The organism is Micromonospora sp. NPDC000663, from assembly GCF_042898105.1.
Taxonomy (GTDB): domain Bacteria; phylum Actinomycetota; class Actinomycetes; order Mycobacteriales; family Micromonosporaceae; genus Micromonospora.
In genome coordinates, this window is sequence record NZ_JBIAYR010000010.1 from 1 (window position 1) to 115,343 (window position 115,343).

95 protein-coding genes and 4 pseudogenes (1 of these 99 running past the window's edge) are annotated in these 115,343 nt (G+C 70.7%); 45 read left to right on the forward strand and 54 right to left on the reverse strand.

What is annotated here, in order from left to right; genetic code table 11:
• Positions 1-160 precede the first annotated feature (160 nt).
• Positions 161-373: a hypothetical protein gene (locus ACFY1S_RS25195; protein WP_387122655.1), complete on the reverse strand. Its 213-nt coding sequence runs from the start codon at positions 371-373 to the stop codon at positions 161-163.
• A 70-nt stretch (positions 374-443) separates the two neighbouring features.
• On the opposite strand from ACFY1S_RS25195, the gene ACFY1S_RS25200 reads away from it, so the two are divergent.
• From ACFY1S_RS25200 to ACFY1S_RS25210, 3 genes are all read left to right on the forward strand, one after another.
• Positions 444-1,466, forward strand: coding sequence for a polysaccharide deacetylase family protein (locus ACFY1S_RS25200; RefSeq protein ID WP_387122658.1), 1,023 nt, complete (start codon positions 444-446; stop codon positions 1,464-1,466).
• 194 nt (positions 1,467-1,660) lie between these two features.
• Positions 1,661-3,121: an SDR family NAD(P)-dependent oxidoreductase gene (locus tag ACFY1S_RS25205; protein ID WP_387122661.1), complete on the forward strand. Its 1,461-nt coding sequence runs from the start codon at positions 1,661-1,663 to the stop codon at positions 3,119-3,121.
• Positions 3,122-3,155: 34 nt separating this feature from the next.
• Complete coding sequence (locus ACFY1S_RS25210; protein ID WP_387122664.1) at positions 3,156-3,632, forward strand: heme-degrading domain-containing protein; 477 nt, start codon at positions 3,156-3,158, stop codon at positions 3,630-3,632.
• 43 nt (positions 3,633-3,675) lie between these two features.
• Here ACFY1S_RS25210 and ACFY1S_RS25215 read toward each other — a convergent pair whose 3' ends face one another.
• Complete coding sequence (locus tag ACFY1S_RS25215) at positions 3,676-5,055, reverse strand: FAD-dependent oxidoreductase (RefSeq protein WP_387122667.1); 1,380 nt, start codon at positions 5,053-5,055, stop codon at positions 3,676-3,678.
• Positions 5,056-5,289: 234 nt separating this feature from the next.
• On the opposite strand from ACFY1S_RS25215, the gene ACFY1S_RS25220 reads away from it, so the two are divergent.
• Positions 5,290-6,651, forward strand: a complete 1,362-nt coding sequence (locus tag ACFY1S_RS25220; protein ID WP_387122670.1) for a serine hydrolase domain-containing protein — start codon at positions 5,290-5,292, stop codon at positions 6,649-6,651.
• Positions 6,652-6,673: 22 nt separating this feature from the next.
• On the opposite strand, the gene ACFY1S_RS25225 is transcribed toward ACFY1S_RS25220, so the two are convergent.
• On the reverse strand, positions 6,674-7,432 hold the full coding sequence (locus tag ACFY1S_RS25225) for a DUF1275 family protein (RefSeq protein WP_387122673.1): 759 nt from the start codon (positions 7,430-7,432) through the stop codon (positions 6,674-6,676).
• 167 nt (positions 7,433-7,599) lie between these two features.
• Here ACFY1S_RS25225 and ACFY1S_RS25230 point away from each other — a divergent pair, with 167 nt between their 5' ends.
• From ACFY1S_RS25230 to ACFY1S_RS25240, 3 genes and pseudogenes are all read left to right on the forward strand, one after another.
• Entirely contained in the window at positions 7,600-7,845 is a 246-nt protein-coding gene (locus tag ACFY1S_RS25230; protein ID WP_387122676.1) for a hypothetical protein, read from the forward strand.
• A gap of 85 nt (positions 7,846-7,930) precedes the next feature.
• Complete coding sequence (locus ACFY1S_RS25235; protein WP_387122679.1) at positions 7,931-8,155, forward strand: hypothetical protein; 225 nt, start codon at positions 7,931-7,933, stop codon at positions 8,153-8,155.
• Positions 8,156-8,191: 36 nt separating this feature from the next.
• A pseudogene (locus tag ACFY1S_RS25240) lies at positions 8,192-8,281 on the forward strand (IS5/IS1182 family transposase); the annotation flags it as partial.
• Between the two features lie 68 nt (positions 8,282-8,349).
• Here ACFY1S_RS25240 and ACFY1S_RS25245 read toward each other — a convergent pair.
• The 7 genes from ACFY1S_RS25245 to ACFY1S_RS25275 form a co-directional block, all read right to left on the reverse strand.
• Positions 8,350-9,327 carry a hypothetical protein gene (locus ACFY1S_RS25245; protein WP_387122682.1) on the reverse strand — a complete coding sequence of 326 codons (978 nt, stop codon included), beginning with the start codon at positions 9,325-9,327 and terminating at the stop codon, positions 8,350-8,352.
• A gap of 32 nt (positions 9,328-9,359) precedes the next feature.
• On the reverse strand, positions 9,360-10,886 hold the full coding sequence (locus tag ACFY1S_RS25250; protein ID WP_387122685.1) for an OmpL47-type beta-barrel domain-containing protein: 1,527 nt from the start codon (positions 10,884-10,886) through the stop codon (positions 9,360-9,362).
• A gap of 8 nt (positions 10,887-10,894) precedes the next feature.
• Positions 10,895-14,839, reverse strand: a complete 3,945-nt coding sequence (locus tag ACFY1S_RS25255; RefSeq protein ID WP_387122688.1) for a ThuA domain-containing protein — start codon at positions 14,837-14,839, stop codon at positions 10,895-10,897.
• A gap of 18 nt (positions 14,840-14,857) precedes the next feature.
• The gene (locus tag ACFY1S_RS25260; protein WP_364375711.1) at positions 14,858-15,862 is read right to left on the reverse strand and encodes a multicopper oxidase domain-containing protein; all 1,005 of its coding nucleotides are present in this window, start codon (positions 15,860-15,862) and stop codon (positions 14,858-14,860) included.
• A gap of 297 nt (positions 15,863-16,159) precedes the next feature.
• Complete coding sequence (locus ACFY1S_RS25265) at positions 16,160-16,999, reverse strand: amino acid ABC transporter ATP-binding protein (protein WP_387122693.1); 840 nt, start codon at positions 16,997-16,999, stop codon at positions 16,160-16,162.
• Positions 17,000-17,004: 5 nt separating this feature from the next.
• Positions 17,005-17,799, reverse strand: coding sequence for an amino acid ABC transporter permease (locus ACFY1S_RS25270; RefSeq protein ID WP_139585342.1), 795 nt, complete (start codon positions 17,797-17,799; stop codon positions 17,005-17,007).
• Positions 17,800-17,874: 75 nt separating this feature from the next.
• The gene (locus tag ACFY1S_RS25275; protein WP_364375718.1) at positions 17,875-18,693 is read right to left on the reverse strand and encodes a basic amino acid ABC transporter substrate-binding protein; all 819 of its coding nucleotides are present in this window, start codon (positions 18,691-18,693) and stop codon (positions 17,875-17,877) included.
• Between the two features lie 478 nt (positions 18,694-19,171).
• Here ACFY1S_RS25275 and ACFY1S_RS25280 point away from each other — a divergent pair, with 478 nt between their 5' ends.
• Complete coding sequence (locus ACFY1S_RS25280; protein ID WP_387122696.1) at positions 19,172-24,631, forward strand: carboxyl transferase domain-containing protein; 5,460 nt, start codon at positions 19,172-19,174, stop codon at positions 24,629-24,631.
• Here the strand turns inward: ACFY1S_RS25280 and ACFY1S_RS25285 are convergent.
• The 7 genes from ACFY1S_RS25285 to ACFY1S_RS25315 form a co-directional block, all read right to left on the reverse strand.
• Positions 24,600-26,462 carry an ABC transporter ATP-binding protein gene (locus ACFY1S_RS25285; protein WP_387122699.1) on the reverse strand — a complete coding sequence of 621 codons (1,863 nt, stop codon included), beginning with the start codon at positions 26,460-26,462 and terminating at the stop codon, positions 24,600-24,602. The genes ACFY1S_RS25280 and ACFY1S_RS25285 overlap by 32 nt on opposite strands.
• A complete protein-coding gene (locus ACFY1S_RS25290) occupies positions 26,459-28,168 on the reverse strand; it encodes an ABC transporter ATP-binding protein (protein WP_387122702.1) in 1,710 nt (569 codons plus the stop codon). Before ACFY1S_RS25290 ends, ACFY1S_RS25285 begins: the two co-directional genes overlap by 4 nt.
• Positions 28,169-28,173: 5 nt before the next feature.
• Positions 28,174-29,022: an ABC transporter ATP-binding protein gene (locus tag ACFY1S_RS25295; protein WP_387122705.1), complete on the reverse strand. Its 849-nt coding sequence runs from the start codon at positions 29,020-29,022 to the stop codon at positions 28,174-28,176.
• Complete coding sequence (locus ACFY1S_RS25300; protein ID WP_387122708.1) at positions 29,019-30,053, reverse strand: FecCD family ABC transporter permease; 1,035 nt, start codon at positions 30,051-30,053, stop codon at positions 29,019-29,021. Before ACFY1S_RS25300 ends, ACFY1S_RS25295 begins: the two co-directional genes overlap by 4 nt.
• Positions 30,050-31,093: a FecCD family ABC transporter permease gene (locus tag ACFY1S_RS25305; protein WP_387122711.1), complete on the reverse strand. Its 1,044-nt coding sequence runs from the start codon at positions 31,091-31,093 to the stop codon at positions 30,050-30,052. Before ACFY1S_RS25305 ends, ACFY1S_RS25300 begins: the two co-directional genes overlap by 4 nt.
• Complete coding sequence (locus tag ACFY1S_RS25310) at positions 31,090-32,118, reverse strand: iron-siderophore ABC transporter substrate-binding protein (RefSeq protein ID WP_387122714.1); 1,029 nt, start codon at positions 32,116-32,118, stop codon at positions 31,090-31,092. The genes ACFY1S_RS25305 and ACFY1S_RS25310 overlap by 4 nt, the downstream gene beginning before the upstream one ends.
• A gap of 141 nt (positions 32,119-32,259) precedes the next feature.
• On the reverse strand, positions 32,260-33,168 hold the full coding sequence (locus ACFY1S_RS25315; RefSeq protein WP_387122717.1) for a hypothetical protein: 909 nt from the start codon (positions 33,166-33,168) through the stop codon (positions 32,260-32,262).
• A gap of 195 nt (positions 33,169-33,363) precedes the next feature.
• On the opposite strand from ACFY1S_RS25315, the gene ACFY1S_RS25320 reads away from it, so the two are divergent.
• Positions 33,364-34,302, forward strand: a complete 939-nt coding sequence (locus ACFY1S_RS25320) for an SMP-30/gluconolactonase/LRE family protein (RefSeq protein WP_387122720.1) — start codon at positions 33,364-33,366, stop codon at positions 34,300-34,302.
• A gap of 72 nt (positions 34,303-34,374) precedes the next feature.
• Here the strand turns inward: ACFY1S_RS25320 and katG are convergent, their stop codons facing one another.
• The 9 genes from katG to ACFY1S_RS25365 all read right to left on the reverse strand — a co-directional run bounded on the left by katG (position 34,375) and on the right by ACFY1S_RS25365 (position 46,144).
• Positions 34,375-36,651, reverse strand: coding sequence for a catalase/peroxidase HPI (gene katG / locus ACFY1S_RS25325; RefSeq protein WP_387122723.1), 2,277 nt, complete (start codon positions 36,649-36,651; stop codon positions 34,375-34,377).
• On the reverse strand, positions 36,648-37,103 hold the full coding sequence (locus ACFY1S_RS25330; RefSeq protein WP_387122726.1) for a Fur family transcriptional regulator: 456 nt from the start codon (positions 37,101-37,103) through the stop codon (positions 36,648-36,650). The genes katG and ACFY1S_RS25330 overlap by 4 nt, the downstream gene beginning before the upstream one ends.
• A gap of 83 nt (positions 37,104-37,186) precedes the next feature.
• Positions 37,187-37,762 (reverse strand): hypothetical protein, encoded by a 576-nt coding sequence (locus tag ACFY1S_RS25335; RefSeq protein WP_387122729.1) that lies wholly within the window; start codon positions 37,760-37,762, stop codon positions 37,187-37,189.
• Positions 37,763-37,780: 18 nt separating this feature from the next.
• The gene (locus tag ACFY1S_RS25340; protein ID WP_387122732.1) at positions 37,781-38,929 is read right to left on the reverse strand and encodes a zinc-dependent alcohol dehydrogenase; all 1,149 of its coding nucleotides are present in this window, start codon (positions 38,927-38,929) and stop codon (positions 37,781-37,783) included.
• A gap of 186 nt (positions 38,930-39,115) precedes the next feature.
• Entirely contained in the window at positions 39,116-40,669 is a 1,554-nt protein-coding gene (locus tag ACFY1S_RS25345; protein ID WP_387122735.1) for a polysaccharide lyase family 1 protein, read from the reverse strand.
• Positions 40,670-40,932: 263 nt separating this feature from the next.
• Positions 40,933-43,416, reverse strand: a complete 2,484-nt coding sequence (locus ACFY1S_RS25350; protein ID WP_387122738.1) for an ABC transporter permease — start codon at positions 43,414-43,416, stop codon at positions 40,933-40,935.
• On the reverse strand, positions 43,413-44,174 hold the full coding sequence (locus ACFY1S_RS25355) for an ABC transporter ATP-binding protein (RefSeq protein WP_364375771.1): 762 nt from the start codon (positions 44,172-44,174) through the stop codon (positions 43,413-43,415). Before ACFY1S_RS25355 ends, ACFY1S_RS25350 begins: the two co-directional genes overlap by 4 nt.
• Positions 44,175-44,285: 111 nt before the next feature.
• The gene (locus tag ACFY1S_RS25360; protein ID WP_387122742.1) at positions 44,286-44,942 is read right to left on the reverse strand and encodes a response regulator; all 657 of its coding nucleotides are present in this window, start codon (positions 44,940-44,942) and stop codon (positions 44,286-44,288) included.
• Entirely contained in the window at positions 44,930-46,144 is a 1,215-nt protein-coding gene (locus tag ACFY1S_RS25365; RefSeq protein WP_387122745.1) for a sensor histidine kinase, read from the reverse strand. The genes ACFY1S_RS25360 and ACFY1S_RS25365 overlap by 13 nt, the downstream gene beginning before the upstream one ends.
• A 507-nt stretch (positions 46,145-46,651) precedes the next feature.
• Between ACFY1S_RS25365 and ACFY1S_RS25370 the strand changes: the two genes are divergently transcribed.
• From ACFY1S_RS25370 to ACFY1S_RS25380, 3 genes are all read left to right on the forward strand, one after another.
• The gene (locus tag ACFY1S_RS25370; RefSeq protein ID WP_387122748.1) at positions 46,652-47,680 is read left to right on the forward strand and encodes a glycoside hydrolase family 11 protein; all 1,029 of its coding nucleotides are present in this window, start codon (positions 46,652-46,654) and stop codon (positions 47,678-47,680) included.
• 208 nt (positions 47,681-47,888) lie between these two features.
• On the forward strand, positions 47,889-48,296 hold the full coding sequence (locus tag ACFY1S_RS25375) for a YciI family protein (RefSeq protein ID WP_364375784.1): 408 nt from the start codon (positions 47,889-47,891) through the stop codon (positions 48,294-48,296).
• 8 nt (positions 48,297-48,304) lie between these two features.
• On the forward strand, positions 48,305-49,444 hold the full coding sequence (locus ACFY1S_RS25380) for an RNA polymerase sigma factor (RefSeq protein WP_387122973.1): 1,140 nt from the start codon (positions 48,305-48,307) through the stop codon (positions 49,442-49,444).
• An 81-nt stretch (positions 49,445-49,525) separates the two neighbouring features.
• Here the strand turns inward: ACFY1S_RS25380 and ACFY1S_RS25385 are convergent, their stop codons facing one another.
• Both ACFY1S_RS25385 and ACFY1S_RS25390 read right to left on the reverse strand, forming a co-directional pair.
• Positions 49,526-50,188: a response regulator gene (locus ACFY1S_RS25385; protein ID WP_387122751.1), complete on the reverse strand. Its 663-nt coding sequence runs from the start codon at positions 50,186-50,188 to the stop codon at positions 49,526-49,528.
• The gene (locus ACFY1S_RS25390) at positions 50,185-51,327 is read right to left on the reverse strand and encodes a histidine kinase (protein ID WP_387122754.1); all 1,143 of its coding nucleotides are present in this window, start codon (positions 51,325-51,327) and stop codon (positions 50,185-50,187) included. The genes ACFY1S_RS25385 and ACFY1S_RS25390 overlap by 4 nt, the downstream gene beginning before the upstream one ends.
• A 193-nt stretch (positions 51,328-51,520) precedes the next feature.
• Between ACFY1S_RS25390 and ACFY1S_RS25395 the strand changes: the two genes are divergently transcribed.
• Positions 51,521-52,033, forward strand: a complete 513-nt coding sequence (locus ACFY1S_RS25395; RefSeq protein ID WP_387122758.1) for a DUF1772 domain-containing protein — start codon at positions 51,521-51,523, stop codon at positions 52,031-52,033.
• Positions 52,034-52,341: 308 nt separating this feature from the next.
• Here ACFY1S_RS25395 and ACFY1S_RS25400 read toward each other — a convergent pair whose 3' ends face one another.
• The 5 genes and pseudogenes from ACFY1S_RS25400 to ACFY1S_RS25420 all read right to left on the reverse strand — a co-directional run bounded on the left by ACFY1S_RS25400 (position 52,342) and on the right by ACFY1S_RS25420 (position 55,660).
• Complete coding sequence (locus tag ACFY1S_RS25400; RefSeq protein ID WP_387122761.1) at positions 52,342-52,800, reverse strand: hypothetical protein; 459 nt, start codon at positions 52,798-52,800, stop codon at positions 52,342-52,344.
• 50 nt (positions 52,801-52,850) lie between these two features.
• The gene (locus ACFY1S_RS25405; RefSeq protein WP_387122764.1) at positions 52,851-53,444 is read right to left on the reverse strand and encodes a hypothetical protein; all 594 of its coding nucleotides are present in this window, start codon (positions 53,442-53,444) and stop codon (positions 52,851-52,853) included.
• A 71-nt stretch (positions 53,445-53,515) separates the two neighbouring features.
• Positions 53,516-54,046 (reverse strand): matrixin family metalloprotease, encoded by a 531-nt coding sequence (locus tag ACFY1S_RS25410; RefSeq protein ID WP_387122767.1) that lies wholly within the window; start codon positions 54,044-54,046, stop codon positions 53,516-53,518.
• 208 nt (positions 54,047-54,254) lie between these two features.
• Positions 54,255-54,458 (reverse strand): hypothetical protein, encoded by a 204-nt coding sequence (locus ACFY1S_RS25415; protein WP_387122770.1) that lies wholly within the window; start codon positions 54,456-54,458, stop codon positions 54,255-54,257.
• A gap of 23 nt (positions 54,459-54,481) precedes the next feature.
• Positions 54,482-55,660: pseudogene (locus tag ACFY1S_RS25420) on the reverse strand (MalY/PatB family protein).
• A 201-nt stretch (positions 55,661-55,861) separates the two neighbouring features.
• Between ACFY1S_RS25420 and ACFY1S_RS25425 the strand changes: the two are divergent.
• The 6 genes from ACFY1S_RS25425 to ACFY1S_RS25450 all read left to right on the forward strand — a co-directional run bounded on the left by ACFY1S_RS25425 (position 55,862) and on the right by ACFY1S_RS25450 (position 63,575).
• Complete coding sequence (locus tag ACFY1S_RS25425) at positions 55,862-57,709, forward strand: glycoside hydrolase family 15 protein (protein WP_387122773.1); 1,848 nt, start codon at positions 55,862-55,864, stop codon at positions 57,707-57,709.
• 117 nt (positions 57,710-57,826) lie between these two features.
• Entirely contained in the window at positions 57,827-58,381 is a 555-nt protein-coding gene (locus tag ACFY1S_RS25430) for a hypothetical protein (RefSeq protein WP_387122776.1), read from the forward strand.
• 329 nt (positions 58,382-58,710) lie between these two features.
• On the forward strand, positions 58,711-61,086 hold the full coding sequence (locus ACFY1S_RS25435; protein WP_387122975.1) for a phosphoketolase: 2,376 nt from the start codon (positions 58,711-58,713) through the stop codon (positions 61,084-61,086).
• A gap of 150 nt (positions 61,087-61,236) precedes the next feature.
• The gene (locus tag ACFY1S_RS25440) at positions 61,237-61,728 is read left to right on the forward strand and encodes a radical SAM protein (RefSeq protein WP_387122779.1); all 492 of its coding nucleotides are present in this window, start codon (positions 61,237-61,239) and stop codon (positions 61,726-61,728) included.
• Positions 61,729-62,151: 423 nt separating this feature from the next.
• The gene (locus ACFY1S_RS25445) at positions 62,152-62,733 is read left to right on the forward strand and encodes a hypothetical protein (protein ID WP_387122782.1); all 582 of its coding nucleotides are present in this window, start codon (positions 62,152-62,154) and stop codon (positions 62,731-62,733) included.
• Positions 62,734-62,960: 227 nt separating this feature from the next.
• Positions 62,961-63,575: a lytic polysaccharide monooxygenase gene (locus tag ACFY1S_RS25450; RefSeq protein ID WP_387122785.1), complete on the forward strand. Its 615-nt coding sequence runs from the start codon at positions 62,961-62,963 to the stop codon at positions 63,573-63,575.
• Positions 63,576-63,643: 68 nt separating this feature from the next.
• On the opposite strand, the gene ACFY1S_RS25455 is transcribed toward ACFY1S_RS25450, so the two are convergent.
• The 5 genes from ACFY1S_RS25455 to ACFY1S_RS25475 all read right to left on the reverse strand — a co-directional run bounded on the left by ACFY1S_RS25455 (position 63,644) and on the right by ACFY1S_RS25475 (position 71,753).
• Positions 63,644-64,300, reverse strand: a complete 657-nt coding sequence (locus ACFY1S_RS25455) for a response regulator (RefSeq protein WP_387122788.1) — start codon at positions 64,298-64,300, stop codon at positions 63,644-63,646.
• On the reverse strand, positions 64,297-66,249 hold the full coding sequence (locus tag ACFY1S_RS25460; protein WP_387122791.1) for a sensor histidine kinase: 1,953 nt from the start codon (positions 66,247-66,249) through the stop codon (positions 64,297-64,299). Before ACFY1S_RS25460 ends, ACFY1S_RS25455 begins: the two co-directional genes overlap by 4 nt.
• A 95-nt stretch (positions 66,250-66,344) precedes the next feature.
• Complete coding sequence (locus tag ACFY1S_RS25465) at positions 66,345-69,506, reverse strand: hypothetical protein (RefSeq protein ID WP_387122794.1); 3,162 nt, start codon at positions 69,504-69,506, stop codon at positions 66,345-66,347.
• Positions 69,507-69,714: 208 nt separating this feature from the next.
• Positions 69,715-70,392 (reverse strand): DUF1028 domain-containing protein, encoded by a 678-nt coding sequence (locus ACFY1S_RS25470; RefSeq protein WP_387122797.1) that lies wholly within the window; start codon positions 70,390-70,392, stop codon positions 69,715-69,717.
• Positions 70,393-70,979: 587 nt separating this feature from the next.
• Entirely contained in the window at positions 70,980-71,753 is a 774-nt protein-coding gene (locus ACFY1S_RS25475) for a hypothetical protein (RefSeq protein WP_387122800.1), read from the reverse strand.
• A gap of 472 nt (positions 71,754-72,225) precedes the next feature.
• On the opposite strand from ACFY1S_RS25475, the gene ACFY1S_RS25480 reads away from it, so the two are divergent.
• The 4 genes from ACFY1S_RS25480 (at position 72,226) to ACFY1S_RS25495 (ending at position 78,774) form a co-directional block, all read left to right on the forward strand.
• Positions 72,226-74,403 (forward strand): HelD family protein, encoded by a 2,178-nt coding sequence (locus tag ACFY1S_RS25480; protein ID WP_387122803.1) that lies wholly within the window; start codon positions 72,226-72,228, stop codon positions 74,401-74,403.
• Between the two features lie 87 nt (positions 74,404-74,490).
• The gene (locus ACFY1S_RS25485) at positions 74,491-74,883 is read left to right on the forward strand and encodes a hypothetical protein (protein ID WP_387122806.1); all 393 of its coding nucleotides are present in this window, start codon (positions 74,491-74,493) and stop codon (positions 74,881-74,883) included.
• Position 74,884: 1 nt separating this feature from the next.
• Positions 74,885-75,490: a hypothetical protein gene (locus ACFY1S_RS25490; RefSeq protein WP_387122809.1), complete on the forward strand. Its 606-nt coding sequence runs from the start codon at positions 74,885-74,887 to the stop codon at positions 75,488-75,490.
• Positions 75,491-75,606: 116 nt separating this feature from the next.
• Positions 75,607-78,774 carry a BTAD domain-containing putative transcriptional regulator gene (locus ACFY1S_RS25495; protein ID WP_387122812.1) on the forward strand — a complete coding sequence of 1,056 codons (3,168 nt, stop codon included), beginning with the start codon at positions 75,607-75,609 and terminating at the stop codon, positions 78,772-78,774.
• Between the two features lie 56 nt (positions 78,775-78,830).
• Here the strand turns inward: ACFY1S_RS25495 and ACFY1S_RS25500 are convergent, their stop codons facing one another.
• Positions 78,831-79,724 (reverse strand): hypothetical protein, encoded by an 894-nt coding sequence (locus tag ACFY1S_RS25500; protein WP_387122815.1) that lies wholly within the window; start codon positions 79,722-79,724, stop codon positions 78,831-78,833.
• 257 nt (positions 79,725-79,981) lie between these two features.
• Between ACFY1S_RS25500 and ACFY1S_RS25505 the strand changes: the two genes are divergently transcribed.
• The gene (locus tag ACFY1S_RS25505) at positions 79,982-80,491 is read left to right on the forward strand and encodes a hypothetical protein (RefSeq protein WP_387122817.1); all 510 of its coding nucleotides are present in this window, start codon (positions 79,982-79,984) and stop codon (positions 80,489-80,491) included.
• 142 nt (positions 80,492-80,633) lie between these two features.
• On the opposite strand, the gene ACFY1S_RS25510 is transcribed toward ACFY1S_RS25505, so the two are convergent.
• The 5 genes from ACFY1S_RS25510 to ACFY1S_RS25530 form a co-directional block, all read right to left on the reverse strand.
• Entirely contained in the window at positions 80,634-81,698 is a 1,065-nt protein-coding gene (locus tag ACFY1S_RS25510) for a trypsin-like serine peptidase (RefSeq protein ID WP_387122819.1), read from the reverse strand.
• A 311-nt stretch (positions 81,699-82,009) separates the two neighbouring features.
• On the reverse strand, positions 82,010-82,489 hold the full coding sequence (locus tag ACFY1S_RS25515; protein WP_387122822.1) for a hypothetical protein: 480 nt from the start codon (positions 82,487-82,489) through the stop codon (positions 82,010-82,012).
• Positions 82,490-82,812: 323 nt separating this feature from the next.
• Positions 82,813-83,697, reverse strand: a complete 885-nt coding sequence (locus ACFY1S_RS25520) for a hypothetical protein (RefSeq protein ID WP_387122825.1) — start codon at positions 83,695-83,697, stop codon at positions 82,813-82,815.
• Between the two features lie 85 nt (positions 83,698-83,782).
• Complete coding sequence (locus ACFY1S_RS25525; RefSeq protein ID WP_387122828.1) at positions 83,783-84,778, reverse strand: B3/4 domain-containing protein; 996 nt, start codon at positions 84,776-84,778, stop codon at positions 83,783-83,785.
• An 11-nt stretch (positions 84,779-84,789) separates the two neighbouring features.
• Positions 84,790-85,398 (reverse strand): LysE family translocator, encoded by a 609-nt coding sequence (locus ACFY1S_RS25530; protein ID WP_387122831.1) that lies wholly within the window; start codon positions 85,396-85,398, stop codon positions 84,790-84,792.
• 29 nt (positions 85,399-85,427) lie between these two features.
• Here ACFY1S_RS25530 and ACFY1S_RS25535 point away from each other — a divergent pair, with 29 nt between their 5' ends.
• Both ACFY1S_RS25535 and ACFY1S_RS25540 read left to right on the forward strand, forming a co-directional pair.
• Complete coding sequence (locus tag ACFY1S_RS25535; protein ID WP_387122834.1) at positions 85,428-86,903, forward strand: PLP-dependent aminotransferase family protein; 1,476 nt, start codon at positions 85,428-85,430, stop codon at positions 86,901-86,903.
• A gap of 110 nt (positions 86,904-87,013) precedes the next feature.
• The gene (locus ACFY1S_RS25540) at positions 87,014-88,348 is read left to right on the forward strand and encodes an MFS transporter (protein ID WP_387122837.1); all 1,335 of its coding nucleotides are present in this window, start codon (positions 87,014-87,016) and stop codon (positions 88,346-88,348) included.
• 15 nt (positions 88,349-88,363) lie between these two features.
• Here the strand turns inward: ACFY1S_RS25540 and ACFY1S_RS25545 are convergent, their stop codons facing one another.
• Entirely contained in the window at positions 88,364-88,495 is a 132-nt protein-coding gene (locus ACFY1S_RS25545; RefSeq protein WP_387122840.1) for a hypothetical protein, read from the reverse strand.
• 514 nt (positions 88,496-89,009) lie between these two features.
• Between ACFY1S_RS25545 and zwf the strand changes: the two genes are divergently transcribed.
• The 3 genes and pseudogenes from zwf to ACFY1S_RS25560 form a co-directional block, all read left to right on the forward strand.
• Positions 89,010-90,503, forward strand: a complete 1,494-nt coding sequence (zwf, locus tag ACFY1S_RS25550; protein WP_387122843.1) for a glucose-6-phosphate dehydrogenase — start codon at positions 89,010-89,012, stop codon at positions 90,501-90,503.
• A 426-nt stretch (positions 90,504-90,929) separates the two neighbouring features.
• Positions 90,930-91,286 carry a YciI family protein gene (locus tag ACFY1S_RS25555; RefSeq protein ID WP_387122846.1) on the forward strand — a complete coding sequence of 119 codons (357 nt, stop codon included), beginning with the start codon at positions 90,930-90,932 and terminating at the stop codon, positions 91,284-91,286.
• Positions 91,283-92,506, forward strand: a pseudogene (locus ACFY1S_RS25560) (RNA polymerase sigma factor); the annotation flags it as partial. The gene ACFY1S_RS25555 and the pseudogene ACFY1S_RS25560, both read left to right, overlap by 4 nt.
• Before the next feature lie 643 nt (positions 92,507-93,149).
• Here ACFY1S_RS25560 and ACFY1S_RS25565 read toward each other — a convergent pair.
• Entirely contained in the window at positions 93,150-93,323 is a 174-nt protein-coding gene (locus ACFY1S_RS25565; protein WP_387122849.1) for a hypothetical protein, read from the reverse strand.
• Between the two features lie 647 nt (positions 93,324-93,970).
• Here ACFY1S_RS25565 and ACFY1S_RS25570 point away from each other — a divergent pair.
• Complete coding sequence (locus ACFY1S_RS25570; RefSeq protein WP_387122852.1) at positions 93,971-96,490, forward strand: S8 family serine peptidase; 2,520 nt, start codon at positions 93,971-93,973, stop codon at positions 96,488-96,490.
• A 217-nt stretch (positions 96,491-96,707) separates the two neighbouring features.
• Here the strand turns inward: ACFY1S_RS25570 and ACFY1S_RS25575 are convergent, their stop codons facing one another.
• A complete protein-coding gene (locus tag ACFY1S_RS25575) occupies positions 96,708-97,622 on the reverse strand; it encodes a helix-turn-helix transcriptional regulator (RefSeq protein WP_387122854.1) in 915 nt (304 codons plus the stop codon).
• A 171-nt stretch (positions 97,623-97,793) separates the two neighbouring features.
• Here ACFY1S_RS25575 and ACFY1S_RS25580 point away from each other — a divergent pair, with 171 nt between their 5' ends.
• Complete coding sequence (locus ACFY1S_RS25580; protein WP_387122857.1) at positions 97,794-98,654, forward strand: SDR family NAD(P)-dependent oxidoreductase; 861 nt, start codon at positions 97,794-97,796, stop codon at positions 98,652-98,654.
• Between the two features lie 116 nt (positions 98,655-98,770).
• Here the strand turns inward: ACFY1S_RS25580 and ACFY1S_RS25585 are convergent, their stop codons facing one another.
• From ACFY1S_RS25585 to ACFY1S_RS25595, 3 genes are read right to left on the reverse strand one after another with little or no spacing between them, the layout of a single operon-like run.
• Positions 98,771-99,268, reverse strand: coding sequence for a DUF3237 family protein (locus tag ACFY1S_RS25585; RefSeq protein WP_387122860.1), 498 nt, complete (start codon positions 99,266-99,268; stop codon positions 98,771-98,773).
• Entirely contained in the window at positions 99,265-99,732 is a 468-nt protein-coding gene (locus ACFY1S_RS25590; RefSeq protein WP_387122863.1) for a MarR family winged helix-turn-helix transcriptional regulator, read from the reverse strand. The genes ACFY1S_RS25585 and ACFY1S_RS25590 overlap by 4 nt, the downstream gene beginning before the upstream one ends.
• Positions 99,729-100,967 (reverse strand): flavin-dependent oxidoreductase, encoded by a 1,239-nt coding sequence (locus tag ACFY1S_RS25595; RefSeq protein WP_387122865.1) that lies wholly within the window; start codon positions 100,965-100,967, stop codon positions 99,729-99,731. The genes ACFY1S_RS25590 and ACFY1S_RS25595 overlap by 4 nt, the downstream gene beginning before the upstream one ends.
• A 238-nt stretch (positions 100,968-101,205) precedes the next feature.
• Here ACFY1S_RS25595 and ACFY1S_RS25600 point away from each other — a divergent pair, with 238 nt between their 5' ends.
• From ACFY1S_RS25600 to ACFY1S_RS25620, 5 genes are all read left to right on the forward strand, one after another.
• Positions 101,206-102,180, forward strand: a complete 975-nt coding sequence (locus ACFY1S_RS25600) for an ABC transporter substrate-binding protein (protein ID WP_387122868.1) — start codon at positions 101,206-101,208, stop codon at positions 102,178-102,180.
• Positions 102,181-102,187: 7 nt separating this feature from the next.
• Positions 102,188-102,958 (forward strand): ABC transporter permease, encoded by a 771-nt coding sequence (locus ACFY1S_RS25605; RefSeq protein WP_387122871.1) that lies wholly within the window; start codon positions 102,188-102,190, stop codon positions 102,956-102,958.
• On the forward strand, positions 102,955-103,770 hold the full coding sequence (locus ACFY1S_RS25610; protein WP_387122874.1) for an ABC transporter permease: 816 nt from the start codon (positions 102,955-102,957) through the stop codon (positions 103,768-103,770). The genes ACFY1S_RS25605 and ACFY1S_RS25610 overlap by 4 nt, the downstream gene beginning before the upstream one ends.
• A complete protein-coding gene (locus ACFY1S_RS25615; RefSeq protein ID WP_387122877.1) occupies positions 103,763-104,575 on the forward strand; it encodes an ABC transporter ATP-binding protein in 813 nt (270 codons plus the stop codon). Before ACFY1S_RS25610 ends, ACFY1S_RS25615 begins: the two co-directional genes overlap by 8 nt.
• A gap of 836 nt (positions 104,576-105,411) precedes the next feature.
• Positions 105,412-105,789, forward strand: a complete 378-nt coding sequence (locus ACFY1S_RS25620; RefSeq protein ID WP_387122880.1) for a transposase — start codon at positions 105,412-105,414, stop codon at positions 105,787-105,789.
• Between the two features lie 58 nt (positions 105,790-105,847).
• On the opposite strand, the gene ACFY1S_RS25625 is transcribed toward ACFY1S_RS25620, so the two are convergent.
• Positions 105,848-106,021: a YbfB/YjiJ family MFS transporter gene (locus tag ACFY1S_RS25625; RefSeq protein WP_387122883.1), complete on the reverse strand. Its 174-nt coding sequence runs from the start codon at positions 106,019-106,021 to the stop codon at positions 105,848-105,850.
• A 27-nt stretch (positions 106,022-106,048) separates the two neighbouring features.
• Positions 106,049-106,894 (reverse strand): alpha/beta hydrolase family protein, encoded by an 846-nt coding sequence (locus ACFY1S_RS25630; RefSeq protein WP_387122886.1) that lies wholly within the window; start codon positions 106,892-106,894, stop codon positions 106,049-106,051.
• Between the two features lie 151 nt (positions 106,895-107,045).
• On the opposite strand from ACFY1S_RS25630, the gene ACFY1S_RS25635 reads away from it, so the two are divergent.
• The 4 genes from ACFY1S_RS25635 (at position 107,046) to ACFY1S_RS25650 (ending at position 108,970) form a co-directional block, all read left to right on the forward strand.
• Positions 107,046-107,234 (forward strand): hypothetical protein, encoded by a 189-nt coding sequence (locus tag ACFY1S_RS25635; RefSeq protein ID WP_387122977.1) that lies wholly within the window; start codon positions 107,046-107,048, stop codon positions 107,232-107,234.
• Positions 107,235-107,540: 306 nt separating this feature from the next.
• A complete protein-coding gene (locus tag ACFY1S_RS25640; protein ID WP_387122889.1) occupies positions 107,541-107,672 on the forward strand; it encodes a MerR family DNA-binding transcriptional regulator in 132 nt (43 codons plus the stop codon).
• Between the two features lie 4 nt (positions 107,673-107,676).
• The gene (locus ACFY1S_RS25645; protein WP_387122892.1) at positions 107,677-107,907 is read left to right on the forward strand and encodes a hypothetical protein; all 231 of its coding nucleotides are present in this window, start codon (positions 107,677-107,679) and stop codon (positions 107,905-107,907) included.
• 46 nt (positions 107,908-107,953) lie between these two features.
• Positions 107,954-108,970, forward strand: a complete 1,017-nt coding sequence (locus ACFY1S_RS25650; RefSeq protein ID WP_387122895.1) for an NADPH:quinone oxidoreductase family protein — start codon at positions 107,954-107,956, stop codon at positions 108,968-108,970.
• Between the two features lie 805 nt (positions 108,971-109,775).
• Here ACFY1S_RS25650 and ACFY1S_RS25655 read toward each other — a convergent pair.
• Positions 109,776-110,375: a TetR/AcrR family transcriptional regulator gene (locus ACFY1S_RS25655; protein WP_387122898.1), complete on the reverse strand. Its 600-nt coding sequence runs from the start codon at positions 110,373-110,375 to the stop codon at positions 109,776-109,778.
• Positions 110,376-110,456: 81 nt separating this feature from the next.
• Here ACFY1S_RS25655 and ACFY1S_RS25660 point away from each other — a divergent pair, with 81 nt between their 5' ends.
• The 4 genes and pseudogenes from ACFY1S_RS25660 (at position 110,457) to ACFY1S_RS25675 (ending at position 114,439) form a co-directional block, all read left to right on the forward strand.
• Positions 110,457-111,752 carry a YbfB/YjiJ family MFS transporter gene (locus ACFY1S_RS25660; RefSeq protein WP_387122900.1) on the forward strand — a complete coding sequence of 432 codons (1,296 nt, stop codon included), beginning with the start codon at positions 110,457-110,459 and terminating at the stop codon, positions 111,750-111,752.
• Positions 111,658-112,254: an alpha/beta fold hydrolase gene (locus tag ACFY1S_RS25665; protein ID WP_387122903.1), complete on the forward strand. Its 597-nt coding sequence runs from the start codon at positions 111,658-111,660 to the stop codon at positions 112,252-112,254. Before ACFY1S_RS25660 ends, ACFY1S_RS25665 begins: the two co-directional genes overlap by 95 nt.
• A gap of 402 nt (positions 112,255-112,656) precedes the next feature.
• Positions 112,657-113,036: pseudogene (locus tag ACFY1S_RS25670) on the forward strand (tyrosine-type recombinase/integrase); the annotation flags it as partial.
• Between the two features lie 710 nt (positions 113,037-113,746).
• Positions 113,747-114,439, forward strand: coding sequence for a TetR/AcrR family transcriptional regulator (locus tag ACFY1S_RS25675; RefSeq protein WP_364375964.1), 693 nt, complete (start codon positions 113,747-113,749; stop codon positions 114,437-114,439).
• Here the strand turns inward: ACFY1S_RS25675 and ACFY1S_RS25680 are convergent.
• A complete protein-coding gene (locus ACFY1S_RS25680) occupies positions 114,405-115,208 on the reverse strand; it encodes an alpha/beta hydrolase (protein ID WP_387122907.1) in 804 nt (267 codons plus the stop codon). The two genes, ACFY1S_RS25675 and ACFY1S_RS25680, sit on opposite strands and share 35 nt — an antisense overlap.
• A 66-nt stretch (positions 115,209-115,274) precedes the next feature.
• Here ACFY1S_RS25680 and ACFY1S_RS25685 point away from each other — a divergent pair, with 66 nt between their 5' ends.
• On the forward strand, positions 115,275-115,343 hold the start of the coding sequence (locus ACFY1S_RS25685) for a flavin-containing monooxygenase (protein WP_387122910.1). 1,287 nt of this gene lie beyond the right edge of the window; the window shows 69 of its 1,356 coding nt (coding positions 1-69); the start codon lies at positions 115,275-115,277; the stop codon falls past the right edge of the window.

A 115,343-nucleotide genomic window follows, 5' to 3' on the forward strand; every position in this document is an offset into this window, starting at 1 on the left:
GGGCCGCGGGCGCCCCGGGGGGGGGCCCCCGGGGGGGCGGGGGGCCCCCCCGGGCCCCCCCCCCCCCCACCCCCCCCCCCCCGGGGGGGGGGGGGGCCCCCCCCCCCCCCCCCGCCACACGCGTGTCGGGACTCGTCGAAAGTTTCGACAGCATTCCGGATCATCTGACGAATAGCCGCGGCTGTCCATGATCATCAAGTCCGGGCTCCGCGATCCGGTCACTGCCGAACACCCGGTCGAACCATCCAAGGCCCGATGCAGGCGCTTCCGGAGCACTTCCGGAAGTTGTTGACGTGCCGGAAATCACGCTGCAATACTCCGATTCATTCAGGTCGATGCGATGAGCCTCGTCGGTGTCGATCGACCGTCCCACCCATACCCACCTGTCCGCCGCGCGCCGCCGCATGTCCAGGCGCGTGCGGGCTTGGCCGAAGGGGCACCAGATGAGCACAGACTCCGCTGGCACGGTCGGAGGGCCCAAGCGACTTCGCGCGGCGCTCGCCGTCCTCGCCACCGCCGTCGCGACCTGCGGCGTCGTCATCGCCGCCACCGCCACCCCGTCGAGCGCCGCCACCTGCAACGGCTACGTCGGGCTGACCTTCGACGACGGACCGACAGGCAGCACCAGCGCGCTGCTGAACGTGCTGCGCGCCAACGGCGTCCGGGCAACGATGTTCAACGTCGGGCAGAACGTGCAGAACAACAGGTCGGCGGCCCAGGCGCAGGTGGCCGCCGGCATGTGGGTCGGCAACCACAGCTGGAACCACTCGCACATGACCTCGATGAGCCAGTCGCAGATGCAGTCCGACCTGTCCCAGACGAGCTCGGCGATCCAGTCGGCCACCGGGAGCCGACCGCAGTTGTTCCGCCCGCCGTACGGGGAGACCAACGGCACCCTGCAGTCCGTCGCCTCGTCACTCGGTATGCGGCAGGTGATCTGGGACGTGGACTCCCAGGACTGGAACGGCGCCAGCGTCAGCCAGATCGTCTCCAACGCCAGCCGGCTGCAGAGCGGGCAGGTCATCCTCATGCACGACGGGATCCAGAACACCCGCGACGCCATCCCGCAGATCATGGCCAACCTCACCAGCCGCAACCTGTGCCCCGGCATGATCTCGCCGTCCACCGGACGCGCCGTCGCGCCGGACGGCACCACCCCACCGACCGACGGCGGCACCACCCCGCCGCCCAGCGGCAGTTGCACAGCGACGGCGACGACCACGAACGTCTGGGGTGACCGGTACAACACCTCGGTGACGGTCAGCGGCGCCAGCACCTGGACCGTGGTCGTGGCGATCCCCTCACCCCAGCAGGTCTCCACCACCTGGAACGGCACCGCCTCCTGGGACGGCAGCGGCAACATGACCATGCGGTCCAACGGCAGCGGCAACACCTTCGGCTTCACCACGATGTTCAACGGCAACAGCGGTGCCCGACCGCAGATCCGTTCCTGTACCGCCGGCTGAACGCCGACGGCTCCACCGGCCGTGCGTGGCGACTCGGCGGTCGCCACGCACGGCCACCCCGTGCCACCACCTCTCACCCCGCCGACGTGCCGACGCGTGGGGTGCAGCACGGCCACCCAGGTGCGTACAGTTTCGGGTCGGACGTGGGCGGGCCGGAATGATCCGGCGTGGGGAACGGGACGAGACGAAGACGCATGACGGCGGACAGCATTACCGAAAACGGTCAGGATGGGATCGACCAGGACCGGCTGGAGACCTGTCTCAGCGTCTTCGAGGCGCTGGAGTCCCTGCCGCCCGACCACCCTGACGTGGTGCGGGTGCAGCGGGCCACCGCGAAGCTGTACAAGGTGATCAAGCAGCGGCGGCGCGAGGAACGGCGGGACGCCATCCTGGCCGCCGACCGCGCCGTGACGGAGGCCACCGCCACCGGCGCCCCAGGCCGGATCGACGACGAGACCCAGGGCATCCCCCTCGCCTCGCCCACCACCGGCACCACCGCCGGCTTCCTGCACAACCCGCGCGGCTGCTACATCTGCAAGCAGCGCTACCGCGAGGTCGACGCCTTCTACCACCAGCTCTGCCCGTCCTGCGCCGCGCTCAACCGGGAACGCCGCGACGCCCGTACCGACCTGACCGGCCGGCGCGCCCTGCTGACCGGCGGCCGGGCAAAGATCGGCATGTACATCGCGTTGCGGCTGCTGCGCGACGGCGCGCACACGACAGTCACCACGCGCTTCCCCCACGACGCGGTCCGCCGGTTCGCCGCGATGCCGGACAGCGCCGACTGGCTGCACCGCCTGCGGATCGTCGGGATCGACCTGCGCGACCCGGCCCAGGTGATCGCCCTCGCCGACTCGGTCAGCAGCCAGGGACCGCTGGACATCCTGATCAACAACGCGGCGCAGACCGTTCGCCGCTCCCCCGGGGCGTACGCCCAGCTCGCGGCCGCGGAGTCCGCGGCCCTGCCGGACGGTCCGCTGCCCGAGCTGATCACGTTCGCCAAGCCCGAGGGCCAGGGCGGCCCGGCGGGCAGCCTGACCGCCGGCCCGCAGTCGACCGCGCTCACCCCGCACGCGCTCACCGCCCTGGCGCTGACCAGCGGCTCGGCCTCACCGGAGCGGATCGCCGCGTCCACCGCCATCGACGCCGGCGGCCTGGTGCCGGACCTCGACCCGGTGAACAGCTGGGTCCAGCGGGTGCACGAGGTCGACCCGGTCGAACTGCTCGAAGTGCAACTGTGCAACGTGACCGCGCCGTTCGTGCTGGTCAGCCGCCTGCGCCCGGCGATGGCCGCGGCGCCGGCCCGCCGCAAGTACGTGGTGAACGTCTCGGCGATGGAGGGCCAGTTCGGCCGCGGCTACAAGGGGCCGGGGCACCCGCACACCAACATGGCCAAGGCCGCGTTGAACATGCTGACCCGCACCAGCGCCCAGGAGATGCTTACCGACGGCATCCTGATGACGAGCGTGGACACCGGCTGGATCACCGACGAGCGGCCGCACCCGACGAAGATGCGCCTGGCCGACGAGGGTTTCCACGCCCCACTCGACCTGGTCGACGGCGCCGCGCGGGTGTACGACCCGATCGTGCGCGGCGAGCAGGGCGAGGACCTGCACGGGGTCTTCCTGAAGGACTACGCGCCCTGCGCCTGGTGATCGACGTTCCGCCCGCTCGACGAGGAGAAGACACATGTCATCCGACCATGACCAGTGGCCGACGCTTGACGACCTGCTGCGCGAGGAGAGCGAGCTGGAGCTCGCAGGCCTGACCGAGACCGACGCGTACGAGTTGGGCGTGCTGGCTGTCACGGCCGCCGCGCAGCAGCGGCTCCCGGTCTCGGTGGGTGTGTGGCGGGCCGGGCGTCAGCTGTTCCACTGCGGTCTGCCGGGCTCGACCGCCGACAACGACGGGTGGCTGCGCCGCAAGGGTCGGGTGGTCATGCGATTCGAGCACTCGTCGCTGTACATGGCCCGGCTCTGCCAGGACAAGCAGACGACGCTCACCGAGAAGTTCGGCCTGCCCGCCTCGCGGTACGCCGCCGCCGGCGGCGCGGTGCCGCTGCGTGTTCGTGGCACGGGCGTCGTGGGCTGGTTCGGGGTGTCCGGGCTCCCGCAGCTCGACGACCACCGCTTCGTCGTCGACATCCTCGGCAGACTCCCGCGCTGACCCCGCCGCCCGTGGGCCGGTGGGCCCGGCCCACGGGCGAGCGTCAGCGGCGGGCGCGCAGGTTGGCGCCCAGGGACCGCAGGAGAATCCCCGGGGTGCCAAGCGTGCGCGGATGCTCCCGCATCGAGACGACGTCGTTGAACCGCCTGGCAACCGCGACGTCGGTGACCGTCGCCGCCACGATCTGCCGGCCGACCCAGCTGGAGAGCCGGTAGCCGCGCGGGTAGGGCCCCTCGACGTGGGGCAGCGCCAGGTCCGCCGATGTCGAGATCGACCAGGCCGCGTCCACCACGACCTTCTGCATGTCGAGGTACGCGCGGGCGGGCACGCTCAGGTCCGGGTCGGAGCGCAGGTACGTCGACAGGCACGCCGCGTGCAGCGCGGCCGCGGTCATCCCCTGCCCGTACACCGGGTTGAACGAGGCGACGGCGTCCCCGACGCTGATGAGCCCGGCGGGGAACCGTGCCAACGCGTGGAAGTCCCGTCGCCGGCTGTCCGCGTGCGCGTACGTCCGGACGTCGCCGATCATCTCGCTGCGGGCGATCTCGCCGAACTCCGGCGGGAACTGCTCGCGCAGCCGGCGTACGAAGTCCTCGGCGGTACGACCCGGGCGGTGGTCGCCGTACCCGGCCATCATGGCCATCCACCTGCCGTCCTCGATGGCGAAGAACGCGGCGCCCGCCACGTCCGAGGACATCTTCGGACTGAGCAGTGCCATGACGACCGCCAGGTCGGGGCTCACCTCGGTGCGCCGGAACAGCGCCGTCGCGTAGTTCAGGTGCACAGTCATCCGCCGTGTGACGGGCCGCTCCCAGCCGCCCTGCTCCAGCCAGTCCGACAGTCTGCTCGACCGCCCCATGGCGTCCACCACGAGGTCGGCGCTCTCCGCGCCCGGCAGTCCGTCCACATCGCAGCGGACCCCGGCGACGGCGGCCCCGTCGAACACGAGGCCTGTGGCGCGGGCGACCACCGTCTTGACGTTGGGAAGCCGGAGCACCTGCTGGCGGATCAGCCCCTCCAGCAGCGGCCGACTCCCCGCCAGGCTGTCGGCGTCGTCGGGCACGACAACCTTCAACCGACCGTCGAGGTACGTCCGTCTGGCCGCGGGCCGAGCCTCGACCGCCCCCGCCGCCAGGGCCTGCTCGCGAAAGCCGGGGAACAGCCGTTCGAGTTGGAGGAGCCCACCGGGCAGCAACGCGTGCAGCTGCGTGCCCTGCGGGACACCGGGCCGCTCGCCGGCCACCTGGAGGTCGTCACGCTCGATGATGACAACACTCTGCGCGTAGTCGGACAGCACCCGCGCGGCGAGCAGCCCGGCGACGCTGCCGCCGACCACGACGGCCTTGCCCACGACCGGCGACGCCTGGCCGGGAGGCGGTGCGGCGTTGAGCGCGGCGAAGACCTGTGCCGGAGAGAGGGGCATCGTGCTCTCCAAGAGTTACGAGGCGTGGCGCGTCCCCGAGCCCGTCGGCGGACGCTACGCGGGACGGGGGCGGTGGGCGGCCGTTCAGACAATGCCCATCGATCGTTGCACACACGTCGGACGTCGCCCGGACGGCTCCACCCGGGTGTCGGATACCGGCCAGCACGCTGGACGACGTCGACGTTCGGGTGAACCGGTCTGGCGTCACCTTCCGTCGGCTGTCACGATCACCCGATGCCCATCGCCCGTCGTACCCTGCTCGGAGCTGGCCTGGCCGCCGCGACCTCCGCCGTGACCGGCTGCGGCGACCACGGCGCGGCCGTCGGCGACGGCCCGACAGGCGCGGTCACCACCGACGCGGGCAACAGGGTCGGATTCGGCGCGGCCGGGCAGAGCCCGGCGGCCTCCGGTGCCCCGTCCCCGAGTGGTGTCGCACCGCCCGCCGGTCAGGCCCGCTACGCCGCGGACGTGACCGCCCTGCTCCGCCGGCACCTGCCCGGCACCCCGCAGACCGTCCAGCACAAGGGCTTCCCCGGCGCGGTCGCGGTCGTCCTGGTCGGCGGGAAGACGACTGTGCACACGGCCGTCGGTGAGGCGCTGCGGTACGGGGCCGGCCCCAGGCTGCTCCCCGCGAACCAACGCGTCGCGATGCGACCCGACTCCGTCTTCGATCTCGCCTCGGTCACCAAGGTCTACACCGCCATCCTGCTGCTCCAGCAGGTCGACAGGGGACGTGTCGAGCTGGGCGCGCCGGTCCGCGACTACCTGCCCGGCTTCACCGGTGCCGGCAAGGACCGGATCACCGTCGAGATGCTGCTCACCCACACCAGCGGCCTCCCCGTCGGCGCGAAGGTCACCGGCCTGCCGGACAACGCGGCCCGCTGGAACGCCGTGCTCGCCACGCCGCTGGTCTCCGGCGCCGTGCCCGGTGACACGTTCCGCTACTCCAGCGTCGGGCTCATGGTCGCCGGCAGGATCGTCGAGAAGGTCACCGGTCAACGCCTCGACCGGGCCCTCACGACAAACCTCACCGGCCCGATGGGCCTGCGCGACACCGGCTTCAACCCCACCACCCGGCTGTCCGCCGGCGCCCGGGCCACCCGCCTGGTCGCCACCGACGCCCGCTCGTCGCGCGGCCTGCTGCGCGGCACCGTCCACGACGACGTCGCCAACCACCTCGGCGGAATCGCCGGTCACGCGGGTATCTTCGCCACCGCCACCGATCTCGCCGCCGTCGGTCAGCTCCTTCTCGACGGCGGCACCTACCGGGGCAGGCGGATCCTCGCGGCGGCGACGGTGCGACGGATGCTCACCAACCTCAACGCCGGGAAACCTGCCGTCGACCCCGAGCGCCCCCGCCGCACCTCGGCACACGGCCTCGGGGTCGTGCTCGACCAGCCCTGGTTCATGGGCGCGCTGGCCTCGGCGCGGACCTTCGGCCACACCGGGTTCGCCGGGCCCTCGCTCCTGGTGGATCCCGGCCGCGAACTCGTCCTCGCGCTGCTCACCAACCGGGCACACCCCAACTGGAGCTGGGCGAACCCGGACCCGGTCCGTGCGGCCGTCGGCGACCTGCTGGCCGCGAAGGTGCGCTGAGCCCGGTCGACCCCTCGCGACCTCACCGTCGCGTACGCTCCTGCGTCGACCGCCGGCCGAGGGTGAGGGCGATCATCACCAGGGCCAACGCCCAGACGATCGCGAAGCTCCGGATCGGACGGTCCTGCGTTGACGCACCCACGGCTCCTCCGACGGCATAGCTGACCAGGCAGAGCAGCCCGATCAGGGCGAGCCGACGGACACGTGGGGTGTCGCCGCGACCGAAGACCCACTCGGCGAGCCCCTGGGTGGTGCGCAGCAGGGTCCCGGTCTGGTACGACGTCGCCGTCTGGACACCTGAGGTACGGACCACGAGGCCACCGAGGATGCCGATGGGCAAGGCGCACAGGGCGGTCAGCAGGGTGCGTTCGGCCGACGAGTCGTGACCCGAGTCGAGCCCCGTGTCGACAAGTCCCCAGACGACGAGCAGCACGAGCATGACCACCAGTTCCACAGTGGGTGGCGTGATCGGACCGGCTGCCCGGATCCGTCGGAGGCCGGCACCGAGCAGACCACCGAGACCGAAGGCGACAAGAGAGGCCAGGGCGGACTGCCAGGCCGGAAGGTGCCCGGCGAGTCCCACACCTACGAAAACCACGTTTCCGGTCTGATTTCCCACGAAGACCCCGTACCGCAGGATCGCGAAACCGTCGACCACGCCGGCCAGGACGATGCTCGTCGTCAGCGCGAACAAAGGCGCCCGGAAGGCCACGTCGGTCGTCCGCCACCGGTCCGGTGAGACCTGGGTCGATCGTCCGGATCCGTCAGGGCCCTTAGACATTTGACACCCTTCCCCAAACGCATGCCGTAAAACTCCCCCTCGGGGCGGCCGAATGGCACGATCACGCGATTCCCCAGGCGAATCCAGCGCGGAATGGTAGGCAGAAGAGACACGAGGCGCGAGGACCAGCCGCCTTGCGACGACACCGCACGGAGAAGGAGGATGCGATGGACCCGGCCCGCACGGCCAGAATGCGCCTGAAGCTCTATTCGTTCGCCCTCGTGGCCGTTGCCGGAATCGTCGTCGGCGCTCCCCTCTGGAGCATCCTGGCGCCGATCTTCATCTCTGTCGCCATTCCGTTCGCGGCCGCGGCCCAGGGCATCGGGCCGGTCCGCGCGCTGTTTCTTCCGTCCCGGGTCGACCCGCCGGCGCCCACCGCGCGAGAGGCCGTCCACCCAGGGCGGGTCCGCTGACGGGATGCGGGCCCAGCCGCCGCTTCCCCGGGCGTCCCAGGCTCGGGGAAGCGCCACCCGGCTCCGGACACCGAGCTTGCCGTAGATGGCCCGCAGGTGGGTGTCCACGGTGTGGAACGACCACCTGGTGTCGAGGATCGATTCCTACGGCGACACCATGATCAACCTGATCCAGCTGCCGCAGCTGACCGTCGAGCTGGACGAGATCGCGAGCCGCAGACCGGAGCTCCGGGTCGACGTGCGGGCGCTGGGGGCGCTCATCGAGGAGGCGACCCGGGCGCGCGGATATCTCTGGATCTCGGGCGACTGAGGCCGGCCCGGGCCGGGACGGACAGGTTGGTCGCAGATCGACCGGGTCGCCGATCAGAAGCCCTGCTACTCCGGAAAGCACCGACGTCACGGCATGAACGTGCAGGTCAGCGCCGGCCCCCTCGGTGTCCGGGCCACGACGTACGGCGGCGGCCGGTCTCCCTCACGGGTCACCGGCCGCCGTCGCGTCATCGGCTACAGCCGGGCGGCGCCCGCCTCGGTGGCCTCGCGCACCGCCGAGGTACGGCGCACCTCGGCGCGTTCGTCGCCGGCGTCCTCCCGGTCCGGCGCGGCCATCCGGGCCGCCCGGTTGGCGCTCGCGGGCGCCTGGTCACCGGTCACGCCGCCGCGGATCCGGTTGTTGTCGGCCACCTGGGCGGCCGGCTCGTTGCCCGTCACGGTCAACGCGCCGTTGATGATGTTGTCGTCGACGGTGACGCCACCTGTGGTGCTGGTGACGCTGACGTCCGCGCCCCAGTACCCGCCGGAGGCGCAGCTGTCGAGCCCGCCGTTCGGGCCGAGCTGCACCCCGCCCAGGTTGCCGGCGAACGTGGCCTTGCCGCGTACGGCGCTGCCGCACACGACGCTGCCGGTGGCGCTGTTGAGCACCGACAGGGTGCCGTCGACGAACGAGTCGTGCACGTCGGTGTAGTAGGTGCCGGTGCTGCTGAGGTTGCGTTCGACCTGGGTGCCCCTGTCGAGTCGGATCTCGCCGGCGCCGACTGTGACGTTCCCGGCGACGGTCGACGCCTCGGCGAACAGGAAGCTGTCGATTGTCGCCGAGCCCTTCGGGCGTACGGTCACCGTGCCGGTCCGGGCGTCCTTCAGGAAGATCCCGTACCCGCCGGCGGCCAGCACCACCTGGCCGTCGACTGTCGTGTCGGTGGCGTCGAGGTAGCCGTCGGCGGCGACGCGTACCTCGCCGCTGACCCGTCCACCTGTCACCACCAGGTTGCCGCCGGCCGCGACCGTGACGTTGCCGGTGATCGTGGTGCCGGTCAGCGCGCAGGACTCGCCGGCCGGCACGTACAGGTCGTTGGGCACGGTCACCGCACCGCCGGTGCCGATGCAGTGGGTGACCAGGTCGGCGTGGGCGGTGGGCGCCACGGTCAGCACCGAGGCGGCGACGACGGCGCTCACGGTGGCCAGCTTGGCGACGGTACGTCCGGGCATCGTGGTTCTCCCTGTCGATGAGATTCGAGGACTCATGCGCCGACCTCCGATCGGGCCGCGGCCCGGACGATGGCGCCCTGCTGCCGCTTGGTGAGCGTTCCGCCGGTCACCAGCGCGGCGGTGACCGTCTCGACGTGCCGGACGAAGGCGGCGTGGTCCGGGTAGTCGGCCTGTTCGTCGATCAGATCGTTGATGGTGCAGCCGTCACCGGTGTCGACGTTGGCGACTCCGGTGTCGTCACCGTCGACGACCACTGTGGCCCGGGTGTCGGACGCGGGGCAGGCGTCGGTGCCGTCGGCCACCACTGTGAACGACGTCGACTGCTCGGTGGAGGCGTTCCCGGCGGCGTCGGTGGCCCGGTAGCGCAGGGTGTGCGCGCCTGTAGCGCCCACGGTGACCGGGGCCGTGTACGCGGTCCACGCCCCGGTGTCGAGCGCGTACTCGACCGACGCCACACCCGAGCCGTCGTCGGCGGCGGTGAGGGTCACGGTCGCGGCGCCGACGTACCCGCCGTCGTCGTTCCGGGTGCCGGTGACCGTGACGGACACCGTGGGCGGGGTCTCGTCCTCCTGCGCCGGTGCGACGACAGTGAAGTGGGCCATCTGCTCGGCCGAGGTGTTGCCGGCGACGTCCGTCGCCCGGTAGTGCAGCATGTGCGCCCCGACCCCGGTCACCACTACCGGGTTCGTGTACGGGGTGAAGGCGGCCCCGTCGAGGGCGTACTCGATGGTGGCCACACCGGAACCGGCGTCGGTGGCGGTCAGCGTGGCGGTGGCCGTACCTATGTAGTTGCCGTCGCCGTCGCGGTCGCCGGCCAGCGCGGCAGTGACCACAGGCGCGGTGGTGTCCTCCTGTGTCGGCTCGACGATCCGGAACGCCACCGAGCCGACGGCGCTGGTGTTGCCGGCCTTGTCGGTGGCGCGGAACTGCACCGAGTGGTCGCCGACGGCGGTCAGCCGGACCGGCTGGGTGTACGGCTGGAAGCTGGTGTCGTCGACCTGGTATTCGACGGTGTCCACACCGGATCCGGCGTCGCTGGCCGAGACGGTCACCGTGGCGGCGCCGATGTAGTTGCCGTCCGCGTCGCGGTCACCCGCCACGGCGGCGGAGACCGTCGGCGCGGTGGTGTCCTCACCACCTCCGCCGTCGGTGACCACCAGTTCGCCGACCATCTGGCTGTGCCCCGGGATCGCGCAGAAGTAGCGGTACCGGCCCGGGGTCAGCGTCACGGTCGCCTGGTGGCGGCCGTCGTTGGCGTCGAACGGGTTGGCCAGGATGTTCAGTGTGACGTCGTGGTTGTAGCCCTCGGTGGAGGTGTCGAAGGTGAGCGTGTGCGGCATCCCGGTGGTGTTGCCGGTGGCCGCGCTGTTCTCCCAGATGATCGTGGTCGGGCCGGCCACCGCCTGGGTGGGCACGGACTTGTAGCGGGTGGTGTCGTCGTCGGCGGTCCAGGTCAGGACCTGGTCGGCGACGATCGGGGCGGCGGAGGCGGGCGTCGCGGCAAACGGGGTCACCGTGAGCAGCAGCGCCGACAGCGCAGCCGTGAGGCGTCTGATCATCGTGTCTCCTAGAGTTCCCGCACGCGGATGTTGCGGAACTCGGTCAGGTCGTTGTCGCCGTGGTTCTGCAGGCCGATGAAGCCGCGCAGGAACTGCCGCAGGTCGGTCGGCGGATCGCCGGCCCGGGACGACTGCTTGCCGGGCGTGTTGTCGAACTCGTTGATCACCACACCGTTGCGGATCATCGTGTAGTGCTGCCCGACCGCGCGGATCTCGTAGTCGTTCCACTGCTCCTTCGGGGTGACGCCGGCCTGGGCAAGCGGCACGGGGTCGAAGTTGTAGACCGAGCCGGTCTTCTGCGGCTCGCCGCTCTCACCGTCGTAGATCTGGATCTCGTGTCCGCAGTAGATGGCCATCCAGGCCTGGGAGGTACGGGCCGAGCCGACGGTGCCGCAACTGCCCGGCGGCCGCTGGTCGAGGGGGGTTCGCAGGTCAGGGAACCGGATGAAGACGCCGGTGTTGGCCCGGCCGGTGCCCGGTGCGATGTCGCGGAACTGCACCTTCAGCGAGAAGTCGCCGAGTTCCTTCGTGTGCCAGAGCATGCCCAGGCCGCCGCTGGAGCGCAGCGACCCGTCCGGCTGGATGGCGAACGAGCCCGACGGCGCCTGCTGCCAACCGCGCAGCGACTCCTCGGTGCCGTCGAAGAGCGGCTCGTAGCCGGTGTGCCCGTCCCGGCCGATCGGGGACGCGGCGGCCAGCCGGGTGAGCGTGCCCGCTTCCCTGCTGGTGAGCAGGTCGTCGTCCTGCGCCGCGCGGGCCACCGCGCTCACGTGCCTGACGAAGGCGTCGTGGTCGGTCCAGGTGCTCTCGTCGTCGATCAGGTCGTTGACCGTGCAGCCCTGCCCGACCGTGCGGCTGGGCACCCCGGTGTCCGTGTCGCCGAGCCACACGTTCTGCCGGGCGTCGGGCACCGCGCAGCCCACCGTGACAGTGGTCCGCACAGTTGCCGTCTCACCGTCGGCGTACGTGACTGTCAGCTTCGCGGTGTAGCTCCCGACCCGGGCGTACGTGTGCCGGGGGTTCGCCTCGGTGGAGGTGGCGCCGTCGCCGAACTCCCACCGGTAGCCGACGCCGCCGGAGCGGGAGCCGGTGAAGGCGATGGTCAGGGGCTTGTTCTGCACGGCCACCGAGGTCGCGGCCGGCGCCGGGGTGGGAGCGCCACCTGTGTAGGTGATCCGGATCAGCTTCTGGTTCGGGTGCAGGCTGAAGAACCCGCCTCCGTAGTCCAGCAGGTACAGCGCCCCGTCCGGGCCGAACTTGGCGTCCATCCAGCTCTGCAACCTGTTGTCGCCGTTGCCGCTCGGGATGATGGCCCGCAGCGACTCGGCGTACACAGGTGGGGCCGCGGTCGGCACGCCGGCCGGGTCGACGGTGACCGCGACCCGGTTGGCCGCGTTCGACTGGTCGCCGATGAGCCACTTGCCGTCCCAGTGCTCCGGCCAGGCCACGCCGCTTGTCGTGTCGACGAGTTCCCGGTGGTAGGTCGGACCGGACATGATGGCCTGCCCGCCGCCGCGCAGGTACGGCTGGGTGTAGGTGGCGTCCGCCGCGACGTACGTCGGCAGGCCGCTGCCGTCGGTCCGCTTCGGGAACACCGGGCCGCCACCGCTCGGCGAGTACCAGATCATGTTGTCCCGGGCGGCCGGGATGTCCACCAGGCCGGTGTTGCGCGGCGAGGTGTTCTTCAGGTTGTCGCAGTCGTACCAGCCGGTCAGCACCGTGGCGTCGGTGTCGCTGCGGTCGCGGTACGGCTGCCTGTTGCCCATGCAGTAGGGCCAGCCCTGGTTACCGGCCGAGGTGATGATGGTGGCGGTCTCGTACTTGGCCGGGCCCAGGGTGGGGCTGGGCGTCGACGCGTCCGGGCCGACCCAGCCGGCGGTCAGCCACTTGCGCACCGGGTCGAACTGGAGGCGGGCGATGTTGCGCACGCCCATCACGTAGATCTCCGGTCGGGTCTTCTCGGTCCCCGGTGGGAACAGGTTGCCCTGCGGGATGGTGTAGGTGCCGTCCGGCTCCGGGTGGATTCGGATGATCTTGCCGGCGAGGTCGTTGGTGTTGCCCGAGGTGCGCCGGGCGTCCTGGAACGAGATCCCCTGGTACTCCTCGGTCCAGTTGTTGCCGGAGTAGCCCTGCGACCCCTCGGAGGAGTTGTTGTCGCCGGAGCCGACGTAGAGGTTGCCCCTGTCGTCGAACGCCATGCCGCCACCGGCGTGGCAGCAGCTGTGGATCTGCACCGGGAACTGGAGCAGGTCCTTGCGGGTCGCCTGGTCGATGCTCTGCGCCTGGCGGTCGTAGGTGAACCGGGAGATCGTGCGCTGGCCGATCCGCTTCACCCGGTCGATCGACTCGTGCGGCATCCAGTAGACGTAGAGCCAGCCGTTGTCGGCGAACGCCGGGTCGGGCACGATGCCCAGCAGGCCCTCCTCGTTCTTCACCAACTCCGAGCCGCTGCCCCGGTTGCCCATCACCTTCAGCGTCGTGAGGAGTTTGACCTGCTCGCTCCGCGGGTCCCAGGAGTGGATGGTGCCGCAGCCCAGGCCGACGTTCGGGTTGGTCCAGTCCGCGACCGGGCCGCTCGGGCAGGCCGCCTTGCCGACGTAGAACACCGTGCCGTCCGGGGCGATGGTCAGCCCGTGCGGCTCACCGATCTGGTCGAGCTGACCGGTCTGGTTGGCCGCGGTGAGCCGCTCCACCTTGTAGTTCGCGGCGATCGTCGCCTGACAGTCGCCGCGTACCCGCCCGGTGGTCCAGTTGAGGGCACCGGTCAGGTGCGCGCGGAACGCCTCCTCGCCGTAACTGCCCTCGGTGTGACCCATTCCCGTGTAGAACGACCTGCCCCCGTCGTAGTCCCGGCACCAGGACACCGGGTGGAAGGGACCGTTGGCGGCCGGACCCGGGTCGTAATGCCGCTCCTGCACCTGCGCGAGGGTGTGCACGGTGCCGATCGGGTTGGGATCCCAGTTCTCCCAGCGGTCCGACCGGGTGACGGTCAGCGGCAGCGACGCCGTGGCCGGGTGCTTGCGGTCCAGGATGTCGACCACCGAGCGGTTCACGGCGGGCGGCGGCGGTGCCGTGGTGCTGCCGGTGAACAGGCGTAGGTCGGCGAGCTGGGTCAGCGGCTCGCCGCTGTTCGCCGTGATGGTGAGCCGGTAACGGGTGAACTCCTGTGGCGTGGCGATGTCGAACCGGCGGGTCTGGAACCGGTCCGGGAAGCTCTGGCCGGTGCGTCGGTCCAGATCGGACCAGGTCTGCCCATCGGTGGAGCCCTGCAGGGTCCAGTCCTTCGGGTCGCGGCCGGCGGAGTCGTTGGCCGACGTCAGCGCGTACCCGGTGATCCGCTTGGGCGCGGCCAGCTCGTACGCCACCCAGGCGGTCGGGGTGCGGACCAGCCACTTGGTGTTGGCGTCGCCGTCGGTCAGCTTCTCCTTCGTCTCGTTCGGCGCGTTCTCGCCGCTGGCGGTCACCCGGGCCACCGGCTCGGCCACTGGGATGGCGCCGGCGGGGCGGGTGCCGATCAGGCCGGTGAACCAGGTGGAGTCGACCTGCGCGCGGGCGGCGTCGGCGATACCGACGAAGCCGCCGCCTGCCTTCATGTAGCTCTGTAGCGCCGACTCCTGGTCGCGGTTGAGCGCGGCGCCCGTCGCGGAGAGAAAGACCACGCTGCGGTACGCGGACAGCCCCGCCGTGGTGAACACGCCCGGGTCCGTGGTGGCCGTGACATCGATGTCATTACTGACAGCAAGCTGTCGGATGGTGTCCACGGCGCGCGAAACCGGGTCCTGCTGCTCGGCCACCGGGCCGTGGAACACGAGGACCGCTGTCTTCGTCTCCGGTGTCGCCGCCGCCGGCGCCGCGGTTCGCGGCGCGGCCGCGGCCGACGCCGTCGCCGTTGCTGGGATCAGTGTCGCGATTGCCGCTACCGCGGCGAGGGCTCGTCGTAGATCTCTGGTCATCCCCGTCCCCACTTTCGGTCAGCTTCCGTGCGTGTGGGTGTGGCCCTGGAACCGGTGGATCGCCTCCTCGGCTCCGGGCGGCATGCTGCCGTCGGCGTTGCGCACCAGGAAGATCCCGGCCATGCCGCCGTCGGAGTGGAACTGCACGTGGCAGTGGTACATCCAGGCGCCGGGACCGACGTTCTCGCCGGCCAGCACCTGGAACCCGAACGAGCTGCCCGGGTTGAGGTCCTTGTTGTCGATCACGAGGCTCGGGTCGGCCGGACCTTCCAGCATGCCGGTGCGGTTGTCCGCCCAGCGGTGCGCATGCAGGTGGAAGGTGTGGAAGGTGCCGCCGTGCCCGATGGCGATCCACTCCACCCGTTCGCCGAGGTTCGCCTCGAACATCGGGGTGTCCGGTGCCATCAAGTTGTTGATCATCATGTCGTTGAACACGACAGTGAACTGCTTCGACGGCAGGATGTCGCCGCGCCGCCGGACGACGAGCGCCCCGTACAGTCCCTTTGCGACACCGCCGGTGCCATGGTCGGTGCCCATGGCGTGGTCGTGGTAGTGCCAGTAGCCGGCGCTGCCCGGCATGTACCGCCGGCCCGCCGAGGCCACCATCTCGTGCGAGCGCCAGACGTACGTCCGCGTCTCACCGGGATTGTTGAACGAGGCGTTGAACGGGCTGCCGTCCGAGTCGGTGCTGTAGTCCACCCCGTGCGGGTGGATGGACAGCCGCTGGTTCGTGGTGTTCACCAGCGTGATCTCCAATGTGTCGCCCTCGTACATCTCCAGGACCGGCCCCGGCACGGTGGCCCGGCCGGGTGCGAGGCCGTACCCGAACAGCCCTCCTGGCAGCTGCTCGGCGTAGAGGGTGACCTTCCTGGTTACGCCGGCGGCGGCCCGGGCAGGGCTGCCTCCGAACGCGGTGCCGAGCGTGGGAGCTGACGCGCCCAACGCTCCGGCGGCGAGCGCCCCGGTGGCGATCAGGGATCGACGGGACAGGTGGCGGTGGGAGCCAACGGCGTGATCGTCCATGGGTCTCCGTTCCCGACCGGGCGAAGACGCGACGAAGGACAGGGTGCATCGACCGCCGAGCACGGGGTCAGGCACGACTGAGGGTGAGGCTCGTCGCGGGCTTTGCTCGGAAGACTCAGAACTTTCGGTGGATGACAGCAACTTATGTAATCCATCGACGAAAGTACAGGTCTGATTGCAAAAAGATTACCTTGACATCACGACATGCTTCGATCGAGCATGAACCTGCCGGTGCGGCGCCACCGCACGCACCAACGGCCCGCCGGCAACCTGCCGGCGGGCTGTGGAGAGCGTGGGTCAGATGCGGTGGCGGTCGTCGGCCGGCAGGCCGGAGGCCGACGGCGGCTCGGGAGCCTGGTCGGGCTGGCCGAGCTGCGCGACACGGGTCGGGTCGAGGACCCGGGAGAGGAACGCACGGGTCCGTTCGTGCTTCGGCGCGCCGAGCACCTCCTGCGGCGGCCCCTGCTCGACGACCACGCCACCGTCCATGAAGACGACCCGGTCGGCCACGTCGCGGGCGAACGCCATCTCGTGGGTGACCACCATCATCGTCATGCCGTCCTCGGCCAGCTTGCGCATGACGGTGAGCACGTCGCCCACGAGTTCCGGGTCGAGCGCGGAGGTCGGCTCGTCGAAGAGCATCAGCTTCGGCTCCATCGACAGCGACCGGGCGATCGCCGCCCGCTGCTGCTGCCCGCCGGAGAGCTGCGCCGGGAACGCGTCGGCCTTGTCGCTCAGCCCGACGCGCTCCAGGTTGGCCCGCGCGATCCGCTCGGCCTCCGCCCGGCCGCGCCGCAGCACCTTGCGCTGCGCGACGGTGAGGTTGTTCAGCACGGTCAGATGCGGAAACAGGTTGAACGACTGGAAGACCATGCCGATGCCGCGACGCACGGCGTCGACCTCGACGTCCGGGTCGGTCATCTCGACGCCGTTCACCCAGATCCGGCCGGCGGTCGGCTCCTCGAGCAGGTCCACGCAGCGCAGCAACGTCGACTTCCCGGAGCCGGACGGCCCGACGACGCAGACCACCTCACCCTCGGCGACCTCGAAGTCGATGCCCCGGAGCACCTCGAGCGGCCCGAAGGACTTGTGCAGGTCGCGGATCTCGACGGCGGGACGGGATGGCGTGGTCGTCATGCGGGTCACCGGGCCTTGGCGTAGCGGAGTTCGAGGCGTCGTACCACCTGGGACAGCGGCAGGGTGATCACCAGGTAGGCGAGGCCGGCCACCAGCAGCGGGGTCGCGTTCACCCGGTCGTTGAGCATGTCCCGGCCGAACTTGGTGATCTCGATGGTCTGCGCCGTCACACCCAGCACGTAGGCCAGCGACGAGTCCTTGGTGAGCAGGATCAACTCGTTCGTCAGCGGCGGGATCACGATCCGGAACGCCTGCGGGATGACGATCGTGCGCATGGCCGTGAAGTGCGACATGCCGAGGGTGCGCGCCGCCTCCATCTGCCCCTTGGGGACGGCCTGGATGCCGGCTCGGATGGTCTCGGCCATGTACGCCGCCGCGGTCAACCCGAGGCCGATCGCGATGGAACCGAACACGCCGCCGGGGATCTGGCGCTCCGGGAAGGCGATCGGGATGCCGTACCCGACGAGGAAGAGCACCAGCAGCGCGGGCAGACCCCGGAACAGCTCGATGTACGCCGTCGCCACCCAGCGGTACGGCGCCACCCGGGACAGCCGCATGAGCGCCAGGATGGTGCCGAACACCAGGCCGAAGGCGAACGCGCCAAGCGTGTAGAGGATGGTGTTGCGCAGCGCGACCGTGATGATCGTCGGGAACATCGACTTGATGATGTCGACGCGGAAGAAGGCGTCGGCCAGCCTGTCCCAGTCCGCGGCGAAGAGCACCGCGGCGATGACGGCGATGAACACCAGGTACTGGATACCGAGGGACAGTCGTTCCCGCTGACGGCGTCGCAGCTTCACGTTCGGTCGTTGCCTTCCCAGAGGGGGTGCCGACGGGCAGGGCGCCGGGGCGCGCCCTGCCCGGTGGAGCGTCGATCAGGCGCTCGGCCGCTTGCCGATCCACTTCTCGTAGATCGTGTCGTACGAGCCGTCCTGCTTGGCCTTGGTCAGCGTCTCGTTGATCTTCTTGAGCAGCTCCGGGTTGCCGTCCTTCTTCACCGAGAAGCCGTACTGCTCACCGGTGTCGAACTCGGCGGCCACCTCGAACCCACCCGGGTTGTTCTTGAGGTACTCGGTCCAGACCGGCAGGTCGTTGATGGCCGCCTCGACCTGGCCGTTGGCGACGGCCTGCTGAAGGGCGGCGAGGTCCTCGAACTCGACCAGCTGCAGGCCCTTCTCCTTCTCGTACTTCTTGGCGTAGTCGCGGCCGGTGGTCGCCGCCTGGACGCCGAGCTTCTTGCCCCGCAGGTCGTCGAGCGACTTGTACGCCTTGCCGGTCTTGACGAGCATCGCCTGGGTCGCGTCGAAGTACGGGTCGGAGAAGTTCATCACCTTCTGCCGTTCCTCGGTGATCGTCATGCCGGCGGCGGCGGCGTCGCACTTGCCGGTGTTGAGGTCCTGGCCGGACTTGATCCCCTCGAACGGGGTGTCGATGATCGTCTGCTCGACGCCCAGCTCCTTGGCCACCAGGTCCATCAGGTCGACGTCGAAGCCCGTCACCTTGCCGCTGGCGTCCTTGGACTGGAACGGCGGGTACGGCAGGTGGGTGCAGACCGTCAGCTTGCCCGCCTGGACGAGCTTGACGCCGTTCGCCTGGACCTCGCTGTCATCCTTCTTGGCGCATCCCGCGGTCACCGCCAGCGCGGCGATCGTCACGAGGAGCCCGGCCTGGCGGGCTGCGCTTGAGAACCTCACGGCTGTGTCCCTCCGGTGCGGCTCCCCCTGTGACGGGGCAGCCAGGTTGGTGCGAAGACTGTGTGACAGGCGACGGTACCCGATCACACGGGCAGCACCCAGATCGCGGCAGGTGGCCGACCTCCGCGGAGGCGCGGAACCCGACACTCCGCCCGCAATCGGGCGGCTCCCGCGACGGGCTGCCCCTGGTCCTGCTGCGGCTCGAGCGGGTGGACGTGGAGCGCCTGACCGAGCTGGTCACCGACGCGTGGCGGATGCGCAGCGCCGCTCGCTCGGAGTAGCAGCCCCGCCACACGACGTGCCACAGTCGCCCTATGTCGGACGGGGACCAAAAGATTTGTGGAGTTCCTACAACTGAGGGCCGGTTGGTTCGGTGATTGCGTCATGGCGCCGCCCGCCCCCAGCCGGAAAAGTGATCACTGCCGGGAGTCGTCCACTCGCGGCGCGCAGGCCATGGTCTACCAAAGGGGTCAGTCGGGTGTTCAACCGTATCGCCATCGTCAACCGAGGTGAGGCCGCCATGCGGCTCATCCACGCGGTCCGCGAGCTGGCTGCGGAGACCGGCGTCCCGCTGGAAACCGTCGCCCTCTACACCGACGTCGACCGCACCGCCACCTTCGTCCGTGAGGCGGACATCGCCTACGACCTCGGTCCGGCGTCCGCCCGCCCGTACCTGAATCTCGCCACGCTGGAGCGCGCCCTGGTCGAGACCGGGGCCGACGCCGCGTGGGTCGGCTGGGGCTTCGTCGCCGAGGACCCGGCGTTCGCCGAGCTGTGCGAGAAGATCGGCGTCACCTTCGTCGGGCCGAGCCCGGAGGCGATGCGCCAACTCGGCGACAAGATCGGCTCGAAGCTCATCGCCGAGAAGGTGGGCGTGCCTGTCGCGCCGTGGAGTCGCGGCGCGGTCGAGACGCTCGACGCGGCGCGGGCCGCGGCGGCCGAGATCGGCTACCCGCTGATGCTCAAGGCCACCGCGGGCGGCGGCGGGCGCGGCATCCGCGTGATCACCAGCGAGGCCGACCTCGCCGAGGCATACGAGCGCACCAGCCAGGAGGCGGCACGGGCCTTCGGCAGTGGCATCGTCTTCCTGGAGCGGCTGGTCACCGGCGCGCGGCACGTCGAGGTCCAGGTGATCGCCGACGGGCAGGGCACCGCGTGGGCGCTCGGCGTCCGGGACTGCTCGGTGCAGCGCCGCAACCAGAAGGTCATCGAGGAGTCGTCGTCCCCGGTGCTGGACCGGTCGCAGGCGGCCGAGCTGAAGGCGTCGGCCGAGCGGCTCGCCGTGGCGGTCGGCTACCGGGGAGCGGCCACCGTCGAGTTCCTGTACCACCCGGGCGACCGGCTGTTCGCGTTCCTGGAGGTCAACACCCGCCTGCAGGTCGAGCACCCGATCACCGAGCTGACCACCGGCTTCGACCTGGTCAAGGCGCAACTGCACGTGGCCTCCGGCGGGCGCCTGGACGGTGCGCCCCCGGCCGAACGCGGCCACGCCATCGAGGCTCGGCTCAACGCCGAGGACCCCGACCGCGACTTCGCGCCGTCCCCCGGCCGCATCGCCCGGCTCGACCTGCCCAGCGGCCCCGGCATCCGGGTGGACACCGGCGTCAGCGAGGGCGACACCATCCCCGCCGACTTCGACTCCATGATCGCGAAGATCATCGCGTACGGACGCGACCGCGACGAGGCGCTGGGCAGGCTGCGGCGGGCCATGGCGAACACCACCGTGATCATCGACGGTGGGGCCACGAACAAGAGCTTCGTGCTCGACCTGCTCGACCAGCCCGAGGTGATCGACGCCAGCGCGGACACCGGCTGGATCGACCGGGTCCGAGGCGAGGGTCGACTCGTCGCGCACCGGCACAGCGCGGTCGCCCTGGCCGCCGCCGCCATCGAGTCGTACGAGGAGGAGGAGCGCGTCGAGCGCCAGCGGCTGCTGTCGACGGCGTCCGGTGGGCGCCCGCAGGTGCAGCACGCCAGCGGTCGACCGCTTGACCTCAAGCTGCGCGGCGTCAACTACCGCACCCGGGTGGCGCGGGTCGGCGCGCACCGCTTCCGGGTGGGCATCGAATCCGGTGGCGTGGTGCGCACCGCGGACGTCGAACTCGACCGCTTCGACAGGCACACCGGCCAGATCGTCGTCAACGGCATCCGGTACCGCCTGCTCACCGGCACGCACGGGCCGACGCACCTGGTCGAGGTGGACGGCGTCACCCACCGGGTCAGCCGCGACGAGGGAGGCGTCCTGCGCTCCCCCATGCCCGCGCTCGTCGTCGCCACGCCCCTGGAGATCGGCGACGAGGTCGAGGCGGGCGCGCCGGTGCTGGTGCTGGAGGCCATGAAGATGGAGACGGTGCTGCGGGCGCCGTTCAGGGCGCGACTCAAGGAGTGCGCCGTCTCCGTGGGCAGCCAGGTGGAGGCGGGCGCTCCGCTACTGCGACTGGAGCCCCTCGCCGACGACGGCGACGCCACCGCGGACACCACAGCCACCCCGTCGGTCGAACTGGACCTGCCCACCTCCGCCGAGCGGTTCTCGGCGTCCGAGCGCAGCCGGCGCGGCCAGGAGGACCTGCGCGGCCTGCTGCTCGGCTTCGACGTCGACCCGCACGACGACCGCCGGGTGCTCGACGACTACCTCACCGACCGCCGTGCGGCCATCGAGGACGGCCACCGACCGCTGACCGCCGAACTCGACCTGCTCACCGTGTTCGCCGACCTGGCCGAACTGAGCCGCAACCGGCCCACCGGCGAAGACGGCGGCGCGCACGTGCACAGCGCCCGCGAGTACTTCCACACCTACCTGCAGAGCCTCGACGTCGAACGCGCCGGCCTGCCGGACGCCTTCCAGGCCCGGCTCGGCAAGGCGCTCGGCCACTACGGTGTCACCGACCTCGACCGCAGCCCCGACCTCGAAGCCGCCGTGTTCCGGATCTTCCTGGCCCAGCAGCGCGCGTCCGCCGACGCCGCTGTCGTCGCGGCGCTGCTGCGCGCCTGGCTGCGGGAGACCCCGCCGGACGAGACGCTGCGCGAGCCGGCCGGCCTCGCCCTGGAACGGCTGATCGCCGCCACGCAGGTGCGCTTCCCTGTCGTCGCCGACCTCGCCCGCGGTGTGGTGTTCGCCTGGTTCGCCCAGCCGCTGCTGCGCCGCAACCGCGCCCGCGTCTACGCCGAGGTCCGTGGACACCTGCGGCACCTGGACGCCCAGCCGGACTCGCCCGACCGCGCCGAGCGCGTCGCCGCGATGGTCCGCAGCACCGAACCGTTGGTCCGGCTGCTCGGCCAGCGCCTCGTCCGCGACCACCTCGACAACACGGTCATGCTCGAGGTGCTCACCCGCCGGTACTACGGCAACAAGGCGCTCACCAGCGTCCGCACCCGCACGGTCGCGGACTGCTCGTTCGTGGTCGCCGAGCGCGCCGACTCCAGTGTGGTCTCCGCCGCGGTGAGCTTCGACGCGTTGGACCGGGCCCTGCGCGGGCTCGCCGACCTGGCCACCGGCGAGGAGTCCGTCGACGCCGACATCTACCTCGGCTGGGAGAACCAGCCGGAGGACTTCGACACGATGGCCGCCGCGCTGCTCGCCGTCATCACCGCGCACCCGCTGCCCCCGCAGGTCCGCCGGCTCACCGCCACCGTCGCGGGTCGCGGCGGTGCCGTCATGCACCACCACTTCACGTTCCGTCCGTCCGGCGCCACCCTGGCCGAGGACCGGCTGATCCGTGGCCTGCACCCGTACATCGCCGAGCGGATGCAGCTGGAGCGGCTGCACAAGTTCGACCTGACCCGGCTGCCGTCGTCGGACGAGGAGGTCTACCTCTTCCAGTGCGTGGCGCGGGAGAACCCGGCCGACGAGCGCCTCGTCGCGTTCGCCCAGGTACGGGACCTGACCGAGCTGCGCGAGCAGGACGGCCGCCTGGTGGCGCTGCCGACGACCGAGGACGCCATCGCGGCCTGCCTCGACTCGATCCGCCGCGCCCAGTCCCGCCGGCCGTCGAAGACCCGGTTCAACACCAACCGGATCGTGGTCTACGTCTGGCCGCCCAGCGAGCTGACCCGCGAGGAGATGGAGATGATCGCCGGGCGGGTGCGCCCGACGACAGTGGGCGCCGGGCTGGAGGAGATCCTGTTCATCGCCCGCCAGCGTGACCGCCGGACCGGCGAACTGGCCAAGATCGCCGTACGGATCTCCTTCGACGCCGCCGGCGGCGCGGAGCTGGCCGTCGGTGAACCGCCTGTGGAGCCGGTCGAGCCACTGGACGAGTACCGGCTGAAGGTGCTGCGCGCGAGCAGCCGCAACACGGTGTACCCGTACGAGCTGACCGGCCGGCTCGGCGACTTCGTCGAGCACGACCTCGACGACGCGCACGTGCTGGTGCCGGTGGACCGGCCCAGGGGGCGCAACCGCGCCGCGATCGTCGCCGGCGTCGTGACCACCCCGACCGAGCGGTACCCGCAGGGCGTCACCCGGGTGGTGCTGCTCGGCGACCCGACGAAGTCACTGGGCGCCCTGTCGGAGCCGGAGTGCCGGCGGGTCATCGCCGCCCTGGACCTCGCCGAGCGGATGCAGGTGCCGCTGGAGTGGTGGGCACTGTCCGCAGGCGCCCGGATCTCGATGACCTCCGGCACGGAGAACATGGACTGGGTGGCCGCCGCCCTCAAGCGGATCGTCGAGTTCACCCAGGCCGGCGGTGAGATCAACATCGTGGTCGCGGGCATCAACGTCGGCGCGCAGCCGTACTGGAACGCCGAGGCGACGATGCTGATGCACACCAAGGGCGTGCTGGTGATGACACCGGACTCGGCGATGGTCCTCACCGGCAAGCAGTCGCTCGACTTCTCCGGTGGCGTCTCCGCCGAGGACAACTTCGGCATCGGCGGCTACGACCGGGTGATGGGACCGAACGGGCAGGCGCAGTACTGGGCGCCGAACCTCACCGCCGCGCGGGACGTGCTGATGGCGCACTACGACCACACGTACGTCGCGCCCGGCGAGGACGCCCCACGGCGCGCGACCACCACCGACCCGACCGACCGCGACGTCTCCGCCTTCCCGCACGACGTCGCGGGCAGCGCCTTCACCACCGTCGGCGAGATCTTCTCCGCCGAGGCCAACCCGGACCGCAAGAAGCCGTTCGACATCCGTACGGTGATGCGCGCCCTCGCCGACCAGGACCACCCGGTGCTGGAACGCTGGGCGGGCATGGCCGACGCGGACACCGCCGTCGTGCAGGACGTCCACCTCGGTGGCATCCCGGTCTGCCTGCTCGGCATCGAGTCCCGCTCGGTGCCCCGGCACGGCTTCCCGCCCACCGACGGCCCGGACACCTACACGGCCGGCACGCTGTTCCCCCGGTCGTCGAAGAAGGCCGCGCGGGCCATCAACGCGGCGAGCGGCAACCGGCCCCTGGTCGTGCTGGCGAACCTGTCCGGCTTCGACGGCTCACCGGAGTCGATGCGCAAGCTCCAACTGGAGTACGGCGCCGAGATCGGCCGGGCGATCGTGAACTTCCGCGGGCCCATCGTCTTCTGCGTGATCTCGCGCTACCACGGCGGAGCCTTCGTGGTGTTCTCCAAGGCGCTGAACCCGAACATGACGGTGCTGGCGCTGGAGGGCTCGTTCGCCTCAGTGCTCGGCGGCGCCCCCGCCGCCGCCGTGGTGTTCTCCGCCGACGTCAACGCCCGTACCGCTGCCGACCCCCGGGTACGTGGCCTGGAGGCGCGCGTCGCCGCCACGTCCGGCACCGAACGCGCCGCGTTGACGGCCGAACTCGACGAGCTGCGCTCGTCGGTGCGCGCGGAGAAACTCGGCGAGGTGGCCACGGAGTTCGACCGGGTGCACAACATCCAGCGGGCCGTCGAGGTCGGCTCGGTGGACGCCGTCATCCGCGCCGCCGAACTGCGTCCGCGCATCATCGAGGCCATCGAGACGCGTCTGCGGTAACGGGCTCGGCGCTTCCGCGTCCGGTCGGGGCCACGAGGTCGGGCATGCTCCAGGAACGCCACAGCCGGCTGTACCCGCCGCCGGCCTCCAGCAGCTCGGTGTGCGTACCCTGCTCGGCGATGCGCCCGTGGTCCAGGACGACGATGCGGTCCGCGGTGGCCGCCTGGCTGAGGCGGTGGGCGACGACAAGTGTGGTCCGGCCCTCGGTGGCCGCCACGGCGGCGCGGTCGAGGTCGCGCGCGCCCGCGCTGCCCGCCTCCGCGGTGGCCTCGTCGAGGACCGCGACGGCGGGGTCGGCGAGGACGAGGCGGGCCAGCGCGAGCTGCTGGGCCTGTGCCGAGGTGAGCTGTCGGCCCCCCTCCCCCACGGCCGTGGCCAGGCCGTCCGGGAGGGTACGCAGCCAGTCGGTGGCGCCGACGAGGTCGAGGGCGGCGGTCAGCTCGGCGTCGGTGGCGTCCGGGTTGGCCAGGCGCAGGTCGTCGGCGAGCGGGCCGGCGAAGACGTGCACCTCCTGGCTGATCAGGGCGATCTCGCGACGGAGGCGGTGCTCGCCGAGGTGCGCCAGCGGCACGCCGCGCAGGCGCACCGAACCGTGGCTGGGCGTGATGATGCCGGAGATGATGCCGGCGAGCGTGCTCTTGCCCGCTCCGCTCGCGCCGACGAGCGCCACCCGCTCCCCTGGTGCGAGACGCAGGGTGATGTCCCGCAGGACGACGGGCCCGTCGTCGTAGCGGTGCCGCGCGACAGTCACCTCCAGCGCCGCTGGTTCGGGCCGGTGCTGTCGGGCGGGTTCGGGGCTGGCCGGGGACGCGGTGGTGTCGGGCAGTGTGGTGACGCCGACGAGCCGGGCCAGGCTCGCTCCGGCCTGCAGCACGGAGTCCGATTCGAACAGCAGCAGGCCGATGGGGTTGAAGAGGCGGTGGAAGTAGAGCGCGGCGGTGGTGGCCGCTCCCACTGTGACGAGGTCGTCGCGTACCAGTAGGAAGCCGGCGAGCAGCACGGCGGCGAGCCCCACGAACTCGGACCTGTTGATGCGCAACCCGAACCGCGTGAACATGCCGAAGATCTCCAGCGACAGGTCGCGGGCGACAGCCGAGCGATCCGCGATGCGGGTGACGTGGGCGTCCTCCATCCGGTACGCGCGAACGGTCGCCGAGCCGCGCAGCGCCTCGGCGGTCGCCTGCGTACGCTCGCCCGTCGCCACGCGCTCGCGCGCGTAGTAGGAGACCGACCGCTTGAGGTACCAGCGCAGCGCCAGCGCGTACGCCGGCACGGCGACCAGCCCGGCGATGCCGAGTCGCCAGTCGAGGGCGAAGAGCCCCGCCCCGGTCAACACGATCGTCAGCAGCGCGCCGAGGAAGGCGGGACCACTGGTGGCGATCACATTCGTCACCACTGCCACGTCGTCGCCGGCCCGTGCCACCAGGTCCCCGGTCCCGGCTCGCTCCAGGGTGGCCGACGGCAGGTGCAGGGCACGGTCGAGGACCCGCTCCCGGAGCCGGGCCAGCACTGTCTCGCCCAGTCGTGCGGCGACCGCCGCTCCGGCCGCCGTGAGGAGTCCGGCGAGCACCGCGGCACCCGCGATCACGCCCGCCCAGGCGACGACCTGTCGCGTGTCGGACCCGGCGATGACGTCGTCGACGAGGCGGCCGAGCACCCACGGTGCCACGAGCCCGGTCGCGGCCGCGGCGACAAGCAACATGCCGGCGAGGAGGCTGAGCCCCGGAAGGCGCGCCAGCTCGGTACGCAGGGCCCCCCACGTCTGCCGGCCGGTGGCCGTCGGCAGCAGTTGCCGGGACTCGACACCGTTCACTGTGGACTGATCGGTCATCGCAGGATCTCCTCCCGGTAGCGGGCGTCGCTGGCGAGCAGCCGCTCGTGTGTGCCCTCGGCGACGACCCGCCCACCGTCGAGCACGGCCACCCGGTGGGTGACCCGCAGCAGGGCCGGGCTCGTGGTGATGAGCACCGTGCCACGGTCGCCCGCGCCGCGAGCGGAGGCCAGACCCTCGGCGAGCAGCCCCTCGGTCACCGCGTCGACAGCAGTGGTGGGGTTGTGCAGCACCAGCACCGGCGGGTCGGCGACGAGTGCCCTGGCCAGCCCGATGCGCTGCCGCTGCCCACCGGACAGGTTCGCCCCCCGCTCGGTGAGGACGCGGTCGAATCCGTGCGGGTGCGCGGCGAGCACGTCCTGGGCCGCGGCCGCGCGGACGGCGGCGCGCAGGACCGAGTCGTCGAGGTTGGCGCCGGCGCTGAGATTGTCCCGCAGGGTCCCTTCGAACAGTGCCACGTCGTGCTGCTCGACCAGGACGGTGGCGCGTACGGCGTCGATGTGCAGCTCGTCGGCGGGTACGCCGTCGACGTGCAGCGTTCCCCGGTAGTCCTGGCGTGGGACCCGTCCCGCCAGCAGCCTGACAAGCGCCTCGGCGTCGCTCGGGTCGTAGGCGAGCACGCCCAGGATCTCACCGGCGCCGACGCGCAGGCTGACGTCGTCGAGACCTGCGTAACGGACCGAGTCGAGGGCGACGCGGGACGTCGCCGGTGCGGGAGGGTCCGCGCTGCCGGGACGGTCGACGGGTGCGGCGCCGACGACCCGGGCGACCCGACCCGCGGAGGCGCGGGCCATGGCGAACAGCTGGACGCAGTACCCGAGCGTCTGCACGGGCTCGGCGATGAACTGGGCCAGCCCGACGACGGCGACGAGTTCACCGACGGTGAGTCGGCCCTGTAGCGCGAGCCAGCCCGCCACGCCGGCGACAGTCGCGAGGAAGAGGCCGTTGACCATCGTGGTGAGCCCGAGGTGCAGGCCCTTGGTGGTGGCGGCGCGCAGGGTGACGTCGAGGGCATGTCGGCTGGCGCCGGCGTACCGGCGGGCGGCGTGGTCCTGGGCGCCGATGCCGCGCAGCACACGCAGGCCGGTGACGAGGTCGACGGCGAGCGCGGTCGTGGCCGCGAGGGCCTCCTGTTGGGACGTGCTGCGCCGGGTGAGCAACGGTGCCATCCGTTGCAGGGCGACGACCAGCAGCGGTACGCCGATGAGCACCCCGAGGCCGAGCGGGATGTCGACGACGACAAGCGCGACGGCCGCGACCACGATGGCGGTGAGCGCCGCCGCGGTGAGTCCCGCGACCCGCACGACGAGTGCGGACAGCTCGGCGTCGGAGGCGGTGACGGACAGCAGCTCTCCGTCGCGCATGCCCGAGCGGTGCCCGTGCGGGTCGAGCGCGCTTCTGGCGATCTCGACCCGGATGGCGTGTGCCTCGTGTTCCACGGCGGCGTACGCCATCCGGGCGCCGGTCCGGTAGGCGAAGGCGAGGACTGTGAACAGGACGGCGAGACCACCGAGCGAGAGCGCCAGCGCGCGTACGTCCCCGGTGGCGACCGCACGGTCGATGACCACGCCGATGGCGACCGGAATGAGGGCCTCGGCGGCCTGGTGGGTGCAAAGCAGTGCGATGCCGAGAACCACACGTCCACGCTGTCGGCGCAGCGCCCGACGCAGCACCGCCGCGCCGCTGACCCCCGGGACAGCCGTCACCGGCGTCACGACCGGGCGACCTGGACGAGCGCGTCGTCCGGCCGGTCGGTGGCCGGGACGACGTGGTGGCGGCCGATCGGCAGCATCAACGGCTTGCCCGACGTGGGATCGATGACGACCCTGCTGTCCAGCCCGAAGACGGCGCGTACGCATTCCTGGGTCAGGACCTGCGCCGGCTCACCTGCGGCGTGCAGCCGCCCGCCCGTCAGGGCGATGAGGTGGTCCGCGTACCGGGCGGCGAGGTTGAGGTCGTGCAGCACCATGACGATCGTCGTTCCGCGCGTCAGGTTGAGGTCGGTGAGCAGGTCCAGGACCTCGACCTGGTGACTGACGTCGAGGAAGGTCGTCGGCTCGTCGAGCAGCAGCAGGTCCGTCTGCTGGGCCAGAGCCATGGCGATCCACACCCGCTGCCGCTGGCCGCCGGAGAGTTCGTCGACCGAGCGGTCGGCGAGGTCCGCCGTCCGTGTCGCGTCCAGGGCGGCCGCCACCGCGGCGTCGTCCTCCCTGCTCCAGCGCGAGAGCATCCGCTGGTGCGGGTTGCGCCCGCGCCCGACGAGGTCGGCCACGGTGATCCCCTCGGGCGCGGTCGGCGACTGGGGAAGCAGACCGAGGGTACGGGCCAGTTGCTTGGCCGGCAGCCGGTGCACCTGTTTGCCGTCGAGCAGGACGTGACCGGTACGGGGTGCGAGGAGGCGCGACATCGACCGCAGCAGTGTGGACTTGCCGCACGCGTTCGCCCCGACGATCGCCGTGATCTTCCCGGGTGGCACGCCCAGGTCGAGCGAGGAGATGACGACCCGGTCCCGGTAGCCGAGGGTCAGACCCTCGACCGCGAGCGTATGGGTGGTGGTCACAGCGAGCCTCCCGCGCGGTTCGTCCGGATGAGCAGGTAGATGAGGTAGGGGGCACCGAGCACGCCTGTGACGACACCCACTGGGTAGCGCGTGTCGAAGGCGAACTGGCCGACGAAGTCCGCGGTCAGCACCAGGAGCGCGCCGACAAGCGCGGACGGCAGCAGCAGTGAGCCGGACGGGCCGACGAGCCGGGCGGCGATGGGCCCGGACAGGAAGGCCACGAAGGCGATCGGCCCGGTCGCCGCGGTGGCGAAGGCGATCAGACCCACGGCCGCGATGATGACGAGGATCCGGGTGCGTTCGAGGCGCACCCCGAGCGCCGCCGCGGTGTCGTCGCCGAGCCGCATCATTGACAGGTTGCGGCCCTGGCTCAGCAGCACCGGCACCAGGACGGCCACGGCGACCGCCACCGGACCGACCTGCTTCCAGGTGGAGCCGTTGAGGCTGCCGGTCAGCCAACGCAACGCCTCCTGCAGGTCCCACTCGGCGGCCTGGGTGAGCACGTACGCGGTGAGGCTGTCGAGCATGGCCGCCATGCCGATGCCGATCAGCACGAGGCGCGTACCGGCGACGCCGTCGGAGAACGACAGCAGGTAGATGACGACCGCCACCGCCAGCCCGGCGACGATCGCGAAGGCGGACACCCCCGCCCCTCCGAGCTGCAGCGTCACGATCGCGAAGGCCGCCGCGGCGCTCGCGCCGGAGCTGATGCCGATCATGTCGGGGCTGGCGAGCGGATTGCGGAGCATCGTCTGGAAGGTGACGCCGCCGAACCCGAAGCAGGCTCCGACCAGAACCGCAAGGACCGCCCGGGGCAGGCGCAGCGTGCCGACGGTGAACGACGCTCCGGGGACGTCCTGGCCGGCGATCACCGCCAGGACGTCGGCCGGCGGGTAGAACGTGCGTCCCGCCATCAACGAGACGGCGAACGCCCCGACGACGAGGACTGCGAGAACGGTGAGAACGGCACCGCGGCGGCGTGTCCGGCGGACCCGGCCGTTGGTGACGGCCTCAAGGGTCGTGGTGCTCACAGCTCGCGAACCTTCTGCCGTCGGACGATGTAGATGAAGAAGGGGGCGCCGATCAGTGCCGTCACGATGCCGACGTCGATCTCCGCGGGGCGTGCCACCACCCGGCCGACGACGTCCGCGGCGGTCAGCAGCGCCGCGCCGATGAGCGCCGAGAACGGTAGCAGCCACCGGTGGTCGAGCCCGACGAGGAGGCGGCACACGTGCGGGACCACCAGGCCGACGAACCCGATGGGTCCGGCGACCGCCGTCGCGGCACCGCACAGCAGCACGGAACCGGCACCCGCGACGCCGCGCACCACGGCGACCCGCTCGCCCAGCCCTGCCGCGAGGTCGTCACCGAGGGCGAGCGAGTTCAGGGCCGGGCCGGACAGGAGGCAGATCACGAGACCCACGGCGAGGAACGGCAGGGCCTGCCGGATGCTGTCGTAGGTGGCGCCACCGACCCCGCCGATCTGCCAGGAGCGGAAGTTGCCGGCGATGTCGTTGCGGGGCAGCACGAAGGCGCTGATCAACGACGCGAGCGCGGCGGACGTGGCAGCGCCCGCGAGCGCGAGCTTGAGCGGCGTCGCGCCGCCGCGTCCCAGTGAGCCGACGGAGTACACGAAGACGGCCGCGAGGGCGGCGCCGAGGATTGCCACCCACAGGTAGCTGGTCGGCGAGGAGAGGCCGAACAGGACCATTCCGGTGACCACCGCGAGCGACGCCCCCATGTTCACGCCCAGAATGCCGGGGTCGGCCAGCGGGTTGCGGGTCACGCCCTGCATCACCGCCCCGGCCAGACCGAGTGCGGCGCCGACGAGCACGGCGAGCAGGGTCCGCGGGATCCGTTTGGTGACGGCGGCCTGTTCCATCGTGTCGTCGGCACCCTGGAACGCGGCGACGATGTCGGACCACCCGACGTCGCGGGATCCGAGGGCGACCGACGCCACCATGAGCGCCAGGAGCACCGCGGTCGCCACGAGGAACCACACCAGGCGTACCCGTGCCGGACGCCGCACCACTGCGACGTCCGGCACGGTACGCGAGTCGAGCGCGGTCATGAGACCCGGTCAGCTGCCTTGGCGAGCATCGCGACGTAGTCGTCCAGCACGAACGGGAGGGCCAGCGGGGTCGGGTTCGCCGCGGTGCCCAGCGGGGTGGCACCGGAGAGCATGACCACCGAGCCGCGCTTGATCGCGGGGATCTTCGACAGCAGGGGGTCGGCCTGCGCGGCGGCGAGGAGCTTGTCGTCGCCGTACGCGACGATGACGTCCACGTCGTCGAAGACCTGGATCTGCTCGGCGCTCTGCTCCAGGCTGAACTTGTCGGTGCCGGCGGAGAGCGTGGCGATGCTGGCCGGCACCTTCAGGCCGAGGTCGGTGAAGAACTGGGCCCGGGTGTCGTGCGTCGTGTAGAAGCCGATCTTGCTCAGGTCGGTCGGGTCGACGTGCGTCATGAACATCGCCGACCTGCCTGCCAGCTGGGGGTGCTTCGCGGCGGTGTCGGTCATCCGCTTCTCGAAGTCGGCGATCAGCGCGTCGCCTTCCTTCGCGAGGCCGAGGGCCTGGCTCTCCAGCTTGATCGTGTCGCGCCACGCCGTGGCCCAGGGCGCCTGCGGGTAGGCGACCACCGGTGCGATCTTGCTGAGGGTGTCGTACTCCTGCTGCGTCAGCCCGGAGTACGCGGCGAGGATGACGTCGGGTCGGGTGTCCGCGACCGCCTCGAAGTTGATGCCGTCGTTCTCGTCGAACAGCACAGGCCTGGTGCCGCCGAGCGATGTGAGCTTCTCGGCGACCCAGGGCAGGATGCCGTCGTTGTCGTCGTCACCGAAGTTGGCCTTGGCCATGCCCACGGGAACGATGCCGAGGGCCAGCGGAACCTCGTGGTTCGCCCATGCCACTGTCGCGACCCGCTTCGGCTTCTCCTTGATCGTGGTTGTGCCGAGCGCGTGCGTGATCGTGATCGGGAAGGCGGCGGCGGGGCTGCCGTCGGCGGCGTCCTCGGCCGTCGAGGACCCGCCGCAGGCGGCGAGCGCCAACGTCGCGGCCAGGGCGACGACCCCGGTCAGGAAACGGTTTGCACGCATAGAACTGAGCTCCATCGCTTAGGTAAGGGCAGGCTAACCTAACACAGCGATATGAGTCGTTCTCGCGACCGGGTCAGGGGTGTGTTCGGTGGTGGGCTTCCCTTCCTGGGTTGACGGGCCGGCAGAGGCTGGGACTGCTCCTCAGCGCGCGGCGCCGCCCGGTCGACGCCTGCCGCTGCCGGACGGCCGGTGACCGATGCGCGGCGCCCGTACCGCTGACGGCCTGGCCGACTCCCGACGGACGTCGCGGGCCGCGCTGGCCACCATCTCGTCGGGATCGCGCCGCAGTGCCTGCCGGACGTGCGCCGGGACGACCTCGGACTTGGCAAGCGCCAGTCGGACCTGCACGGAACGGTCGTCCACCAGGCGGGCCAGATCCGCGTCGTCCAGCTCGAGCGCGCCGACGAGGGCGACACGGACGTCGACCACCGGGTCCTGGGCGAGCGCGCTGCGCTGCTCGGCGGTGGTCCGCGGATTACGGGCGAGCCCCTTACGGACACGGGCGGTGCGATCGGCGAGCAGCGCGGTGATCACGTCAGGGTCCCGGGTGTGGGTGGCGAGCCGTTCCCGCACCTCCGGTGAGACGTCCTCGACCAACCTGGCCGCCAGCTCCGGCTCCAACTCGCGCGACTCGGCGAGGAGGCCGCGAAGCTCCTTGTCCGCCGCCTCCGACATCACCCGACGAACCGACTCGTCACACGCCGGGTTGCCGGCGACCGCCCAGCGGACCCACCGGTCGGCGTCCTTGACGAGACGCACCAGGTTCGCGATCGACGCCGAGGGGTTCCTCGCCACGGCCTCCCGTACCCCACGGTCAGGGTCCCGGGTCAGCGGACGCAGAGCCTGGGCGGGAGCGTCGGCCCGCGACGCGACGGCCTTACGCACCGCCGCCGACCTGTCGGACGCCAGGTCGAAAAGGGTCATCTGGGGCGTTGCGGGATCCTGGGCGAGGGCGAGCCGCGCGTCGACGTCGCCATCGATCGCACGCTCGTCGGTGGTGCCTGACCCGCTGTGACCGTCGGACCCGCCGACGTCCTGCTGCTTTGCCATGGACGCAATCATGTCACCGACCTGCTGAGGCATCGCGCGCCCGGACCAGGGCACTGACGACTGTCGAAGCGGTGCGACCCGGGCGGGAGCACTCGTTCGTCCCCGGCGGGCTCCCCGCGGCGGTCGTACAGTGGGGAAGGTCCTGGCCCCAGTGATCGTGGCGGGCACGTTCCCGGCCCGCCCGGAAGGAGCACAGTGAACCGTCCCCTCCGGACCGCCCTCGGCGTCGTCCTGAGCGCCGCACTACTGACCACCGCCGCGCCCGCGCCCGCGCAGGCGCACGGCGCGGGTCGCCCGCCCGCCGTCATCGCGCTGCCCGACGGGTTCCAGCCCGAGGGCATCGCCACCGCCGGCCGGTACGCGTACCTCGGCTCCCGCGCCACCGGCGCCATCTACCGGGTCGACCTGCGCACCGGTCGGGGCGCGACGATCGGCGCACCCACCGGCACGCCGTCGCTCGGCCTGAAGGTCGACAGGCGCAGTCGGCTGTTCGTCGCCGGCGGCACCGCCGGCGACGCCCGCGTCCTGGACAGCCGCACCGGCGAGGTGCTGGCGAGCTACCAGTTCGCCACCGCCCCGACGTTCGTCAACGACGTCGTGCTGACCCGCGACGCCGCGTACTTCACCGACTCCAACCGCCCGGTGCTCTACCGGCTGCCGCTCGGCCGTGGTGGCGCCCTGCCGCCCGCCGACGGGTTCACCACCATCGCGCTGACCGGCGCGTACGAGCAGGTGGGCACGGGCGTCAACCTCAACGGCATCGTCAGCACGCCGGACGGCAAAGCGTTGATCGTCGTGCAGTCGAACACCGGCACGCTGTTCCGGGTCGACCCGGCGACGGGCGCCACCACTGTCGTGGACGTGCCCGGCTACACCTTCACCAACGGCGACGGGCTGCTGCTGATCGGCCGCACCCTGTACGTCGTACAGAACAGCCTCGACCAGATCGCGGTGGTCACGCTGAACCGGGCCGGCACCGCCGGAACGGTCACCGGCACCATCACCGACCCGAACTTCGACGTGCCCACCACTGTCGCCCCGGCACTGGGTCGGCTCTACCTGCCCAATGGCCGCTTCTCGACCACCCCGACGCCGACCACGCCGTACTCGGTCGTCGCCGTCCGCGCCCGCTGAGGCGACAGCCGCGCCCACTGACGAGCCCCGGTCGATCCTTCGCGGATCGGCCGGGGCTCATCGGTGTGGCTGTCAGGCGATGTCGAACCTGTCGTTCTCCATGACCTTGGTCCAGGCCTTGACGAAGTCGGCCACGAACTTCTCGCGCGCGTCCTGGCTGGCGTAGACCTCCGCCAGGGCCCGCAGCTGGGAGTTGGAGCCGAAGATGAGGTCGACAGCGGTGGCCGTCCACTTCACCTCGTCGGTGGACAGGTCCCGGATCTCGTACACGTGCTCCTCGGACTTCGACGCCGTCCACCGGGTGCCCGGGGAGAGCAGGTTGGCGAAGAAGTCGTTGGTGAGCACACCGGGCCGGTCGGTGAGAACGCCGTGCGTCGCGCCGCCGACGTTGTTCCCGAGGGCACGCAGGCCGCCGACGAGGACGGTCATCTCCGGCGCGGTCAGGTTGAGCATGAAGGCCCGGTCGACGAGCAGCACCTCCGGCTGGGTCTTCTCGCCCGGCCGCAGGTAGTTGCGGAAGCCGTCCGCGCGGGGCTCCAGGACGCGGAACGAATCGACGTCGGTCTGCTCCTGGGTGGCGTCGGTGCGGCCCGGCCGGAACGGCACCGTCACCTCGACGCCTGCGTCACGCGCCGCCTTCTCGACGGCGGCCGAGCCGGCGAGCACGATCAGGTCCGCAAGCGAGATCCGGGTGCCGCCGGCCGCGTTGAAGTCCCGCTGGATGCCCTCCAGGGTCTCCAGGACCGTGGCGAGCTGCTCGGGCTGGTTGACCTCCCAGTTGCGCTGCGGCTCCAGCCGGATCCGCGCCCCGTTGGCACCGCCGCGCTTGTCGGTGTGCCGGAAGCTCGCGGCGGACGCCCACGCGGTGGAGACCAGCTGGGCGGTCGTGAGACCGGAGTCCAGGACCTTCGCCTTGAGAGCGGCGATGTCGGCGTCACCCACGAGCTCGTGGTCGACGGCCGGCACCGGGTCCTGCCACAGCTGCGGCTCGGCCACCCACGGCCCGAGGAAACGGTCGATCGGGCCCATGTCGCGGTGCAGCAGCTTGTACCACGCCTTGGCGAAGGCCAGCGCGAACTGGTCCGGGTTCTCCAGGAACCGGCGCGAGATCTTCTCGTACGCCGGGTCGAACCGCAGCGCCAGGTCGGTCGTGAGCATCGTCGGCTTGTGCTTCTTCGACGCGTCGAACGGGTCCGGGATGATCTCCGGGGCGTCCTTGGCGACCCACTGCTTCGCGCCGGCGGGGCTCGTCGTGAGCTCCCACTCGAAGCCGAAGAGGATCTCGAAGAAGCGGTTGCTCCACTGCGTCGGCACGTCGGTCCACGTCACCTCGAGACCGCTGGTGATGGTGTCCCGGCCCTTGCCGCTGCCGTGGGTGCTCAGCCAGCCGAGGCCCTGCGCCTCCAGCGGGGCGCCCTCGGGCTCCGGACCGACGTGGTCGTCGGCGGGAGCCGCGCCGTGGGTCTTGCCGAAGGTGTGGCCGCCGGCGATCAGCGCGACGGTCTCCTCGTCGTTCATCGCCATCCGGCCGAAGGTCTCCCGGATGAAGTACGCCGCCGCCCGCGGGTCCGCGTTGCCGTTCGGTCCCTCCGGGTTGACGTAGATGAGGCCCATCTCGGTCGCGCCGACCTCGGGCGCCATCTCGGACTCGCCGACGTAGCGCTCGTCACCCAGCCAGGTGTCCTCCGGACCCCAGAAGATCTCCTCGGGCTCCCAGATGTCCTCCCGGCCGAAGCCGAAGCCGAAGGTCTTGAAGCCCATCGACTCCAGGGACACGTTGCCGGCGAGCACGAGAAGGTCGGCCCAGGAGATCTTCTGGCCGTACTTCTGCTTCACCGGCCACAGCAGGCGGCGGGCCTTGTCGAGGTTGGCGTTGTCCGGCCAGCTGTTGAGCGGCGCGAACCGCTGACCGCCGTCGCCGGCGCCGCCGCGGCCGTCGTGGATGCGGTACGTGCCGGCGGAGTGCCAGCTCATCCGGATCATGAGGCCGCCGTAGTGGCCGAAGTCCGCCGGCCACCAGTCCTGCGAGGTGGTGAGGACCTCGACGATGTCCCGCTTCAGGGCCTCGACGTCGAGCTTCGCGAACTCCTTGGCGTAGTTGAAGTCCGGCCCCAGCGGGTTGCCCTTGGGCGAGTTGCTGTGCAGCACCGACAGGTCGAGCTGGTTGGGCCACCAGTCCCGGTTGGTGCGCGGGCGACCGCCGGTCTTCGGCGTCGGCGAGTCGATCGCCGGGTTCTCGCTCTCGCTGCCGTGCGAAGTCACCGAGTCGTGCGCGACCGGGCAGCCGGCCGCCTCCTTCTTGTCCACGCCCTGTGCGCTGCTGGGGGCCTGGTCCTGGGTGTCGCTCATGTACTTCCTTCCGAACTGGCGGATCGCTGGGCGGTGCGTTCGGTCGCGCAGTCGGGGCAGACGCCCCAGAAGACGACCTCCGCTTCGTCGACCACGAAGCCGTGGCCGTCGGAAGCGGTGAGACAGGGGGCGTCGCCGACGGCGCAGTCGATGTCGGCGATCGCGCCGCAGGAGCGGCACACGATGTGGTGGTGGTTGTCCGCCACCCGCGCCTCGTAGCGGGCGGTGGCGCCGGCGGGCTGGATGCGCCGCACCAGACCCGCGTCGGTGAGCGCCCGCAGGACGTCGTACACCGCCTGGTGCGAGACAGTGGGGTGCTCGGCGCGAACGAGCCGGAGCACGGCGTCGGTGTCGACGTGCGGATGGTCCCGCAGCGCGGCGAGCACCGCCAGCCGGGGTCGGGTCACGCGCAACGAGACGGCTCGTAGCTGCGCCTCGAAGCCGGACCTCATGTGCCGAACATTAGTCCACTCTTTTGGAATGAATCAAATTTCGCCGAAACTCGCCGCGTCCGTTTCCTGCCGATCGTGCCCGATCAGCCCCTCCTGCGTCGAACGATTCGCCGGGCGGCCAGGTACGCGACGCCTCCGGCCAGCACCCACGGCGCCGCGACGACGACCGGGTCCAGCGGGTGGTGCACCCGGTCCACCCGCTTGCCGCGCAGGCGCGAGGAGAGGCCGTGGTGGGTGAACTCGCTCAGGACGCCGGTCTCGGTGACCGGGTTGTCGGGGTGCCGGGTCAGCATCGAGCGCAGGGTGCTCTCCACCGCGTCCACCCGGTCCGCCGCGAGCAGGAGCAGCCAGTGCGCGGCCCGAGCCTCGCTGTACGTCCGGTAGGAGTACCGGCGGATCACTCCGGAGAGCCCCCGCGGCGGGCACGAGGTGCCGAAGACCGGGGTGAGGAACTTGTGCTCGATCGACATCTCCCGCGGCCACTTCTCCGGCTGCCGCTCCGGGAACTCCCAGTGGGCGCCGTTGAGGCCCGGGTCGAACCGCTCCTTCGGCACCGAGGGGCGGTCCCGGGGGTCGAGGTCGACACCCCACCCGGGAATGCGAGCACGCAGCTCGTCGGTGGATTCGGCAAGCTTCGGCTTGTCCGGCGTGTAGGGCATGGCGGCGCTCCCGGTCGGTCAGGCGGCGTTCGGGACGATGATCGGCTTGATGCAGCCGTCGAGCTTGGCGGAGAAGATGTGGTACGCCTCCGCGACGTGCTCCAGCGGGATCCGGTGGGTCACGATGTCGCTGGGCTTGAGGTAGCCGTTGCGGATGTGCTCGAACAGGCGCGGCCACTGCCTCTTCACCGGGCACTGGTTCATCCGCAGGGTCAGACCCTTGTTCAGTGCGTCGCCGAACTTCACGGCGCTGAACATCGGCCCGTACGCGCCCATGACCGAGATCGTGCCGCCCTTGCGGACCGAGTCGATCGCCCAGTTGAGGGCCACCGGGGAGCCGCCCTGGAGCTTGAGCTTCGTGGCGGTGACGTGCTGGAGGAAGTTGCCGTCCGCCTCGGCGCCCACCGCGTCGATGACCACGTCCGCGCCGAGGTGGTCGGTGATCTTCTTGAGGTGCACGACGATGTCGTCGTACTCGGCGAAGTTGCAGGTCTCGGCCTGGGCGAAGGACGCAGCCTTCTCCAGCCGGTAGTCGAGGTGGTCGACGACGATGACCCGGCCGGCGCCCATCAGCCAGGCGGACTTGGCGGCGAACAGACCCACCGGGCCGGCGCCGAAGACCACGACCACGTCACCCTCGGCGATGTCGCCGAGCTGCGCGCCGAAGTAGCCGGTGGCGAGCGCGTCGGTGAGCAGGACGGCGTCGTCGTCGTCCATCCACTCGGGAATCGGGCTGGGGCCGACGTCGGCGAACGGCACGCGGACGAACTCGGCCTGGCCACCGTCGTAGCCGCCGCAGGTGTGCGAGTAGCCGTAGATGCCGCCCACGGCCGTCGCGTTGGGGTTGACGTTGTGGCAGTTGCTGAACAGGCCCCGGGCGCAGAAGTAGCAGGAGCCGCAGTACACGTTGAAGGGGACCATCACCCGGTCGCCGGGCTTGACGTTGCGCACCGACGATCCCACCTCGTCGACCACGCCGATGAACTCGTGACCGAAGGTCATTCCGACCCGGGTGTCGGGCATCATCCCGTGGTAGAGGTGCAGGTCGGACCCGCAGATCGCGGCCCGCGTCACCCGCACGATGGCGTCGTTGGGGTGCTCGATGGTGGGGCGGTCCTTCTCCTGCACCCGCACCCGGTAGGGACCGCGATAGACCATTGCGCGCATTACTGCCTCCTGGACCAGCGTGCTGCCGGACATTCCGCCCCGGCACCACCCGAAGCACAGGTGTCCCTACCCCCGCGTATCCGGGGCAAACAGGTGGCCGGGTCCAGCGCGCCAGCCCGGTCCAGGTCCGCGAACCGCGCGGGTGCGGCCCTGGCCGCCGGGTCAGGGCCGCACCGTCCGTTCCGGTCAGCTGGCGTACGTCTCGAACTCGCCGACCCGGGGCGCGCCACCCGAGCTGGTGATCGTGAAATTAATCTTGGTCAGTGACGTCGCGGCGAAGGTGATGGCGCCCGCCCCGCTGCCGGAGGCGAGGACCGCCGCGGTGTCGTTGTTGACGAGCTGCCAGGACCCGATCGAGCCCTGGGTGCCGGACGGCTCCCGGATGATCACCCGGGAGACGCGGGTGGCGGAACCCCACTTGATCGAGATGGTGCCCGTGGGCCCGGCGGGCGACCAGTACGTGCCGAGACTGCCGTCGCGCACGTTGCCGTAGCTCGTGCCGCTCGCCTTGCTGGAGCCGTCGGCGCCGGCGCCGAGGCTCAGGTTGGTGCCGCTACCCGGCGGCGGCGTGGTGGGCGGGGGCGTGGTCGGCGGGGGCGTGGTCGGCGGGGGTGTGGTGGGCGGCGGGGTCTGCGGCGAGCAACTGCCGTCGGACACCCGCAGACCCGTGTTGGCGCCCACCGTCTGACGGACGACGTCCGGCACGCAGCTCGCCCCGTCCAGCCGGTACGAATACGGGATGCTGACAGTCGTGTTGGACGTCGGGTTCGGGCCGGCCGGGTACGTCTCGCTGCCGGCGCCGGACCACGTCACGTTGTCGAAGATGTTGCCGCTGACCTGCCAGTAGCCGCGCTCGTCGGTGTAGAAGGTGCCCAGGACGTCCTTGGAGTCGCGGAAGTAGTTGTTCTCCACCTTCGCCCTGGCGCCGGCCCGGGAGTTGATGCCGGACTCGTGCAGGCTCACGTAGTGGTTGTTGTAGATGTGGGCGACGCCGCCGCGCAGCAGGGGCGTACGGGAGTCGATGTTCTCGTACAGGTTGTGGTGGTACGTGATAAAGCCGTTGGAGAGGTCGCTCTCGCTGGATCCGACCAGGCCGCCGCGACCGGAGTTGCGCAGGATGCTGTAGGACAGCGTCACGTACTGGGTGTTGTCCTTCATGTCGAACAGGCCGTCGTACCCCTCGGACTCCCCGCCCGACGCCTCCAGGGTGACGTGGTCAACCCAGACGTTGCGCACCGTGCTCTCCATGCCGATGGCGTCGCCGCCGTTGGAGGTGGGCGAGCCCGACTTCTTGACGTTCCGGACCGTCACGTTCTGGATGATGATGTTGCTGGAGTCGCGGATGTGGATGCCGAGCTGGTCGAAGACCGCGCCGCCGCCGACCCCGATGATGGTGACGTTGCTGATCTGTTTGAGCTCGATCACGCCGGCGGCGGTGTTGCAGCTCGACCCCGACACCTTTGTGGTGTTGCCGTGGTTGATGGTTCCGGAGACCTCGATGGTGATCGGGGTGCTGCTGCTGGCCCGGCCGCACAGGGCCGCGTGGATCGCGGTGCCGGTGGTGGCGCGTACCGTCTGCCCGCCCGCGCCGCCTGTGGTCCCGCCGTTCTGGGTGGCGTAGCCGGTGGCGCTGCCCACCGCGGCCGAGGCCTGCGGCGTGGCCAGGGCCACCGCTACCGCCACACCGACTGTCACCGTTGCGAGCACTGCCTGGAGTCGCAGCGCGACTGGTCGTCCCATCTCGCCTCACCTTCGCCTTCGAATTGCTTTCCTGATGACCCGAAAATTGCCCACAGTGAATGCGCTCGGCCTCGTTGCGAGCGCGGAATGGGCACGTCACTGATGGCGTCACTCGAAATTCGTTCGCCCGGACGAAGAATGAGACATCGACGTGACGCAATCGTAGGAAAGCGGTTTCCCTCGATGCAAGGGTTAGCGTTTGCAGGTTGTTTGCAGTCGTGCGGCCTGGCGGGTGCCGCAGCACCCGCCAGGCCCGCTGACGACTACTCCCTCGTGCCGATGTTGTCGACAGGCGGAACCCGCAGCAGTCGCCGCACCGGCAACACGGTCGTCGCCAGCGCCAGCAGCGTCGCGCCACCGAGCACGGCCACCCCGCCGAGCGGCGGCACGTACGGGATCGGGCTACCCGTCACCGCGTTGACGATCGCGCTTAACGTCAGCGCCGCGATCGTCGCGCCGACGAGCACCGCGACACCCAGCAGCCCGGCCTGCTCGGCGTGGACCATCCGGCGGATCTGCCGGCGGGTCAGACCGACAAGTTGCAAAAGGGCCAGTTCCCGGCGGCGGGCCAGCGCGGCGAGCACCATCGTGGTGGCCGCGGCAAGTGCCGCGTACCCCACGAGCACGCCGATCAGCAGCCGGTTCAGCCAGGCGCCGAGCGCCAGATCCCCGCCGATCAGCCGGGTACGGGTCGCCGCGTCGAGCACCGCACTGCCCGGATGCCGGGCCGACCAGTCGGCAAGCGCCGCGTCGGCGTCCCCGTCGGCACGGACCAGGATCTCGTCGTCGGCGACCCCGTCGGTGTGCCCGGCGACCGTCTGGGCGGCAAGCGTGACGTCGCCGAAGCCGAGGCCCCGACCGTAGACGGCGATCACCCTCAGCTCGGTCGGGGTGCCGTCACCCAGCCAGAGTCGCGCCGTGTCACCGACCCGCCAACCGGACGCGGACGCCTGTGTGGCGGACAGCGCGACAGTGTCTTCACGCAGCTCGGTCAGGCTGCCCTCGCGCACGTCGAGGTCCACGGTGGAGGTGATCTGGTCCGGGTCGACCGCCTGCGCGGCGACCGGCTCGATCCCGTCGAACGAGCGCACCACCACCTGCGTACGGCGTACCCCGGTGGCCGCCCGCACCCCGGCCAGCTCGCGGACCTCCCGGGCCGCCTCCGGCGCCAGCCCACCCGGGGCGGCCAGCACCCGATCGGCGACCGTTCCCGCCCGGCTCTGCTCCACCGTCTGCCGCTCCAGGTTGGTCTGCAGGAACCAGACCGAGCCGCCGAACCCGATCGACAGCACGAGGGCGGTCAGCACGGTGGCCATGCCCTGCGCGTTGGCCCGCAGGTTGGCCGCCGCCAGATAGCCGCTGACCGGCGAGAAGCGGGACAGCGCGGGGGTGAGCAGGCGTGCCGAGTACGCGTTGAGCCTCGGCGCGAGCAGCGCCACCGCGATGACGAACAGGTACAGCATGCCGACCGCGGCGGCCAGCGCCCCGGTCGCCCCGGCGCCGCTGAGGGTGAACGCGCCGGACGTGACGGCCCCCGCCAGCGTCAGCACACCGGCGACCAGCCGCACGCGACCGCTACCTCGCGGTTCCACGGCGATCTCGCCGAGCGCCTCCACCGGCTTGATCCCGGCGACCCTGCGACCGGCGATCAGCGCCGCGAGCACCGCCACGAGCACCGTCGTACCTACCGCGGCGGGCACCGCGAGCAGGCCACCGGTCATCGGGAAGTCGGCCGGGACGAACCCGCGCCCGACCAGTTCGCCCCGCACCCACCGAGCGGCCAGCAGACCGGCGGGCGCTCCGATCGCGGAGCCGACCACGGCCAGCAGGGCCGCCTCGGCGATCAGCATGCGGCGGATCTGGCCCGGTGTGGCCGCGACCGCCCGCAGCAACGCCAGGTCACGGCGACGGTGCCGGACGGACAGCCCGATCGTGCCGGCCACCACGAACACGATGAGCAGGATGACGTACCCGCCGAACGCCGAACCGGCCGTGACAAGCATCGACTGGGCCGCCAGGTTCGCCGACTGCTCGGCCTGCCCCCGGTCCCCACCGGCGTACGTGCTCGCGCCGGCCGCCGAGGCCATCCGACGGACCTCGTCGGCGACCGCGCCACGGTCGGCGTCGGCGGCCACCCGCACACCTATCGCGTCCACCCGGCCCGGCCGCGCGGACAGCCGTGCCGCCTGCGCGTCGGTGAAGAACACGTCGGCCGCTCCGGTGTCGGCGACCGCGCTCACCAGGTACGACCGGCTGACCCCGCCGACTGTCAGGTCGAGCCGGTCCCCCGGTGCGGCGCCCAGCCGCGAGTCGGCCAGCACCTCGTCGTCGGCGCGCGGGGCGACGCCTGAGGCGATCGGGCGACCGGTGAAGGCGTACGTGCCCCAGCTGTGCCCCACCGCGGCGGGCGCCCCGATCACCACCCGGTCGTCGCCGGTCACCGCCGCCACGCCGGACAGCCGCCGGATCTGGTCCACCAGCGCGGCGTCCACGGTGCCGCCCTCGGGCAGCGCGACGGTGCTCGTGGTCATCTCGCCGTCGAACTCCCTGCTGGTGTGGCTGACCGTCCGGTCGGCGACGACCAGGTCGGCGCCGACCCAGACCCGGGGCTCCGGCCGGAAGCGCAGTCCGGATTCGACGAGGGTGCCCATGGCAACCAGGATCATCACTCCGGCGAGCAGGGCGAGCAGCGTGGCGGCCGCCGGGCCGGCGCGGTGGCGCAGCAGCCGGGCCGCGAGCGCGGTCATCGGGCGACCCGCCGATCCAGCGACGCCAGGTGCTCGGCGATACGGGCGGCCCCGAGCTGCGGCAGGTCGGCGACGATCCGGCCGTCGGCCAGTACGAGCACCCGATCGGCGTACGACGCGGCGACCGGATCGTGGGTCACCATCACCACTGTCATCCCGTGCTCGTCGACGACCGCGCGCAGCAGCGTCAGCACCTCCGCGGCGGTACCCGTGTCGAGCGCGCCGGTGGGCTCGTCGCAGAAGATCACCTCGGGACGGGTGGCCAACGCCCGCGCGATCGCCACCCGCTGCTGCTGGCCGCCGGACAGGGCCGCCGGCCGGTGGTGCAGCCGGTCGGTGAGCCCGACCCGCTCGATCACCCGGGTCAGCCAGGCGCGATCCGGACGGACGCCTGCCAACCGCAGCGGCAGGACGATGTTCTCCTCGACGGTGAGCGCGCCGATCAGGTTGAACGCCTGGAAGACGAAACCGATCCGGGTACGCCGCAGCTCGGTGAGGCGGGTCTCGGACAGCGGCGACAGGTCGACGCCCCCGATGACCACGCGGCCGGAGGTCGGCCGGTCCAGGCCCGCGGCGTTCTGCAACAGCGTGCTCTTGCCCGAACCGGACGGCCCCATCACGGCGGTGAAGGTGCCGCGGGTGAAGTCGGCGTCGACCCCGGCCAGCGCGTTCACCCGATTCTGGCCGGTCTCGTACACCCGGGTGAGGTGTTCGACGCGTACGGCGGCGTCGACTGTGGGTACCGGACAGGTGGACATCCTGGTGGCCTCTCTGCAGGTCGTCGTTGTGGTCTGCGCGCACCACAAACGCTATTGACCTGTGCAGACGGTCACCATCCCGCGTGCTGCCGGGACGGGGTACAGCAGGCGCTACCGCTGGCCTCCGTCGAGGTAGCGCAGCACCGCGGTGACCCGACGGTCGGCGCGGTCGTCAGGCGGCAGCTGCAGCTTCGCGAAGATGCTGCGGATGTGCTTGTGCACCGCGCCGTCAGTGACGAACAGCCGCTCGGCGATCGCCGTGTTGCCGAGCCCCTCGGCCATCAGCCCCAGCACCTCGCGCTCGCGCGGCGACAGCTCGCTCAGCGCCCTGTCGGGGCGGCGGTTGCGGGCAAGCAACTGCGCCACCACCTCCGGGTCGATCACGCTGCCGCCGTCCGCCACCCGGCGTAGCGCGGCGAGGAACTCCTCCACCCGACCCACCCGTTCCTTCAACAGGTAGCCGAGCCCGACGGCACCGACCGCGAACAGATCGGTGGCGAACGCCTGCTCCACGTACGCCGACAGGACCAGCACCGCGAGGCCGGGCTGGCGCCGCCGGGCCTCCACGGCGGCCACGATGCCCTCGTCGGTGTGGGTCGGCGGCATCCGCACGTCCACGATCGCCACGTCCGGCGCGTGCTCGTCGACAGCCCTCAGGAACTCCCCAGGGGTGCCCGCCGTGGCCACCACGTCCAGCTCCTCCGCCCGCAGCAGCAGCGCCAGGCCCTCGCGCAGCAGCGGGTCGTCCTCGGCGATCACGATCCGCATGGCAGCTCCACGTGCATCCTCGTCGGCCCACCGGGTGGGCTGGTCAGTGTCATCAGGCCGTCGTACGCCTCGACCCGCCGGCGGATGCCGGTGATCCCGGAGCCGCGTGCCTCGTCGGCGTCGCCGCGCCCGTCGTCCTCGACGGTCACCAGCAACCGGCCCCGCTCGCGGCGGACGACGACGTCCACCTGGCTCGCCCCGCTGTGCCGGACCGCGTTGGTCAACGCCTCGGCCACCACGAAGTACGCGGTGGCCTCGACGGAGGCCGCGCAGCGCACCGCCACGTCCACCTCCAACCGGCACGGTATCGCGCAACTGCCGGCCAGGCCCGCCAGCGCCCCGGCGAGGCCCCGGTCGTCAAGTACCGGCGGCAGGATCCCGCGCACCACCGTACGCAGCTCGGCAAGCGCCTGTTCGGCGGCGTCCTGCGCCTGCCCGAGGATCTCGTCGGCCCGGTCCGGGTTGCGCCGCACGGCCCGCCGCGCGGCGCCCAGCAGCACGTTCACCGCGACCAGCCGGTTCTGGGTGCCGTCGTGCAGCGACCGCTCGATCCGGCGCAGCTCCACCGCGTGCGCGTCCAGTGCCGCGGCCCGGGTGGCGGTCAGCGCGGCGACCCGCAGCGACAGGTCCACCCCGGGCGGTGGAGGCAGCAGCCACCGGCCCGGCCACGCCTGGAAGCGGGCCAAGGCCGGAGTGAACGCGACGGTGGCGGCGAGCCAGCCCACCCCGACCACAGCGACCAGGAGCGCGTCGGACAGCCCGTCGATGCGCCACCAGAAGATGCCGGGCGCACCGTCCTCGGGTGAGAGCAACCGGTACCACAGCGGGAACGTGATGTCCTGCGCGGCGTAGAGCGGGAGCGCGACTCCTACCAGCCCGGACGTCAGGCCGGTGACCGAGTGGAGCGTCACCCAGCCGACCTCCCGACGGACGAACGGGTCGCGTACCGCCGCCCACAGCCCGGCCGGCACCGGCCCGGGCGTGGGGATCGGCGCACCCAGGCGGGACAGTCGGGCACGCTCGCGGTCGGCCACCGCGCGCACCGTCCGCAGCGCGCCGGGCATCGCCCACAGCCCCACCCCGATCAGGCAGGCCACCCCGACGGCCAGCGTCCAGAGCAACGCGCCCAACGCCAGCGCGGCGGTGCCCAGGCCGCCGACGAGGTGCCGCACGGCGCTGACCCGCCCCCACACGTACGCCATCGTCCACCTCCCGCGCCAACATAGGCCGCCGAGCCCCGCGACGACGACGCCCGCCGCGGAAAGTACAGCCTGCTGTACCGCCGGCGTTCCCCTGCTGTGACGCAGGAGCGGCGGCGGGAGCGCGCAGCCATCCCGGGACAGTCAGCGGCGGTCCGGAAAGGGTCCGGAAATTTCGGCGACGGACGACTCCGATCTGGATCCGGTCTGCGGCGGCGCCGAGGCGATCCACCTGGTTCCTGATCGACTACTGACCTGGAGCGACGCCCCTCATCCAGGCGGCCGGCATGCCGAACGAGGTTTCCGCGAGGCTTCCGGAAAGTGTTGACATCTTGACGGTCGGGTTAATACGGTCGCCATCGACGGGGCTCTATCGCCGTCACTGGCATAACCGCGACCCACTCCTCCGGTCGTCGTGCGGGACGACCGGCCACCACCACCAGGCGGCACGACGCCCGGTGATCGTCCCCCGGTCACCGGGCGCGGGCCGCCACGAGGAGGAACAGGTTCATGACCGACACCAGCCACACCCCCGCCAGACCACGCAGGCGCGGCCGCCTACGGCTGCTGCTCGGCGCCGCGTGCGCCGCCGTCCTGGCCGTCACCGGCACGATGACGGCCACCAACGCGTACGCCGAGGCCGACCGGACCCTCACGTCGAACCTCACAGGCACCCACAACGGCTACTACTTCTCGTTCTGGAAGGACAGCGGCAACGCCAGCATGACGCTGCGTGCCGACGGTCGCTACTCCAGCAGCTGGGACCGGAGCACCAACAACTGGGTCGGCGGCAAGGGTTGGGCCACCGGCTCCCGACGGACGATCAGCTACTCGGGCAGCTACAACCCGGGCAACAACAACACCTACCTCGCCCTGTACGGATGGACGCGCAACCCGCTCATCGAGTACTACGTGGTGGAGAACTTCGGTAGCTACAACCCGAGCAGCGGCGCGCAGCGACTGGGTACCGTCACCACCGACGGCGGCACCTACGACATTCTCCGCAGCCAGCGGGTCAACGCGCCCTGCATCGACGGCGACCGCTGCACTTTCTACCAGTACTGGAGCGTGCGGCAGCAGAAGCGTTCGAGTGGCACCATCACCACCGCCAACCACTTCGACGCCTGGGCCCGCGCCGGCCTGAACCTGGGCAGCCACTTCTACCAGATCATGGCCACCGAGGGCTACCAGAGCCAGGGCAGCTCGGACATCACCGTCTGGGAGGGTGGCGGCGGCACCCCGACCACCCCGCCCACCACCGGCAACCCGGGCACCGGCAACTGCACCGCGACGATCTCCGCCGGTCAGCAGTGGGGTGACCGGTTCAACCTGAACGTGGCGGTCAGCGGCACCAACAACTGGGTGGTCAGCCTCGGTCTCGGCGGCGGCCAGAGCATCCAGAACAGCTGGAACGCCTCCGTCAGCGGCACCAGCGGCACCGTCACCGCGACACCGAACGGCAACGGCAACAACTTCGGGATAACGGTGATGGCCAACGGCAACTGGAACTGGCCGACCGTCACCTGCCGTACCGGCTGACCCCGACCAGCTCCTGACACCACCCTCTGGCGTGGCGGCACCTGCCGCCACGCCAGAGCCGTCGTCGCCGCCCGCGCCATCAGGCGCCTCCGCGCGTGGCAAAAAATCCGCGATACGGCAGAGCGCCATGTCGAGAACGCGTGGCCGGCTCCGTCCCCGCTGTGAGAGCGACCATGATGGGTCGCAGTCGCACCGAGGAGATCTGACGATGGCGAAGTACCTGCTGCTCAAGCACTACCGGGGCGGTCCGGCGGCCGTCAACGACGTACCGATGGACAAGTGGACGCCCGAGGAGATCTCGGCGCACATCCAGTACATGCACGATTTCGCGGCCCGGCTGGAGCAGACCGGCGAGTACGTCGACGGCCAGGCGCTCGCCCCCGAGGGGACGTTCGTCAGGTACGACGGCGAGGGGAACCCGCCTGTCACCGACGGGCCGTTCGCCGAGACCAAGGACCTGATCGCCGGCTGGATGGTGATCGACGTGGACAGCTACGAGCGGGCCGTCGAGCTGGCCGGTGAGCTGTCGGCCGCCCCCGGTGCCGGCGGGAAGCCGATCCACGAGTGGCTGGAGCTGCGGCCCTTCCTCACCGAGCCGCCCACCATCACGGAATGACCGCTCAGTTGGACGAGGCTCTGCTGCGGAGCCTCACGCCGGGCGTCCTCGGGGTCCTCGTCCGCCGCGGAGTCGACTTCGCGGCGGCCGAGGACGCCGTGCAGGACGCCCTGGTCGAGGCGGTCCGCGTCTGGCCGGCCGACCCGCCACGGGATCCGAAGGGCTGGCTGGTCACCGTGGCGTGGCGGCGGTTCCTCGACACGACCCGCGCGGACGTCGCCCGGCGACGACGCGAGGACCTCGTCGACGAGGAACCGCCGCCCGGGCCCACGCCCTCGGTGGACGACACGCTCCAGCTCTACTTCCTGTGCGCGCATCCGTCGCTGACGCCGTCGTCCGCGGTCGCGCTCACCCTGCGTGCCGTCGGCGGGCTCACCACCCGCCAGATCGCGCACGCCTACCTGGTGCCCGAGGCGACGATGGCGCAGCGCATCAGCCGGGCCAAGCGCACCGTCTCCGGCGTACGGTTGGACAAGCCCGGCGACGTGGCCACCGTGCTGCGCGTGCTCTACCTGGTCTTCAACGAGGGCTACTCGGGGGACGTCGACCTGGCCGCCGAGGCCATCCGGCTCACCAGGCAACTCGCCGCCGTGATCGACCATCCGGAGGTGGCGGGGCTGCTCGCCCTCATGCTGCTGCACCACGCCCGACGAGCCAGCCGCACCTCACCCGACGGCAGCCTCGTGCCCCTCGCCGACCAGGACCGCAGCCGGTGGGACACCACGGCCATCGCCGAGGGCATCGGGATCCTCCAGGCGGCCCTGGCCCGCGACCGACTGGGCGAGTTCCAGGCCCAGGCCGCCATCGCGGCGCTGCACGCCGACGCGCCCACCGCCGAGGAGACCGACTGGGTGCAGATCGTCGAGTGGTACGACGAACTCACGCGCCTGACCGACAGCCCTGTCGTCCGGCTCAACCGGGCGGTGGCGGTCGGCGAGGCCGACGGGCCGCGCGCCGGGCTGGCGGCGCTCGCCGCGCTCGACGACTCGCTGCCCCGCCACACGGCGGTCGCCGCGTACCTGCACGAGCGCGACGGCGACCTGGCGACGGCGGCACGGTTGTACGTCCAGGCGGCCCGCCGGGCATCCAACCTCGCCGAGCGCGACCACCTGACCCGGCAGGCCGCCCGGCTCAACGCCCGCCGCTGACGGGCCGCGCCGCGGCGCGATCGCGTCATCCCGTGTGTCGAGGCACGTGTGCAGGGCGGGCGGTGCCGCGACCGGGCGGGCTCAGCGGTCGCCGGGGCGGACCAGTCCGCTCTCGTACGCGATGACCACGAGCTGGGCGCGGTCGCGGGCGTTCAGCTTGTGCAGCAGGCGACTCACGTACGTGCGGGCGGTGTCCGGGCTGAGGTGCAGAGCGGCGCCGATCTCCACATTCGACCGCCCGGCGCCCACCTGGGCGAGGACGTCGCGTTCGCGGCCGGTGAGCCCGGCCAGCCGCGCCGGGTCGGCAACCGGCGAGCGTGCCGCCGCGGCGAGCACCCGCCGGGTGACGGCCGGCGACAGCAACGCGTCCCCACCGGCCACCACGCGCACGGCGTCCCGCAGGGCGTCGGGCGGGGTGTCCTTGAGCAGGAAACCGGAGGCACCGGCGCGGATCGCCTCGAAGAGGTACTCGTCGTCGTCGAACGTGGTCAGCATGACCACCCGCACGTCCGCCAGCACCGGGTCGGCGAGGATCCGCCGGGTCGCCTCGATGCCGTCGCCGCCGGGCATCCGGACGTCCATCAGGACCAGGTCGGGCCGCTGCTCGCGAACCACCGACACGCCGGTCCCGCCGTCGCCTGCCTCGCCGACCACACTGATGTCCCCGGCGCGCTCCAGCAGCGCGCGGAGTCCCGTGCGCACCAGGTGCTGGTCGTCCACGAGGACGACACGTACCGCGCTCACGTGACGACCCCGGCCAGCGGCAGGCGGACGGCGACCCGGAAACCGCCACCCTCGGCGTCGCCGACGTCGACGGTCCCGCCGAGCAGGGCGACCCGCTCCGACATGCCCCGCAGCCCCTGACCGCGCTCGACGCCGTCGGCGCCCGCGCCACGGCCGTCGTCGACCACGTCCAGCGCCAGTGCCGACGCGGTGGCCCGGACCGTCACCACGACGCGTGTGGCCCGCGCGTGACGTACCACGTTCGTCAGCGCCTCCTGCACGATCCGGTAGACGGTGCTGCCCACCACCGTGGGCAACGCGTCGACGGGCCCGTCGACGCGCAGGTCGACAGTCAGTCCACCGCGGCGGACACCGTCGACGAGCGTCTCCAGCTGGGCGAAGCCCGGGACCGGCGCGCGCGGCCCGGCGCGGCGCAGCGTGCCCAGCGTCGCGCGCAGCTCGGCCATCGCACTGCCGCTCACCGAGTGGATCGCCGCCAGGGCGGTCTCGACCTGACCGGGCTCGGCGTCGGCGAGCGCCTCCCGCGCCACCGCCGACTGCAGGGTGATCACCGACATCGTGTGCCCCAGCGTGTCGTGCAGCTCCCGGGCGATCCGCAGCCGCTCCGCCTCGACCTGAAGGGCGGCCTCGCGACGGCGCTCCTCCTGCGCCGCTGCCGCCTGGCGCAGCAGGGCGGCCCGCAACGAACGCCTGTTGCGCACCGCGTCACCAAGCGTGATCACGGCGAGCATCAACGCCGCCTCGGTGCCGAGTTCGGCCCCGATCACGACGGAGATGTCGTCCCCCTCGATGAGCCGGGCGGCCACCGACACGACAAGCAGACTCCCGCCGACGGCGGCGGCGGCGACCACCCGGCCCCGCTGGGCGGCCACGTAGAGAACCGCGGCGGCCGGGCCGGCCAGACCGATCGGCGGCAGGTCCAGCGCGTAATAGCAGAGGATGCCGGCGGCCGTGGCCAGCAGCGCGGCGACAGGCGATCGCCGGGCCACCAGCAGGAGCGCCGCCCACCCGACGCCGAACACGTAGGCGAGCGCCGCGCGGGCGGGCGACGCGTCGTCGGTCACCACCGCCGCCGTGATCAGCCCCAGGACGGCCACGGCGAGCAGCGCCTCGGTCCGGGTGGGTGAGGTGGCCTGCACGTGCGTGAGCCTAAGTCGGCGCGGGGCCGTGCCGCTGCCGTCCGCAGGCATCACCTCGGCGCCGGCACGTACGTCGAGAAGCGACAACAGCTCGCGCCGCTGCGCGGCAGACGGTCCCCCTCCGCCGACCTAGCGTCGACGGCGACAACACAGAACGTGTCCCCGAGGGGACCGACCGAGGAGAAGTGCCCACGTGTCCCGTACCAAACTGACGTGGATCGTCCTGATCGTGCTCGTCTGGACGGCGATGATGTCCTTTGGTGGGGTCGCCGCCGAGACCGTCATGCTCTACCCGAACATCTTCGGCGACGCGCCCGCGTCACTGGACCGGGCCCGTGAGTTCCTCGTCGCGGGCGGCCCGAGCGACTACTTCCCGCCGCTTGGCGCCACAGTCGTGCTGAGCAGCCTCGCCGCGATCGCGCTCACCTGGCGCAACCGGCGGCTGCGCTGGTTCGTCGCCGCCGCCGCGGCGGCCTTCATCATCTGCGAGTTCCTGTTCTCCGCGGTCTTTTTCTGGCCGCGCAACGAGATCATGTTCGTCGACCCGGTCGGCACGCACTCCCCCGAGTACCTGCGTCAGGTCGCCCGGGAGTTCGTCGCCGGCCACTGGGTACGCCTTGTCGGGGGCGCGGTGACCTCCGCGCTGGCGTTCTGCGCCCTGCTGCGCTTCGCCCGGGAGACCGCGCCGGAGCGGCCCGGGCGGTGAGCGGGACGTCGGCCGTCGGCGCGCACGGGCCGGACACGTGACCGGGCCGGTCCGTCGCGTACGGACCGCCCGGGCGGCGGCGCGACTAGACGCGTACCGGGCGGTGGGGGTGAACCCGAACCGGTTCCCGTGCGCCGACGAGCCCGGCGACCCGCCGTCGGACCGGCCGGCCCGGGCGCCGAGCAGTGTGGTCGTCACGCCACCCCCGCCGGCTGCCCGGCGCGGTACCGGGCGGCGTCCCCGTCGGTGACCACCAGGTCGGCCAGCCGTCCCGGCTGCACGGTGCCCGCGTCGTCGCCCCGCCCGGCTCAGTCGCAGCCGAGTGTCTGCGTCGTGCGCGGCCAGGCCTCCACCCGCTGCGAACCCGGGTAGACCACGTACGCGAGGTTGTCGGCGTCGCTCGGCGCCAACCACAGCTGCTGCCCGTCCGGGCCTGTGTAGTCGGTGGTACGGGCGTCGGCGGGCAACTCGGCACGCGGGGCGTAGCTGGCGCGTACCTCAGCACCGAGCTGACCCGCCGGATCCCTGACGTACTGCCGGTTCGCCGGCTCGCCGGTCTGCCCGGCCAGGGGCCACCGGACGTGCAGGAAGGTCAGGTCCTGCCACCCGCAGTGCGCCGAACCGGCGTACGACTCGACGGCCTTGTCCTGGTCGCTGCCGTTGCTCCAGTACGCGACCTCGGCGTCGCCCGACCCGCACGCCGTGACGAGGAGCGTGGCGCCCACCAGCGCGCAGAGGGGGAACCACCGGGCTCTGACGTCGAACACGTGGCCCCCCTCCGCAGGGTGAGCTGTCAGGTCACGGACTCGCGTACCCGCTACTTCCGGGCCAACGTAGCAAGCTCGGCGACCGACGTGGTGATCCCGTTTCCGGGCAGCGAGCGCAGCCCGTCACCGGACTCCACCGGGTACTGCGCCTGCACCGGGTTCAGGAGCGAGGCCGGCTGGTCGGGGTACGTCTCCAGAAAGAGCGTGTACTGGCCGTTCTCGCGCAGCGGCACGCCGTGCTCCTCGGTGTAGGTCACCCCGTCCAGCTTGCCGCCCAACTGCTTGACCTGCACGACGTCACCCGGCTTGACGGCCCCCTTGAAAACCCGGGAGACCTTCACCGTACGGACGGTCACGACCATCCCCTCCCGGCGCTCCGCCTCCACCGGCGCCGGCAGCGCCTGCCCCGGCGGTGCCGCCTGCACCAGGCGGACGACCCGCTGGGCGGACTCGACATGTCCCTGCACCACCACGCTCGCCCCGGCGTACAGCTCACCGGCTGTGGCGTACGACGGATAGTCGGCGCGGTACAGGACGTTCTGCGGGTGGGGGGCGTCGCCGTGGTCGGCGTTCGCGGAGCACGCGGTGGCCGCCGCCGCCAGCAACAGCGCGCCGACGGCGCGGACGATCAGTGGTGTCCTCATTCGAAACTCCTGTCCAGGTCGATGACTGTGAACTACTGGTCCCGTTCTGTACGTCGTGGTCGGCCGTCGGCCTAGTAGTAGGCGTTGACGTCCGCCACGTCGTGGGACTGCGGAGTGGTCATCGAGTTTCGATTGCGGCTGTGATTCATGATCGATGCGGACAGGTCGTTGTGCGCGAGGTTCAACGCGTGACCCAGCTCGTGCACGACCACACTTGTCACGAAATTGCTGAAGTTGCTGGCGTCCCGGTTGATCGTCCGGGAGTTCACGCGTACGTACATGCAGCTCGATCCGCACGCCTGGTAGTAGCCGTACCAGGTGTCGCTGTACGACGTCACCGTCAGCGTGGAGCTGGACAGCGTGTCCTTGTAGAAGTACGCGGGACTGGCGGTGCCGTTCCAGTTCGAGAGGGAACGGTCAAGGGGCGCCATCCAGGTGTTGTTGTAGTTGTACGGGTAGATGCTGATGTACGCGTTCAGCTGGCCCGTGCCGTTCCAGTGGGCGAGGGCTGGGGCCGGCACTGCCTGGGCAGCGACGAGCGCCGCGGCCAGCGCGGCGGCGGCAAGTGACGAGCGTCGGGCGGAAGGTCGGCGGAAGGGCACAGGCGTCTCCTCATCGTGGGCTTCGAACGCGATGGAGGCGCGTGAGCGTGCAACACACGGCATGCATCCAGCTCCCCCGTTGAGCCGTTCTGCGAATGGTGCGGTGCTGATGGAGGTTCGTCGCCGGATGGTCGGACGGCCGTCGTTGTGCCGTGCTCGGATGATGTGCTTCCGGCGTGCCGCCAGCCTATCGCCAAATAGGCGTCGGTCAATAGGCTGTTGGACGCCACCGGCGGCGTGACGCGAGCGCGGCCAGTCCGGCGCCGGCGGCGTTGAGCAGCACATCGTCCACAGAGGACGCGCGGTCCAGGCGCAGGGCGTACTGCGCGTCTCGACGAGGATCGAGCAGGCCGCCGCGAGCGCTGACGAGGACGACGCCGGTGAACGTACCGACCCAGTCCTGCCACCCCATGCTCACACCGCCCCGCCGGCTGCTCAGGCGACGGCGGCGGCCATCCGGCGTACCGCCTCGGTGATCAGCTCCGGTGCGGTCGCCAGATTCAGCCGGACGTGACCGGCGCCGCCGGTGCCGAAGGCCGAACCGGAGTTGAGCGCCACCCGCCCACGGTCGAGGAACACGGCGGCGGGATCGTCGCCGAGGCCCAGGGCGCGGCAGTCGAGCCAGGCGAGATAGGTGGCCTGGCCGGGTCGGTACCCGATGGCTGGCAGGTGCTCGGCGAGCAGCGCGGCCAGGAGCCGGCGGTTGTCGTCCAGGCCGGTCAACAGGGCGTCGAGCCATTCCCCGCCGTCGCGGAAGGCCGCCGTGTGGGCGATGACGCCCAGGTGGCTGGTGCTCGCACTCGCCTCGAACGGCACGCGGGCGAGGTCCCCGGCCGCGGCCGGACCGGCGATGAGGAGCCCGCCGCGCAGGCCGGCGAGGTTCCATCCCTTGGAGGCGGACATCAGCGACAGGCCGTTCTCCGCTCCGGGCACCGAGAGGTACGGCGTGAAGCGCGCTCCCCCGGCCACCACCGGGGCGTGGATCTCGTCGGCGACCACCCGCACCCCGTGCCGCCCGGCCAGATCGGCGACGGCTGCCAGCTCGCCGGGGGTGTGGATGACACCTGTCGGGTTGTGCGGGCTGCACAGCAGGTACGCCGCCGGCCGTCCATCGGCCCGCGCGCTGCGGAAGGCGACCTGCAGGGCGTCCAGGTCGATCCGCAGGTCCTCGCCGAGCGGGGCCTCCACGATCCGGCGGCCGGCGTGCGCCACGAACTCGTAGAACGGCGGGTAGACCGGGCAGTTGACGACCACCGCGTCCCCCGGACCGGTGACCAGCCGCAGCGCCTCGACGACGCCGTGCATCACGTCGGGCACCAGCGCGGTGCGCTCCACGGCCAGCCCGTCTCACCCCCACCGCCGCCTGGCGAACTCCGCCAGCGCCCGCGGGTACGCCGTACCTGCGGCGTAGCCGGTGTCACCGCGCGCGACGGCGTCGGTGATCGCCCGGGCGACCGGCTCGGCCAGCGGCACGTCCATCTCCGCCACCCAGAGCGGCAGCACGTCGTCGGGGTACTCCCGCCACTTGAGGCTGGTCCGTTGACGGAGCTGGTCGAGCGTGAGCTGGCGAAGGGGATTGACCGTGTCTCGGGCACCGCTGAGCACACCACTCATGTCCGAAGCCTATTGCGCGCAGCACCGACCGCGCGGCGCCGGGTGCGGTGCCCGACGCTCGATGCTCCTGATCAACAGAGTGAGAAGCTGTTGGCCATCCCGTCGAGGCACGCAAGAGGGTGGCGGAACGTGAATCTCACCTAACGCGACAATTCTCCCCCTATGTTCGATGCGCAGGACGCAGCCGAACCGGGGAGAGACGTGGACAGCTATCCGGCGATCGAGGATCACGGACTCATCGGCGACCTGCAGACCGCCGCGCTGGTGACGTGTGACGGGACCGTCGACTGGTTCTGCGCGCCGCGCTTCGACTCGCCGAGCATCTTCGCCGCGCTGCTGGACAAGGAGAAGGGCGGCTTCTTCCGTATCTCGCCGCACGACGTCCAGTACGTCACCAAGCAGCTCTACCTCCCCGGTACACCCATCCTGATCACCCGGTTCATCAGTGCCGACGGCGTGGCCGAGGTGATGGACTTCATGCCGGTCACCGGCGAACGGGCCACCGACTCGCACCGCCTCGTCCGCATGGTCACCATGGTCCGGGGCACCATGCGTTTCCGGGTGGAGTGCCGACCGCGGTTCGACTACGCCCGCGAAGAGCATCAGCTGGAGCGCCACCCCAACGGCTACGTCTTTCGCAGCCGGTCGGCGACGATGACGTTCAACCCCGTCGACCCCGTGCGGCGGCTGCTCGCCGAACGCGGCGACGTCCGCCTCGAGGGCGGCGACCTCGTCGCATACGGCATCCTGAACGAGGGCGACACCGGCGGCGTGGTCCTGGAGACGGCCGGCACCGAGCCCCGGATCTTCCCGCCGGAGGAGATCCAGGGCATGTTCGAGTGGACCAGGGACTACTGGCGGCGCTGGCTCGAACGCTCCCGCTACACGGGTCGCTGGCGGGAGATGGTCGAGCGCTCCGCCATCACGCTGAAGCTCATGACGTACGCGCCGACCGGCGCGATGATCGCCGCGCCCACCGCCGCGCTGCCCGAACTGGTGGGCGGGACCCGCAACTGGGACTACCGCTACACCTGGATACGGGACACGTCGTTCTCGGTGCACGCGCTGCTCGGCCTCGGGTTCACCGAGGAGGTCAGCCGGTACATGGACTGGCTGGACGAGCGGATCCGCGAGGCCAGCGACCACCAGGACCCACTGAAGATCATGTACCGGGTGGACGGCTCCTCCGACCTGCACGAGGAGGTTCTCGATCACCTGGAGGGCTACCGGGGCTCGCGGCCGGTGCGGATCGGCAACGGCGCCGCCGACCAACTCCAGCTCGACATCCACGGCGAGGCGCTCTACGCCATGCATCTCGCAGACGAGCAGGGCATCCGCGTCTCACACCAGGTGTGGAAGAGCACCGTCCGCCTTGTCGACTGGCTCTGCCAGAACTGGGATCAGCGCGACGCCGGCATCTGGGAGAGCCGGCACCACCCCCGCAACTACACGTTCGGGCGGGTGATGTCCTGGGTGGCGCTGGACCGGGCCATCCGCCTGGCCACCCGCACCGGCCGCCCCGGGGACCTGACCTGCTGGTCCGAACAACGCAACCGGATCTACAACCAGGTCATGGAGCGCGGGTACGACAGGGGTCGCGGCACCTTCGTGCAGGCGTACGACGAGGCGGTGCTGGACGCGGCGTTGCTCGCCATGCCGGCGTTCGGTTTCGTCACGCCGAGCGACCCCCTGTGGCAGTCCACCCTCACGGCGATCGAACGCGAACTGGTCTCCGACAGCCTGGTCCACAGGTACGACCCGGTCCACTCCCCCGACGGCCTGCCCGGCCACGAGGGCACCTTCAACATGTGCACGTTCTGGTACGTCGAGGCGTTGGCCCGGGCCGGCCGGCTCGACGACGCCCGACTCACGTTCGAGAAGATGTTCACCTTCAGCAACCACCTCGGCCTGTACGCCGAGGAGATCGCCTCGACCGGGGAGCAGATCGGCAACTACCCCCAGGCGTTCAGCCACCTGTCGTTGATCAATTCGGCGCTGACGCTCAACGACCTGCTCGACGCCGAGGCCGACTCCCACCGCCGCCGTTAGCGCAGGCGGTGGCCCTCGCCGTCGGGCCGGCGTTGGGAAGTTCTTGACGCGCCCACGCCCATCACGCATCGTCGAGCTGCATCGACACTCTCGAATGTGTTGACACGGGGAGGACGCATGAAAGCCTTCGTCACCGCCGCCTCGGTCGCGGCCCTGCTGCTCCTGAGCACCGGCGGCGCGTCGTACGGCCGGCCCGCGGCCGACGCGCCCTGCGCCGGGCAGATCCACCCGAACCCCGGGTTCGAGCGCGGCACCACCGGCTGGACCGCCGGCCCCCGCATCGTCGTGCTGGGCGACGCGAGCCGGCCCGCGCACACCGGCCGCGCGTACGCCAGCTTCGCGGGCCTGGACGTGACGCACAGCGACCTGCTGCGCACCACCGTCACGGTCCCTGCCGACTGCGACCTGACGGTCCGCTTCTGGGTCCGGACCATCACCACGGAGACCAGCCGCAGCGACTACCTGAACGTCGGCCTGGCGGTCACCGGGATACCCCCGAAGACCAGGTTCTCGCTGGCCTTCGACGGCGGGGCGCAGTGGCGGCAGTACGGCATGTCGACGGGGACGGCGACGACCGAACGCACCGCGACGGCCAGCTTCTTCGCCAGCGAGACGGCCGGCAACGGCGCCACCGCCTTCGACGTCGACGATGTGACCTTCACACTGAGCTGACCTGCTCGCATTCCTGGGCTGGCTGGCGCGGCCCGGAACCGCCTCGGTTGCTGCGCCTCCTGTCCGCCTCCGGCCGAACGCCCCGCGCCGACCTGGTGGAGTGGATGACCCTTGTGGCCCGGCACACCCGTCCGGTGAGTTCGGACGATCTCGTACCGGAGTCGCGTCGCACGGTGCCCACGTGATCGCGCCCGGGATACCGGGTCGAAAGTCCCTCGGCGGACGGCTTCCGGACCTTGGCCGCCGTCTTCGGCTGGACCTAGCGTGACCGTGACAAGCCGAGATCTGTGAAAGGAGCCACCGTGACCGCGGTCGTATCCGAACCCCGCATGCTCGCCGAGCTCGACGACACCGACATCGCCGGTCTGGACGCGTGGTGGCGGGCGAACAACTACCTGACCATCGGACAGATCTACCTACAGGGCAATCCGCTTCTCCGCGAACCCCTGTCGGCCGAGCACATCAAGCCGCGCCTGCTCGGTCACTGGGGAACCAGCCCCGGCCTGTCGCTGATCTACGCGCACGTCTCCCGGCTGATCCGGCACACCGGTCAGCAGGCGATCTACCTGGCCGGCCCGGGCCACGGCGGCCCGGCACTGGTGGCCGCCGGCTACCTGGAGGGCACCTACAGTGAGATCTACCCGCAGGTCAGCCAGGACGAGGCCGGGATGCTGCGGCTGTTCCGGCAGTTCTCCAGCCCGGGCGGCATCCCGTCGCACGTGTCGGTGACCACCCCCGGCTCCATCCACGAGGGCGGCGAGCTGGGCTACGTCCTGGTCCACGCGTTCGGCGCGGTCATGGACAACCCGGACCTGCTGGCCATCGCGGTGGTGGGCGACGGTGAGGCCGAGACCGGGCCCCTGGAGGGCTCCTGGAAGGGCGTGTCCTTCCTCAACCCCGAGCGCGACGGCGCGGTCCTGCCGATCCTGCACCTCAACGACGCCAAGATCTCCGGTCCCACCGTGCTGGGGCGCAAGGATCCCGAGGAGGTACGCAACCTGCTGCGTGGCCACGGCTACGACGTCATCGAGGTCGAGGGCTCCGACCTGCCCGGCATGCACCACCGCTTCGCCGCCGCCCTCGCCACCGCCTGGACGATGATCCGCGACATCCAGACCGCCGCCCGCGACGGTTCCTGGGACGGCACCCGCCCGACGTGGCCGCTGATCGTCCTGCGGTCACCCAAGGGCTGGACCGGGCCGGACTCAGTCGACGGGATCACCGTCACCGGAACCTGGCGGTCACACCAGGTCCCGCTGTCCGGCGTCAAGGACAACCCGGAGCATCTCGCGCTTCTGGAAAGCTGGCTCAGGTCGTACCGTCCGGAGGAGCTGTTCGATTCCGCCGGCGCGCCCGTGGCGTTGGTCCGGGACCAGGCCCCCGACGGTGACCTGCGGATGAGCGCCAGCCCGCATGCCAACGGCGGGAGACTGACCCAGGATCTGGACCTGCCGGACTTCCGTGCCTACGCGGTCGACGTGCCCCGGCCCGCGCAGCAGCGGGCCGAGTCGACGCGCAAGCTTGGCGAGATGATGCGGGACATCTACACCCGCAACCCCGACCGGTTCCGATTGTTCTGTCCCGACGAGACAAACAGCAACCGGCTCGGTTCCGTCTTCGAGGTCTCTGACCGTGCCTTCATGGAACGGGTGACGCCGGAGGATGTGGCGATCAGCCGAGCCGGCCGGGTCATGGAGGTGCTCAGCGAGCACAACTGCCACGGATGGCTGGAGGGCTACAACCTGACCGGCCGGCACGGCATGTTCGCCACGTACGAGGCGTTCGCCATGGTCAGCGCCTCGCAGACCGTGCAGCACGGCAAGTGGTTGCAGGAGGCCAAGCACCTGCCCTGGCGCGAGAAGGTGCCGAGCCTCAACGTGCTGCTCACCTCGACTGCGTGGCGCAACGACCACAACGGTTTCTCCCACCAGGGGCCGGGCCTGATCCAGGTGGTGCTCACCCAGCGCGGCGACGTCGCCCGGGTCTACCTGCCGCCGGACGCCAACACCCTGCTGTCGGTGGCCGACCACTGCTTCCGGTCGCGGTCGTACATCAACCTGATCGTCATCGACAAACAGCCGCAGCTGCAGTACCTCTCGATGGACGAGGCGGTCGAGCACTGCGCCCGCGGCGCGGGTGTCTGGGACTGGGCGGGCACCGACGACGGCACCAGCGACCCCGACATCGTCCTCGCCTGCGCCGGCGACGTCGTCACCATGGAGACGCTCGCGGCGGCGCAGATCCTGCGCGACCGACTGCCCGGCTTCAAGGTCCGCGTGGTCAACGTGGTCGACCTGATGACCCTGGTCCGGCCCAAGGACCACCCGCACGGCATGAGCGAGACCCTGTTCACCGAGCTGTTCACCGACACCGTCGACGTGGTGTTCTCCTTCCACGGCTACCCCGGCGCGATCCACCAACTCGTGCATGGCCGACCGGACGCGGACCGGTTCCGTGTCCGCGGCTTCATCGAGCAGGGCACGACAACCACCCCGTTCGACATGACGGTGCGCAACAGGGCGTCGCGGTACCACCTCGTGATGGACGCCATCAACAACGCCAAGCGCCTCCCGCGCGGCGCGGCGGACCTGAAGGCGTGGTGCCAGAGTCAGCTCGACCGCCACGAGACCTACGTGGTGGAGCACCTGGAGGACATGCCCGAGGTCCGCGACTGGGCACTCGGCGACTGGGCCGAACGCGGCTGAGACCGCGCCGGACCTGGTACGCGCACCTGGCTCGCTCAGCAGGAGATCGCACACGCACCCGCAGGTCCCGGACGGTCGCGATCCGTCCGGGACCTCTGGCCCTGAACCGCGGGTGCCCGCTCGGCAAGGCTGGGAGGAGACGAAGGAGGGGTGCAACAGCCAGTCTTCACCCGTGAGGTGCTGCGCCGCTGCAAGGATCTGCGGCTGCACACCGCCCTGGACACCAGCGGCCTGCTCGGCGAGCGCGCCGACGACGCCCTGCTGGACGCCACCGACCTGGTTCTGCTCGACATCAAATCCGGCGACCCGGGCACCTACCGGACTGTGACCCGCACCGGGCGGCTGGCTCCGACCGTGCGGTTCGCGCACCGCCTGGCCGACCGGGGCACGCCGATATGTGTGCGTTTCGTCCTCGTGCCCGGCCTCACCGACGACCCGTTGAACGTCGACGCCGTCGCGTCCATCGCGGCAGGCGTGCCCACCGTCGAACGCGTCGAGGTACTGCCCTTCCACCGGCTCGGTGCCCAGAAGTACGCCGCCCTCGGCATGCCGTTCCCGCTGGCGCACACGCCGCCGCCGGATGAGGCGCTGCTGCGTCGGGTCCGTGGCCAGTTCCGCGATCACGGGTTGACCGTGTACTGACCGCCCACCGGCGCGTCGAACGAGACGGCCCACAGCCGCTGCTGGACGGCCACCTCGTACGACTCGGGGCGGCCAGACCGGAACGACGGAGGGCGGCCGAACCCGGATCCACGCTGATGCTCATCGATGTTGCCAGAGCGGATCCAACCGTGTTGGAATAGCTCACATCGCCGCAGCGCGGGGGCAACCGTGCTGAGAACGGCAAGCACGGGAGCATCGCAGCGCCGGCAGCGCGCCGCTTTTGACCGGCACCCCCTGCCGCATCGCCGGGCCACCTTCGTGACGACGGGCACGCATCCCCGCCCGCGTCCGCATCCCCGGTACGCGCCCTCGACGGCCGACGCGCTCGACGTCCGACCTCTCCCGGGGTGCCCGATCCGGCCTGCCAGCGCACCAGAACCGGCGACGAGGTGAGAAGCAGCAATGATTTCCCGAGAGAGTCTCGCGGGTTGGTACCGGAATCGCTTCGTGTGGGTGGCGGTGATCCTGCTGGCGGTGTCGGCAGGCACTGTCGTGCTCCTCAACCGGGCCGACCCGAAGACGGAGCCGGCGGATCTGCAGGGGCAGATCATGAGCCGGATGCGCAGCACACTCGAACAGGCGGACCCGGGGCAGCACAACCACGCAGGGCACGGCGCCCAGCAGGTGGCCACCGAGGAGAAGAAGCCGCCGGTGATCTGCGGGGTCCGCGTCTACGGCTACGAGCCGGCCGAGGTCACCGCGCTCGCCGACGTACGGACGGTCTACGGCTTCCACCTCTGCGGGATCGCCGAGCCGAAACGCCCCTGGGACGTGGCGGTCAAGCTGGCCGGCCCGGTGATCATGGACATGACCACCGAGCCTCCGGGCATCCAGGTCGTCGAGGCGACCGCCGACGTCAGGTTCGTCGACCGGCTGCGGGAAATGTTCCCGGACAGGTACGAGGAGTTGGCGCTCAAGGAGGCGCTGACCGAGTCGGAGATGGCCGACCAGCGCCGCCGGTACGATGCCGCAGCCGGGCTGTGACCAGGCTGGACGGCCGGGCGTACCCGAGGGTGATACCGGTCAACCCGATCCACATCCGACTTTAGATAGATCAACGTTGATATTTAGTGTCATGGATGTAACAGTTGTGTGTGGGAGCGTTCCCAATCTGATCTCCAGTCCCAACGAACGGAGGATGAACAGTGCGTCCACACACGTCCGAACTATCCGGCGGGCGATCCCGGTCGACAGTCCGCAGGTCCCTCCGAGTGCTCGTCCTGCTGTTCGCCATGGTGGCCGGTACGCTGCCCTGGACCAGCCCGGCCCAGGCCCACGGCACCGTCATCAACCCGGCGAGTCGCGCGTACCAGTGCTGGAAGACCTGGGGCAACCAGCACACGAACCCGGCCATGCAGCAGCAGGACCCGATGTGCTGGCAGGCGTTCCAGGCAAACCCCGACACCATGTGGAACTGGATGAGCCAGCTGCGGGACGGCCTCGCCGGCCAGTTCCAGGCCCGCACCCCTGACGGGCAGCTGTGCAGCAACGCTCTCTCCAGGAACGACGCGGTGAACCAGCCCGGAGCCTGGAAGGCGACCACCGTCGGCAGCAACTTCACCGTCCAGATGTACGACCAGGCAAGCCACGGCGCTGACTACTTCCGGGTCTACGTCACCAAGCAGGGGTTCAACCCGGCCACCCAGCGGCTCGGGTGGGGCAACCTCGACCTGATCACGACGACCGGGCGGTACGCGCCGGCGCAGAACATCTCGTTCAACGTCTCGGTCTCCGGACGCACCGGAAACCACATCCTGTTCGTGGTCTGGAAGGCGTCACACATGGACCAGACCTACATGTGGTGCAGCGACATCAAGATCGCCTGATCGGCCGGTCCGGTCCGCTCCGGCCCAGGGCGTCGACGTCCTGGGCCGGAGTCCTGCCGCCCGGCCGGTCACCCCGGTAGCGGCGCGCCGAGACCCTCGTCGCGGGCCAGGGCGATCGCCTCGGCCCGCGTGCCCACGCGCAGCTTCACCAGCAGGGTCGAGACGTTGTTGCGTACCGTCTTGGGGCTCACCCCCAGGCGTTGGGCGATGCCGTCGTTGGGCAGCCCCCGGGCCAACAGGTCGAGCACCTCGCGTTCCCGTTCGGTGAGCTGGGGAAAGGGCGCCGGGCCGCCCGGGCCGGCGCGGAAGAGCAGATTGGCCCGGCCGGCGACCGCCGCGCCCAGCACCAGGTCGCCGCTGGCCACGCCGCGGATGCTGCGTTCCACGTCCGCGGCGGTCGCCCCCTTTAGCAGGTATCCCCGAGCACCGGCACGCATCGCCGCGACAAGCGACGCGTCGTCGTTGAGCATTGTCACCACCAGCACCCCCACCTGCGGGTGATCGCTGGTGAGGGTCCGGGTCGCCGCGATACCCGAGTCCTGCCCGAAGTGCAGGTCCATCAGCACCACAGTCGGACGTACGCGGGCCACGAGGGTCAACGCGTCGGCCACGGTGGCGGCCTCCCCCACGCACTCGATCCCGTCGAGGGTGGACAGCAGGGCACTCATGCCCAACCGGAAAACGGGATGGTCGTCCACCACGACGACCCGGATCGGTGCGGTCACAACGGCTCCAACGGAATTCTCAGACACACGGTGGTGCCCCGGGGCAGCGCCGGGGCGACGTTCAGAGTCCCGCCGACACCGTCGGCGCGTTCCCGCATGGCCTGCATACCCACCCCCGGGCCCATCGCGCCGGCGGCCAGGCCCCGACCGTTGTCGGTGACGGTGACCCGCAACCTGTCCCTGCCACGATCCAGGGTCACCACGCACCGCTGCACCCCTGCGTGCCGCTGGACGTTGCGGAGCGCCTCGGCGGTCACGCCGTACGCCGCGGTGGCGACGGCGTCGGAGAGAGGTTCGAGCGGCACCGGAACGCGAACGACAACTGTCAGGCCGGCCAACGCATAGCGCTCGCGCAGCAACTCCACCGCCGGGCCGAGCCCGCCGTCGGCGAGCACAGGCGGCAGCAGCCCGTGCGCCAGGTCCCGGACGTCCTCGGCCCGGCTGGTCAGCTCGACGATGAGTCGCTCCAGCAACTCGTCCGCGCGGCGCGGGTCACGGGTGAGCAGGTTACGGCTGGCCGACAGGCCGAGCGCGATGCCGCTCAACGCCGGCCCGAGCCCGTCGTGCAGATCCCGCCGCAGCGCTCGCCGCTCCTCGTCGCGTACCTCTGCCAACCGCCGCTGGGAGCGGCTCAGGTCGCGGTTCGTCCGGGCCAGATCCACGACGGCTGCCACCACCGGGGCCAGTCCGGTGAGCGCCTCGGTCACCCGGGCGCCGAGCAGCTCACCGGGACGTGGCCAGGCGTGCAGGTGCCCGACCAGGCGTTCGCCGCTGACCAGCGGCACGGTCACCGGCGGTCCGCCGTCGTACGCCGGCGGCTCCGGGCCGTCCGTGCTGACCCGGACCTCGGCCAACCGCAGCGCGGCGCCGACGGCCGTACCGACGTCGCTCGGATTGCCGAGGCTGTGCGCGACCCGGTGCAGCAGCGGTTCCGGGCCCTCGCCGTGCACGAGCCGGTCCACCCGGCGCTGCACCGCCTCCCGCACTGGCTGGAACGCCGCCGCGATGACTCCGGTGACGAGGAGCTGCGGCACCGGCGAGGTGATCGGCAACAGCCGGTCGAGCACCGTCACGGAGACGCTGTACGCGCCTACCACTCCCCCGGTCATCAGGTACCAGACCAGGGTCCGGCGCACCGCCAGCCGGAGGCCCCACAGTTGCTGGCGCAGCACCACCACGGCGACGGCGGCGGGAAAGAACGCCTGGGAGGCGAGAATCAGCAGCGCCGGCACGGTCGCCGGCACCACCGGGGGCAGCACGGTGACCAGGAAGGCGACGGTCAGCAACACGCTTCCGGTGGTCACCCAGCCCATGCCGTGGCGCTGGTCGGCCGGGCCCCGTCGCCACCGCCACGCCGCCCCTGCCGCGGCGAGCAGGCCGAGCGCCACCAGCACGTACGGCAACACCGGCGCCAGCGGGCGGGCAAGCGTGTCCCGCACGTCGCGTACGCCGGACGGCAGCGGGAACAGCCCGGCGGGCGAAGGCCCCGTGGCCAGGAGCACCACCAGAAGCGCCAGGTAGCCGAGGCCCACCCCGACGGCGACCCGGTCGACAGATGTCCAGCGCCTGTCCGGTAGGAGCCACGGCATCACCACGGCCAGGGCGTACAGGCCCGGCACCCACGCCCAGTGGTGAGCCGAGAGCAGCCAGGCCGGTCCCGGGTGCAGCAGTGTCCACTGGGCGGCGAACGCGGACAGCGAGCCGCCGAGCGCGGCGCTGGCGACGATCCAGCCGGCCATGGTGCTGCCGGTCCGCTGCCGGGTCAGCACGAGCCAGGCCACACCGCCGTAGACGACACCGTCCATCAGGTCGACGAGCGAATACAGCTGCGTGGCGGTGAACGCCGGCAGCGCGACACACCAGGCGACGACAGCGCCGACGGTGAGCGCCGCGGTGGCCGTGAGGACGGCCCAGGCGGCGACCCGGTGTGACCTGGGAACGTTCGACATGTCCAGTCCACTGTGCCGGTCCGGTCGGGCGGGTGAGATCCCCCGCCCGGCCGGAGCTGGCGGGGAGCCGGTCCGAACCGGCCCCCCGGCCACTGTCAACTCTGAGCGACAGCGGTGCCGGTGACCCGGATCTGGTCGAGCACCGAGGTCACCTGGGGCAGCCGTTCGACGTACACGTTCGCGGCGAGCCGCTGCGAGTACGTCTCGTACAGGTCGGCGAGGTGCCCGGCCCGCTCGATGGCCACCGCGTGAATGCAGTTGCCGAGATACTCGTTCGGCGAGCCGGGGCTGTCCGCGCCCGAGCAGGTCGGCGAGTAGATCGGTTTCTGCCCCACCCGCGGGTCGATCTCGGTCGTCGCGTCCGGGCAGGGATCGCCGGCGGCGGCCTGGGTGCACGGGGCGTAGTTGGCCTCTGCTGTCCCGTACGCCTGGATGATGTTCGTCCGCGGTGTCTCCCGGCCGACCGGTGCGCCCGGGTGCCGGTAGTCGCTGGGCAGCAGCAGATCACCGAAGAGATGCCCGTCGAGCGATCCGTCCGCCTCCAGCGCCACCGGGAAACCCAGTTTGGTGTACGCCTGAAGCAGCCGCAGCGCCTCGGTGATCTTCTTGTTCCTGGCCCGCAGCGGTGACGTCGGATCGGCGAACGCGTCGTTGACCACCTGGTAGTACTGCTTCTGCTTGCCCCAGAGCATGCGGTCGGCCCTGGTGCGGGCGATGGTCAGCCGTTCCGGGTTGTCGGCGAACCCGGCCCCTGCCTCGAACGCGGCACGGTGCCCGCCGTCCTCGTACCGCATCACGTACGCCTCGTCGTGGCAGTAGCCGTCGGGCAGATCACCCCGCACGCTCCACGAGCAGATGATGCCCGCCGGGCTGGTGTTGCGCCAGGTTCGCACGTCCATCCAGAAGCGGCCCTGGTCCAGGCTCATCTGCGCGTGCACGGTGAGCTGGAGGTCGGCCTTGGTGATCTCCAGGCGGGGTCCGGTGGTGGTGACGTGGTTGACGAACTCCGCGTCGTAACAGAGCTGGAAGTGCGGCTCGAACCGCTCCTTGGTGCCGTGCGCGAGCAACTGGAACGCGTTGGGCAGGTCGGACAGGCGCGCGTTGGCCGGCATCAGCACCCTGGGCAGACCGTTGGACGGGGCGCAGCCGGACATCCGGCCGTCCACGTTGTAGCTCTTGACCTGTCGGCCCTGCTGGTCCAGGGTCGGCGACCAGTACTCCCGCGTGTTGGACAGCCGCACCGGGGGCGCCTGGTCCGGGCCGTACCAGGGGTTGTATCCGCCGCCGGTGACCGTGTCGCGCAGCCGGCGCATCTCCGCCGACTGGGCGTTGACCGCGCCCCGGTAGTTGTCCACCAACCCGGTGAACAGCGGGTTGCGGTGCCCGTCGGAGGTGGGCTTACTGAACCGGCTGCCGGCGTCGACGATGCCCTGCCCGGCACGCCGGATCCGACCGGCGAACGAGTCGTCGCCGGCCATGTCCCCGGCCAGGCTCGGGTTCTCCAGGGCCAGCGCGTTGAACGCCCGCGCCGACATTGTCCACACTCCGGCGTGCGGCACCTTGCTGGTGGCCGGGTAGTTCGGGTCCCAGGTGCGCGCCAGGTAGGACAGGTAGTCGATCGCCCCGTACGGGCTCTTCTCGTCGAGCACCCGGACCGGGTCCACGTTCGGCTGGGACCACTCCGCGGGAGTGAACACGAACGGCGCCCCGGTGCTGATCGACGTGGCGGCGGTGAAGAGACGGCCCTCGGTCTCGTCGTACTGCGGAACGGAGAGGGTCCGGCCGGTCCGGATCTTGTAGCCGACGAACGTGTTGGTGACGTACTCGGCATCGTTGAGCGCGCTCTTCTTCAGCGCCTCCTGGATGGAGAGGCTGAGCTGGTCCACCCGGGTCTCCAGGCCGTAGATCTGCCGCTTGATCGCGTCGAGGTCGCGGATCACCCCGCCGAGGTCGTTGCTCATCCGCTGCATGATCGACATGACGTCGTCGTAGATGGCGGTGAGCATCGCCTCGACCCGGTCGAACCGGTCGTGCATCTCGGTGCGCAGCTGACCGACCTGCTCGCGCAGCTTGCCGATCTCCTGCATGACCAATTCGTGCTCGGTGGGACCGGACCCGAAGAAGATCGGGGCGAGCGTCATCACCGCGCCGAGCACGTTGCCGGTGAGCATCACGGTGCTCAGCGAGCCGATGGCGTCACTGAGGCCGAGGCCGGCGACCGTCGGGAGGTACTGGTTGATCGCGGTGGCGATGCTGATCGCGGCCTTGCCGATCGCGAGGACGTCCTTGCCGGCCTTCTCGTCGGCGAAGCCGGCGAGGGTGGCCAGGATGCCGACGGCCGAGCCGGCCGCGTCGATGGCGACCTGGCGGCTGGCGGCCTCGGCGAGCGCGTTCGTGTAGTCCTGCGGGGTGGGCTTCGGCCCCGGGCCGACCGGGTACTTGAGGTCCGCTGCGGCCATCCGGTCGAGGATGTCGCTGTTCTGACCGGAGACCCGGTCCAGGGCCGCGCGCAGTTCGGTACGCAGCGCCGCCAGGTACGCCTGCTCGTTGCCGAGATGCTCCAGGATCGCCTCGGTGTTGACGTACGTGGCGAGCAGCGGGTCGGCGAGCAGTTGCTCGGTGGTGGCGGTCGCCCGCACGTTGAGGTGCGCGCCGATCGCCCCGTCCCACGCGGCAGCCAGGTCGGCGTCGAGTGCCGCGGCCCGGGTGAGCTGCCCCCACGCGCGTTCCTGGACCGCGTACAGCGCGTCCATCCAGCGGTAGTTCTGGTAGGCGCTGGTCACCGCGTCCTCGACCTCGGCGGACGCGCTGATCGTGCCGCCGATGGTGGCGTCCAGCAGCGCCTTGACCATCGGCGTCCCGATCGACACGCCGGGCACCCCGGAGACCGCGTCGATCACCTTGATGACCGTGGCGTACGTGGTCCGGGCCGAGGTGTCGGAGATGCCCGCCGCGTTCACGGCCTGCCGGGTCGCCACCATGTGCCGCACCACGTCGTCCCGGCTGGCGGAGGGGTTGCGCTCGCGCCAGTCCAGCAGCTCGGCGGTGAGGACCAGGTTCTTCAGCCCGGCCACCCCACTGTTGTGCGCCCGCATGTAGGCGGAGAACACTCCGTCGTGAAACCGGGCCGCCTGGTAGTCCACCGGATCGGCGGCGACCGCCGGACTCTGCGTCAGCACCACGACCGCGGCCACGACGGCGGCGAACAACACCCGCAGGCGCCCGCCCCGCCGGCCCGGTCTCAAAAGCACACGCACTTCGGGATCCTCCTGGTCTGCTCCGCGTCCGCCGACCGGCGGACGCAGGCGCAGTGTCCGAAGTGAGCGGTCCCGCGAACCAGGGGCAGGTGTCCCGGACGGGCGGGATTCGGTACGGGTGGGACGACCAGCGCGGTCATTGCGTAGGTCAGAGCAGCAGCGCGCCGGGCCGGGACGCACGGAGGCGTTCACGTAGCCGAGACGCGGGCTACCCCAACGACTGTCGGGCGCCCTCGCCCATCGGGTCGTCGCGCGTCGGCAACTCCCGGATGGTCGGCAGCACCTCGTCCCGGAAGACCCCGTGCAGGCGGCGCAGCTCCAGCGCGGGCTGCTCGGCGTCGTCGACACGCACGTCCCAGAGAGGGTACGGCTGATCGCCGATCACGGTCACGGTCGCCGACCGTGCGCCGTGCCGGTCACCGCCGGCCTCCTCACCCGCCTCGACCGCGAGCACGAGCCGTTCCGCCAGGTCGAGTTCCCGGCTGTCCTCGAACGCCCGAACGATCGCCGCGAGGGTCTGCCCGTCCACCAGGCGGTTGCCCTGCACGGCGTAGCCCGGCGCGGTGTGGTGGCCCGCCCAGTCCCGCGTACGGGAACCGGTGAACGCGTACGAGCGACCCTGCCGGTCCACCAACCCGACCTGCCGTACCTCCCGACCCGGGTCCCGCGCCAACAGCTCGGTCAGGACGTCCTCCGGCGAGCGACCCTCGGCGAGCAGCGGAAGGCCGTCGTACGCCAGGAAGGGGTTGGGGGTGGCCTGGGTCGCCACCGCGCCTGCGCCGCTCTGGACGTGTGCGACAAGCTTGCCGACCGCGGGTCTGGCCGTCAGGGCTCCCACCCCGAGGTGGCCGGTACGCGGACACCGCGCGGCGATCGAGAAGGTCACGGTCGGCGCGTACCCGCCCTGACGCCCGGTATGCCGGAGCCCACCGAACACGAGCCCGTCGTCGTCGGGTGAGATCGGCCAGCCCACCGTCGTCGAGTCGGCCTCGTGCCGATCAGCCGCTTCGGCGGTTGCCCCACTGGCGCGGGCTCTGGACCGAGCCCCGGCCGCCGAAGTGCTGACCCTTCCCGTGCGGTTGGGGCGAGGTGCCCTTGCCCTTCGCGCGTCGGGCAGCCCGATTGGTGTGAACGGCAGGCGGCTCGGTCTCGGCAGGAGCCGGGGTGTCGGCATCCGCCGCGTGATCGTCTCGGACGGGCTCAGGCTCCGGCATCGGCATCTCCCTGGATTCGTGGGGCGCCCTGCGGGCCATCGACAGCCGCCGGACGCGGACTGTTCGGTGCCGGTGCAGGCGTCCTGACGGTAGCGCAGTCCGAACGACGGTCTCCGGCCGGTAGAGGGGTGGCACGGCCCGTGGCAGCCGGTACGCGAGGGCCCCACCCCGCCCCGGTTGGCGGCAGGGTGGGCGCACCGTCGGCGGAGATCCGCAGGCCGTGCCTGGTCAGGTCACGCGTGAAACGTGACGAACGACGTCAGCAGCCGAGCCGCCGGGCCGAGAGAGCGATGTCGTCGATCCACATGTCGAATTCGCCGGGTGTGGTGCCGCCCTGATAGAGCTGCCAGCCGACCTTGACCGTGTTCACGGTCGGCAGGACGAAGGGCACGTCGTTGCCGCCGTGTTCGGTGGTCGACGCGGTCAGTTCCGGTCGGGCCACGTTGTCGATCCACACCGTGACGCGATTGTCAGTCGGGTCGAGTTTCCACTCGAAGCACTGCCAGGTGTCCTCGACGACCGGCGCGGACTCCCGCCAGTTGGTCCAGTCGCCGGTCGGGCCACCGTCGGCGCCCACACCCCAGAAGGTTCCGGGGACGGTGGGGGCGTACTGGCCGCCGACCGGCCGGACGACCTCCGTACTTCCGGTGCCGGTCGCCTCCACGAGCGTGAAGTGTGCCCAGTCGGGGGCGGTGGGGAACGCGTCGACGCGCAGTCGCATCCGGCCGTAGAAGCGGTTGCCCGGCGCGGCGAAGTCGTCGACGCGCAGGAACGCGCGTCCGTTGTCGACAGTGTGGATGTGCAACACCTGGTTGCCGTGGCGGGCGCGTTCGACGGTGAGGGTGCCGTTACGGGTGTCGACGCCCCAGTCCAACGTGCTGGCACCCCCACGCGGCAACCGTTCGAAGTCTTCGCAGAAGAGCAGGCCACTGGTGCACGAGCGGGGGGAGGCACCCGACGCGCCGGCCGGGATGCTGCCGGCTGTGGTGCCGAAGATCAGTGCTGCGGTGAACACCGCGAGGAAACGGCGCATGGTCATCCTTCAAGGCGTTGAGCCCTCTGCCGCGGCAAGGGGCCGGAACAGTGCTTACGAACATGGCGATCGCTGCCACCTCGTCGCGGGTTCAGGTACGACACCTGCCCGTCGTCGTGGAGGTGATTCGGCGGTGCGGCGCGCGTCCGCCAGAACGGCGCCCTGCCGGCACTGCCATGCTCCCGCGCTGACCGTTCCCAGCGCGGTTGCCCCCACGCTGCAGCGATGGTCGCCATTGCAGCACACCTGCGACGGATCGGGCAACATCGATGACAGTCGCTGGTTGGCGAACCGTCGACAAGTCGATCGCGATTCGACGAGGCCACAGACGTCCCGCGATCGCAAGGATTGAGATTCCTGTCTCTGCCGACGGAGTTCCTGGTCGACGAGTGGACATCGACTCTATGCTTGCCGCCGGAATAGCCCACGGCTGATCCGGGCCGAGGAGAAACACCAATACGGGGATTGGCGAATGCGCCGCGATTCTGCTCTGAACAACGGCGCTGCCGGCGTCAGTGACGTGGCACCACACGACGAACCACCGACCTCCAGCGCACCGGGCGGCACCCTCCGGTCCGCGGTCGCCGAGGAGCAGGAGTTTCTCGACCTGGCCACGGCCCGCCGCGACAGGCTCGCCGAGCACCTGCGGGCCGAGCTCTCCGCAGGGGCCGTGGACGCACTGGAGCGGGCCCGGCACCGCATGCTCCGCCAGCAGTACGAAGAGCTCCGGCAAGCACGGGAAGGCCTGGTCTTCGGCCGCCTCGACGGCCTCGACGGCGTTGTACGGCACGTGGGCCGTGTCGGTCTCCGCGACGATGGCGAGGCCGGCGAGCCACTGCTGGTGGACTGGCGCGCGCCGGCGGCTCGGCCGTTCTACACCGCGACGGCTGTCGACCCGCAGGGCCAGGCGCGGCGCCGCCACATCCGCACCGAGGGATCGACTGTCGTCGGCGTGGACGACGAGCCACTGGACGGATCCACAACGACGGAACTCGTCGGCGAGGGCGCCCTGCTTGCCGCTCTCGACAAGCGGCGTACCGGCCGCATGTCGACGGCGATCTCCACGCTGCAACGCGAACAGGACGACATCATCCGGGCCGAGGCGACCGGCCCGCTCATCGTTCAGGGCGGCCCCGGCACCGGAAAGACCGTTGTCGCTCTCCACCGCGTCGCCTACCTGCTGTTCACCCACCGCGGGATGGCCGACCAGGCGGTCCTGGTTCTCGGCCCCTCGCCACGATTCCTCACGTACATCGCCCAGGTGCTGCCCGCGCTCGGTGAGACGGCAGTCGTCTCGGCGACCTGCGACACTCTGCTGGCCGGGATCAGCGTGCAGCGCGACGAGAGCCGGCTCCTCGCCGAGATCAAGGGCCGTGCCCTTTGGCAGAGCGCCCTCGAAAACCACGTCACGTCGCTGCTCCCCCGACCTCGTGAGTTGAAGGTGCGCTGGGAGGGCGAGTTCTACGTCATCACCGCCGCGACGGTGGCGCAGGCACTCGCCTCGGCGGTGCAGGGACGCCCGTACCATCGCGCCCGCGCGGCGTTCGCCGAGCAGCTGCACCATCTCCTCGCCGAAGTCGTCGTCGAGCAACGCGAGACGCTGCTGGACGAGATGGAGGAGGGCTTCGAGGACATCCTCGCCGGCGTCGACAAGAGCATGCAGAACGACCACCGGCCCGTCAGGACGTCCACCGGCAGTGACGTCGACGGGCTGTTCTCCGAAGACGAGATTGACGACCTGCGTCATCGGATCGCCGAGAACGCCACAATCGCCCGGTTCATCGAGGCGTGGTGGCCCACCCTCGACACCGGAACCCTGCTGCGTGACTTCCTGGCCGACCGCACCCTGCTGGCCCGGTTCGCCCCGCAACTCTCCGCGGAGGAGATCGCCGCTGTCGCGGCCGAGCCCGCCACGTGGGCATCGAGCGACATCCCCCTGCTCGACGCCCTCGCCGATCTGCTGGGCCGGGTCGAAGCCCCGCAACCACAGGGCGAGTTCGTCGCCGAGCGGGCTCGCCGGCAACGCGACTGGGTGTACGGCCACGTCGTCGTCGACGAGGCCCAGGAACTGTCCGAGATGCAGTGGCAGATGGTCCTGCGGCGCTGCCCCAGTCGCTCCATCACGGCGGTCGGCGACATCGACCAGGCCGAGGCGGCACACCGGCACACCAGCTGGGCACAGGCGGTCCGGGCCGTTTTCGGAGACCGTTGGACGGCCGCCGAACTGACCATCTGCTACCGGACCCCGCGTGAAGTCATGGACCTCACCGGCCCGGTCTTGACGAAGGCCGGCAGCCAGAACCCGCCGCCGCGCGCGGTGCGCTCCTCCGGCATCGCCCCCTGGGAACTCGCGGTCACGTCCGCGGAGCTTCCCGGCGCCGCTTCGGAAGCTGTCCGACGACTGCGGCAACGGTGGCGTGACGGCACTGTCGGCGTCATTGCCCCCGCCCACCGTGTCGCAGGGCTGGCAGCGGTTCTGCGTGACGTGCCGGTCCTCACCGCGTCCGAGTCCAAGGGACTGGAATGGGACGCGACACTCCTCGTCGACCCGCAGGGCATCGCCGCTGAACCGCGCGGCTGGAACGGCCTCTACGTCGCGCTCACCCGATGCACCCAGGAACTCGGACAGCTGATCCTCGCGCCTCGCTGACGCCCGCTGCCCGAGGAGTCGGCATAGCGGTTCCGTCGGACCGTCGTGCCATGATGCCGGTCACCTCAAGGCAAGAAGCACGGCGCGATGGCCAGGGTGACGGTTCGGGACGAGACAGCGACGGGCAGGGCTATCGATCAGTGGCCGTTGACCGGGCTGCCGGAGCGCATCCCCGCGCGGGAGCTGGTCCGGTTGCGCGTACGCGAGGAGGTGGCGCGGTTCAACGCCGACCAGGCCGACGTCTTCCGGGGTCTGGTGCGGCCCACCGACGCGGAGGCGACGTTGAACGGCTATCGGGTCGGTCGGGGCCGGCGGCTGGACTGGGAGCGTCAGGCGGACGCGGCGTGTGACGCCTTCGCCCGTAACGGCTTCGTGCTGCTCGTGGGTGACCGCCAGGTCGAGGATCTGGACGAGGAGATCGACCTGCTCGCGGATCCCGAGGTGGCCTTCGTGCGGCTCGTCCCGCTTGTGGGTGGCTGACATGGGTGACTGGCCGTCGTTGCTTCCCCCGCTTACCGAGTCGGAGCGTCGGGAGGTGGAGGCCGGGCTGACGGAGGCAGATGCTCAGGTCCGGGCGCTGCTCCGGAGAATGGCAGACCTCTACTGGGCGGGCGTCACCTCTATCGCCACCGACCCGCAGTGGGCCGACGGCGGCGAGGACCGGTTCCGGGAGTACTGGCACAGCACAGTGGTCGGGGCGTTGACCCCGTCGGCACAGGTACGCCGGGACGCCCTGGCCCGGCTGCTCCCCCGCATGGCCATCGCCGACCGGGTCACCCTCGCGGACCGGTACCCGCACGTACGCGGGAACCTGCGCGGCTACCGGATCCACCTCGGCTCGGGCACCATCATGATGGAGCCCAACGACGCCTACCTGTGCATCGTCCCGGCGCGTGGGGGCACCGGGCGCCTGCACCTGCCGTTCGACGACGACCCGATGCTGTCGACGATCCTGTCGAAGGTGATCATGCTCGCTGCCGACGACATGATCACCGACCCGACGGTGCTGCGGCAGTTCGCCTCGTCACCGACCGCACGTCAGCCTGATGCCGGTCCGCCCCGCACCGCAGGCACTCGCGCACCCTGAATCGGGTACGCGACGAACGCAGGTCTTGCCTGGCCCGACGTCGCCGGTGAACCCTTGTCCACAGACGAAGGCACGCCAGTCGTCCGGAATTCACACGGCACGGCCGGGAGGACGCGGTGAATCCGTTGCGGGCAGGCCACCAGCGGGGAATCCACTGCGTCGTGGCCGCCGCCGGTTATGGCAAGACCACCGCGCTGCACCGTTGGTTTCCCCGCGCGGAAGCCCACTGGTGCCGGGGGGACGACGCACCCGTACGCCAGCTCGTCGCCGACGCCGTCGCGGCCGGCGACCGCCTGGTCGTGGTCGACGACCTGCCGCAGACCTCGGCGGAGCAGTTGCACCTCCTGCTCAAGGAGGTCATGCGGCGGGAGGACGACGTCTCCGTCGTCCTCGCCTCGCGGTGGCCCCTGCCGGCACCGGCCACCCGCCTGCTCGGCAGCGGCCTCTGGACCGAGCTGGGCCCGGCCGACCTGGCGCTCTCCCCGGAACGGGTCGCCGACCTGATCGCCGAGGAGTACGGCCTCTCCACACCGGACCTCGCCGACCGGGTGTACGCGGCGACCGGCGGCTGGCCGGCGCTCGTCCACCTGTCGGCCGAGACTCTGCGGCTGGGTGGGGTGCCGTCCGGGCCGCTCGCCCCGATCCTCAGTGAGCCAGGCGGGCCGATCGCGCGCTACGTCGCCGACGAGGTCCTGGCCGCGCTACCGGCGGAAGCGCACCGGCTGCTGCGTCAGGTAGGCGCGCTGACGCCGGTGAGCGTGGGGCTGTGCCGAGCCCTCGGGCATCGCGGCGCCCCGCGCATCATCGACCGGCTACGCCGCACCGGCCTGCTGACCCGGCCGGCCCGAGCCGCGGCCGGGCCTGGCTCACCGCCGCCCGAGGAGCTTCTCGTGCCGATCGTCGTCGAGACCGCCCGGCACGGGCGCCGAACACCGAGCACCGAGCAGATCCGCGACACGGCCGCCGCCGCCGCAGACTGGTACGACGCGCACGGGCCGCCGGTCGCCGCGGCCCGGGAGTACCTGCGGGCCGGCGACCATGCCGCGGGCGCCCGGGTGCTCGAAGCGTACGGCGATCGGATGATCGCGGCGGGTCGTTCCGTCGCGGTGACCGAGCTGGTCCGCATGCTGCCGGAACGGCATCGCAGCCGGCGGCTGCGCCTGCTGCTCGGCGACGCGTTGCGCACCCTCGGCGACCTCGGCGCGGCCACCCACGAGTACGACACCGCCGCCGAGGAGACCTGGGACGCCGGCGTGGCCTGGCGGCTGGGTCGGATCCACTACCAGCGGGGTGACGCCCGGGCGGCCCTGGCGATCCTCGACCGGCCGCTCGCCCGGTCCGCCCCGCACGCCGATCAGGCGCTGCTGCTCGCGTGGACGGCACACACGCACCTGCTGACCGGCGACACCGGGACCGCCACCGCATACGCGCGGAGGGCGCTGGCCGCCGCGACCAGCGCCGGGCAGGACGACGTGCTGGCCTCGACCCACCTCAGCGTCGCCCTGTGCCTCAGTGTGGCCGGCGACATCGCGGGCAGCCAGGAGCACTTCGCCCTGGCGTTGCCGATCGCGGAACGCATCGGCGACGTCCTGCTGCTCACCCGGATCCACACCAACCGCACCCACCAGTTCCTGCGTACCGGCCGGTTCACCGAGGCGCTGACGACGGCCGAGCGGTCGGCCCGCTACGCCGCGCTTGCCGACGCCCCGAGCCTGCGCGCCATCGCGACCAGCAACGAGGCGGAAGCGCTGGCGATGCTCGGCCGTTACGACGAGGCGGTGCGGCGGTATGAGGCGGCGCTGGGCTTCTACCAGCAGAAGGGCTCCCGCCGGTTCATCCACGCGCTGCTCGGGCTGGGTGAGCTGTATCGGCGGCGAGGCTGGCGTGAGCAGGCGCGCGCCGCCTACGAGGAGACGATCCGGGTCACCGAGGAGACCGGCAACGTGCACGTCCTCGTGTCCGCGCTCGCGGGGCTGGCGCTTGTGCGACTGGACGACGATGTGCCGGCCGCCGCTCGGCACGCCGACCGGGCCGCTCGGGACGTCGGGGAGGAGATCGTCGTACCGGCACTGCTGGCCCAGGGCTGGGTCGCGCTCCGGATGGCCGAGCCCGACCGGGCCACCGTGCTCGCCGGCGAGGCGGCCCGCATCGCACGCGTTCAGGGCGACCTGGCCGGGTTGGCCGACGCGCTCGAGCTGAGGGCTGCGGCCGAGCCGGACCTCGGGCGCGCCCGCGAGGCGCTGCGCGAGGGGCACGCCATCTGGACCCGGGCCGGTGCGGCGGTCGAGGCGGCCCGGCTGCTCGTCCTGCTCGGGCGGTTGCCCGGGGCCGACATCGACGATCGGCTGGCCGGCCTGCTCGCGGGCGAGCAGATCGCCCTCGCCGGCGCCCTGGTGGACCGGACGGCGAGCGGCTTCGGCGGGTGGGCGCCGGGTGCGGTGCCGGTCTACCAGCGGGTCGTGGTCCGGGCCCTCGGCCGGTTCGAGGTGCATCTCGACGGCCAACCGGTGCCGGCCTCGCGGTGGCAGTCCCGCAAGGCGCGTGACCTGGTGCGTATCCTCGTCGCTCGGCGTGGCCGGCCGGTGCCACGAGGCGAGCTGTGCGAACTCCTCTGGCCGGACGACGACCCGGATCGCACCGGCCACCGGCTGTCGGTCCTGCTCTCGATCGTCCGCGGGGTGTTCGACCCGACGAAGACGTTCGCGCCCGACCACTTCCTCATCGCCGATCAGGCGTGCATCGCGCTCGACGTCAGCCGGTTGCGGGTGGACGTCGAGGAGTTCCTCGCGCACGTCGCGCACGCGCGACGCCTGCTGGAACGAGGGGCGCTGGTGGAGGCGCGCACGGTGCTGCTGTCCGCCGACCGGCAGTACCGCGCCGACGCGTTCGAGGATGAGCCGTACGCCGACTGGTCCGGCCCGCTGCGCGAGGAGGCGCGGGCCGCGTACCTCGGCCTCCTGCGCATGCTGGCCCAGGTCAGCCACGCCACGGCGGACCCGGCGGCGGCGGTGCCGTACCTGCTGCGGCTCCTCGAACGGGATCCGTACGACCAGCCGGCGCACCGGGCGCTGGTGCGCGCGCTGGTCGCCGGCGGCCAGCACGGCGAAGCACGCCGGGCACTCGCCCGGTACCGCGAGGCGATGCGGGCCATCGGAGTGCATCCGCCGGACGAGATCATCCTCGCGTCGGCCCGGCCGGGCCGACGACCACAGGCCACCGCTCGCCAGGTCCCGCCGGCCGCTCGCAACGGCCGGCGGGACCCGGCGTCCGATCGCGGGCGTTGACCGGCTACGGGATGCCGGCGCCCGGCCGGGGTCGCCGGCCCGCTCACGGCGACCGGTCAGTGGAAGACGGCCGACTCCAGAGCGGCTACCGCGAGCGAGCCTTCACCGTCGCCTTCGCCATCGGTCCGGGCGGCCGGCGACCCCGGCAACTGGCTGGCCCGAACGGCCTCGGCGCCCGCCTGACGGAGGTTCGGGCTGGGGACGAGCGCGCTGAGGAAGAACGGTCCCGCACCCGTCACGCGGGCGCCGACGCCGTACACGTGGACGTCCGGACCGGCCTCCGCGGTGACGACAGTCTTGGGCCACGTGCCGTCGTACCCGCTGGCGGCCTCGACGCGTTCGCCGGGCGGCCCGGTCGGTTGTGTGGGCTCCTTGCAGATTCCGACGGCGGTGAGACTTTCCGGCTCGGTGCCGCCCGCATGCACCCGCACCGTCCGCAGTCCGGGGCCGAAGCCAACCTCGTCGACGTACGTCTGGTCCACAGGTCCTTCGAAGCGGAAGCCGGTGCCGAACAACCGTGTGCTACCCGGGCAGCTCACCTCCGCCGTTGACTCCGATTCCACAGTGGTCCTCGCCCGCACCGGTGGGCTCGTCGACCAGTCGCACGTGGCGTAGGCCACCACCGACCACGCGCTCGCGTACCCCGTGCGGGCTTTCGCGGTGACGGTCACCGTGGTCAGTTCCGCATCGGGCTCCATCGCGGTCAGCACGACCCCGCCGTTCCCGTTCACGATCCGGGCGCCCGCCGCGAAGACGGATCGCGCTCCCGGGCAGGTCGCGGTGACGACCTTGGTCCCGCTCCCGTCGCTCTCGCTGGCCTCCTCGACCCGTACCGGTGCGAGGCCTCCCGCGTGGGCGGGCCGGTCCGGCGCGGCTGCCCCAGCCGCCGTGCCCAGCACGACAGCGACCGCTCCTGCCACAGTCCGTCGTGCGATGTCCATCGTGCGCATGTCGCTCCTTCGCTCGCCGACCCCGTCCGGGTCGGGCTCTGGTCGATCTCGCCCGCCCGGCGGGTCGGGCGAGGTCGGTCTCGCCGGCCCACTCGGGCCGGGCATCACCGATGGTCCGGTCGGACCTCACGGTGGCGTCATGGTGAGCCCGCCCCGAGCGGCCACCCGGAGCGGATCGTGACGTGACCCTGACGCCCCTGCCGAGACTCGATGACGAACGCCGCGCAGAGGCCGCGGCGCGATCGAGGAGGAACGACATGCGATTCAGCAGAACCGCCACCCGGCTCCTGGTGTTGCCCGTGGTGTGCGCACTCGGGCTGATCGGGGCGAGCCCGGCGCAGGCTGCGGTGCAACGGACCGACAGGTTCTCCATCACCCAGCCACACTTCGACTTCGGCGACGGCGACCTGGGCAACATCTCCGGAGATCCCAAGGCTGACGGGCGGCTGGAGTGGGATCTGGTCGACGGCACCTGGGAGCCTCGGCTGCTCGGCCGCATCTACATCAACAACGCGTCCGGCGAGTGTGTCCGAGTCCAGATGGTCGTCACCTACCAGAACAACGTGGTGGTGACCTACACCGACAACGCGTCGGACTTCTGCGCCCCGAACGGGAGGACCTGGTACAGCGACGTCGATTTCCGGCCGGTCAGCTCGGCGTACGTGGCGAACGTCGTCGTGAGGCTGCAGAGCGCTCCGGCGGGCGGATGGTCCTTCTCGAACGAGGGAGCGTCGGCGCCGTACTTCGCACCGTGGTGGTTGCCCTAGTCACCACGGGGCAGAAACGGCCAACTGAAGAACGCCTTTGATCGCCCCGCCGTACGGCGTCGTCCGGCGACGCCGAGGTCGAGGTCGAGGATGCAGGTGGGCCGCCGAGGCGCACAGCGCGCATCGGCGGCCCACTACCCTCTCAGCCGTTGTCGATCAGGCTGGCGATCTCGTTGTAGATCAGGTGCGCTTTCGCGCCCTGGTTCGACGGACAACCGCCCAGGTGGTGCAGGGCGATCACGCGGTGGCTGGCGTTCAGCACCGGTGAACCGGAGTTGCCACCGGAGGTGTCACAGCTGTAGCTGATGTTCCAGGTGTTGTAGTTCGCGCTTCGGACGGCGCAGGTCGCGCCGTTCTGGGAGTCCTCGTAGATCGACAGCCGCTTCGGGCTGCCGTCGCCGTGCCCGGGGATGTAGATCCGGGTGCCGTTGCTGGTGGCGGTCGTTGCCAGGTAGAGCGTGCCGAACCCCTGGATGGCGGCGAAGTTGTTGACCGAGAACAGGGCGTAGTCCAGCTCGCCGGAACCGCCGCTGCTCACCTTGTAGAGGGTGGCACCGCTGACCTTGGTGCCGGCGCCGGGATTCGCGCCGCCGCAGGTGGAGCACTGGTAGTTGAACTGCATCTCGCTGCCGCTCACCGCGGACTGCGTCGAGAAGCAGTGCTTGTTCGTCAGCATCCGGTTGGTGTTGCCGACCCGCCAGGTGGTGCACATTCCGCCGCCGCTGATCAGCAGCCGCGCCACGGCCCTGCCACGGGCGTACTCGATGGGGTGGCTGCTCTGGTAGCAGACCACGTCCCTGCGGGCGTCGGTGCTGCACACGGACTGGGTGGAGAAGTTGTGCGCGGCGATCTCGGTGCGGTCGTATCCGCGCCAGAACCTGTCGATGGTCGCGGCGCTGCCACGTGAGGGGCGGCTGCTGTGCAGTGTCACCACCGCCGTGTCACCCTCCACCGACATCGCCCAGAACCCCGGCTGTCCGTCGGTGGTGTAGTCCGATCCGGTCCCCCGGTTCAGGTGGCGGTCGTACCTGTAGCTCTCCTTGCCGTCGCGGCTCGACACGGTGACGTAGTCGCCCTCGGCCAGTCGCAGGGAGCTGAAGTGCACCTTGACGTACGTGGCACCGGGGTGCTGAATGATCTGCGTCCCGCCGTCGGGGGCGTAGGAAAGAGAGCTGACGACGGTACGGAGTTCACCGACGGTGGTCACGCCCTCTGCCGAAAACTGGTTCGATTCCGGTGCCCGCTCGGACTGTGGCGCCACAGGGGCAACCGGGTACGCCTCGGCGGCGGGTACCGACAGCAGGCTCAGCCCAAGTGTGCAGGCAGCGAGGGCGACCGCTCCGGTTCGTAGGCGGCGCAGGGCATGATGCATCTGTCGCTCCTTCTCAGGAATCAGCACCGAGACGTGCCTTCGGCATTCATACCCGAGACGGCGCGATGCATCCAATCTCATCTATGTCATAACGCCCGCCGTTCCGTCTCCGACGCGGCTGGGAGACGACGGGCAGCCGACGAACCTCAATGGATGTCGTCGGTGTGGGCCCCGACCCGGCTGGCGGCTCTGGGCCATGCGACGGTGGGGCAGGCGTGTCCTTCGGTGGCGCCGCATCCGTCCTGATCGCGGAGGCGACGCCACTGCTCGTGCGCAGCGAAGATGCGGTTCAGGCCGTCATCCTCGTCGCGCAACTCCAGGAACTCGTCGAGCAGGTCGAACAGGGTCTCGACGGTACGGGCGTCCAGGTCCGGGTCCGTGTCGCGGACATTCGTGAGGCCGACGGGTTCGGTCAGGTGGGCGACGATGCTCCACCAGACGTGGTTGTTGAGGCAGCCTGCTCGCGTCACCAGCCACGGTTGGAAGCCGATCAGCAGAGTCCGGGCGTTCGCCTGGTTGCACCCTTCGACGAAGGCTACGACGCTTGCGAAATCCCCGCGGATGAGCCACATCTTCGGCCGCTTGCGGACGGTGGCGAACAAATCCCGGTAATCGGTGATCGTCACCAGCCGAATTCTGCCTGGCCGTCGGCTGTCCACGCACCCCACGCTCGAGGTCTTCCCGGTCGGGAAGGCTCTCCCTGGGCACCTCGACTGCCCGGCTGTCGAGCACGTCGGCGGTCGAGCAGCCGGTGCTGTCGGCACCGGCGGCGTCCTCGTCGACCCCACGGCGTCCATGTAGGTTCTCCGATTACCGGGAACGTCACACCCGGCGCGGGGCGGCTCCGTCCTGCCAGCGGTAGAGGTCACGCAGCAGGGAAATCTCGGCACCCCGCCGCACCGCCGGATCGTGCGACGGGAGGGCACCGCGACGGTGACGGCGCGGAGCGTCAGCGGCCCGTACGTCGCAGGGCCTGTGCGTTCGCGGAGAGGAAATCCCGCAACGACTTCGGCGCCGTGCCGGTCACCTGGGCGACGGTATCGGTCACCTCCGCGAAACCGCCGGCGCGCACACGCTCGAACGTCAACCTGTTGAGGTCTCGTTCGAAACCCTCGGTCCCGGCCACGGCCTCGTCTATGGTCAGGTCCCGGTGGATCACCGGATGTCCCACAGCGGCAGAGAGCAACTCCGCGGTACGTGGCAACGACAGGCTCTCCGGACCGGAGAGCTGGTACGTCCGACCGGCGTGCCCGTCCTCGACCAGCGCCCGCTCGGCGACTGCGGCGATGTCACAGGCGTCGATCCAGGCCAGGGCGGCGTCGCCGCTGGGGAACGGCAACTCCCCCGCGTCGGCGATCTGGTGGGCGTAGAAGCGCGGATCGGTGAAGACCTGCATGAACCAACCCGGCCGCAGGATCGTCCAGGGCCGTCCACTCCCGCGTACCACGCGCTCGACGCTCGGCGCCCAGCCTGCCGGGTAGTCGGAGCCCGGGTGGCCGCCGTCCTTGTCGGACAGCAGGACCACCCGGGTCGAGGGCGGGGTCCCTGCCACGAGCGCCCCGACGAGTTCCGGTGCGTCCGCGCGATCCGGCCGGACCACGTACACGGCGTCGATGCCATCGGTCGCCGCCGCCCACCCGGCGGGCTCGTCCCAGGAGAAGGCGACCGGGTGTACGCCAGCGATGTCCACGGTGGACGGGTCACTACTGCCGCCGCGCACCTCGACGCCCTGCCGTGCCACGAGTGACGTCGCCAGCGGTAGTCCCGTCTTGCCCCGGACTCCGGTCACCAGGACCCGGGTCACGTCGGTACCGGTCGAGTTCGCATGCCGCATCGTGCGCTCCTCCTGTTGGCTCCATGAATGACGTGGCGTACGGCAGTGACCGGCGCGCGCCGCACCGGAGTTCCCTGGTGATCCGTCACGGCCGCCCGAACAGAGCGGCCAGCTCGGCATCCGACACGGCCAGGGCGGCCCGGTCGAAGGTGCTGCCGCAGGCGACGAGTTCGGCGGCCCCGGTGCGGTCGAGCAGCTCGGCGAGCTGACGTTCCACCTGGGCCCGCGGGCCGCTGATCGCCCTCGCCGCGGTCTGCTCAAGATACTCCTGCTGGCGCGGGGTGCGGGGAGCGGATCGGGCCGCCTGCACCGGTTCCAGCAGGCCGTTGTCCATCACCACAGGTCCAGCATGCCTGAACCCGGGCTTGTTCCCGGTGCATACCCGGTTCCTCAGGCATGGAGCGAGCGCGGCATCAGCGCGGGATGGCGCTGGGGGTCCGCGACGGCGCTGCCGGCCGCCGCCCCGTGCCAGTTCGGCGAGCATCCGCCGCACCGTGGCCGCCCCGCCCGCGTGCATCGCCTCGATGACCACCAGCACCTCGTCGGTCCCGGCGCGCACCGCCGACGCGCCGCTCTGCCGGTGGGTCCAGCGCCGGGAATGCGCTTCGCCGGCCGCGTCGGCGAAGACCACCTCGCCCGGCTCGGGCTGCTCCGTCTCCCCGCCGAGGGTCAGGTACGTCTCCGCGCCGGTGGCCCGGCACACCGTCAGGTCGCCGCCGATCCGCGCCAGGTCGAGCACGGCCACCGGGACCGCGTAGGCGAGGGAGAGCGCGTTGCCCAGATCGACCAGAGGGTGCAGCCGAGGCAGCTCACCGTCGCGGCGGAGGCGGCGCAGCAGCGACTCGGCGGCGCACCGGTAGCGGGTCGGCGCCAACCCCATCCGGCCGAAGGCACGCCGCCACGCCTGGATCTCCGGGAAGCCGCTCTCCGGGCCGCCGGCGAGGCGGGCCCGGGCCGTGTCGGCGTACCGGTCGAGGCGGTGTCCCACCTCGACGGTGCCGTCGAGTCCGGTGGCGTGCAGCACTCCGCAGCTCAGCTCCGGGAAGGTCGACCAGACGTGGGGGGAATGGTGGAAACGCACGAGGACTCCGATCAGGCGGTGAGGGCCAGGCCGAGGCCGAGGGCGAGGAAGCTGGCGGCGAAGCCGTGCCGCAGCAGGGCGGTGACCCGGGGCCGGGCCAGCACCCGGCGGCGCAGCGCGCTGGCGAGCAGGGCGAAGCCGGCGAAGACCACGAGCGTGACCAGCACGAAGACGGTGCCGTGCAGCAGCATCCCGAGCGTCGCGTCCGGCGTGTCCGGCAGGACGAACTGCGGCAGAAAGGCCACGAAGAACACGGTCACCTTCGGGTTGAGCAGGTTCAGCAGCACCCCGTCACGGATCACCCGGGCGGCCGGCGCGGGTGGACGCCCGTCGTCGACCGGCAGCGGCCCCCGGTCGCGCAGCGCCGACCAGGCCATCCAGAGCAGGTACGCCACACCGAGCCAGGTCACCACCCGGAATGCTGGAGTGCCGGCCCGCAGCACGGCGGCCAGCCCGGTGACGGCGGCAGCGAGGTGCGGAAGCAGGCTGACCGTGCAGCCGACGGCGGCGAGCAGCCCGGCCCGGCGGCCGGCGGCCAGTGCGGTGGAGAGGGTGTAGATCACTCCGGTCCCCGGGGTGATCGTCACGACCAGGGCGGTCAGCAGGAAGGCGATGCTCATGCGGTCCAGCCTGCGGCCATAATGGTCCCGTGGACAGGGCCAAACAAGGCGACGAACGCGGGTCCATAACGGCCGGTGCCGACTTCCTCCAGTTGGACGTCGGCGAGGCCCCGCCCGGTGGCCGCGCCGCCTGGCTGGCCGGGCGGCTACGCGCCGCGATCGCCGACGGGCGGGTGCCGGTGGGTGCCCGGTTGCCCGCCAGCCGGGTGCTCGCGGTCGAGCTGGGCGTCTCCCGGGGCGTGGTGACGGAGGCGTACCAACGGCTGACCGAGGATGGGCACGTGGTCGGCCGGGGCCGGGCCGGCACCGTCGTGGTGGCCACGCCGGCCGCCGTGGTCCACCGTGCGCCCGCACCCCGCCGTCCGCCGGAGGTGTTCGCCGACCGGCCGGACACCACGGTCTTCGACGCGCTGCGCACCGCCCCGGCCGAGCTGGACCTGACGCCCGGCGTACCCGATCTGGCGGCCTTTCCCCGCGGGGCCTGGCTGCGCGCCGAACGCGCGGTGCTGCACCGCCTGGCGCCCGCCGACTTCGGGTACGGCGACCCGTCCGGCACACCCGCGCTGCGGTTCGCTGTCGCCACCTGGCTGGCCCGCAACCGGGGCATCCGGGTGGACCCGGCCGACGTGGTGGTGGTGGCCGGGGTGTCCCAGGCGCTCGGCCTGCTCGCCCAGCTGCTGCACGCCGACGGCGTGTCCACTGTGGCAGTGGAGGACCCCGGCTCGCTCGGCGTACGCCAGCACCTGAACAACTGGCGGCTGGACACCCCGCCGGTGGCGGTCGACGCCCAGGGCCTGCGGGTCGACCAGCTGGCGGCCGGCGGCGCCCCGGCGGTGATGCTGACCCCCGCGCACCAGTTCCCGACCGGCGTGGTGCTCGACGGCGACCGGCGGCGGGCGCTGCTGCGCTGGGCCGAGCGGGGCGGCCTGGTCATCGAGGACGACTACGACGCGGAACACCGCTACGACCGCCCGCCGGTGCCGGCGCTGCGCGGCATGCTGCCCGACCGGGTCTGCTACACCGGCAGCGTCTCCAAACTGCTGGCCCCGGCGCTACGGATCGGCTGGGTGCTGGTCCCGCCGCGGCTGCATGCCGACCTGGTCGCGGCCAAGCGGATGGCGGATCTCGGCAACGCCGCCCTTCCGCAGCTCGTCCTGGCCGAGCTGATGGCCTCCGGTGCGCTGGAACGCCACCTGCGACTGCTGCGCCACCGGCACGTACGCCGCCGGGACGCGATGATCCGGGCGGTCCGCGCCCACCTGCCCGGGGCGGTGGTACACGGCGCCGCCGCCGGCCTGCACCTGCTGGTCACCCTCCCCGGCGACCTGGACGACACGGCACTGGCCGCGGCGGCCCTGCGCCGGGGCGTCAAGGTGCAGCCGCTGTCCTGGCACGCCCAGCGCCCGCAGCCACCCGGCCTGGTCCTCGGCTACGCCGCCAATCCGCCCCACCAGATCGAGCGTGCCCTCGCCACCCTCGGCGCCGCCCGCCAGACCCTCCCCTGACCCCGGTTACCGCACCGCCTCCAGCCCGTTCGCCCAGGAGGTCGACACCGACGCGAGCCCTTTGATCGACGCGGGGCGTGCGCGGGGAGGCGGGTGGGTAGGGGGGTGGGATGGTGACGGGTGGAGACGGGGCGCGGGCGCGGGGGGTGCTCGGGCGGTACGCCGCCGGAGCGGTGCTGGTGCGGCTGGCGGACGAGGGAGCCCGCGTGGCCCTGGTGCTGCTGGCCATGGAGCGGACCGGCAGTGCCGCCTACGGCGGGGTGCTCGTGGCGGCGCTGATGATCCCCCACGTCGTCGCCGGGCCGGTGGTGGGCGCGATCGCCGACGGGGTCCGCCGCCGCCGACTCTTCTACCTCCTGGCCCTGCTCGGGTACGGCGGCGCGCTGCTCGCCGCGGTGGCCCTGGCGACCGTCTCCCGGCCGCTGTCGGTGGCCCTCGTGGTGCTGGCCGGCAGTCTCGCACCGGTCATGCTGGGCGGGCTGACCAGCCTCCTGCGCGACCTGGTACCCGACCGGCTGGACAAGGCGTTCGGCCTCGACGCCATGTCCTACAACCTGGCCGGCATCGCCGGGCCGGGGATCGCGGCGGTCACCGCCGGGTTCGCCGGGGCGACCGCCGCGACGGCGGTGCTGGTCGCGCTGGTGGCCGCCGGCGTCCTGGTGCTCTCGACGCTGCCCATCCGGGACCGGCCGGCGCGTGCCCACCGCCCCGACGGCGCCGGACGGGCCACGCCGCTGGCCGCCGTGCCGCTGCTGTGGCGGCGGCGCCGGCTCGGCGCCGTGACCCTGGCCAGCAGCATCGGTTACCTGGGCATCGGGGCCCTGCCGGTGGCCGCGGCGCTGCTCGCCGGCCAGTTCCGGCACCCGTCGTACACCGGGCTGTTCCTGGCGGTGGCGTCGGCCGGCGGGCTGGTCGGCTCACTCTGGTGGGCCCGCTACCCGATCCGCTCGCAGCCGCCCGAACGGGTGGTCCTGGCCAGCCTGCTCGCCACCGCGGTGCCGTTCGCTCTCGTACCGGCCATGCCGACGGTCTGGGCCACGCTGCCGCTCTTCGCCCTGGTCGGCGTCCTGAGCGGGCCGCTGTTCTGCAGCGTGCTGGCAGTACGTGACCAGGAGGCGCCACCGGCGGTGCACACCCAGGTCTTCACCCTCGGCGCCGGCCTGAAAACCACCGCTGCGGCAGGCGGCGCGGCGCTCGCCGGCGCCACCACCGGTGCTGGCGCGGCCGTCCTGCTGCTCGGCGTCGCCGCCTGCCAGGCCCTCGGCGCGGTCGCCGGTGCCGCCATGCTGCGCCGCGCGTCAGCCCGACGGCCGGGCGGTAGAGCAGCCCGGCGGCGGCGTGCGCGAGCCGGTCCCGCGGCGCGGCCACGGCGAGGACCTCCACGTCGGCGCCGAGCGGTAGCAGGTCGCCGTGGGCGTGGATGGAGCGACTCGACGAGCCCTTGACCCGATGTCACCCGGTCAGTCACTCAACTGGATCGAGCCATCCTCCACCTTGCTGAGGATCACGTCGACGTCACCGGACCGGATCATCTCTCCCAGGGCCGCCACCATCGCCTCGACCACGCGGTCCCATCCCACCGTCTGACTCACGGCAAGCATCATCACAGCCTCGGACGCTCAGCTTGGAGGTCGGGTTGAGCACGGACTTTGGGCGTGGTGCCGGGCTGGTGATGGACGTGGCCTGTGTAACCCATCAAGCGGAGTACGACAATGCCTGCGGCCGGCGGAACCAGTAGCGGCGGTGGCGCTGGATCCCGTCGGGATGGTGCTCGAAGACAGGCGGGTCTGGCAGGTGCGGCGAGGACGAGTGGACCGTCGCCACGCCGCAGCCGCAGCCTGGCGATCCCGGCGTCGCCGTCGGCGAGCCCATTGACCTTCGCCGGTTAGCTGGCCATGATCATTCGTATCATCACCCCGTACGCTGGCGGACCACATCCGAATCGTCACCGAGTCGCCTACCCGTGAGCCCGGCGTGCGAGGCTCAAGCTCCGCGACCAACGGGCCACGCCCGCGTGGCCCCGGCCACTACCGCCGACCCCCGCACAATTCCTGGCATGACAGCAGCCCTCGACCCACACCCCTTGTGCCCGGAGGAACGCAGACCATGGACCACGCATCTCAGCTCATCCAGGAGCGGAGTGCCCCGCCGGCCACGCTGGTGATCTTCGGTGCCTCGGGTGACCTCACCCGGCGTAAGTTGCTGCCCGCAGTCGAGAGCCTGGCTCGGCACGAACGGCTCCCGGACCAGTTCGCGCTGGTCGGCGTCGCGCGCACGTCGATGACCGACGAGCAGTTCGCCGAGAGCGTCCTCGGCGAACGCACCCTCGCCAGCAAGCGCCAGCTCCAGGGCGGCGTGCGGTACGTGGCCGGCGGCTACGACGACCCGGAGACCTACAAGCGGCTCGTGGAGACCCTCGACGAGCTGGACGCACAGCGGGGCACGTCGGGCAACCGGCTCTTCTACCTGTCCACCCCGGCCGGGGCCTTCGAACCGGTGATCAACGGGCTGGCCGGTGTCGGGCTCAACCAGCCACGCGAAGGCTCCTTCTCCCGCCTGGTCATCGAGAAGCCGTACGGTCGCGACCTGGTCACGGCCCGCGAGCTGGACGGCGTCGTGCACAGCGCGTTCGACGAGCACCAGGTCTTCCGCATCGATCACTATCTGGGCAAGGACACCGTCCAGAACGTGTTGGCGCTGCGCTTCGCGAACTCGATCTTCCAGCCCATCTGGGATCGCTCGTGGGTCGACCACGTGCAGATCACCGTCGCCGAGACCCTCGGCGTCGGCAGCCGCGGCGGCTTCTACGAGGACGCTGGCGCGATGCGGGACATCGTGCAGAACCACGTGCTCCAGGTCCTCGCGCTGGCGCTGATGGAGCCACCGGCCTCATTCGAGGCTGAGGGTCTGCGCAACGAGAAGGTGAAGCTGCTGCAGGCGATCCGGCTCCCCACCGACCGGGACATCGCCGAGGCGGCGGTCCGGGGACAGTACACCCGGGGCGGCACCCGCGAGGACCTGATGGCCGGCTACCGCGAGGAAGCCGGCGTCGACCCCCTGTCGCGGACCGAGACCTACGCCGCCATGCGGCTCAACGTGGACAACTGGCGCTGGGCCGGGGTGCCGTTCTACGTACGCACCGGCAAGCGCCTGCCGGCCCGGCTCACCGAGGTGGCGCTGCAGTTCCAGCGGCCGCCGCACCTGCCGATCCCGACCGACCAGCTCACCGGCCTCGACGCCGACGCGCTGATCCTGCGGATCCAGCCGAACGAAGGCATCTCGCTGCGCTTCGGTGCCAAAGTGCCGGGCCACTCCTTCCGGGTCCGCACCGCCACTATGGAATTCTCCTACGACCAGACGTTCGCCGAGGAATCCCCGGAGGCGTACGAGCGTCTGCTGCTGGACGCACTGGTCGGTGACGCATCGCTGTTCATCCGCAGCGACGAGGTGCAGCAGTGCTGGCGGATCGTCGACCCGATCATCGACAACTGGGAGAAGGACAACTCCCCGATCCCCACCTACGAGGCCGCCTCCTGGGGCCCGACCGACGCCGACCGGCTCATCGGCCGGCACGGCCGCAAGTGGCGCAACGCCGCATGACCCTGCCACCACGAGCGAGACAGCTCGTCAGCACGCACGACGCGGCCATGCCGTGTTGCCCAGGTCGCGTGATCGGCTTCAACTCGCCGAACTGATCGAGGTGGTCGAGGACCGCTCGCACCACGTCACGTCGACATTCCTGAACCACCGCACGCACGACTACGCCACCCGGCGTCAGTTGCTGGACTTCCTGGCCGCCCTTGAAGCGGGACTAGCGGCCGGCGATGCGTCATGAGCGGTCAAGGCGCCGGAAATCCGTGTTGGCGCGGCGCAGGTCGCTCCGGACCGGACCTGCCCCTGGACCGTAGGGGCGGTGGCGCATCTTCCCGTACCAAGAATGTTTGCTCGGCTGTCGATAGACGACCAGGCTGACTCGTCGGAAAGGCAGGTGGGTCCGACCGGGCTCCAGACGACGGGACACGGGACATGGCGAAGTATCTGATCCTCATCCACGGCGACGAGCGGCAGTGGGCCGCGATGCCACGGTCGGAGTTGCAGAAGCGCGACGAGGCCCACCGCGCCTTCGCCACCGAGGCCGGGCCGGCCATCCTCGACGGCCGGCAACTCGAGCCGGCGACCATCGCGACCACCCTGCGCACGGACCCGGCCGGTCGACTGGCCATCACCGACGGCCCGTTCCTGGAGACCAAGGAGGCGGTGGGCGGCTACTACCTGATCGAAGCAGCGGACCTCGACGAGGTGATCGAGCTGGCTTCGCAGCTCTACGAGGTCTCCGCCGGGCACAGCGGGGTGGAGATCCGTCCGGTTGTCGAGCACGGATGAGCGCCGAGGTCGTCGCGGCGGTCGCGCGGGCGCACCGCCGCGACTGGGCACACGTGTTGGCGGCGACGGCACGCCTGACCCGCGATCTCGACCTCGCGGAGGAGTGCACCCAGGACGCCTACGCCCAGGCGCTGCGGACCTGGCCGCAGATCGGCGTCCCCGATCGCCCCGGCGCGTGGCTCACGACAGCCGCTCGCAACCGGGCACGGGATGTGCTGCGGCGGGAGTCGGCGATGCGCCGAGCCCTACCGCTGCTCGTACCCGATCAGGTGGTAGCCGGGCCCGAGGACGGTCTCGACGACGACCGCCTGCGGCTCGTGTTCACGTGCTGTCACCCGGCACTGTCCCGTGACGCCCAGGTCGCGCTGACGCTGCGGCTCGTGTGCGGCCTGTCCACGGCCGAGGTGGCCCGCGCGTTCCTGGTGCCGGAGCCCACCATGGCCGCGCGGATCACCCGGGCCAAGAAGAAGATCACCAACGCCCGTATTCCGTACCGCGTGCCGTCACCCGACCACCTTGCCGCACGCGTCAACGCCGTCCTGGAGGTCATTCATCTGATCTTCAAGACCGGCCACACGGCGCCGACCGGCGCGGAGCTCATTCGGCGGGACCTCGTGGACAGCGCCATCGGCCTCGCCCGGATGCTGCACCTGCTCATGCCGAACGACGCCGAGATCAGTGCCCTGCTGGCGCTGCTGCTGCTCGTCCACGCGCGCGCCGACAGCCGCCTGTCCGCCACCGGGCGGCTCCAACTGCTCTCCGAGCAGGACCGCGGGCGCTGGGACACCCACCTGATCAGCGAGGGCATCGCGCTGCTGACCGGTGCGCTGCACCGCCAGCCGCCGACGCGGTACGCCGTCGAGGCCGCGATCGCCGCCGTGCACACCGAGGCGCCGACCTGGCAGGACACCGACTGGGTGGAGATCGTCGGACTGTACGACGTCCTGCTCAACCTCTGGCCCTCCCCCGTGGTCGAACTCAACCGAGCCGTGGCGGTGGGGATGCGCGACGGTCCGCAGGCCGGCCTGGACGCGCTGACACCGCTGCTCGCCGCGCCGGTACTGGCCACCTACGGCTACCTCAGCGCCGCCCGCGCCGACTTCCTGCGGCAACTCCACAGGTGGGCAGAGGCGGCCGACGCGTACCACGAGGCGATGACCCTCACCGACAACGGCGTCGAACGCACCTTCCTTGCCGAACGGCTCGCCGAGGTGCAGCGCGCAGTGTCCGATCGCGGGCTCGTGTCGGTGTCCCGGCGGATCGCCGCGCCGGCGGCGGACATCTTCCGGATCCTCGCGGATCCACGGCGACACAACGACATCGACGGCTCCGGAATGCTGCGGGGCGCCGTCTCGGGCCAGGTGGTCTCGGCCGTCGGTGACGTGTTCGTGATGAAAATGCACTACCCGCCGTACGGCGACTACGAGATGGACAACCACGTCATCGAGTACGAGGTGGACCGCCGCATCGGCTGGAGGCCCGAACCTGGCCGGGGCCACCCGGACACCACACCTGGCAGCACGACGCCCAAGCGTTGGGGTCACCGGTGGACCTACGAGTTGACCCCCGATGGGCCGGACGCGACAGTCGTGACCGAGATCTATGACTGTTCCCACGTGCCCGACGACCGACGGGAGTCGATGGACGGCGGCCGCATCTGGCTCACCAGCATGACCGAGACGCTGCAACGACTGGATGCGCTCTGCGCCGAGGAACGCCACACCCCCGGCATCCACTGAGAGGCCCGGGACGCACCGGGGGCGCGACGGTTACCGCTTGCAGCCGCCAGGGCAGGCCGCTGGCGAAGCCGCGGAGTTCTCGGTATCCGACGTTGTGGGCACTGTCGATCCAGGCGCGACGGATCTATGCCGGCTCGCGCACGCCGCCGGCGTTGCCACCGTCGTCCAGCCTCGGTTCGGCCGGGGCTTCGGGCAGTTCGTCCGGCGCGCCAGGCAGAAGGACGCTCGGGTCGTCGGGCACCGGTTCACGCGGGTCGATGGGGGGATACTGATCGGGGTCGAGATCCGGTCCAGTCATCAGGCGAGTATCCGTCGTCTTCCTGACTGCCGCTCGGCGGGCCCGCGAGCCGGCGGTCCCCTGAGCGGGAACCGTCGGTGCTGTTACGCGGCTCTCCGGTACCTGCCGGGTGAGTGCCGTATTGGCGTTTGAACGCGTTGGCGGCCCCTTCTCAGGCACCAGGCCAAGGGGACGCCGTCGCTGCCCGTAACCCGCGGCCGCAGACGGGTTCGACTTCGGCCTCGGCGGACTCAGCCGTCGCGCAGCACACTCCGCCGCTCGTCTTCGCCGTCTCGGAGGATCGCGCGGCGCGGCGGCTCCCTCCCATCTGCGCAATTAGTCCATCACGGACAAGTCGCACGCCACCTCCACGGAGTCAACCCGTGACCCAATGCATCGCAGTTATTCATATCGATATAGATCGTCGCTTAACTGTTCCTGCCGGGCCGATGTTGACCCCTTGACGAGGGGCATCTGCCGCAGTCTAATTTGGTGTCCATATAGGGGAGGCCGACGTGCGGGAGAGTTCCGGTTCGCCGTCCCGACGTCCACGCGTCGGCTCGCGGCAGTTTGGATCCCGAACAAGGCCAACGACATTCGCTGCCCGATAAAGGCGGCAAAACTGCGCCCCCGCCCACTGGAGATCGACCCTTCGGAAGGAATCGGAGATGAGTATGAGTTTCTTGAGTCGGCGGGATTTACTGCGTCGAGTGGGAGGCACCTTTATTGCCGGCGCAGGCATCGCCTTGTTTCCGACCGGGTTCGCCTCGGCATCGCCCAAGACCGGCCTGACAGCAACCCCCGGCAGTACATCCGGCGGACCGGCGTATCCGGGAGACCCCGGTTTCGTCGCCAGGACGCCGGGGGAACTGGGTGCCGCTAAAGCCAGTTGGGAAACGCCGGAGTACGGCTACTACACCGGCCACAATCCTGCCAACCCTGGCACAGCGATCGACTCCCCGTGGCAGCTCGTCGCGGTAAACGCGTCCACCGCCTACGCCCTTGGGTACCGTGGGCAGGGCGTCGCGCTGGGCATGATGGATTCGGGCTACCGGCCTACCCACGAAGGATTCCAGACCGGGCTGATCGTTCCGGTGAGAGCGGAGGGGTTCTACGGAACGTCCGGCTTCGGGTACCGGAACTCAGTAACCCCGTCGAACCCGTTTACTGCGGGCCAGCGGTTCACTGTGGCCGGCGACCAGGCGCGCACGACTGACTACAGTCACGGGACCGGCATGCTTGGCGTCACCTCTGGCATTCGCGATGGAAAAGAGCAGCACGGCATCGCCTTTGGCTCGACGATGTATGTCGCCATGACCGGCGGTTCCGATACCCAGTCCCACGGCCCCTTCCACGATTACGTGTACTGGCGTACGGCCAATAAGGCCCTGGTTGACGCAGGCGCCCAGGTCATCAACAGCAGTTGGGGCTCTTATGTCCAGACTCTTGACAGGAGCCGCTTCGACGGCCTGGGTAACGACCTTGGGGCCAATGGCAACCTCGCCAACGCTTACCAACTGCGCGGCAAGGACAGCGCCAGCGCCACGGCCATGGCGATCATCATCCCCAACGAGCATCTGAAGGACCTGGAGTACCAGTACTTCCTCTTCAAGAAGAGCTATTCGGAAGACGGTATTCAATACAACCCGGACTACCCCGGACGCTCCTTCATGGATGCCATCTGGGACGCTATCAAGGATAGCGGCACCGTCAACGTGAGGTCGGCCGGCAACAACGACTGGAGCAACCCGTACTTCCGCCCGGCGTACCCCTTCTTCAATCCCGCGGCGGAGGCGCAGTGGGTATGCGTCGGCGGGGTGCAGCCTCCCACCGCGGCCGACCCCGAATACACGAAGCAATTCGGGTACAACGAGGCGGGGCTCGCCAAGTGGTGGACCGTGTCCACTCCGTCGAACAGTGTTCGGACCACGAACAGCGGTGGCGACACCAACTATTCGAACTCGAGCGGAACGTCTCCGGCGACGCCCGTTGCGACAGCGGTGATGGGGGTTCTGCTCTCCCGCTATCCGAACATGGACGCCAAGCAGGTCCGTGATCTGATGTTCACCACGGCGAACAACAAGATGTCCGACGGTGTGCGGTTCCTCGGCACGGGTCAGACCTCCCCCTCCGGGGCATCCATCGCCTGGACCGCTCCCGACGGGGTTCCGGACGCGCGCTGGGGCTGGGGCATCCCCGATCTGGACAAGGGCATGTATGGCCCCGGCCAGTTGCTGGGCCCCATGACCTACAACATGGACAAGGCGCCCCTGGACGTCTGGTCGAACGACATCAGCCAGGTCGCGATCAAGGAAAGGGAGCGGGAGGATCGGGAGTGGCTGGCGGCCTACAAGAAAAAGGGCATCGCCTTCGCCGGTGAATTCAGCCCCAACGTACTGAGCCCGGACGGCAAGCTCAGCGAAAACGCCTTCATGCTTCAGGGCATTCTGGCTGATCCTTACGTCCAGGCCATCACCAACGGCCACCCGGAACTGTACGACAAGATCAGCTATGAGGACGCCGCCAAGTGGCGTAAGGAATGGATGGACGCGCGCGCGGCCTTCATTCAGAACAACATCGACAACAACCTCTACACGGCGTCTTTGACCAAGCAGGGCTCCGGGATGCTGATCATGTCGGGCCACGCCACCTACGAGGGCGGCACGACTGTGGAAGGCGGCAAGCTTTCGATCGCCGGCTCGCACGCAAGCTCGGTCGCCGTCAAGGGCGGCACGCTCGGCGGCAGCGGTTTCGTGGGAGGCAGCATCCGCGTCAACAGCGGCGTGTTGCAGCCCGGCCTGTCGGCCGCGGAAGCGGCGTCCGCATTGTCCGTCAGTCTCACCGACGTTCCGCAGGGCAACGTCCTGAAGGTCGGCGGCGACGTGACCATCAGCCGAGCGGGTCGCCTCGCCATCACCATTTCCGGCGACCGCGACTACACGAGCGTGCGGGCCACGGGTGCCCTGGTGCTGGACGGCGAACTCACCCTGGACGTCCGCGCGCCCATCACCCCGGGCACGGTACTGAGGATCATGAGCGGGGCCTCGATCAAGGGCAACTTCCACTCCATGCCGGAACGGCGGGTCCTGAACGTGGGCGGCCACATGTTCCGGGTGTCCTACAAGGGCGGCGCCATGACGCTGACCGCCGAGCGGACGCTGCCGGGGGGACGGTCCGGCAACGCCTAGCCGCACGTGGCCTGGCCAGCCAGGCTCAGGTTCGCCTGAGCCTGGCTAACCAGGCCCTTGCCCGAGCAGAAATCACGACCCCGGTGGACGCGCTCGCGCAGCACGTCCAGGGCAGGGGCGCCGATCAGAGCACTGCCACCCGCCACAGGAATTCGCACGCTGAATCGTCCACGGTGGAGACCACTGATTGTCGAAGGGCGATCGACGCCCGCCGGAATCAGGCTGAGCCCGGAGACCTGGTTGGGCTGTCCTCGATCTGAGCGGGAGCGGCCTTGGATGCGCCGGTCGTTGGGACATACCGCTGCTGTGTCGCCCAGAGCGCGAGCAGGCGCAGGTTGTCGTGTGAGCTGCTGCCAGGATCCGTGGTGTAGATGAACAGCGTCTGGTCGTCGTCGCCGGGTAGTGCCAGCGCCTCGTATCGGATGGTCATCGGTCCCACGGCGGGGTGGACCATGTGCTTGGTGCCGTGGGTCCGCTCGTGCACCCGGTGGTTGTGCCACCACGTACGGAACTGCGGGCTCTTGATGGTCAGCTCGCCGACCAGTTCGTTGAGCTGCGGGTCGTCGGGGTTCCGACCGGCGTAGAGGCGCAGCGTGCCCACGACGTCAGCCGCCACGGTGGCCCAATCGGGGTAGACCTCGCGGGCGCCGGGGCCGAGGAGGACCCAGCGCGTGTAGTTGCGCTCGCGGGGTGGCAGTTGGGTCCAGTCGGTGAGGAGGGCACGGGCCAGCAGGTTCGACGCGAGGATGTCGGTACGGCGCCCGACGATGAAGGCCGGGTGGTCGACCATCGAGGCGATCATCTGGTGCATCGCCGGCCGGACCCGCTGCCCCGGCACCTGCCCGGCGCGGTGCCGGGCCGGCCGGGCCAGGTCGACAAGGTGAGCCCGGGCGGCCGCGTCGAGTTGAAAGACACGGCCCAACGCGTCGATGACCGCCTCCGACGGACTGCTGTGGCGACCCTGTTCGAGTCGGGTGTAGTAGTCGACGCTCACCCCGGCGAGCTGAGCCACCTCCTCCCGGCGCAGGCCGCGGACGCGTCGCCCCGGCAGGGGGAGGACTCCCACTGCCTCCGGCGTCGTGTCAGCCCGGCATTTCCGCAGGAAGCCGGCCAGTTCTGTGCGTCGCACCATGTCGCCAATGATGCCGCTCGCGGCGGGCCGCGCCCAGGGGCTGGGTGGGCATGTCGTTCCCAGGTACGGCTGGGCCTGGCCAGAGGTGTTCGGCTCGCCCGGCCGGCAGCAGCATGAAATGCGTTCCCGGCAGGGCGCAGCGCTGCCACTCCAGTCACAAGGAGAACACCGATGTCGTACCCCACCAACCGACCCGCCACCTGGTTCGTCACGGGCACCTCCCGGGGCCTCGGCCTGGAGTTGGTCAAGCAGCTCCTCGAGCGCGGTGACAACGTCGCGGCGACGACCAGGTCGGCCGAGCGTCTCGACGCGGCCCTGGGATCCGTGGACCGGGCCCGGCTGCTGCCACTTGAGTTGAACCTCGCGGACGAGCCGGCGGTCGCGGCGGCGATCCGCTCCACCACCGACCGTTTCGGCGCAATCGACGTGGTCGTGAACAACGCCGGCTACGGCTTCCTCGCCGCCATCGAGGAGGTCACCGACGCCGACGTCCGGCAGATGTTCGACGTGCAGATCTTTGGGCTCTGGAACGTTCTTCGTGCGGTGCTGCCGTCCCTGCGCACCCAGCGCAGCGGTCACATCATCAACATCTCCTCGATCCTCGGTCTGACCTCCTTCCCGGGCTGGGGTCTCTACTGCGCCGGGAAGTACGCCCTCGAAGGGCTGACCGAGTCACTGGCCGCGGAAGTCGGCGATTTCGGCGTGCAGGTCAACCTCGTGGAGCCCGGCTACATGCAGACCGATTTTCTGCGTACGCACTCCCTTGGCCTGCCGCCGACCACCGTGTCCGGCTACGAGTCGATCCGGGAGATGACCGAGGCGCACCTGGCGATGCCAGGCACCCAGCTCGGTGACCCCGTCCGAGCCGCAACCGCCATCATCAAGGTGGCGCTCTCGGGTAAGGCTCCTCTGCACCAACTGCTCGGCTCGGACTCCTACTCGCTGGCCAAGGCCCGGATCGATGCGCTTACCTCCGACGTGGAGGCGGGCCGCGAGCTGGCGTACACGACGGACATCCCGCAGCACAGCTGAGGGCTCTCCTGGGGGAACCGTCGGTCCCCGGACCATCCAGTCGATCGACCGGGTGCCAGTGGCTCCCAGCGGCAAGCCCGACAAGCGCGCCCTGTCGCAGCCCTGGGCGGGAACAGCTACGTGACGCGGTAGGCGGTGTAGCGCACCCGGTCGGCCTCGCGGATCGCCGACGCCACGAAGACGGACTGCTCCAGGACGGCCAGCGCGGGCACCGACGTCTCCAGTCGTACGCCCAGGCGGAAGTAGTACTCGGACGGGTCGACGGCGTCGCCGCGCAGCAACGCCTTGAGGACCTCCGCGCGGCCGCTGCGGACACCGAACGTACGCAGGTAGACGTGGCCGCCGTCGGCGGTACGCGCCGAGTAGCGCGTGTCGATCTCGATCGCGCCGTCGGGGCGGACCACCTGCCAGTCGGCGCCGCCGGGCAGGATGTCGGCCTCGAAGAGACCGGTGACCCGGCCGCCGACGACAGGCACCACGCGACGGTGACCGGCACGGGTCATCCCGTGGTCCTCCAGCGCGCCCAGCCGCACCTCCACCTCGAACGCGGCCTCCAGCCCGGGAATCGGCGGGGCAGTCACGGCGTCCCGACCGGCGGCTCGGCGCGTACTCATGGAGTGTCCTTGGCGTGCGCGAGGGCGTCGCGGAGGCGTTCCAGCGCGGGCACCGCGGCGGCGAGGGCCGCGCGGTCCGCCGCCGGCAGGGTCGCCGCGGCGCGGGCGACCAGGTCTCCGCTCGCGAGGTCGAAGCGGTCGAACAGGTCAAGGGCCTTCGCTGTGGCGAGGACGTCGACGTGGCGGTGGTTGCCGGGACGGGGGCGACGCTCGACGAGACCGTTGCCCTCCATCGCGGTGAGCAGGTTGCTGACCGTGGATCGGCTCAGGCGCAGCCGCTCGGCCAGCTCACCGGGGCCGGCCACGGTGCCCCGGGGCAGAGCCCGCACGATCTCGATCTGCGCGTCCGGGATCTCCGGCAGGTGCTCGGCGGCCCGGGCTGCGGCGAGCAGCGTGCGGCGCAGCGGTGAGATCACCGACGCCAGTCGCGCCGCGTCCAGGTCGGTCGGCTCGGGGCCGGTCACGGTAGGACGCCCGGGAAGGCCGTCGGCGTCAGGGAGGCCCGTTGGTTGAGGTCGGCGGGTAGGAAACCGGCCGCCTTCTTGTAGCCGGTGGCGATAGCGGTGAGCTCCTCCGGCGGGATGACGTCGTGGATGTGCGTGAACCCGTTCGGCGCGCGCTCGTGGGCGAGCACCATCACCTGTTCCGGGCCCTGCCGCCGGTTGCTCAGCACGAGCGCGGTGGTCGCGGGCCGCCGGTCCGCCTCGTAGGCGTCGAGCGCCGCCCGGACCGTCGGCGCGGTGGCGAGGTGGAAGGCGAGGGTACGTGCGTCCAGGATCGCCTGCGACGCCCCGTTGGAACCGTTCGGATACATCGGGTGGGCCGCGTCGCCGAGCAGCGTGGTGTTGCCGTGGGTCCACGTCTCGATCGGATCGCGGTCCACCATGGGGTACTCGAGGATCTCGTCGGCGGCGGCCAGCAGTTCCGGCACGTTGAGCCACGCGAAACGCCAGTCCGCGAAGAGCGAGACGACCGGCGCGGGGTCGACCGTCCGGTTCCAGTCCGCGTTGGGCCCGGCGAAACCGGGCCCGCGCCGCTCGGCGACGACGTTGATCAGGCCGGCGCCGATCGGGTACGCCACGAACTTCTGTTCCGCGTCCCCGGCCATGATCATGGTGCGCCCGTCCAGGAATCCGGGTGCCCGTGCCGTCCCCCGCCACAGTGTCAGCCCGTTCCACAGTGGCGCCCCCTCGCCGGGCCGATGGTGGCGGCGCAGCGCGGAGTGGATGCCGTCCGCTCCGACGATCAGGTCGCCAGCGACGCTTACCTCCCCCACCGCCGTCTCGAAGTGCGCGACGCCGTCGCGGACGCCGACGAGCCGGTGCCCGGTGCGCACCGCGTCCGCGCCCAGCCGTTCCCGCACCACGGCGAGCAGTTCCATCTGGAACCGGCCGCGGTGCACGGAAAGCTGCGGCCAGCGATATCCGGCGTCCAGTCCGCGTGGCTCGCTCCAGATCTGCTGACCGTAGCGGTTGTAGTAGGCAAGCGTGCCGGGTGCGGCGCCCAGCCTTTCCATGCGTTCCCCGAGACCCAATTCGGTCAGCTCACGGACGGCGTGCGGGAGTAGATTGATTCCGACGCCGAGTGGGCGCAGCGCGGCGGCGCGCTCGTAGACGGTGATCTCACGGAAGCCGGCCCGATGCAGGCTGAGCGCGGTGGTGAGGCCACCGATACCAGCGCCCACGATCACGATTGCCACGTCGTCGCCCTCTCCGCCCCGCGCCACCAACCGCACAGTTTGGTCACAAAATCGTCGGCCGTCAAGACGTGTTCTCATCGCCATCAGGCCACTCGGCCCGCTATGCGATTCACCCTTTCGGAATTCTTGACAATCAATCGCTGCTGCATGACGCTGATCGACGCGATCGGATGCTTACGGCACTCCGTCGACCCCACTCCTCAGGCTGCACAAGCGCTGCGCACGGAAGGGCCCGTCCATGAAGAAGGTCACTGCCCTCGCTGTTCTCGCCGGCGTCGTGATCGCCCTGACCGGCTGCACGGATTCCGACGCCACCGATCCGTCCCCCGGGGCGAGCGGCGACCTGCGGAAGGTCCGCGTGGCGGCGCTGCCGATCAGCGAGACCGCCGCGCTGTGGGGCGGCATCAAGGCGGGCATCTTCCGGGAGCAGGGGCTCGACGTGGAGGTGGTGCCCGCACAGGGCGGCGCCCAGGCCATCCCGGCCATGATCAACGGCGACATCGACTTCGCCATCGGTCAGCCGTTCGGCCCGTTCCGCGCCGATCTGCAGAACCTGGGCGTGGTGATCATCGGGAACTACGCGTCGTCCTACGCCGACGGCGACGACATCAACGCCGTGGTGGCGTCCGCGAAGTCGGGTATCACCCGGCCGGCCCAGCTCGCCGGACGCAAGGTGTCGGTGAACAGCCTGGGCGCCGCCGGCGATGTCACGATCATGGCAGCGGTCGAGAAGGATGGCGGCGATCCCACCAAGGTCCAGTTCGTCGAGGTGGCCTTCCCGGACGCGCCGGCCCAGCTCGCCGCCGGCAACATCGACGCCGCCTGGGTGACCGAGCCGTTCATCACCCAGATGCGCAAGCGCGGTGACGTTCTCGTGGTCGCTCCATACCAGGCCACCGTTCCCGGACTCACCACCCTGACCACGATCACGTCGAGCAAGCTGAAGGACTCCGACGCCACCCTGGTGGCGGACTTCTCGTCGGCGATGAAGAAGACGCTCACCTGGGCCAACGACCCGGCCAACCAGGCCGGCCTACGGCAGGCCATCAAGGACAACCTCGAACTGCCGGATGCGGTAGCGGACTCCGTCCGGCTCCCGGCGTTCGGGTGGGAAATCGACCGGGCCGGCCTGGAGCAACTGGCGACGCTCGCTCAGAAGTACCGCGTACTCGACCGGCAGCCCGACTTCGACCGTCTCGTCCAGCAGCAGTAGCTGACCGATGCGCAAGATCCTGCTGGGCGCCGTCGGCCTGCTGGGGTTCCTCGCCGTCTGGCAACTGCTCCCGGCTCTGGGGCTGGTCGACCGGCACGACCTGCCGTACGCCACCGACGTGTTCGCACGGCTGTTCCACGAGGTCCGCGACCTGGCGTTCTGGCGGCGGCTCCGGCTCACCATGACGTCGTGGGCGATCGGCCTGACGGTGGCGACGCTCGCCGCGGTCGGGTTGGGGACTGTGGTCGGGCTGGTGCCGTTCCTGCGTCGCGCCACGCACACGACAGTCGAGTTCCTGCGGCCGGTGCCGTCGGTCGCGCTGATCCCCCTCGCCGTGCTGATGTTCGGCCTGCAGATGCGCGCCGCACTCGTCATCATCGTCTACGCGGCGTTCTGGCAGGTGTTCGTGCAGGTGATCTACGGCGTCGCCGACGTCGACACGGTCGCCCGGGACACCGCGCGGAGCTTCGGCCTCACCCGCTACGAGCGGCTGCGGTATCTCGTCCTTCCGACCGCTCTGCCGTACATGATGACCGGCCTGCGCCTCGCCGCGGGGGTCGCGCTCATCCTGGCCGTCACCGCGGAGATGGTGATCGGTAACCCCGGCCTCGGACGCATGATCGAGCTGTCGCGCTCCGCCGGGGACGCCGTCGGCCTGTACGCCCTCGTCGTGGTCACCGGGCTCCTCGGCGTGGTGGTGAACGTCGTGTTCCGCTTCGCCGAACGCCGCTCGTTGGCCTGGCACCAGTCGGTGCTCGCGGACGAGGCAACCCGATGACCGCCCTCGGTGCGGGCAGGACCGCCCCTCGCGGCCTCGGCGTCCGGGTCGCCGAGGACGTCCTGTACGCGGTCGGGCTTCCCGTCCTGGCCGTGGGGCTCTGGGCCGTCTGGTCCACCCGGTCGGCCAACCGGTTCCTCGTCGGCCCCCGCCCGCTCCTCGACGCGTTCCGGCAGACCTGGATCGGCCCGGCGTTCGTCGACGACGTGCTGCCGAGCGTGTACCGGCTGCTGGCCGGCCTGTTCGCGTCGATCGTGCTCGGCGTCGCCGCCGGCGTCCTCATCGGCCGGTTCCGCCCGCTACGCGAGATCCTCGAACCGCTGCTGGAGTTCTTCCGCGCGATTCCGCCACCGGTGCTGATTCCGGTCGCGATGCTACTGCTCGGCATCACCGACACCATGAAGGTCGTCGTCATCGTGTCCGGCGCGATCTGGCCGATCCTGCTGAACACGATCGAGGGCGTCCGGGCGACCGACAGCGTGATGCTGGAGACCGCCGACTCGTACCGGATCTCCTGGTGGGAACGGGTGTGGCTGCTGATCCTCCCGGCGGCGAGTCCGCGCATCATGACCGGCGTACGGCAGGCACTCTCGGTGGCCCTGATCCTCATGGTCATCTCGGAGATGTTCGCGTCCTCGGCCGGCCTCGGCTACCGGATCGCCTACTTCCAACGCAACTACCTCATCGCTGAGATGTGGAGCGGCATCCTCCTGCTCGGCCTCATCGGCGTCCTCCTCGCCGTGGCCTTCGGCGTCGTCGAACGCCGCGTCCTGCGCTGGTACCACGGAATGAAGGAGGTCACCCGTGCCTGACGCAAGCCCGCTGCTGCGGGTCGAGCACCTGCGGAAGGTCTACGCCTCCGGCCGGGGCGAGGTCGAGGCGATCGGGGATCTCAGTTTCACCATGATGCCCGGCGAACTGCTGTGCGTCGTCGGCCCGTCGGGCTGCGGAAAGACCACCCTCCTGAAATGCCTCGCCGGACTGCTCCGGCCCACCAGCGGCCTCGTCGAGATGGACGGATCTGCGGTGACCGGCCCGAGCCCGGCGATGGCAGTGGTGTTCCAGGAGTACGGCCGCAGCCTCTATCCCTGGCTGACAGTCCGGGGCAATGTGGAGCTTCCCCTCCGACACAAGAAGCTCTCCCGCGCCGAACGCGACCGGAGGGTCACCGACGCCCTCGACGCGGTCGGACTGCCGCAGTCGGCACGCAGCCATCCGTGGCAGCTCTCCGGCGGGATGCAGCAACGGGTGGCCATCGCGCGCGCCATCGCGTACCGGCCCGAAGTGCTGATCATGGACGAGCCGTTCGCCGCGGTGGACGCGCAGACCCGCGCGGACCTGGAGGACCTCGTACGTGACCTGCACCTGAACCGCGGTATCTCCACTGTCTTCGTGACGCACGACATCGACGAGTCCGTGTATCTGGGTCAGCGCGTGCTCGTCCTGTCCCACTCGCCGACCCGAGTGCAGGAGGACCTCGTGATCGACCTTCCGCGGGAACGCGATCAGCTCACCACCCGGGCGCTGCCCCGGTTCACCGAGCTGCGGACCCACGTCTACGCGCAGATCCAGCGGGCCAAGGGTGCGCCGGCCTCGGCGCCCCACCCGGCACCGTGACGCGCCTCGCCGACCCCGGCAACGCCCCTAGCCGCCAGCACGCGACCGGGCCAGTGTGGTGGATGTTCGCCCAACCACCTGGCTGGTCACAGTCTCGCCAGCATCGTGCGCCCTCAACGACGCCGGCACACCGTGCCCGTCAGGCATCGATCCCAACCGTAGCGGCGACCCATGGACCCTGCGAACGGTCGCGCCATACTCACCAACCCGCACACACCGACGCCGACGCCAGCCGGCCGGCCGCCACCGCAGCCCCGCAGCGGCGAGGAGCGGAAGCGGCGCGGTAGCAGGTGTAATCCTGCGACTCCACGCTGGCGCAGATCGTCAAGCTACGCCTGGACGTGGGCCGGAGATTGGTGCCGGCAGGTCCCGACCACATCGCCGCACGGACCGCCGGTCCTCACCCGAGCCGACTCCGCGCTCATCGAGCCGCTCGTGAGGTAGTCACCCGAGCCCGCCCCGCCAGGCCGGCGTCGACCTCTCCGCCGACGCGATGGCAGGTTGCTTCACCTTCTGCGATCGACTTGTGCAGGCCAGGGTAGGCGGTGTCTTGAGAGGATCTTGGTGTCGGATGATGTAGCGCGTGGGTGCCGGTACGGGTCCTGGCAGTCGATCTACGCCCGTTTCCGCAGGTGGGCCCTCGACGGGACGTTCGAGAGGATGCTCGCCGGGGTCGAGGCCGAGGCGGACGCCGCTGGGGACATCGACTGGTTGGTGTCGGTCGACTCGACCATCGTGCGGGCCCACCAGCACGCGGCTGGCGCAAACAAGACTCACCTCGCCTTGCGACGGCCTGGGGCGGACCCTGGCGTTTGTGCTGTCTGGCGGCAACGTCAATGACTGCACCCGCTTCACCCAGGTCATGGCCGCCATCCGAGTCCAGCGGTCTGGATCCGGCCGTCCTCGGGTCCGGCCCGGATCACGTCATCGCCGACAAGGGTTACAGCTCCAAGGCCATTCGGGCCGGCCTGCGCCGACGCGGCATCGGACACACCATCCCCGAACGCGCCGACCAGCGGGCCAACCGGTACCGACGAGGCAGCCGAGGCGGCCGGCCACCAGTGTTCGACAAGCAGCTCTACAAACGGCGCAACGTCGTCGAACGCTGCTTCAACCGCCTCACGCAGTGCCGCAGCGTCGCCACCCGCTACGACAAGACCGCGACCTCGTACCAGGCCACCGTCGCCATCGCCGCGCTACTCCAATGGCTGTGAACCTCTGAAGACACGGCCTAGCGCCATGCCGAGTCGGAAGACCGCCGCCGTGTTCGGCCTACGGGCCTGTCGGGTGGTGACCATCGCCCCGGCGAGGTAGCCGTGACCGTTTGCGGTGGTCCATCATGCCGGCGGGGGTCAGGCTCCACTGCAACTGCTCGGTCATGGCGGGCAGCACCAACCCGTAAGAGAAGCGGCCGAGCCCGAGCGCCGTCGCGGTGCCCAGCGCCATCCGAGCGGACCCCCCACCGGTACTCGCTCACCGCGGTTCCCGCAGTCGCCGGTCGAGGAAGTCCACCACGGTACGCGCCAGCGCGACCCGGTGGTCCGACAACGCGTGGTCGGTAGGGAAGATGCACTGCTCCAGCATCGGTACCGGATAAGCCTGATATGCCTCGACCACCGGCTGGTGGTGCAGCGCGGCCGGTGTGATGCTGTCTCGGCTGGTGCCGACCAGCAGCACCGGGCGATCCGCCAGGCGTGGCGCGAGCCGGGCCAGACTCCACTCCGCCCCGGCGGCTTCCATCTCGGCGACGAGCGCCTCGCCGCTGGTTCCTTGCAGCGGCAGTAGTTCGCCGTCGAACGCCTCGACGTATGCCGAACGCACCGCCGGATCGGCGTGGCTGGCCGCCGCCGCCGTCGCGAAGTCGAAGCCAGCGACCGAGACGACCGCGCTGATCGTGAGGTCCGCTGCGGTGGTCATCAGTGCGGCGAACCCGCCGAGGCTGTGGCCGACCACAGCCAAACGTCGCGGGTCAAGCCGGTGGGCCCCCGACATGGTCTCCTCGCGCATCGTGGCGACCACATGTGCCGCGTCGTCGAGCACGTGTCGCCACGACCAGCGACCAGCCACTCCCCACGAGCCTCTATAGTGGAACACCAGCGCGGCGTAGCCGGCTCGACGTAGCGCCTGGGCAAGGTCGAAGTTGCGTTCGGAGCCGGGGAAGCCGTGCAGCAACACCACGACCGGATGCGGGCCGGGGCCAGCCGGGACATGCAGAACACCCAGCAGCGTCTTCCCGCCGCTGGTAAACGTCACCGATGGTGTGCTCGCCGCCGGCGTGAGGCTCGCCGGAGGATCGGTGGTCAAGAAATCAAGCTCCATGATCCCTCCGAATCGAACCGATCGGTTCGATCCAGCACGATAGCAGGAGCACCGAACCAAGCGGTACGATCTCTGCCATGCCGGTTGCCAAGGGTGCGACGCTCGATCCCGCGCAGACCCGCGCGCGGCCATCCTGGACGCGGCCACTCCCCTGCTCTACCGACGCGGCCTCGACGGCGTCGGGGGCGCCGAACTGCGTACGACCATCGGCGTGTCCAAGGAGACGCTCTACCTGCACCTCGGCTCCATCGGCCGCCGCAACAGCCCAGTGTCGGCCATGCTCGCCTCGTGCTGGGCAGGCGCCGCAGCGATGTGTCCATCAGCGACCGCTCGCCTATAGAGGCACCGCCAACGAGACCGCCACCGTGTTGACCACCACCCTCATCAGCGGATGAGCGGACATGAGCGCGATCACCTTGAGAGCTCGTCGAGCGTTGCTTCCGCGTCTCTCGCGGTGCCAGCCAAAGTGCTGACCATCACCGCATAGTCGGCATCGGGCTCACCCTTGCCGAGCTGCGCGGCTTCGCCTCTCGGGTCGCCCACTAGCTGTTGCGGGACACGAGGTTGTTGACGCCGGGGAGCAGCTGTTCACTTCGTCGTGGCGAAGGCTGGAAGATCGTGGCGCTTCTCGTCGTTGGCTGCAGGTATGAAGATCAGCGAAGCGTCCAGAGCTCGCGGTGTGAGTGCGCGATCGTTGCGGCACTACGAGGATGAGGGCTTGATCGTTCCCCGGCCGTTTCAGCAATGGGTTCCGCGACTATTGCCAGTCCACGATTGATCAGGTGCTCGTCATCCGCTCGCTGCTGGAGTCCGGGCTGCCCGTCCGGTTGATCAGGGAAGTCCTGCCCGGCCACACTGACGGCTCCGATGCTGGCACCGACGCCGTGTGCGTGGATTTCCTGCACGAGGTTCAGAGCTATCAGGATCGGCTCAGTGCTCGCATCGCCGTTCTGAGCGGCCAGCAGGCGGCACTCGACGCCTACCTGCGAGAGGCCCGCCGTGCTGATCCCTGACCGGCGCTTGACCTTGACGTAAGTGTCAGATACCTACGCTGGGTGCATGGAGATCAACGAGCAGCGGCACACGGCGGAGCAGACAGTAGGAGCGCTGGTCCAGCAGTCGCACCGGGGGCCGAAGGATCTGACCCTCACGACCGATCATCCCCGCCCCACCCCGGGGCCTGGCGAGTACCTGATCCGCGTGGGCGCCGCCGGGGTCAACTTCGCTGACGTCATGCAGTCGCACGGACGCTATGGCGGAGGCCCGCAGGCGCCCTACGTGGCGGGCTTCGAGGCCGCGGGCGAGATTGTGGGTGTCGGCCCGGACGTCGAGAGTCCGCTCCAGCTGGGCACCCACGTCGTCGGAGCCGGTCCGGGCGCCTTCGCGCAGTACATGACGATGCCGGCGGCGGGTGTACTTCCGGTGCCGTCCGGCTGGAGCGACGCCGAAGCCCTCGGTCTGGTGCTGAACTGGGCCACCGCCTTGGCGGCACTGAAGCCGTTGGGGGAGATCAAGGCGGGCGAAGTGGTGCTCGTTCATGCCGCGGCCGGAGGCGTGGGCCAGGCCGCCGTTCGCCTCGCCCGCCACTACGGTGCGCGCGTGCTCGCCACGGCGTCACCTGCGAAGCACGACACCGTCAATAGCCTCGGCGCCGACGATGTCCTGGACAGCCGACGCCCCGATCTAGCTGAAAAGATCACCCGCCGAACCGGCGGTGTCGATCTGGTCCTGGAGTCGGTGGGACAGGCCACATTCAAGGTCAGCCTGTCGGTCACCAAACCCTTCACCGGGCGCGTTGTCGTATTCGGTGCCGCTTCCGGCGACGCCACCCTGACCACCCACGATCTGGTCTTCACCCACCAGGTCCAAGTCAAAGGTCTGCACATCGGTGCGATGGTGACCGCAGCCCCATCCCTCTACCAGTCGGTGCTTGTCGAGATCAAGGCGCTCATCGCTCATGGCGTGTACCCGCCCGGTACCCCTCACGTGCATCCCCTGGCCGAGGGAGCGACAGTGCTGCAGCAACTCGAAGCGGGCCAAACCCGGGGCGAGCTGGCCCTCGATCCCTGGCGCTAGGAACGCCTGTGCTCCACCGCAACGCTCCGCTTTCTTCCGAGGGGCGGCTGCGACTCGTGCAGCGTTGCCAGCAACGCCGGATCGCCCACGTAACGGCCGAGGTGGCGTTCCCCGTGCCTGTGCCTCGAAATGGGTCGACCACTACCGCCAGCACGGTGAACTCGGCACCGCCGGCTACCAAATCGTCGAGGGCGGACCCAAGACGCCGGCCGGTTGCGGACGGTCGCCCTCGACAAGCAGCGTGGAGATCCTCCGTGTCCACCGCCGCTACGAGCAGTACCGGCGAGCCAAGGCGGCAGAGAACGGCACGTCATGGCGACACGGGGTACGTGTTCAACCACTCAGACAGCAAGCCGATCAATCCGAACTACGCCACCACTTCAGCATCGTCGTCACCGCTAACACCTACACAGCGTCCTGCCGCAGATCCAACGCCGCTGCGTCGACGCCACCGGCCAACTGGTCCTCAACGCCACACCCGCACCCGCACCCGCACCCGCAAGAAGATCAAGACCAAGGCCCGTAAGAACCGGCCGAACCGCGGCCCCAAAGCCGGCACTCCGGCGCGACAAGCCGAAAACAGATGCTCCGGCTCCGGTACAGCGCAAGGAAGCCCTAAGCCGCAGGTCACGACCCAGCAGACCGCGAGAACGGCACGTCGTGGCAGACAAGAAGAGCGCTGTCCGTGGGCTCGTAGTTACAACATTGAGATCGGCAAGATCTCACCGGTCGTTCGGCAGGTTGGGTGGTCACGACGAGGCGGGACTGGCCGGGAGGTTGCCTCTGACCAGAGCACGGCGCTACGTCAGCGGGCGGCCCGGCTCGGCCGGTCGGCGGGCAGCAGTGCGAGGGCCGCCTGCTTCGCGTGGTGGCCAGCACCGGTCCGGTCGTGGTGCGCAGCGATCAGGGTTGCGCCCTCGACCAACAGGAGCAATTGTCGCCCGAGAGCGTCGGGATCGGTTGCGCCGGCGCGCTCAGCGATCGCGGTCAGTAGGCCGAGGCGGCGGTCCAGATGGCGGGCGGTGACGGTCTGTACCGCCTCGACCTGGTGTTGAGCGGCGGCGTTCTGCATTGCGCAGCCACGGAAGGCGGGTTCCTCGTACCACCGTTGAAGTTCGTCGAAGACGGCGGCGAGCTGCTCGCGGGGATCGTCTCCGGCCGCGGCTGCGGCCCCGGCGACCCAGGCCGTCACCCGCTCGCTGCGGGCCTCCAACACCGCCTGGATGAGACCGTCCTTGGTGCCGAAGTATCGGTAGAGGGTCTCCTTCGACACGCCGATCCGGGCGCACAGTTCGGCGACACCGATGCCGTCGAGGCCCCGCTCGTACAGCAGTGGGGCGGCGGCGTCCATGATGCCGGCGCGGGTGCGCTCCGGGTCGATCGTCGAACCCTTGGGAACTGGCATAGCAGAGATGGTACCGGCCGGTTCTTTCTGCTGCTAGCATCGCCGAGTTCGTACCGATCGGTTCGATGATGTGGAGTGCTCATGACGTCGACCGCGCCCGCGGGCGTGTGGCGCGCCGCGCGGCTGGCCTTGGGCACCGCCGCCGCGCTCGGCTTGGCACGCTTCGCCTACGGGATGCTGCTGCCGGCTATGCGCGACGACCTGAACTGGACGCTGGCCGCTGCCGGCGGAATGGGGACAGCGAACGGTCTCGGCTACCTGCTGGGTGCGCTTTTGGCAAACGGGCTGGTACCCCGATTCGGTGCTGCCACCGCGTTCCGCGCTGCCATGGTGCTGACCGCCGCGTCGCTGGTGGCGACTGCGGTCAGCGGCGATTACCTTGTGCTGTTGGCTCTCCGAACGCTGTCCGGCGCGGCCGGAGCGGTGGTATTCGTCGCAGGCAGCGTGATCGCGTCCCGCCTCGCCGCAGACGCCGCCTCGGCTACTCCCCTCACCGTCTACTTCGCCGGAGCTGGGCTGGGGATCGTGGTCAGTGGCCTGGCCGTACCCCTGCTCGGCGCGCACTGGCGGCTCGCCTGGGTGGCTCTGGGTACTGCCGCCGCCGTAGCGGCCGGAGTGAGCTGGACCGCGGTCAACTCCGACGGGGCCAGGCATCCCGAGGTCGGCCGCGCCCGGCTCCGGCCACTCCTGCCCGCGGCCCTTGCTTACCTGCTGTTCGCCGCCGGCTACATCACCTACATCACCTTCCTCTCCGCCTATTTGGTCGAACAGCACAGCTCCGCGTTGCACGTGATCCTCATCTGGACGGTGCTCGGAACGGCAGTGGCGGCGGCGCCCGCCGTCTGGACTCGCCCGATTGCCAGGTGGCCCGGCACCCGCGCCCTGGCCGTACTGCTCGCCGTCCTGAGCGGCGGAGCGGCACTGGCGCTGACGTCATCCGCGACACCGGTCGTCCTGGCCTCCGCGCTCATCTACGGGGGGACCTTCATGGGCGTGCCGGCCGCGATCACCGCCCTCATCAAGGCTCACACTCCGACCGCCGACTGGACCGCCACGCTCGCCGTCTTCACCGCCGTGTTCGCCGCCGGTCAGACCGCCGGTCCGTGGCTCGCCGGTTTGGTCGCCGACCACACCTCCACCGCAGCCACACTCGGGTGGACCGCTGTCCTGTGCGCCGCCGCAGCGCTGAGCGCCCTCCTCGGACGACTCACCATTTGGGACACCATCCTCAGAACCAACCGAAGTAGCAAGCCCGATGTCAAACTTCCTACTCGCCCCAGGGATGTGCCACGGTGGCTGGTGCTTCGAGCACGTCAGCCAGCGGCTGCGCGACCTGGGACACACCGTCCACCCGCTGACGTTAACCGGCGTGAGTGAATGCAGCCACCTGCTGCACGGCACGGTCAACCTCGACACGCACATCCAGGACGTGGTCGCCCTCCTCGAAGGCGAAAACCTACGCGACACCGTACTGGTGGGGCACAGCTACGGCGGGATGGTCATCACCGGCGCCGCCGACCGGGCACCTGACCGGATCGACTCGGCTGGTCTACCTGGACGCCGTAGTTCCCGCCGACGGCGACTCCTGCTGGTCACTGGTGTCCGACCAGGAGCGGAAATGGTATCTGGAGGTGGACGAGACGGGCTGCGCGTCCCGATGACTGCCGTTCTTCGATGCCCGGGCGACGCCGCACCCGATCGCCTCGGTGCTCCAGCCACTCCGACTCGCCGGCGACCCGGGACAAGTCCGCCGCCGGGACTACGTCTACGCCGCCGGGTGGGCCGACCAGTCCCCGTTCACCACGATCTACCAGAAGCTCAGCGCGGAGCCAGGCTGGACCACCCATGCTCTCGCCAGCGGACACAACCTCATGCGTGACACGCCGGAGGAGCTGACGAAGATCTTGGTCGACGTTGCCGCGTCCCGCTGAGCACGCATCCGACGGCCCACTCCGGGGAAGGTCGGCACCGATCCTCCCGCCCGGAGTGGGCCCCGGGTCCCACCCTGGCGTAGGACACGGAGGCCCTCACGGAGGGTCACCGCGTAGGGCTCTCCCGGGGCCTTTTACAACTGTGCGGTCCGGGAGGAGCTGATCCCCGAGGGGCGGGCGATGCCGTCGTCGGTCGGCGGTAGGTAGATGTCGATCACGACTGACGCTGTTGTCCAGAGCGGTGACGGCGTGCCGAACGGGCTCATCCTGCTCGTGGACCCCCGCCGTCCGGCAAGTCCTCCTTCGCCCGTGGGTGGGTTGAGCGCGATGGGATCGTCTCCTGTGGCGTCATGCCCCGGTTCGCCGTCGGCATGCTGCTGGCTCGCAAGCTCGTCGCCGCCGACAACCCCCACGACGCGATCTTCGCCTCCCGACGGGCACCTGACTGTCGGCCAACAACGTCCGCCGCCAGTGGCGTGAGGCTCGCGCCGACACCGACCTCGCCTCGGTCACCCCCCACACCTTCCGCAAGACCGTCGCCACCCTCATCAAGGAAGAGACCGACACGAAAAGCGCCGCAGCACAGCTGGGACACTCCAGCGAGGAAGTCACCGCCACGTACTACATCGCCAAGCCCGCCCAAGCCCCGGACGTCTCGGACATCCTCGAACGCCTCGGCACCGAAAGGCGACGCCTCACGGCCGTGTTGCCCAACGATGCGCAGGGATGACGAACCTGGTTCCCGACCCGGTAAATGGGGGGTTTTCGGGGGGTGGTTCAAACCCCATAGATAAACTTAAAGCCCTGACGAGCGTTTCCGCTGGTCCGGGCTTTAGTCTATCGGGACGGCCGGATTCGAACCGACGACCCCTTGTTACCGTGCGTAGCCATCTTGCCTTGTCGTTGACTATCAGAAGTAGGCGTTGAACTGGACAGACGCGGTCAGGCGATGGCCGCCAATTGTCACTGGTTGTCAACCATACGCGGGGGTTTTCGGGGGGTAAACGGGGGCTACAGGAGCGTCGCCAGTCCACCGCGTCCCGCTCCCCCATCAGCAGAACGTCGACGGCGAGGTAGGCGGCGGCGCCGTAGAGGCGTGTGGAGCAGCCCTTTGCTGTTCGTGGGAGTGGGGCGCTGCGCGGCCTCCCAGAATGCCTGGTTGCCGCGGGCCAACTCGTTGGGCGACTCGGCGGGCGAACCCGCCGGCGCGGTGAACCCGTCCTGCCGGCTGTAGAGGGTGGCCGCGCGCCGGTCAGGCAGATGACCGCACCGATGAGGTGTGCTCCAGTGGTGCTCCCCAGCGGAGCGCTAGATAGTCTTGGACGTAGCGGCAACGTTCAGGGCTCTCGTCCGTCGCGTTCAGCATGGGTCCCACGGGTGGCTCGTGCTCGGATGGGACGCTCTTGAGGGACGTGACCGGCGCGTAGGAAGGACTCGAGGATGCCGACGGCGACGTGGGAACGGCTGCCCGAGTCTCGTCGCGCTGCAGTGCTCGCGGCGGCCGAGGCGGAGTTCGCCGAGCACGGGTTCTCCGCGGGCAGCCTGAACGTCGTCGCCCGCAACGCGGGCGTGTCGAAGGGCAGCCTTTTTCAGTACTTCCACGACAAAGTCGACCTCTACGCCTACCTCTCGGAGCTGGCGAGCCAGCGAATCCGGGCTGCGATGGAGGAGCAGATCCCGCACCTGCCGTGGGACAAGGGTTTCTTCGCGGCCGTCCGTGAACTGACCCGGGTCTGGGTTGCCTACTTCGATGACCACCCTCTCGATCTCGCCTTCACCGCCGCGGTCAACCTCGAACCGGAGGGCACCGCCCGGGCCGCAGTCCGGGCAGTCGCAAACCGGCACTATGTCGAGGTCCTCACGCCGTTGTTGGAGTTGGGCCGTGAGCGGGGCGAGCTGCGGGCCGACGCCGACCTGGACGCGATCCAGGCGTGGCTGCTCCTGCTGCTGCCACATCTTGCCCTCGCCCCTCATCACCCGGGGCTGGATCCCGTCCTTGGTCTCGCCTCGTCAGACCTCGCCGAACGGCAGGCCTCCATCGAGCGGTTGCTCGCCCCCTTGGAGGCGGCCTACGGGGCCTCCGGCCAGACGCGTCCGATCAGTACGGGGCCGGCGCTCGCTGAAGCCAGGTGAGCATCGCCTCCGCGGGCCGCTCCCAGCCCGCGTCGAGCATCAGGTCGTGGCCCATGCCGGGGAACTCCTTCACTTCGGCCTGGTAGCGGCGGGCCGTTGCCCGGATGCCGCCAAGGGGGACGAGGTGGTCGTTCGGGGTGGCGAGGACCAGCACGGGCGGCTTGCCGCGCGGGGGCGGCGATGGTCGATGGAACAGCATCTGGTACTGGGCCAGCGACGATTCCCGGCCGCACCGCGCTGCGAGGCGCGTCGCGTCGGCCGCGGGAAGGCCGGTGAAGAGGTAGTCGGGGCGAAGGGGCAGGCTTGCCCCCAGCATCAGGCGAAGCGCGTCGACGGGATGGCGCCGCGCGATGCAGATGAGGGACCCGACGGCTGGCTGAGCCGGGACCGGCGCGACCAGCACGGCTGCCCGGGCCGCGTAACGGGCGAGCGCCCGCTGGACCACCAGCCCTCCCATCGAATGACCGATCAGGACCACCTGGCGCGGGAACGTCGCCGCGACCCGGACCACGTCGTCGACGTAGGAGCCAAGCGTCGCCCGTCGCAGCGATCCGCCGCTTCCGGCGTGGCCCCGCAGTGACACGGCGGCGGCGGGGTAACCGGCATCCGCGGCGGCGTCGAGCCAGTGCTCCCAGCACCAGGCGCCGTGGCCGAGGCCGTGCACGAACAGCAACGGCGGGCGATTCCCGGCGTCGACCGGGGCCCGTCGGATCACCTCCAGGGTAGGCCGCCGGCCAGGGGACGGTGTTGGGGGAGCGTTGCGCGCCACAGGGCCAGACTTTACAGTGACCACCGGTCATATGACCACCGGTCACAATCGTGTGGAGGCTCGACGATGTCGTCCGTTCCGGTCCGTACGTGCATCATCGGCGCCGGTTCCTCAGGGATTGCCACCGCGAAGGTA

Coding starts and splice junctions, on each gene's coding strand:
- ACFY1S_RS25220 (WP_387122670.1), top strand. CDS start 5,290: ATGCCCATCGCCCGTCGTACCCTGCTCGGAGCTGGCCTGGCCGCCGCG.
- ACFY1S_RS25610 (WP_387122874.1), top strand. CDS start 102,955: ATGACCGCCCTCGGTGCGGGCAGGACCGCCCCTCGCGGCCTCGGCGTC.
- ACFY1S_RS25415 (WP_387122770.1), bottom strand. CDS start 54,458: ATGGGGTGGCAGGACTGGGTCGGTACGTTCACCGGCGTCGTCCTCGTC.
- ACFY1S_RS25345 (WP_387122735.1), bottom strand. CDS start 40,669: ATGGGACGACCAGTCGCGCTGCGACTCCAGGCAGTGCTCGCAACGGTG.
- ACFY1S_RS25305 (WP_387122711.1), bottom strand. CDS start 31,093: ATGACCGCGCTCGACTCGCGTACCGTGCCGGACGTCGCAGTGGTGCGG.
- ACFY1S_RS25640 (WP_387122889.1), top strand. CDS start 107,541: ATGAAGATCAGCGAAGCGTCCAGAGCTCGCGGTGTGAGTGCGCGATCG.
- ACFY1S_RS25360 (WP_387122742.1), bottom strand. CDS start 44,942: ATGCGGATCGTGATCGCCGAGGACGACCCGCTGCTGCGCGAGGGCCTG.
- ACFY1S_RS25245 (WP_387122682.1), bottom strand. CDS start 9,327: ATGCCCGGACGTACCGTCGCCAAGCTGGCCACCGTGAGCGCCGTCGTC.
- ACFY1S_RS25625 (WP_387122883.1), bottom strand. CDS start 106,021: ATGGCGCTGGGCACCGCGACGGCGCTCGGGCTCGGCCGCTTCTCTTAC.
- ACFY1S_RS25460 (WP_387122791.1), bottom strand. CDS start 66,249: ATGTCGAACGTTCCCAGGTCACACCGGGTCGCCGCCTGGGCCGTCCTC.
- ACFY1S_RS25210 (WP_387122664.1), top strand. CDS start 3,156: ATGTCATCCGACCATGACCAGTGGCCGACGCTTGACGACCTGCTGCGC.
- ACFY1S_RS25445 (WP_387122782.1), top strand. CDS start 62,152: ATGATTTCCCGAGAGAGTCTCGCGGGTTGGTACCGGAATCGCTTCGTG.
- ACFY1S_RS25235 (WP_387122679.1), top strand. CDS start 7,931: ATGGCCCGCAGGTGGGTGTCCACGGTGTGGAACGACCACCTGGTGTCG.
- ACFY1S_RS25250 (WP_387122685.1), bottom strand. CDS start 10,886: ATGATCAGACGCCTCACGGCTGCGCTGTCGGCGCTGCTGCTCACGGTG.
- ACFY1S_RS25310 (WP_387122714.1), bottom strand. CDS start 32,118: ATGCGTGCAAACCGTTTCCTGACCGGGGTCGTCGCCCTGGCCGCGACG.
- ACFY1S_RS25540 (WP_387122837.1), top strand. CDS start 87,014: ATGGTGACGGGTGGAGACGGGGCGCGGGCGCGGGGGGTGCTCGGGCGG.
- ACFY1S_RS25365 (WP_387122745.1), bottom strand. CDS start 46,144: ATGGCGTACGTGTGGGGGCGGGTCAGCGCCGTGCGGCACCTCGTCGGC.
- ACFY1S_RS25335 (WP_387122729.1), bottom strand. CDS start 37,762: ATGCCCTACACGCCGGACAAGCCGAAGCTTGCCGAATCCACCGACGAG.
- ACFY1S_RS25620 (WP_387122880.1), top strand. CDS start 105,412: ATGACTGCACCCGCTTCACCCAGGTCATGGCCGCCATCCGAGTCCAGC.
- ACFY1S_RS25600 (WP_387122868.1), top strand. CDS start 101,206: ATGAAGAAGGTCACTGCCCTCGCTGTTCTCGCCGGCGTCGTGATCGCC.
- ACFY1S_RS25370 (WP_387122748.1), top strand. CDS start 46,652: ATGACCGACACCAGCCACACCCCCGCCAGACCACGCAGGCGCGGCCGC.
- ACFY1S_RS25225 (WP_387122673.1), bottom strand. CDS start 7,432: ATGTCTAAGGGCCCTGACGGATCCGGACGATCGACCCAGGTCTCACCG.
- ACFY1S_RS25665 (WP_387122903.1), top strand. CDS start 111,658: ATGTGCCACGGTGGCTGGTGCTTCGAGCACGTCAGCCAGCGGCTGCGC.
- ACFY1S_RS25485 (WP_387122806.1), top strand. CDS start 74,491: ATGGCCAGGGTGACGGTTCGGGACGAGACAGCGACGGGCAGGGCTATC.
- ACFY1S_RS25605 (WP_387122871.1), top strand. CDS start 102,188: ATGCGCAAGATCCTGCTGGGCGCCGTCGGCCTGCTGGGGTTCCTCGCC.
- ACFY1S_RS25405 (WP_387122764.1), bottom strand. CDS start 53,444: ATGAGGACACCACTGATCGTCCGCGCCGTCGGCGCGCTGTTGCTGGCG.
- ACFY1S_RS25375 (WP_364375784.1), top strand. CDS start 47,889: ATGGCGAAGTACCTGCTGCTCAAGCACTACCGGGGCGGTCCGGCGGCC.
- ACFY1S_RS25660 (WP_387122900.1), top strand. CDS start 110,457: ATGACGTCGACCGCGCCCGCGGGCGTGTGGCGCGCCGCGCGGCTGGCC.
- ACFY1S_RS25330 (WP_387122726.1), bottom strand. CDS start 37,103: ATGAGGTCCGGCTTCGAGGCGCAGCTACGAGCCGTCTCGTTGCGCGTG.
- ACFY1S_RS25260 (WP_364375711.1), bottom strand. CDS start 15,862: ATGGACGATCACGCCGTTGGCTCCCACCGCCACCTGTCCCGTCGATCC.
- ACFY1S_RS25285 (WP_387122699.1), bottom strand. CDS start 26,462: ATGACCGATCAGTCCACAGTGAACGGTGTCGAGTCCCGGCAACTGCTG.
- ACFY1S_RS25435 (WP_387122975.1), top strand. CDS start 58,711: ATGCTCGCCGAGCTCGACGACACCGACATCGCCGGTCTGGACGCGTGG.
- ACFY1S_RS25230 (WP_387122676.1), top strand. CDS start 7,600: ATGGACCCGGCCCGCACGGCCAGAATGCGCCTGAAGCTCTATTCGTTC.
- ACFY1S_RS25205 (WP_387122661.1), top strand. CDS start 1,661: ATGACGGCGGACAGCATTACCGAAAACGGTCAGGATGGGATCGACCAG.
- ACFY1S_RS25650 (WP_387122895.1), top strand. CDS start 107,954: ATGGAGATCAACGAGCAGCGGCACACGGCGGAGCAGACAGTAGGAGCG.
- ACFY1S_RS25555 (WP_387122846.1), top strand. CDS start 90,930: ATGGCGAAGTATCTGATCCTCATCCACGGCGACGAGCGGCAGTGGGCC.
- ACFY1S_RS25355 (WP_364375771.1), bottom strand. CDS start 44,174: ATGTCCACCTGTCCGGTACCCACAGTCGACGCCGCCGTACGCGTCGAA.
- ACFY1S_RS25315 (WP_387122717.1), bottom strand. CDS start 33,168: ATGGCAAAGCAGCAGGACGTCGGCGGGTCCGACGGTCACAGCGGGTCA.
- ACFY1S_RS25530 (WP_387122831.1), bottom strand. CDS start 85,398: ATGAGCATCGCCTTCCTGCTGACCGCCCTGGTCGTGACGATCACCCCG.
- ACFY1S_RS25265 (WP_387122693.1), bottom strand. CDS start 16,999: ATGACGACCACGCCATCCCGTCCCGCCGTCGAGATCCGCGACCTGCAC.
- ACFY1S_RS25340 (WP_387122732.1), bottom strand. CDS start 38,929: ATGCGCGCAATGGTCTATCGCGGTCCCTACCGGGTGCGGGTGCAGGAG.
- ACFY1S_RS25430 (WP_387122776.1), top strand. CDS start 57,827: ATGAAAGCCTTCGTCACCGCCGCCTCGGTCGCGGCCCTGCTGCTCCTG.
- zwf (WP_387122843.1), top strand. CDS start 89,010: ATGGACCACGCATCTCAGCTCATCCAGGAGCGGAGTGCCCCGCCGGCC.
- ACFY1S_RS25350 (WP_387122738.1), bottom strand. CDS start 43,416: ATGACCGCGCTCGCGGCCCGGCTGCTGCGCCACCGCGCCGGCCCGGCG.
- ACFY1S_RS25215 (WP_387122667.1), bottom strand. CDS start 5,055: ATGCCCCTCTCTCCGGCACAGGTCTTCGCCGCGCTCAACGCCGCACCG.
- ACFY1S_RS25500 (WP_387122815.1), bottom strand. CDS start 79,724: ATGCGCACGATGGACATCGCACGACGGACTGTGGCAGGAGCGGTCGCT.
- ACFY1S_RS25505 (WP_387122817.1), top strand. CDS start 79,982: ATGCGATTCAGCAGAACCGCCACCCGGCTCCTGGTGTTGCCCGTGGTG.
- ACFY1S_RS25575 (WP_387122854.1), bottom strand. CDS start 97,622: ATGGTGCGACGCACAGAACTGGCCGGCTTCCTGCGGAAATGCCGGGCT.
- ACFY1S_RS25520 (WP_387122825.1), bottom strand. CDS start 83,697: ATGCGGCATGCGAACTCGACCGGTACCGACGTGACCCGGGTCCTGGTG.
- ACFY1S_RS25675 (WP_364375964.1), top strand. CDS start 113,747: ATGCCGACGGCGACGTGGGAACGGCTGCCCGAGTCTCGTCGCGCTGCA.
- ACFY1S_RS25480 (WP_387122803.1), top strand. CDS start 72,226: ATGCGCCGCGATTCTGCTCTGAACAACGGCGCTGCCGGCGTCAGTGAC.
- ACFY1S_RS25200 (WP_387122658.1), top strand. CDS start 444: ATGAGCACAGACTCCGCTGGCACGGTCGGAGGGCCCAAGCGACTTCGC.
- ACFY1S_RS25585 (WP_387122860.1), bottom strand. CDS start 99,268: ATGAGTACGCGCCGAGCCGCCGGTCGGGACGCCGTGACTGCCCCGCCG.
- ACFY1S_RS25630 (WP_387122886.1), bottom strand. CDS start 106,894: ATGGAGCTTGATTTCTTGACCACCGATCCTCCGGCGAGCCTCACGCCG.
- ACFY1S_RS25475 (WP_387122800.1), bottom strand. CDS start 71,753: ATGCGCCGTTTCCTCGCGGTGTTCACCGCAGCACTGATCTTCGGCACC.
- katG (WP_387122723.1), bottom strand. CDS start 36,651: ATGAGCGACACCCAGGACCAGGCCCCCAGCAGCGCACAGGGCGTGGAC.
- ACFY1S_RS25255 (WP_387122688.1), bottom strand. CDS start 14,839: ATGACCAGAGATCTACGACGAGCCCTCGCCGCGGTAGCGGCAATCGCG.
- ACFY1S_RS25580 (WP_387122857.1), top strand. CDS start 97,794: ATGTCGTACCCCACCAACCGACCCGCCACCTGGTTCGTCACGGGCACC.
- ACFY1S_RS25570 (WP_387122852.1), top strand. CDS start 93,971: ATGAGTATGAGTTTCTTGAGTCGGCGGGATTTACTGCGTCGAGTGGGA.
- ACFY1S_RS25565 (WP_387122849.1), bottom strand. CDS start 93,323: ATGACTGGACCGGATCTCGACCCCGATCAGTATCCCCCCATCGACCCG.
- ACFY1S_RS25655 (WP_387122898.1), bottom strand. CDS start 110,375: ATGCCAGTTCCCAAGGGTTCGACGATCGACCCGGAGCGCACCCGCGCC.
- ACFY1S_RS25490 (WP_387122809.1), top strand. CDS start 74,885: ATGGGTGACTGGCCGTCGTTGCTTCCCCCGCTTACCGAGTCGGAGCGT.